At 60.5% G+C, this 114,027-nt stretch carries 106 protein-coding genes and 1 pseudogene (1 of these 107 only partly in view); 62 read left to right on the forward strand and 45 right to left on the reverse strand.

What is annotated here, in order from left to right:
- Positions 1–512 precede the first annotated feature (512 nt).
- A complete protein-coding gene (locus tag REA38_RS15380; RefSeq protein ID WP_033653941.1) occupies positions 513–1,202 on the forward strand; it encodes a FadR/GntR family transcriptional regulator in 690 nt (229 codons plus the stop codon).
- Positions 1,203–1,269: 67 nt separating this feature from the next.
- A complete protein-coding gene (gene mdtD, locus REA38_RS15385; RefSeq protein ID WP_025160302.1) occupies positions 1,270–2,685 on the forward strand; it encodes a multidrug transporter subunit MdtD in 1,416 nt (471 codons plus the stop codon).
- Here the strand turns inward: mdtD and rbsR are convergent.
- The 7 genes from rbsR to kup all read right to left on the reverse strand — a co-directional run bounded on the left by rbsR (position 2,682) and on the right by kup (position 10,535).
- Entirely contained in the window at positions 2,682–3,683 is a 1,002-nt protein-coding gene (rbsR, locus tag REA38_RS15390) for a ribose operon transcriptional repressor RbsR (RefSeq protein WP_025160301.1), read from the reverse strand. The genes mdtD and rbsR overlap by 4 nt on opposite strands.
- Before the next feature lie 4 nt (positions 3,684–3,687).
- The gene (rbsK, locus tag REA38_RS15395; protein WP_084827032.1) at positions 3,688–4,614 is read right to left on the reverse strand and encodes a ribokinase; all 927 of its coding nucleotides are present in this window, start codon (positions 4,612–4,614) and stop codon (positions 3,688–3,690) included.
- 61 nt (positions 4,615–4,675) lie between these two features.
- Positions 4,676–5,563, reverse strand: a complete 888-nt coding sequence (gene rbsB / locus REA38_RS15400) for a ribose ABC transporter substrate-binding protein RbsB (protein ID WP_025160300.1) — start codon at positions 5,561–5,563, stop codon at positions 4,676–4,678.
- 24 nt (positions 5,564–5,587) lie between these two features.
- Positions 5,588–6,556: a ribose ABC transporter permease gene (rbsC, locus tag REA38_RS15405; RefSeq protein WP_019455467.1), complete on the reverse strand. Its 969-nt coding sequence runs from the start codon at positions 6,554–6,556 to the stop codon at positions 5,588–5,590.
- Positions 6,557–6,562: 6 nt separating this feature from the next.
- Positions 6,563–8,068 carry a ribose ABC transporter ATP-binding protein RbsA gene (gene rbsA, locus REA38_RS15410; RefSeq protein ID WP_308886177.1) on the reverse strand — a complete coding sequence of 502 codons (1,506 nt, stop codon included), beginning with the start codon at positions 8,066–8,068 and terminating at the stop codon, positions 6,563–6,565.
- A gap of 7 nt (positions 8,069–8,075) precedes the next feature.
- Positions 8,076–8,495 carry a D-ribose pyranase gene (gene rbsD / locus REA38_RS15415; RefSeq protein WP_049200551.1) on the reverse strand — a complete coding sequence of 140 codons (420 nt, stop codon included), beginning with the start codon at positions 8,493–8,495 and terminating at the stop codon, positions 8,076–8,078.
- Positions 8,496–8,666: 171 nt separating this feature from the next.
- Positions 8,667–10,535, reverse strand: a complete 1,869-nt coding sequence (gene kup / locus REA38_RS15420; RefSeq protein ID WP_308886178.1) for a low affinity potassium transporter Kup — start codon at positions 10,533–10,535, stop codon at positions 8,667–8,669.
- 283 nt (positions 10,536–10,818) lie between these two features.
- On the opposite strand from kup, the gene ravA reads away from it, so the two are divergent.
- The gene (gene ravA, locus REA38_RS15425; RefSeq protein ID WP_308886179.1) at positions 10,819–12,327 is read left to right on the forward strand and encodes an ATPase RavA; all 1,509 of its coding nucleotides are present in this window, start codon (positions 10,819–10,821) and stop codon (positions 12,325–12,327) included.
- Between the two features lie 2 nt (positions 12,328–12,329).
- Complete coding sequence (viaA, locus tag REA38_RS15430; RefSeq protein WP_308886180.1) at positions 12,330–13,793, forward strand: ATPase RavA stimulator ViaA; 1,464 nt, start codon at positions 12,330–12,332, stop codon at positions 13,791–13,793.
- A 6-nt stretch (positions 13,794–13,799) separates the two neighbouring features.
- On the opposite strand, the gene asnA is transcribed toward viaA, so the two are convergent.
- Positions 13,800–14,792 (reverse strand): aspartate--ammonia ligase, encoded by a 993-nt coding sequence (gene asnA / locus REA38_RS15435; protein WP_033636511.1) that lies wholly within the window; start codon positions 14,790–14,792, stop codon positions 13,800–13,802.
- A 155-nt stretch (positions 14,793–14,947) separates the two neighbouring features.
- Between asnA and asnC the strand changes: the two genes are divergently transcribed.
- The 23 genes from asnC (at position 14,948) to REA38_RS15550 (ending at position 37,576) form a co-directional block, all read left to right on the forward strand.
- A complete protein-coding gene (asnC, locus tag REA38_RS15440; protein WP_004933786.1) occupies positions 14,948–15,409 on the forward strand; it encodes a transcriptional regulator AsnC in 462 nt (153 codons plus the stop codon).
- A gap of 100 nt (positions 15,410–15,509) precedes the next feature.
- Positions 15,510–15,950 (forward strand): FMN-binding protein MioC, encoded by a 441-nt coding sequence (mioC, locus tag REA38_RS15445; RefSeq protein ID WP_033649568.1) that lies wholly within the window; start codon positions 15,510–15,512, stop codon positions 15,948–15,950.
- 380 nt (positions 15,951–16,330) lie between these two features.
- Positions 16,331–18,220 carry a tRNA uridine-5-carboxymethylaminomethyl(34) synthesis enzyme MnmG gene (gene mnmG / locus REA38_RS15450; protein ID WP_033649567.1) on the forward strand — a complete coding sequence of 630 codons (1,890 nt, stop codon included), beginning with the start codon at positions 16,331–16,333 and terminating at the stop codon, positions 18,218–18,220.
- 138 nt (positions 18,221–18,358) lie between these two features.
- Positions 18,359–18,979, forward strand: a complete 621-nt coding sequence (gene rsmG, locus REA38_RS15455) for a 16S rRNA (guanine(527)-N(7))-methyltransferase RsmG (protein ID WP_033649566.1) — start codon at positions 18,359–18,361, stop codon at positions 18,977–18,979.
- A gap of 639 nt (positions 18,980–19,618) precedes the next feature.
- Positions 19,619–20,002, forward strand: coding sequence for a F0F1 ATP synthase subunit I (gene atpI, locus REA38_RS15460; RefSeq protein ID WP_004933796.1), 384 nt, complete (start codon positions 19,619–19,621; stop codon positions 20,000–20,002).
- Between the two features lie 22 nt (positions 20,003–20,024).
- Positions 20,025–20,804 carry a F0F1 ATP synthase subunit A gene (gene atpB / locus REA38_RS15465; protein ID WP_025160299.1) on the forward strand — a complete coding sequence of 260 codons (780 nt, stop codon included), beginning with the start codon at positions 20,025–20,027 and terminating at the stop codon, positions 20,802–20,804.
- Positions 20,805–20,853: 49 nt separating this feature from the next.
- The gene (gene atpE / locus REA38_RS15470) at positions 20,854–21,093 is read left to right on the forward strand and encodes a F0F1 ATP synthase subunit C (protein WP_004093904.1); all 240 of its coding nucleotides are present in this window, start codon (positions 20,854–20,856) and stop codon (positions 21,091–21,093) included.
- A gap of 57 nt (positions 21,094–21,150) precedes the next feature.
- Positions 21,151–21,621, forward strand: a complete 471-nt coding sequence (gene atpF / locus REA38_RS15475) for a F0F1 ATP synthase subunit B (RefSeq protein WP_004933804.1) — start codon at positions 21,151–21,153, stop codon at positions 21,619–21,621.
- Between the two features lie 14 nt (positions 21,622–21,635).
- Entirely contained in the window at positions 21,636–22,169 is a 534-nt protein-coding gene (gene atpH, locus REA38_RS15480) for a F0F1 ATP synthase subunit delta (protein WP_033649565.1), read from the forward strand.
- Between the two features lie 12 nt (positions 22,170–22,181).
- Complete coding sequence (atpA, locus tag REA38_RS15485; RefSeq protein ID WP_308886183.1) at positions 22,182–23,723, forward strand: F0F1 ATP synthase subunit alpha; 1,542 nt, start codon at positions 22,182–22,184, stop codon at positions 23,721–23,723.
- Positions 23,724–23,782: 59 nt separating this feature from the next.
- Positions 23,783–24,646, forward strand: a complete 864-nt coding sequence (atpG, locus tag REA38_RS15490; protein WP_004933811.1) for a F0F1 ATP synthase subunit gamma — start codon at positions 23,783–23,785, stop codon at positions 24,644–24,646.
- A gap of 32 nt (positions 24,647–24,678) precedes the next feature.
- Entirely contained in the window at positions 24,679–26,061 is a 1,383-nt protein-coding gene (gene atpD, locus REA38_RS15495) for a F0F1 ATP synthase subunit beta (protein ID WP_004933813.1), read from the forward strand.
- Between the two features lie 20 nt (positions 26,062–26,081).
- Positions 26,082–26,501 carry a F0F1 ATP synthase subunit epsilon gene (locus REA38_RS15500; RefSeq protein ID WP_004933814.1) on the forward strand — a complete coding sequence of 140 codons (420 nt, stop codon included), beginning with the start codon at positions 26,082–26,084 and terminating at the stop codon, positions 26,499–26,501.
- Positions 26,502–26,791: 290 nt separating this feature from the next.
- Positions 26,792–28,165: a bifunctional UDP-N-acetylglucosamine diphosphorylase/glucosamine-1-phosphate N-acetyltransferase GlmU gene (glmU, locus tag REA38_RS15505; protein ID WP_033649564.1), complete on the forward strand. Its 1,374-nt coding sequence runs from the start codon at positions 26,792–26,794 to the stop codon at positions 28,163–28,165.
- Between the two features lie 149 nt (positions 28,166–28,314).
- Positions 28,315–30,144 (forward strand): glutamine--fructose-6-phosphate transaminase (isomerizing), encoded by a 1,830-nt coding sequence (gene glmS, locus REA38_RS15510; RefSeq protein WP_033649563.1) that lies wholly within the window; start codon positions 28,315–28,317, stop codon positions 30,142–30,144.
- 335 nt (positions 30,145–30,479) lie between these two features.
- Entirely contained in the window at positions 30,480–31,520 is a 1,041-nt protein-coding gene (gene pstS, locus REA38_RS15515; protein WP_033636519.1) for a phosphate ABC transporter substrate-binding protein PstS, read from the forward strand.
- Between the two features lie 91 nt (positions 31,521–31,611).
- On the forward strand, positions 31,612–32,568 hold the full coding sequence (pstC, locus tag REA38_RS15520; RefSeq protein WP_308886185.1) for a phosphate ABC transporter permease PstC: 957 nt from the start codon (positions 31,612–31,614) through the stop codon (positions 32,566–32,568).
- A 1-nt stretch (position 32,569) separates the two neighbouring features.
- Positions 32,570–33,460, forward strand: coding sequence for a phosphate ABC transporter permease PstA (gene pstA / locus REA38_RS15525; RefSeq protein WP_033636520.1), 891 nt, complete (start codon positions 32,570–32,572; stop codon positions 33,458–33,460).
- A gap of 54 nt (positions 33,461–33,514) precedes the next feature.
- Positions 33,515–34,285, forward strand: a complete 771-nt coding sequence (gene pstB, locus REA38_RS15530; RefSeq protein WP_016929614.1) for a phosphate ABC transporter ATP-binding protein PstB — start codon at positions 33,515–33,517, stop codon at positions 34,283–34,285.
- An 11-nt stretch (positions 34,286–34,296) separates the two neighbouring features.
- Positions 34,297–35,031, forward strand: coding sequence for a phosphate signaling complex protein PhoU (phoU, locus tag REA38_RS15535; protein ID WP_033636521.1), 735 nt, complete (start codon positions 34,297–34,299; stop codon positions 35,029–35,031).
- Between the two features lie 168 nt (positions 35,032–35,199).
- Entirely contained in the window at positions 35,200–36,039 is an 840-nt protein-coding gene (locus REA38_RS15540) for an ABC transporter substrate-binding protein (protein ID WP_041037337.1), read from the forward strand.
- A gap of 81 nt (positions 36,040–36,120) precedes the next feature.
- A complete protein-coding gene (locus tag REA38_RS15545; RefSeq protein ID WP_025304748.1) occupies positions 36,121–36,834 on the forward strand; it encodes an amino acid ABC transporter permease in 714 nt (237 codons plus the stop codon).
- A 1-nt stretch (position 36,835) separates the two neighbouring features.
- Positions 36,836–37,576: an amino acid ABC transporter permease gene (locus REA38_RS15550; RefSeq protein WP_004933841.1), complete on the forward strand. Its 741-nt coding sequence runs from the start codon at positions 36,836–36,838 to the stop codon at positions 37,574–37,576.
- On the opposite strand, the gene yieH is transcribed toward REA38_RS15550, so the two are convergent.
- A complete protein-coding gene (gene yieH / locus REA38_RS15555; RefSeq protein ID WP_041037333.1) occupies positions 37,573–38,241 on the reverse strand; it encodes a 6-phosphogluconate phosphatase in 669 nt (222 codons plus the stop codon). The genes REA38_RS15550 and yieH overlap by 4 nt on opposite strands.
- A gap of 46 nt (positions 38,242–38,287) precedes the next feature.
- Positions 38,288–38,692, reverse strand: a complete 405-nt coding sequence (locus REA38_RS15560) for an NUDIX domain-containing protein (protein WP_308886186.1) — start codon at positions 38,690–38,692, stop codon at positions 38,288–38,290.
- 234 nt (positions 38,693–38,926) lie between these two features.
- Between REA38_RS15560 and REA38_RS15565 the strand changes: the two genes are divergently transcribed.
- Positions 38,927–40,264 (forward strand): NCS2 family permease, encoded by a 1,338-nt coding sequence (locus REA38_RS15565; protein ID WP_033636524.1) that lies wholly within the window; start codon positions 38,927–38,929, stop codon positions 40,262–40,264.
- 35 nt (positions 40,265–40,299) lie between these two features.
- Here REA38_RS15565 and REA38_RS15570 read toward each other — a convergent pair whose 3' ends face one another.
- The 9 genes and pseudogenes from REA38_RS15570 to rpmH all read right to left on the reverse strand — a co-directional run bounded on the left by REA38_RS15570 (position 40,300) and on the right by rpmH (position 48,240).
- Entirely contained in the window at positions 40,300–41,352 is a 1,053-nt protein-coding gene (locus REA38_RS15570; RefSeq protein WP_033649559.1) for a hypothetical protein, read from the reverse strand.
- A 77-nt stretch (positions 41,353–41,429) separates the two neighbouring features.
- On the reverse strand, positions 41,430–41,996 hold the full coding sequence (locus REA38_RS15575; RefSeq protein ID WP_025304752.1) for an NADPH-dependent FMN reductase: 567 nt from the start codon (positions 41,994–41,996) through the stop codon (positions 41,430–41,432).
- Positions 41,997–42,157: 161 nt separating this feature from the next.
- Positions 42,158–42,884 (reverse strand): annotated as a pseudogene (locus REA38_RS15580) (4'-phosphopantetheinyl transferase superfamily protein).
- A 95-nt stretch (positions 42,885–42,979) separates the two neighbouring features.
- On the reverse strand, positions 42,980–44,293 hold the full coding sequence (locus tag REA38_RS15585; protein WP_308886188.1) for a SidA/IucD/PvdA family monooxygenase: 1,314 nt from the start codon (positions 44,291–44,293) through the stop codon (positions 42,980–42,982).
- Between the two features lie 107 nt (positions 44,294–44,400).
- Positions 44,401–45,765: a tRNA uridine-5-carboxymethylaminomethyl(34) synthesis GTPase MnmE gene (gene mnmE / locus REA38_RS15590; RefSeq protein ID WP_033649555.1), complete on the reverse strand. Its 1,365-nt coding sequence runs from the start codon at positions 45,763–45,765 to the stop codon at positions 44,401–44,403.
- A gap of 96 nt (positions 45,766–45,861) precedes the next feature.
- Positions 45,862–47,499: a membrane protein insertase YidC gene (gene yidC / locus REA38_RS15595; RefSeq protein ID WP_016929601.1), complete on the reverse strand. Its 1,638-nt coding sequence runs from the start codon at positions 47,497–47,499 to the stop codon at positions 45,862–45,864.
- 2 nt (positions 47,500–47,501) lie between these two features.
- Positions 47,502–47,759 carry a membrane protein insertion efficiency factor YidD gene (gene yidD, locus REA38_RS15600; RefSeq protein ID WP_004933881.1) on the reverse strand — a complete coding sequence of 86 codons (258 nt, stop codon included), beginning with the start codon at positions 47,757–47,759 and terminating at the stop codon, positions 47,502–47,504.
- Positions 47,723–48,082: a ribonuclease P protein component gene (gene rnpA / locus REA38_RS15605; protein WP_004933883.1), complete on the reverse strand. Its 360-nt coding sequence runs from the start codon at positions 48,080–48,082 to the stop codon at positions 47,723–47,725. The genes yidD and rnpA overlap by 37 nt, the downstream gene beginning before the upstream one ends.
- A 17-nt stretch (positions 48,083–48,099) precedes the next feature.
- Complete coding sequence (rpmH, locus tag REA38_RS15610) at positions 48,100–48,240, reverse strand: 50S ribosomal protein L34 (RefSeq protein ID WP_000831330.1); 141 nt, start codon at positions 48,238–48,240, stop codon at positions 48,100–48,102.
- A gap of 682 nt (positions 48,241–48,922) precedes the next feature.
- On the opposite strand from rpmH, the gene dnaA reads away from it, so the two are divergent.
- From dnaA to yidA, 5 genes are all read left to right on the forward strand, one after another.
- Positions 48,923–50,317, forward strand: coding sequence for a chromosomal replication initiator protein DnaA (gene dnaA, locus REA38_RS15615; RefSeq protein WP_049235245.1), 1,395 nt, complete (start codon positions 48,923–48,925; stop codon positions 50,315–50,317).
- Positions 50,318–50,321: 4 nt separating this feature from the next.
- Positions 50,322–51,422, forward strand: coding sequence for a DNA polymerase III subunit beta (dnaN, locus tag REA38_RS15620; RefSeq protein ID WP_004933892.1), 1,101 nt, complete (start codon positions 50,322–50,324; stop codon positions 51,420–51,422).
- A 45-nt stretch (positions 51,423–51,467) separates the two neighbouring features.
- The gene (recF, locus tag REA38_RS15625; protein WP_004933895.1) at positions 51,468–52,553 is read left to right on the forward strand and encodes a DNA replication/repair protein RecF; all 1,086 of its coding nucleotides are present in this window, start codon (positions 51,468–51,470) and stop codon (positions 52,551–52,553) included.
- An 18-nt stretch (positions 52,554–52,571) separates the two neighbouring features.
- Positions 52,572–54,986 carry a DNA topoisomerase (ATP-hydrolyzing) subunit B gene (gene gyrB / locus REA38_RS15630; RefSeq protein ID WP_033636532.1) on the forward strand — a complete coding sequence of 805 codons (2,415 nt, stop codon included), beginning with the start codon at positions 52,572–52,574 and terminating at the stop codon, positions 54,984–54,986.
- A gap of 124 nt (positions 54,987–55,110) precedes the next feature.
- On the forward strand, positions 55,111–55,926 hold the full coding sequence (gene yidA / locus REA38_RS15635) for a sugar-phosphatase (RefSeq protein WP_033649554.1): 816 nt from the start codon (positions 55,111–55,113) through the stop codon (positions 55,924–55,926).
- A gap of 25 nt (positions 55,927–55,951) precedes the next feature.
- Here yidA and REA38_RS15640 read toward each other — a convergent pair whose 3' ends face one another.
- Together REA38_RS15640 and REA38_RS15645 are read right to left on the reverse strand one after the other, a co-directional pair.
- Complete coding sequence (locus tag REA38_RS15640; RefSeq protein WP_308886191.1) at positions 55,952–56,893, reverse strand: ornithine cyclodeaminase family protein; 942 nt, start codon at positions 56,891–56,893, stop codon at positions 55,952–55,954.
- Positions 56,880–57,848, reverse strand: coding sequence for a threonine/serine dehydratase (locus tag REA38_RS15645; protein WP_049235247.1), 969 nt, complete (start codon positions 57,846–57,848; stop codon positions 56,880–56,882). Before REA38_RS15645 ends, REA38_RS15640 begins: the two co-directional genes overlap by 14 nt.
- Positions 57,849–58,066: 218 nt before the next feature.
- Between REA38_RS15645 and REA38_RS15650 the strand changes: the two genes are divergently transcribed.
- Together REA38_RS15650 and REA38_RS15655 are read left to right on the forward strand one after the other, a co-directional pair.
- Positions 58,067–58,801, forward strand: coding sequence for a phosphatase PAP2 family protein (locus REA38_RS15650; RefSeq protein WP_308886192.1), 735 nt, complete (start codon positions 58,067–58,069; stop codon positions 58,799–58,801).
- 90 nt (positions 58,802–58,891) lie between these two features.
- On the forward strand, positions 58,892–60,172 hold the full coding sequence (locus REA38_RS15655; protein WP_308886194.1) for a DUF3748 domain-containing protein: 1,281 nt from the start codon (positions 58,892–58,894) through the stop codon (positions 60,170–60,172).
- A gap of 30 nt (positions 60,173–60,202) precedes the next feature.
- On the opposite strand, the gene REA38_RS15660 is transcribed toward REA38_RS15655, so the two are convergent.
- Positions 60,203–60,550, reverse strand: a complete 348-nt coding sequence (locus REA38_RS15660; protein WP_033636538.1) for a YceK/YidQ family lipoprotein — start codon at positions 60,548–60,550, stop codon at positions 60,203–60,205.
- 310 nt (positions 60,551–60,860) lie between these two features.
- Between REA38_RS15660 and ibpA the strand changes: the two genes are divergently transcribed.
- The 3 genes from ibpA (at position 60,861) to REA38_RS15675 (ending at position 63,628) form a co-directional block, all read left to right on the forward strand.
- On the forward strand, positions 60,861–61,274 hold the full coding sequence (gene ibpA / locus REA38_RS15665; RefSeq protein WP_004933919.1) for a small heat shock chaperone IbpA: 414 nt from the start codon (positions 60,861–60,863) through the stop codon (positions 61,272–61,274).
- 100 nt (positions 61,275–61,374) lie between these two features.
- Entirely contained in the window at positions 61,375–61,803 is a 429-nt protein-coding gene (ibpB, locus tag REA38_RS15670) for a small heat shock chaperone IbpB (RefSeq protein ID WP_308886195.1), read from the forward strand.
- 166 nt (positions 61,804–61,969) lie between these two features.
- Positions 61,970–63,628, forward strand: coding sequence for a putative transporter (locus REA38_RS15675; RefSeq protein ID WP_033649549.1), 1,659 nt, complete (start codon positions 61,970–61,972; stop codon positions 63,626–63,628).
- Positions 63,629–63,638: 10 nt separating this feature from the next.
- On the opposite strand, the gene REA38_RS15680 is transcribed toward REA38_RS15675, so the two are convergent.
- The 4 genes from REA38_RS15680 to REA38_RS15695 all read right to left on the reverse strand — a co-directional run bounded on the left by REA38_RS15680 (position 63,639) and on the right by REA38_RS15695 (position 67,765).
- On the reverse strand, positions 63,639–64,019 hold the full coding sequence (locus REA38_RS15680) for a type II toxin-antitoxin system VapC family toxin (RefSeq protein WP_033653957.1): 381 nt from the start codon (positions 64,017–64,019) through the stop codon (positions 63,639–63,641).
- A complete protein-coding gene (locus REA38_RS15685; protein ID WP_004933932.1) occupies positions 64,019–64,240 on the reverse strand; it encodes a ribbon-helix-helix domain-containing protein in 222 nt (73 codons plus the stop codon). Before REA38_RS15685 ends, REA38_RS15680 begins: the two co-directional genes overlap by 1 nt.
- A gap of 75 nt (positions 64,241–64,315) precedes the next feature.
- A complete protein-coding gene (locus REA38_RS15690) occupies positions 64,316–65,566 on the reverse strand; it encodes a valine--pyruvate transaminase (RefSeq protein ID WP_060388266.1) in 1,251 nt (416 codons plus the stop codon).
- A gap of 135 nt (positions 65,567–65,701) precedes the next feature.
- Positions 65,702–67,765, reverse strand: coding sequence for an alpha-amylase (locus tag REA38_RS15695; RefSeq protein ID WP_308886197.1), 2,064 nt, complete (start codon positions 67,763–67,765; stop codon positions 65,702–65,704).
- A 196-nt stretch (positions 67,766–67,961) separates the two neighbouring features.
- Here REA38_RS15695 and REA38_RS15700 point away from each other — a divergent pair, with 196 nt between their 5' ends.
- Complete coding sequence (locus REA38_RS15700) at positions 67,962–68,114, forward strand: hypothetical protein (protein WP_019455508.1); 153 nt, start codon at positions 67,962–67,964, stop codon at positions 68,112–68,114.
- 1 nt (position 68,115) lies between these two features.
- On the opposite strand, the gene ghrB is transcribed toward REA38_RS15700, so the two are convergent.
- The 8 genes from ghrB to REA38_RS15740 all read right to left on the reverse strand — a co-directional run bounded on the left by ghrB (position 68,116) and on the right by REA38_RS15740 (position 75,551).
- Positions 68,116–69,093, reverse strand: coding sequence for a glyoxylate/hydroxypyruvate reductase GhrB (gene ghrB / locus REA38_RS15705; RefSeq protein WP_033636542.1), 978 nt, complete (start codon positions 69,091–69,093; stop codon positions 68,116–68,118).
- A 72-nt stretch (positions 69,094–69,165) separates the two neighbouring features.
- Positions 69,166–70,434 carry an MFS transporter gene (locus tag REA38_RS15710; protein WP_033636543.1) on the reverse strand — a complete coding sequence of 423 codons (1,269 nt, stop codon included), beginning with the start codon at positions 70,432–70,434 and terminating at the stop codon, positions 69,166–69,168.
- Positions 70,435–70,574: 140 nt separating this feature from the next.
- Positions 70,575–71,540, reverse strand: coding sequence for a sugar kinase (locus tag REA38_RS15715; protein ID WP_041038167.1), 966 nt, complete (start codon positions 71,538–71,540; stop codon positions 70,575–70,577).
- A gap of 7 nt (positions 71,541–71,547) precedes the next feature.
- A complete protein-coding gene (locus REA38_RS15720; protein ID WP_039568256.1) occupies positions 71,548–72,300 on the reverse strand; it encodes a sugar phosphate isomerase/epimerase in 753 nt (250 codons plus the stop codon).
- Between the two features lie 166 nt (positions 72,301–72,466).
- The gene (locus REA38_RS15725; RefSeq protein WP_308886199.1) at positions 72,467–73,501 is read right to left on the reverse strand and encodes a LacI family DNA-binding transcriptional regulator; all 1,035 of its coding nucleotides are present in this window, start codon (positions 73,499–73,501) and stop codon (positions 72,467–72,469) included.
- A 124-nt stretch (positions 73,502–73,625) separates the two neighbouring features.
- On the reverse strand, positions 73,626–74,288 hold the full coding sequence (locus REA38_RS15730; RefSeq protein ID WP_308886201.1) for an OmpA family lipoprotein: 663 nt from the start codon (positions 74,286–74,288) through the stop codon (positions 73,626–73,628).
- 247 nt (positions 74,289–74,535) lie between these two features.
- The gene (locus tag REA38_RS15735) at positions 74,536–74,988 is read right to left on the reverse strand and encodes an N-acetyltransferase (protein ID WP_041037311.1); all 453 of its coding nucleotides are present in this window, start codon (positions 74,986–74,988) and stop codon (positions 74,536–74,538) included.
- Positions 74,985–75,551: a DNA-3-methyladenine glycosylase I gene (locus REA38_RS15740; protein ID WP_033636547.1), complete on the reverse strand. Its 567-nt coding sequence runs from the start codon at positions 75,549–75,551 to the stop codon at positions 74,985–74,987. The genes REA38_RS15735 and REA38_RS15740 overlap by 4 nt, the downstream gene beginning before the upstream one ends.
- Before the next feature lie 196 nt (positions 75,552–75,747).
- On the opposite strand from REA38_RS15740, the gene REA38_RS15745 reads away from it, so the two are divergent.
- The 7 genes from REA38_RS15745 to REA38_RS15775 all read left to right on the forward strand — a co-directional run bounded on the left by REA38_RS15745 (position 75,748) and on the right by REA38_RS15775 (position 86,847).
- The gene (locus REA38_RS15745) at positions 75,748–77,736 is read left to right on the forward strand and encodes an autotransporter domain-containing protein (protein WP_308886202.1); all 1,989 of its coding nucleotides are present in this window, start codon (positions 75,748–75,750) and stop codon (positions 77,734–77,736) included.
- 737 nt (positions 77,737–78,473) lie between these two features.
- Positions 78,474–79,391, forward strand: a complete 918-nt coding sequence (gene glyQ, locus REA38_RS15750) for a glycine--tRNA ligase subunit alpha (protein WP_004933966.1) — start codon at positions 78,474–78,476, stop codon at positions 79,389–79,391.
- 9 nt (positions 79,392–79,400) lie between these two features.
- The gene (gene glyS / locus REA38_RS15755; protein ID WP_308886204.1) at positions 79,401–81,470 is read left to right on the forward strand and encodes a glycine--tRNA ligase subunit beta; all 2,070 of its coding nucleotides are present in this window, start codon (positions 79,401–79,403) and stop codon (positions 81,468–81,470) included.
- A gap of 345 nt (positions 81,471–81,815) precedes the next feature.
- Positions 81,816–82,535 (forward strand): DUF3053 domain-containing protein, encoded by a 720-nt coding sequence (locus REA38_RS15760; protein ID WP_033653963.1) that lies wholly within the window; start codon positions 81,816–81,818, stop codon positions 82,533–82,535.
- Between the two features lie 542 nt (positions 82,536–83,077).
- Positions 83,078–84,997, forward strand: a complete 1,920-nt coding sequence (locus REA38_RS15765; protein WP_041037303.1) for a PTS mannitol transporter subunit IICBA — start codon at positions 83,078–83,080, stop codon at positions 84,995–84,997.
- Between the two features lie 58 nt (positions 84,998–85,055).
- Positions 85,056–86,201, forward strand: coding sequence for a mannitol-1-phosphate 5-dehydrogenase (gene mtlD / locus REA38_RS15770; RefSeq protein WP_308886205.1), 1,146 nt, complete (start codon positions 85,056–85,058; stop codon positions 86,199–86,201).
- A 91-nt stretch (positions 86,202–86,292) separates the two neighbouring features.
- A complete protein-coding gene (locus REA38_RS15775; RefSeq protein ID WP_033638634.1) occupies positions 86,293–86,847 on the forward strand; it encodes an MltR family transcriptional regulator in 555 nt (184 codons plus the stop codon).
- Here the strand turns inward: REA38_RS15775 and REA38_RS15780 are convergent.
- Positions 86,844–87,452 carry a LysE family translocator gene (locus REA38_RS15780; RefSeq protein ID WP_060431258.1) on the reverse strand — a complete coding sequence of 203 codons (609 nt, stop codon included), beginning with the start codon at positions 87,450–87,452 and terminating at the stop codon, positions 86,844–86,846. The two genes, REA38_RS15775 and REA38_RS15780, sit on opposite strands and share 4 nt — an antisense overlap.
- A 142-nt stretch (positions 87,453–87,594) precedes the next feature.
- Between REA38_RS15780 and REA38_RS15785 the strand changes: the two genes are divergently transcribed.
- A complete protein-coding gene (locus REA38_RS15785) occupies positions 87,595–89,061 on the forward strand; it encodes a PLP-dependent aminotransferase family protein (protein ID WP_033636555.1) in 1,467 nt (488 codons plus the stop codon).
- Between the two features lie 73 nt (positions 89,062–89,134).
- Positions 89,135–89,497 carry a YibL family ribosome-associated protein gene (locus REA38_RS15790; RefSeq protein ID WP_004933989.1) on the forward strand — a complete coding sequence of 121 codons (363 nt, stop codon included), beginning with the start codon at positions 89,135–89,137 and terminating at the stop codon, positions 89,495–89,497.
- An 11-nt stretch (positions 89,498–89,508) separates the two neighbouring features.
- On the opposite strand, the gene REA38_RS15795 is transcribed toward REA38_RS15790, so the two are convergent.
- From REA38_RS15795 to sodA, 4 genes are all read right to left on the reverse strand, one after another.
- Positions 89,509–90,288, reverse strand: a complete 780-nt coding sequence (locus REA38_RS15795) for a class I SAM-dependent methyltransferase (protein ID WP_041037296.1) — start codon at positions 90,286–90,288, stop codon at positions 89,509–89,511.
- Positions 90,289–90,389: 101 nt separating this feature from the next.
- Positions 90,390–91,061, reverse strand: a complete 672-nt coding sequence (yiiM, locus tag REA38_RS15800; RefSeq protein WP_033649535.1) for a 6-hydroxyaminopurine reductase — start codon at positions 91,059–91,061, stop codon at positions 90,390–90,392.
- A 99-nt stretch (positions 91,062–91,160) separates the two neighbouring features.
- Positions 91,161–93,089: a methyl-accepting chemotaxis protein gene (locus REA38_RS15805; protein ID WP_041037292.1), complete on the reverse strand. Its 1,929-nt coding sequence runs from the start codon at positions 93,087–93,089 to the stop codon at positions 91,161–91,163.
- Between the two features lie 126 nt (positions 93,090–93,215).
- Entirely contained in the window at positions 93,216–93,836 is a 621-nt protein-coding gene (gene sodA, locus REA38_RS15810) for a superoxide dismutase [Mn] (protein WP_004934003.1), read from the reverse strand.
- A gap of 415 nt (positions 93,837–94,251) precedes the next feature.
- On the opposite strand from sodA, the gene fdnG reads away from it, so the two are divergent.
- The 10 genes from fdnG (at position 94,252) to REA38_RS15860 (ending at position 105,106) form a co-directional block, all read left to right on the forward strand.
- Positions 94,252–97,299 (forward strand): formate dehydrogenase-N subunit alpha, encoded by a 3,048-nt coding sequence (fdnG, locus tag REA38_RS15815; RefSeq protein ID WP_094887892.1) that lies wholly within the window; start codon positions 94,252–94,254, stop codon positions 97,297–97,299.
- Between the two features lie 12 nt (positions 97,300–97,311).
- Positions 97,312–98,214, forward strand: coding sequence for a formate dehydrogenase subunit beta (gene fdxH, locus REA38_RS15820; protein ID WP_033649532.1), 903 nt, complete (start codon positions 97,312–97,314; stop codon positions 98,212–98,214).
- Positions 98,211–98,846 (forward strand): formate dehydrogenase cytochrome b556 subunit, encoded by a 636-nt coding sequence (gene fdoI / locus REA38_RS15825; RefSeq protein ID WP_004934017.1) that lies wholly within the window; start codon positions 98,211–98,213, stop codon positions 98,844–98,846. The genes fdxH and fdoI overlap by 4 nt, the downstream gene beginning before the upstream one ends.
- Positions 98,846–99,775 carry a formate dehydrogenase accessory protein FdhE gene (gene fdhE, locus REA38_RS15830; protein WP_033649531.1) on the forward strand — a complete coding sequence of 310 codons (930 nt, stop codon included), beginning with the start codon at positions 98,846–98,848 and terminating at the stop codon, positions 99,773–99,775. Before fdoI ends, fdhE begins: the two co-directional genes overlap by 1 nt.
- Before the next feature lie 114 nt (positions 99,776–99,889).
- Positions 99,890–100,540, forward strand: a complete 651-nt coding sequence (locus REA38_RS15835; protein ID WP_033636562.1) for a DcrB-related protein — start codon at positions 99,890–99,892, stop codon at positions 100,538–100,540.
- Positions 100,541–100,580: 40 nt separating this feature from the next.
- A complete protein-coding gene (locus REA38_RS15840) occupies positions 100,581–101,186 on the forward strand; it encodes a glutathione S-transferase (protein WP_033636563.1) in 606 nt (201 codons plus the stop codon).
- A 69-nt stretch (positions 101,187–101,255) separates the two neighbouring features.
- Positions 101,256–102,650, forward strand: a complete 1,395-nt coding sequence (gene selA, locus REA38_RS15845; RefSeq protein ID WP_308886208.1) for an L-seryl-tRNA(Sec) selenium transferase — start codon at positions 101,256–101,258, stop codon at positions 102,648–102,650.
- A complete protein-coding gene (gene selB, locus REA38_RS15850) occupies positions 102,647–104,488 on the forward strand; it encodes a selenocysteine-specific translation elongation factor (protein WP_308886209.1) in 1,842 nt (613 codons plus the stop codon). Before selA ends, selB begins: the two co-directional genes overlap by 4 nt.
- An 82-nt stretch (positions 104,489–104,570) precedes the next feature.
- On the forward strand, positions 104,571–104,831 hold the full coding sequence (locus tag REA38_RS15855) for a ribbon-helix-helix domain-containing protein (RefSeq protein ID WP_308886211.1): 261 nt from the start codon (positions 104,571–104,573) through the stop codon (positions 104,829–104,831).
- Positions 104,831–105,106 carry a type II toxin-antitoxin system RelE/ParE family toxin gene (locus tag REA38_RS15860; protein ID WP_043148289.1) on the forward strand — a complete coding sequence of 92 codons (276 nt, stop codon included), beginning with the start codon at positions 104,831–104,833 and terminating at the stop codon, positions 105,104–105,106. The genes REA38_RS15855 and REA38_RS15860 overlap by 1 nt, the downstream gene beginning before the upstream one ends.
- An 11-nt stretch (positions 105,107–105,117) precedes the next feature.
- Here the strand turns inward: REA38_RS15860 and REA38_RS15865 are convergent, their stop codons facing one another.
- The gene (locus REA38_RS15865) at positions 105,118–106,029 is read right to left on the reverse strand and encodes a LysR family transcriptional regulator (RefSeq protein WP_033636572.1); all 912 of its coding nucleotides are present in this window, start codon (positions 106,027–106,029) and stop codon (positions 105,118–105,120) included.
- A 121-nt stretch (positions 106,030–106,150) separates the two neighbouring features.
- Here REA38_RS15865 and REA38_RS15870 point away from each other — a divergent pair, with 121 nt between their 5' ends.
- Entirely contained in the window at positions 106,151–106,777 is a 627-nt protein-coding gene (locus REA38_RS15870; RefSeq protein WP_043148290.1) for a LysE family translocator, read from the forward strand.
- Positions 106,778–106,829: 52 nt separating this feature from the next.
- On the opposite strand, the gene REA38_RS15875 is transcribed toward REA38_RS15870, so the two are convergent.
- Complete coding sequence (locus REA38_RS15875; RefSeq protein ID WP_308886213.1) at positions 106,830–108,077, reverse strand: MFS transporter; 1,248 nt, start codon at positions 108,075–108,077, stop codon at positions 106,830–106,832.
- A 217-nt stretch (positions 108,078–108,294) separates the two neighbouring features.
- On the opposite strand from REA38_RS15875, the gene REA38_RS15880 reads away from it, so the two are divergent.
- Positions 108,295–109,287, forward strand: a complete 993-nt coding sequence (locus tag REA38_RS15880) for an acyltransferase (protein ID WP_047569913.1) — start codon at positions 108,295–108,297, stop codon at positions 109,285–109,287.
- Here the strand turns inward: REA38_RS15880 and REA38_RS15885 are convergent.
- The 3 genes from REA38_RS15885 to REA38_RS15895 all read right to left on the reverse strand — a co-directional run bounded on the left by REA38_RS15885 (position 109,282) and on the right by REA38_RS15895 (position 112,248).
- Entirely contained in the window at positions 109,282–110,205 is a 924-nt protein-coding gene (locus REA38_RS15885; protein WP_047569911.1) for a GlxA family transcriptional regulator, read from the reverse strand. The two genes, REA38_RS15880 and REA38_RS15885, sit on opposite strands and share 6 nt — an antisense overlap.
- A 2-nt stretch (positions 110,206–110,207) precedes the next feature.
- Positions 110,208–110,759, reverse strand: coding sequence for an isochorismatase family protein (locus REA38_RS15890; RefSeq protein ID WP_033636578.1), 552 nt, complete (start codon positions 110,757–110,759; stop codon positions 110,208–110,210).
- A 100-nt stretch (positions 110,760–110,859) separates the two neighbouring features.
- The gene (locus REA38_RS15895; protein ID WP_308886216.1) at positions 110,860–112,248 is read right to left on the reverse strand and encodes an amidohydrolase family protein; all 1,389 of its coding nucleotides are present in this window, start codon (positions 112,246–112,248) and stop codon (positions 110,860–110,862) included.
- Between the two features lie 206 nt (positions 112,249–112,454).
- Between REA38_RS15895 and REA38_RS15900 the strand changes: the two genes are divergently transcribed.
- On the forward strand, positions 112,455–113,075 hold the full coding sequence (locus REA38_RS15900) for a nucleotidyltransferase domain-containing protein (RefSeq protein WP_308886231.1): 621 nt from the start codon (positions 112,455–112,457) through the stop codon (positions 113,073–113,075).
- Positions 113,026–113,466, forward strand: coding sequence for a hypothetical protein (locus REA38_RS15905; protein ID WP_041037267.1), 441 nt, complete (start codon positions 113,026–113,028; stop codon positions 113,464–113,466). Before REA38_RS15900 ends, REA38_RS15905 begins: the two co-directional genes overlap by 50 nt.
- 6 nt (positions 113,467–113,472) lie before the next feature.
- On the opposite strand, the gene REA38_RS15910 is transcribed toward REA38_RS15905, so the two are convergent.
- On the reverse strand, positions 113,473–114,027 hold the 3' portion of the coding sequence (locus REA38_RS15910; protein WP_308886218.1) for a LysR family transcriptional regulator. It continues 300 nt past the right edge of the window; the window shows 555 of its 855 coding nt (coding positions 301–855); the start codon falls outside the window, past its right edge — the gene reads right to left on this strand; the stop codon is at positions 113,473–113,475.

Raw genomic sequence — 114,027 nt, forward strand, 5'->3', positions numbered from 1 at the left:
AGCGTTCAATCTGAGCCATGATCAAACTCTTCAATTAAAAGCTTGATGTGCTTCCACTCGAGAAGCGATGCTCAAAGATTTACTGCATGAATTTTACTTCAGTTAGTCACTCTTCAAGACTTGATATTTTTTTGCATCCGAGGATGCTGGATATCGTCTTGTGGAGTGCCCACACAGATTGTCTGATAAATTGTTAAAGAGCAGTGCCGAGAAACTCATCGGCGCGGGCTGCGTATATTACGCTTTTAGCCCGGAGAGTCAAGCGTTTATTTTGCTTTCTTCTCGCTGACCCGGCGGCTTGTCAGTCGTTGTTCCCGGTCAGTGGAGGCGCATTATAGGGAGTTCTCGGCAGGCCGCAACCCCTAAATGCAAAAAACTTTTCAAGCGCGCTTTTTTTCAACAAAAGGGCGAAAAAGCGACGAATTTATGTCACTTTTTCAGGCAAACAGCCATAAAAGCTGGCGATCACTGGAGTAAAATAGAAATAACGATGTCAGTAAGGACCCGCAGCCATGCCGTTAAATGCACAACAACAGGCCGCCCAACGCAATCTTTCTTATCTGCTTGCAGAGAAACTTGGCCAACAAATTCTGGCGGGCGATTATCAGGCCGGCAGCATCCTGCCCGGTGAAATGGAACTGGGCGAGCAATTCGGCGTCAGCCGCACCGCAGTACGCGAAGCGGTAAAGATGTTAGCCGCCAAAGGCATGTTGCTACCGCGCCCGCGCATCGGCACCCGCGTGATGCCGCAGAGCCAATGGAATTTCCTCGATCAGGATTTACTGACCTGGTGGATGACGCGGGAAAACTTCGATCAGGTGATGCAACACTTCCTTATCCTGCGTACCTCGCTGGAGCCGCAGGCCTGCGCGTTGGCGGCAAACCACGCCAGCCCGCAGCAAACCAAGCTGCTGGCGGAGCTGATGGCGGAAATGCGCGCGCTGCATACCCAGTTTGATCGCGAGCGTTGGATCCAGGTCGATACCCAATTCCACCAGCTCATCTACGAGGCCAGCGGCAACCCGTTCCTGACCTCGTTCGCCAACCTGTTCAGTTCGGTGTACCAAAGCTACTTCCGCGCCATCACCGGCAATGAAGTGATCAAGCTGCGCCATCATCAGGCTATCGTCGATGCGATACTCGCCGGAGACAGCGCCGGCGCGCTCGTCGCCTGCCAGATACTGCTGAAAGAGAAAGACTAGACACGCTCCCCGCTTATATATAGAAGAAAGAGACGAGGGACAGACGACCATTTAACCAGGACCGACCATGACCCAATCCGCGCGCAGTATGGCAGGACTTCCGTGGATCGCCGCAATGGCGTTCTTTATGCAGGCGCTGGACGCCACTATCCTCAATACCGCGCTGCCGGCGATCGCCCAAAGCCTGGGGCGTTCGCCGCTGGCGATGCAATCGGCCGTCATCAGCTACACGCTGACGGTGGCGATGCTGATCCCGGTCAGCGGCTGGCTGGCGGACCGCTTCGGCACCCGGCGCGTGTTCATCTTCGCCGTCACGTTATTCACCCTCGGCTCGCTGCTGTGCGCTCTGTCCCCTACGCTGAGCGCGCTGGTCGCCTCTCGCGTGCTGCAGGGCATCGGCGGCGCGATGATGATGCCGGTCGCGCGATTGGCGCTGCTGCGCGCCTACCCGCGCAGCGAACTGCTGCCGGTGCTGAACTTCGTCACCATGCCCGGCCTGGTCGGGCCGATTCTGGGGCCGCTGCTGGGCGGCTGGCTGGTCACCTACGCCACCTGGCACTGGATTTTCCTGATCAATATCCCTATAGGCCTGCTCGGCATCTTCTATGCACGTAAATACATGCCGGACTTCACCACGCCCAAGCGCCGCTTCGACTTCCTTGGCTTTATGCTGTTCGGCCTGAGCCTGGTGCTGATCTCTACCGGGTTGGAACTGTTTGGCGAGCGGGTACTGGCCAGCTACGTTTCGCTGGGCATTCTGCTCAGCGGCTTCGTGATGCTGTTCGGCTATATCGCGCACGCCCGCCGCCATCCTCAGCCGCTGATCGGTCTCGACCTGTTCAAAACCCGCACCTTCTCGGTCGGCATCGCTGGCAACGTCGCCTCCAGGCTAGGCACCGGCTGCGTGCCGTTTTTAATGCCGCTCATGCTGCAGGTGGGATTCGGCTACACGGCGATCGTCGCCGGCTGCATGATGGCACCAACCGCCATCGGTTCGCTGATGGCGAAATCCACCGTCACTCAGGTGCTGCGCTGGTTCGGCTACCGTAAAACGCTGGTCGGCATCACCGTCATCATCGGGGTGCTGATCGCCCAGTTCGCCCTGCAAAGCCCGGGCATGCCGCTGTGGCTGATGATCCTGCCGCTGTTCGTGCTGGGCATGGCGATGTCCACCCAGTTCACCGCCATGAACACCATCAGCCTGGCGGATTTGAACGACGCCAACGCCAGCGCCGGCAACAGCGTCTTGGCGGTCACCCAACAGCTGTCCATCAGCTTCGGCGTGGCGATCAGCGCGGCGGTGCTGCGTTTTTACGAATCTCTATCGTTAGGCACCATGATCGACCACTTCCATTACACCTTTATCACCATGGGGATCGTCACCGTAGCGTCGGCGCTGGTGTTTATGTTGCTGAGAAGGAAGGATGGCCGCAATTTGATCAGCGGCCAGGAAAGCAAGAAAGAAGCGAAGGCGGCGAGTTAACGGCGGCCCACCGAGGCGCGTTCCACCAGCTCGGGCGTCAGCACCAGCACCTGGGGGGCGCGCTCCGGGTTTTGCAGGCGATTGATCAGCGCATCGATCGCCAGTTCGCCCAGCGAATCCTTCGGCTGATGAATGGTGCTCAGCGGCGGCGCCAGATAGCGCGCCAGCTCAATGTCATCGTAGCCCATCACCGCCATATCCTGCGGCACGGAGAGCCCGGCCTGATACAGCGCCTGATAAACGCCCACCGCCACCGCGTCGTTGCCGGCGAACACCGCATGCGGCGGCTCGTCCAGCGCCAGCAGTTGGCGCATGGCGTTCACGCCGCCCTCAAACTCAAAATCGCAGTGCACTTCATACCCTGGCGGAACCGGCAATCCGGCGCGCCGCATCGCGTTGCGATAGCCTTCCAGCCGGTGACGGGCGGTGGTTTTATCCTGCGGGCCGGCGATGCAGGCGATTTTGCGGTAGCCGCGGGCGATCAGATGATCGGTCGCCATCTCGCCGCCCAGCAGCGAGTTATCCTGAATAATGTCGTTGGCGCCCTCGAACGGCGCCCAGTCCATCATCACGATCGGCAATGACGGGTAGCGGCTCAGGGCATCTTGCGATGGCCGGTGGTTTTCGGTGCACATCAGCAGCAAACCGTCGACGCGCTTTTGCAGCAGCGTCTCCATGCTGCGGTTCATGCGCGCGGCGTCTTCTTCGGTATTGCACAGGATTAAACTGTAGCCGCGTTCATAGCAGCTGCGCTCCACGCCACGCACCACTTCGGCATAAAACGGGTTGTTACTGGCGGTCACCAGCATGCCGATGGTGCGCGTCTGATTGAGCTTCAGGCTGCGCGCCAGCGCGGAAGGCGCATAGTTCAGCTGTTCCACGGCCGCCATGACCTTGTCGCGCACGCTGTCGCTGACAAAGCGATTGTTGTTGACCACATGCGAAACGGTAGAGGTTGAAACGCCCGCCAGGCGGGCGACATCTTTCATGGTGGCCAAAGGATCACCCCTGCTGCTGCAAGAAGGCGTCGATCTCTTCACGCCACGGCACCGAAGGCTGCGCGCCAGGGCGGGTCACGGCGATCGCCGCCGCCGCATGGGCGAAACGCACCGCGTCGGCCATGATCTTGCCTTCCAACAGAGCTGTGACCAGCGCACCGTTAAAGGTATCGCCGGCGGCGATGGTATCCACCGCTTGCACCTTGAAGCCGGGCACCAGTTTGCCGTTGCCGTTTTCGCTCAGCCACACGCCGCGGCTGCCAAGGGTGATGATCACCGTCGCGATGCCCTTGTCGTGCAGCGCCTGCGCCGCGCGCGCCGCATCGGCGTCGTTGTCCACGGCGATGCCGGTCAGGCGCTGGGCTTCGGTTTCATTCGGAGTGATCATATCGATCATGCCCAGCAGCTCGTCCGGCAGCTCACGCGCCGGGGCCGGGTTGAGGATCACTTGCGTGTGATGCTGCTTCGCCAGGCGGGCGGCGGCGATCACCGTATCCAGCGGCGACTCCAACTGCATCAGCAAAGCGTCGGCATCGATCACTTTTTGTTGGTAGCGCGCCAGGTAATCCGGCGTCACCGCGGCGTTGGCGCCGGCATCGATGCCGATCACGTTCTCGCCTTCGGCGTTGACGAAGATCAGCGCCACGCCGGTGGTGCTGTCGGCGATGGCTTCAATCGGTTGGGTATCAATGCGATCGCTCGCCAGCTGCCGGCGGACACGTTCGCCGATGTCGTCAGCGCCCACGCAGGCGATAAAGGCGATCTCCGCCCCGCTGCGCCCGGCCGCCACCGCCTGATTCGCGCCCTTGCCGCCAAACGCCACCTTATACTGTTTCCCGATCACCGTTTCGCCCGGGTGGGGGAACTGTTCAATATTGAGGATATGGTCGGCATTGATGCTGCCAAGAACCACCAGCTTACCTGTTTCCATCGCATTGATTCCTGAATTGCGCGCCATCGTAAACGCCCCGTTCCGATGGCGCTGGTATGACTTACTGAGTGACCAGTTTCAAATCGACCGGGATGGTCGCCGGCACTTTTTCGCCTTTCAGCACTTTATCGGCGGTTTCCACACCGATCACGCCGATCTGATCGGGACGCTGCGCCACGGTCGCCGCCAGCTTGCCGCCTTCGACCGCTTTCACGCCGTCAGCGGTGCCGTCGAAGCCTACCACGATCACGTCGGTTTTACCGGCGGTTTGCAGCGCGCGCAGCGCACCCAGCGCCATTTCATCGTTCTGAGCGAACACCGCCTGCACATCCGGGTGCGCAGTCAGCAGGTTCTGCATCACGTTCAGGCCCTTGGTGCGATCGAAATCGGCCGGCTGGCTGGCCAACAGTTTGAATTTATTCTGATCCAGCGACTGTTTGAAGCCTTCACCGCGTTCACGCGCGGCGGAAGTGCCAGCGATGCCTTCCAGCTGAATCACCTTGGCATCGGCACCCACTTTCTTGGCGATGAAGTCGCCGGCCATTTTGCCGCCCACGCGGTTATCCGAAGCGATGTGGCTCACCACGTCACCCTTGCTCGCCACGCGGTCCAGCGTAATGACCGGGATCTTAGCCTGGTTGGCCATCTTGATGGCGTTGCCTACCGCGTCGGAGTCGGTCGGGTTGATCAGCAGCAGCTTGGGCGCGCGCACCATCAGATCCTGCACGTTGGCCAGCTCTTTCGCCGGGTTGTTCTGGGAATCCAGCACCACCAGGTTGTAGCCCAGCTTGTTGGCCTCTTGCTGCGCACCGTCCTTCATCGAGACGAAGAACGGGTTGTTGAGGGTGGACACCACCAGCGCGATGGTGTCTTTGGCCATGGCATTGGCGCTCAGGGTGGCGCTCAGCGCGATGGCGGAAGCTAAGGTTGCCAGTTTTTTCATTTTCATCATCGTGATTCCTGTAGGGGGAGGTTACTTGTTGCTTTTGTTATCTACCAGAACCGCCAGCAGTATCACCACTGCCTTCACGATCATTTGGTAGTAGGAAGAAACACCCAGTAAATTCAGGCCGTTGTTCAGGAAGCCGAGGATCAGCGCCCCGATCAGCGTGCCGACGATGCGGCCCTTGCCGCCGGCCAGGCTGGTGCCGCCCAGCACCACGGCGGCGATGGCGTCCAGCTCATAGCCGGTGCCGGCGGTCGGCTGCGCCGACGACAGGCGCGCCACTTCGATCACCCCGGCCAGCGCCGCCAGCAGGCCGCACAGCGAGTAGACGATAATCTTCACTTTATCGACGCTGATGCCGGAGAGGCGGGTCGCCGCTTCGTTGCCGCCCAGGGCATAAATATAGCGGCCCAGGCGCGTATGATGCAGCATATACCAGGCGGCGATGAACACGATCGCCATGATCCAGATCGGCGTAGGCACGCCCAGCGGGCGGCCGATGCCGAACCAGCCGAAGGTGTCGGCCACGTCGGTGAAACCGGTGTTGACCGGGCTGCCATTGGTGTACACCATGGTGACGCCGCGCAGCAGCAGCATCATCACCAGCGTGGCGATAAAGGCCTGCACTTTGCCTTTGGCGACGATCACCCCGGTGCAGGCGCCAACCGCGGCGCCCAGCGCCAGTGCCGCCGCCACCGCCACCAGCGCGTTGACCTCAAAGCCGACGATCGACGCCGCCACCGCGCCGGTCAGCGCCAGCAGCGATCCTACCGACAGATCGATGCCGGAGGTGAGGATCACCAGCGTCATCCCCACCGCCATGATGGCGTTCACCGAGGTCTGCTGCAGAATATTGAACAGGTTGTTCAGGGTGAAGAAGTTCGGGCTCATGGAAGAGACCACGGCGATCAGCACCAGCAGCGCAATCAACGACTTCTGCTCTAACAGCCACTCTTTACTGAACCAGCGCTTAGCTGCGATAGTCTGGGAACTCATATCTGATTACTCCTGCTTTACGCCGTATTGCTTGCCGACGGCTGCCGCCATCAACGCTTCCTGGGTGGCCTGTTCAATCGGGAACTCGCCGCTGAGATGCCCTTCGTGCATCACCAGAATGCGATCGCTCATGCCCATCACCTCCGGCATTTCCGAAGACACCAGAATGATGCTCAGCCCTTCCTGCTTGAACTGGTTGATTAACTGATAGATCTCTTTTTTGGCGCCAACGTCGACGCCGCGCGTCGGCTCATCGAGGATCAGTACCTTCGGCCGGGTCATCAGGCCGCGGGCGATCGCCACTTTTTGCTGATTGCCGCCGGAAAGCAGACCGATCGGCTGCTCCATCGACGGCGTTTTGATATTGAACAGCCGGATGAAATCCCCCACCGCCTGCCGCTCGTCGGCCTGTTTCAGGCTGCCGTCGGCGCGGCTGAAATAGCGCAGCGCGGTCAGCGACATGTTTTCCTTCACCGACATGCCCAGCACCAGGCCGTCGCGTTTGCGGTCTTCCGAGATATAGACGATGCCGTTCGCCAACCCGTCCTGCGGCGAATGGGTGACCACGTCGCGACCGTCCAGGCTGACGGAGCCGGCCTTGCGCGGGGCGGCGCCGTACAGGATTTTCATCAATTCTGTGCGCCCGGCGCCCATCAGCCCGGCCACGCCGAGGATCTCGCCGCGGTACAGCGTAAAGCTGACGTCTTCAACGCCGGGGCCGGAAAGGTGGCTGACGTCCAGCCGTTTTTCCCCACGCGGCAAATCCAGGCGCGGGTACTGCTCTTCCAGCTTGCGGCCGACCATCATCTCAATCAGCGAATCTTCCTGCAGCTCGCTCACCGGCCGCTCGGTGATAAACTGCCCGTCGCGGAATACGGTCACGTCGTCGCAGATTTCAAAAATCTCTTTCAGGCGGTGCGAGATATACACGATGCCGCGCCCTTCGGCCTTCAGCTCGTTGATCACCTTGAACAGCGAGGCAGTTTCGGTGTCGGTCAGCGCATCGGTCGGTTCATCCATGATGATCACTTTCGATTCGAAGCTCAGCACCTTGGCGATCTCTACCATCTGCTGATCGCCGATCGACAGTTCGCCCACCAGTCGGTGGCTGCTGTAGCGCAGATTGAGACGCGCCAACAAGCGATCGGCCTCGGCGTACATGCACTTCCAGTCAATGCGGCCGAAACGGTTGACGAACTCGCGGCCGAGGAAGATGTTTTCCGCAATCGTCAGCTGCGGGATCAGGTTCAGCTCCTGATGGATAATGCCGATGCCCGCTTCCTGCGAATCCTTAGGCCCGTTGAACGCCACCTCTTTACCGAGAAAATACTGGCTGCCGGCGTCTTTCTGGTAGATGCCGGTCAGCACTTTCATCATGGTGGACTTCCCGGCGCCATTTTCTCCCACCAGCGCCATCACCTTGCCGGGATAGACGCTGAGGGCAGCGCCGGAAAGCGCCTTCACGCCGGGAAAGGCTTTATCAATCCCTTTCAGTTGCAGTAAAGGTTGCATACGCGCCTCAGAAAGTTACGCCAGCGCACAGGATCACGTTCGCATAAGGCGAACACTCCCCGCTGCGGATCACCGCCCGGCTGTGCCCGGTTTGCGCTTTAAACGCCTGATGGCTGATATAGCGCACGCTGATGGTATTGCCCTGGCGTTGACCCAATGCGGTCAGTTCAGCCAACAGTGCCTCGTGGAGCGACGGATTCTGTTTCACGATCTCTTCCGCCAGGATGGCGCTTTCTACCTGCATCTCTTGCGTGACCGCCGCGAACACCTGCATGAAGGTCGGCACGCCCTGCGTCAGCGCCAGATCGATGCGCTGCGTTTCCGCCGGTATCGGCAGGCCCGCATCGCACAGGGTGAGCTGGTCGGTATGCCCCAGCCGGGCAATCACGGCAGACACGTCGGAATTCAGTAATACGCCTTTTTTCATCTTCTCACTCCGCTAGCGAAACGTTTCGCTCTCTGGGGGAGTTTAAAAAAACGGCAGGGGAAGGCAACCGGGACAATGCAGAAGTGTGATCGCTATCGAAACGTTTCGTTCACGCACGGACAAAGCACAAACAAAAGGGGCTCAGCCATGCTGAGCCCCTTATCAGGCGGGTTAAATCTCGACCTGCGTGCCGAGCTCGATCACCCGGTTCGGCGGGATCTCAAACTGATCCGGCGCGCGCAGCGCGTTGCGGCTCAGGGCGACGAACAGTTTACCGCGCAAATAGAGGTACCACGGCCGCTTGGTGAGGATCAGCGATTCATGGGACATGAAGAACGAGGTCTCCGACATGCGGCACGGCAACCCTTCCAACCCGCAGCGGTGGAACACCTCCTCGACGTTCGGTGTTTCACGCCAGCCGTAGCTGGCCACCACCCGCCAGAAGGTCGGCGACAGCTGTTCGATGGTCACCCGGCGCACGTTGTGCACGTAAGGCGCATCCTCGGTGCGCAGCGTCAGCAGCACCACGCGCTCATGCAGCACCTTGTTGTGCTTCAGGTTGTGCAACAGCGCAAAAGGAATGACGTTGGTGGCGCGCGACATGAACACCGCGGTACCCGGCACCCGCACCGGCGGCGATTTCTCCAGCGAGGCAATCATCGCCTCCAGCGAGTTGCCGTGTTCATGCAGGCGGCGCAGCAGGCGGAAGCGCTCGCTCTTCCAAGTGGTCATAATGAGGAACATCACCAGCGCCAAGGTCAGCGGCAACCAGCCGCCGGAGAACAGCTTCAGGGCGTTGGCGGAGAACATCGGCACGTCGATGATCAGCAAGATGGTCACGATGCCGATCGCCAGGAAGCGATTCCAGTGCCAGTTGTTGATCGCCACCGAGGTGACCAGAATGCTGGTCAGCACCATGGTGCCGGTGACGGCGATGCCGTACGCCGCTGCCAGGTTGCTGGAGTGTTCGAACCCGATGATCACCAGCACCACCGAGATGTACAGCGTCCAGTTGATCACCGGAATATAGATCTGGCCGGATTCCATTTCCGAGGTGTGAATGATGCGCATCGGCGACAGATAGCCCAGGCGCACCGCCTGGCGGGTCAGCGAGAAGACGCCGGAAATTACCGCCTGCGAGGCGATAACCGTCGCCAGGGTCGCCAGAATCAGCAGCGGGATCAGCGCCCAGTCGGGCGCCAACAGGAAGAACGGGTTTTTGATCGCCTCTGGGTTTTTCAGCAGCAGCGCGCCCTGGCCGAAGTAGTTGAGCACCAGCGAAGGCAGCACCACGGTGAACCAGGCCAGGCGAATCGGGAACTTGCCGAAGTGCCCCATATCGGCATACAGCGCCTCGACGCCGGTGATCGACAGCACCACCGCCCCCAGCGCAAAGAACGACACCTTCTTATATTCCATAAAGAAGTTGAGCGCCCATTTGGGGTTCAGCGCCTGCAGCACTTCCGGGTTCGAAATGATGCTGCGCGCGCCCAGCACCGCCAACACGATGAACCACAGCAGCATCACCGGGGCGAACAGCTTGCCGACGCTGCCGGTGCCGTGCTTTTGGATAACGAACAGCAGCGTCAGCACCAGAATGGAGAGCGGCACGATATAGGCATCGAGCGCAGGCGCGGCGATTTCCAGCCCCTCTATCGCCGACATCACCGAGATAGCCGGGGTGATCACCACCTCGCCATAGAAGAAGCTGCCGCCGATCAGGCCCAGTATCACCAGCACCGCGGTGGTGCGCGCCGAAGTGTTGCGCCCGGCCAGCGACATCAGCGTCAGAATACCGCCTTCTCCGGCGTTGTCCGCGCGCATCACGTAGGTGAGATATTTGAGGGAAACGATCACGATCAGCATCCAGAAAATCAGCGACAGGAAGCCGAAAACCACGTCTGGACGAACATCGAAGCCGTAATGGCCGGAGAAACACTCTCTCAACGTATAGAGAGGGCTGGTGCCGATATCACCGTAGACCACGCCGATGGCCGCCAGGGTTACCGCCGATAAGGACTGCTTATGCTCTGCGCTCATAATTCGTTTCTTTATCAGAACATCCGTTAGCGATGCATCCGCATCAGGCAAAATACGGGCTCAAAGATCCGTCACGCCCACCAGAAAGCCGCACAGTATGCACCATTTATACGGCTTGCCTACCCTTATATCAGAGCCGAAAAATAAACAAAATGTGAACCGGATATCCGGCTCAACTTAGAAAAATATTACTAATCAACAAGCTATACCACTAAAAATAATGGTGGTTTATCATCGGATTATCGACCAAGATTGGCTAACTCTCGGACAATGCGACAATTATATGACGCCATCATCCCTTCTGGCAGAACGAATTTCCCGCCTCAGCAGCGCGCTGGAGAGCGGTCTTTATGAGCGGCAAGAAGCGATTCGCCTGTGCCTGCTGGCGGCGCTGAGCGGCGAAAGCGTATTCCTGCTCGGCCCGCCCGGCATCGCCAAGAGCCTGATCGCGCGCCGGCTGAAGTTTGCCTTCCGCAACGCCCGCTCCTTTGAATACCTGATGACGCGCTTTTCCACGCCGGAAGAGGTCTTCGGCCCGCTCTCCATTCAGGCGCTGAAAGATGAGGGGCGCTATCAGCGTCTGACCGCCGGCTACCTGCCGGAAGCGGAGATCGTGTTTCTGGACGAGATCTGGAAGGCCGGCCCGGCGATCCTCAACACCCTGCTGACGGCGATCAACGAACGGCGCTTTCGCAACGGCAACAGCGAAGAACCGATCCCGCTGCGCCTGCTGGTCACCGCCTCCAACGAACTGCCCGAAGCGGACAACAGCCTCGAAGCCTTATATGACCGCATGCTGATCCGCCTGTGGCTGGATAAGGTGCAGGATAAGCAGAATTTCCGCTCGCTGCTGGTCAACCGCCAGAGCGAAAGCCAAAACCCGGTGCCGGCGGCGCTGAGCGTCAGCGACGAAGAGTTTCTGCAGTGGCAGCCGCAGATCGATAAGGTGGCGCTGCCGGAAGCCTGCTTTGAGCTGATTTTCCAGCTGCGCCAGCGGCTGGACGCGCTGGAACAGGCGCCGTACGTCTCTGACCGACGCTGGAAAAAAGCCCTGCGCCTGCTGCAGGCCTGCGCCTTCTTCAGCGGGCGCGACACCATCGCCCCGCTCGACCTGATGCTGCTGAAAGACTGCCTGTGGCACGATCTCACCTCGCTGAAGCTGCTGCAACAGCAGATCGATCAGCTGCTGACCGAATCGGCCTACCAGCAACAGTCGATGCTGATCCAACTGCAACAAATCCACACCCGCTGGCTGCAGGATCAGCAGCAACAAAGCGACCGGCAGGCCATCAGCCTGGTGAAAAAGGGCGGCATGTTCAGCCGCAAACCGCAATACGCGCCGGCCACGCCGTTCGCCGGCGGCACCCTCACCCTGTTGCTGCAAAAGCCGCTGCAGCTGCATGACATTCAGGTCAACCATCTGAGCATCGAAAGCAGCGTGCTGGACAACTGGCTGCAAAAAGGCGGCGACGTGCGCGCCAAGCTGAACGGCATCGGCTTCGCGCAGCCGATCGATTTGGAGGTCGACGACCAACTGCACCTGACGGTGCTGGACGTCAGCCGCCAGCCGTCGCTGCTGGCGCTGCCAGGCAAACAGGCCACCGCCACGCCGCAGGCGCTGCTGGACGAAATGGACGCGTTGGCCCAACGCCTGGCGGAGCAGCGCCGCGCCTTCAGCCAACATCAGCCCTGTCTGTTCACACCCGCCGCCGGCCTGGCCAAGATCGAAGCCAGTCTGCTGCAGGTGGCGGAGCAGGTTAAACAGCAACTGCAGCAAATGCGCGGCCAGTAACCATGCTCAGTCTGGAGACGCTCGATCTGCTGCTGGCGATCGCCGAAGGCGAAATGATCGAGGAGATGATCGTCGGCATGCTGGCGGCGCCGCAGCTGTCGGTGTTCTTTAAAAAGTTTCCGGCCCTTCGCCGGGCGCTGGATCGCGATCTGCCACGCTGGAAACTGCAGCTCAAGGAGCGTCTGCAGGAAGCCATGGTGCCGCCGGCGCTGGCGCAGGAATTTTACCGCTACCAACAGTGCCAGCTGGAGAACAACACCCAGTTCTATCACAACCTCAACGACACGATGGAGCTGCTGCGCCAGCTGGTCTCGCCGTTTTATGAACAGGCGCGCGCGCTGGTGGACGCCGCCGATCTGCCCAACCATCCGCTGGACGACAGCTTCCAAACCCTGTTCCTGCAGCGCTGGCGCATCAGCCTGACGCTGCAGGCCACCATGCTGCACCACCAGCTGCTGGAACAGGAGCGCGAGCAACTGATGGCGGAACTGCAGGAGCGCCTGGCGCTGATCGGCGCGCTGGAGCCGCTGCTGTCGGAAAACGACACCGCCGCCGGCAGGCTGTGGGACATGAGCAAAGGCCAGCTGCAGCGCGGTGATTACCAACGGCTGGTGGAGTATGGCAACTTTTTGCAGCAGCAGCCGGAGCTGAAAAAGCTGGCGCAGCAGTTGGGCCGCAGCTATCAGGCCAAGGCGGTGCAGCAACAGGACGCGCAGCCGGAGCCGTTCAGGGTGATGGTGCAGGTGCCGGCCACGCTACCGGAAGAAGTGAGCGGTATTCATCAGAGCGACGACATCCTGCGCTTGCTGCCGCCGGAGCTGGCGACGTTGGGCATTGAAGAGCTGGAGTTCGAATTTTATCGCCGCCTGCTGGAAAAGCGGCTGCTGAGCTACCGCCTGCAGGGCGACGTCTGGCAGGAGCAGATCCTGATCCGCCAGGTCACCCACCAACAGCAGGATCAACAGCCGCGCGGGCCGTTTATCGTCTGCGTGGACACCTCAGGATCGATGGGCGGCTTCAACGAACAGTGCGCCAAGGCGTTCTGCCTGGCGCTGCTGCGCATTGCGCTGGCGGACAACCGCCGTTGCTACATCATGCTGTTCGCCAACCAGATCGTGCATTACGAGCTCACCGCCGCCAGCGGCATCGAACAGGCGGTGCGCTTTCTCGGCCAGCAGTTTCGCGGCGGCACCGATCTGGCGGCCTGCCTGAACGCCACCGTCACCAAAATGGCGGAGAGCGGCTGGTTCGACGCCGATGCGGTGATCATTTCCGATTTTATCGCTCAGCGGTTGCCGGAGGAGGTAATAAAGAAGGTGAAACAGCAGCAGCAAAGCCACCAGCAGCGTTTCCATGCGGTGGCGATGTCCGCCTACGGCAAACCCGGCATCATGCGCATCTTCGATCATATCTGGCGCTTCGATACCGGGCTGAAAAGCCGTTTGATGCGCCGCTGGCGGCGCTAGGCGGGATCAGAGCAGCCCTTCGACCGCCCCGCGCACTTCCGGCGACCACACGCCGCACTGCACCTGGCCGATATGCGACAGTTGCAGCAGCAGCATCACCAAGCGCGACTGACCGATGCCGCCGCCGATGGTCTGCGGCATATCGCCGCGCAGCAGCGACTGGTGCCACTCCAGCTTCATGCGCTCTTCATCGCCGGTCAGCGCCAGCTGACGCTTCAGCGCGGCGGCGTCGACGCGGATGCCCATAGAGGACAGCTCGAAAGCGTCCTGCAGCACCGGGTTCCACACCACGATATCGCCGTTCAGGCCCGCCAGGCCATCCGCCGCCGGGGTGGTCCAGTCATCATAATCCGGTGCCCGCACATCGTGCGATTTGCCGTGCGACAGCTTGCCGCCGATGCCGATCAGGAACACTGCGCCCAGCTCTTTGGCGATCGCCCGCTCGCGCCCTTTGGCGTCCAGATCCGGGTAACGCTGCAGCAGGGTTTCGCTGTGCACAAAGTGGATCTGTTCCGGCAGGAACGGAGTCAGACCATGCTCGCGGCTGACTTCCGCCTCCGTCGCCTTGATGGCGGCGTAAATGCTGCGCACGGTGCTTTTCAGGTAGTCCAGGCTGCGCTCACCGTCGCCCATCACCCGCTCCCAGTCCCACTGATCGACGTACACCGAGTGGATAGGCGTCAGGCGATCTTCATCCGGGCGCAGCGCCTTCATATGGGTGTACAGGCCTTCGCCGGCGCCGAAATCGTAGCTGCCCAGGGTTTTACGTTTCCATTTCGCCAGTGAATGCACCACTTCGAAGGTGGCGTCCGGCAGGGTTTTCACCTTAACCTGCACCGCTTTCTCGCTGCCGGAGAGGTTATCCTGCGTGCCGTCGCCCAGACGGCTGAGGATCGGCGCCTGCACTTCGATCAGACCAAGCTGTTGCTCCAGCTGGCGGGAGAAGAAGGATTTGACCTGGCTGATTTGTTGTTGTTTTTGGATAAACTGTTTTTTCATTGCCGTATCTCTTGTAAACCTGTCTCTGTTGCCATCGATTAAGCAACAAAACGACACATCAATTCAATATCCATTAATCAATATTGCCTTTTCACTTTTAATCGTTCATTTTTATCCGGACAGAATTCAACAATCGTTAATTAATGGAGGATTAAATGGCGGAAATTTATCAGATCGATAATCTCGATCGCGGCATCCTCAACGCTCTGATGGACAACGCGCGCACGCCGTACGCCGAACTGGCGAAAAACTTCGCCGTCAGCCCCGGCACCATTCATGTGCGGGTAGAGAAGATGAAACAGGCCGGGATCATCACCGGCGCGCGCATCGACGTCAGCCCCAAACAGCTGGGCTACGACGTGTGCTGCTTTATCGGCATCATATTAAAGAGCGCCAAAGACTATCCTTCGGCGCTGAAGAAGCTGGAAAGCCTGGAAGAAGTGGTGGAAGCCTATTACACCACCGGCCACTACAGCGTCTTTATCAAGGTGATGTGTCGATCGATCGACGCGCTGCAACAGGTACTTATCAACAAGATCCAGACCATCGACGAGATCCAGTCTACCGAAACGCTGATCTCGCTGCAGAACCCCATTATGCGTACCATCGTGCCGTAACCCGCCAAATTGCATACCCACATTATCCACAGGTAGATCCCAGCCGATTCACAGCGTACAATGCAGCCACTTTGAGTGAGAAGGTTGGGATCGTTGGTTCATGGCAGACATTACTCTGATCAGTGGCAGTACGCTTGGCAGCGCCGAATACGTGGCTGAACATTTGGCTGAAAAGCTGGAAGACGCGGGTTTCTCTACCGAGATGCTGCACGGCCCTGAACTGGATGAACTGCCGTTGACCGGCCGCTGGCTGGTGGTCTCTTCCACGCACGGCGCCGGCGAACTGCCGGATAACCTTCAGCCGCTGCTGGAACAGATCGCCGAACAACAGCCGGATCTTTCCGAGGTGCAGTTCGGCGCCGTCGGTTTGGGCAGTTCGGAATACGACATCTTCTGCGGCGCGATCAAACAGATCGACGATCTGCTGATCGCCAGAGGCGCGAAAAGGATCGGCGATCGTCTCGAGATCGACGTGACCGAGCATGAAATTCCCGAGGATCCGGCCGAGGAATGGGTAAAAAACTGGATTAATTTACTCTAGTTTGTCTAAAGATCGCGCGAACGATTGTGGATAACTAAGCTTAAAAGCAGGGTAAAAGCCGTAGTTATCCAAATAACAACCGTAGGTCGCTTTTTGTCCTGTGTATAACAAGCCTTTTAGATCCCAGCTTATCTGCGTCGGGATCACCGATCATTCACAGCAAACGATCCTCCTTAATCTGCTGATCTTCTTCGTGAATAGTTACTTATCCACAGAGGATCGCGATCCTAATAAGAGATCTAATAAAGAGATCTTTAAATAAAAAAGATCTTCTTTTAATTACCGACGATCCTGACCGCTTGGTCGATCGTCTAAACTTGAGTAGAATCCCCCACCCCAGGGCAAATACGATCGTTCGCAATACGGCGAGGTGCAGTTCCATGTTTTATCCAGATCAATTTGACGTCATCATCATCGGTGGTGGCCATGCAGGTACCGAGGCCGCCATGGCCGCGGCGCGCATGGGACGTCAGACTTTATTATTGACACACAATATCGATACGCTGGGACAGATGTCCTGTAACCCGGCGATTGGCGGTATTGGTAAAGGGCATCTGGTTAAGGAAATTGATGCACTCGGCGGCCTGATGGCCACGGCGATCGATCATGCCGGCATCCAGTTTAGGATACTAAACGCCAGCAAAGGCCCTGCCGTTCGCGCCACTCGCGCGCAGGCGGATCGCGTGCTGTATCGCCAGGCGATCCGCACCGCGTTGGAGAACCAGCCCAACCTGATGATCTTCCAACAGCCGGTTGAGGATCTGATCGTCGAAAACGATCGCGTAGTGGGCGCCGTAACCCAAATGGGCCTGAAATTCCGCGCCAAGGCGGTGGTATTGACCGTCGGCACCTTCCTGGACGGCAAGATCCATATCGGCCTGGAGAATTACAGCGGCGGCCGCGCGGGGGATCCTCCTTCGATCTCGTTGTCGCAGCGTTTGCGTGAGCTGCCGCTGCGCGTCAACCGCTTGAAAACCGGTACGCCGCCGCGCATCGACGCCCGCACTATCGATTTCAGCGTACTGGCACCACAACACGGCGATACGCCGGTGCCGGTATTCTCGTTCCTGGGCGATGCCAGCCAGCACCCGGAACAAATGGCGTGCTACATCACCCACACCAATGAAAAAACCCATGACGTGATCCGCAATAACCTCGATCGCAGCCCGATGTATGCCGGGATCATCGAAGGGATCGGCCCACGTTACTGCCCGTCGATCGAAGACAAGGTCATGCGCTTTGCCGATCGCAACGCGCACCAGATCTTCCTCGAACCGGAAGGCCTGACCAGCAACGAAATTTACCCTAACGGCATTTCCACCAGCCTGCCGTTCGACGTGCAGATGCAGATCGTCCGTTCGATGGAAGGGATGCAGAACGCGCGTATTATTCGCCCTGGTTATGCCATCGAGTACGATTTCTTCGATCCGCGCGATCTGAAGCCGACGCTGGAAAGCAAATTCATTCAGGGGCTGTTCTTCGCCGGCCAGATCAACGGCACCACCGGGTATGAAGAAGCCGCTGCGCAGGGCCTGTTGGCCGGTCTGAACGCCGGGCGCTTCGCCGACGAACAGGAAGGCTGGGCGCCACGTCGCGATCAGGCCTACCTGGGCGTGCTGGTGGACGATCTCAGCACCCTCGGCACCAAAGAACCGTACCGCATGTTTACCTCACGCGCCGAGTATCGCCTGATGCTGCGCGAAGACAACGCCGATCTCCGCCTGACGGAAAAAGGCCGTGAACTCGGCCTGGTGGACGACGTGCGTTGGGCGCGTTACAGCGAGAAGCTGGAGCGAATCGAACGTGAACGTCAGCGCCTGCGCGACATCTGGATGCACCCGCACGCCGAGAACGTCGAACAGGTCAATGCGCTGCTGAAAGCGCCGCTGTCGCGCGAAGCGAACGGCGAAGAGCTGCTGCGCCGCCCGGAGATGGATTACGCGCAGTTGACCGGCACCGAGGCCTTCGCGCCGCCGCTGGACGACGTACAAGCCGCCGAACAGGTCGAGATCCAGGTCAAATACGAAGGCTACATCGCTCGTCAGCAGGAAGAGATCGAAAAACAACAGCGCAACGAGAACACCGTGCTGCCGTTGGATCTCGACTACCGTCAGGTTTCTGGGCTGTCGAACGAGGTGATCGCCAAGCTGAACGATCACAAACCGAACTCCATCGGCCAAGCTTCGCGCATCTCCGGCATTACGCCGGCGGCGATCTCGATTTTGCTGATCTGGCTGAAAAAGCAGGGACTGCTGCGCCGCAGCGCATAAATCCCGCATCCAGGCGGCCGTTTGCTCATCCCGTAGCCAAACGGCCGCTGACATCACTTGCGCCCTGAATTATCATAGGCGCCTCATTGCGCCAGCTAACCATCCGCTGGTCGTTCAGCGCCTGCCAGAGGATCCGTTGTGCAAAAAAAATTAGACTCGCTGCTTGCGGCAGCAGGCATTGAGCTGCCCGATCAGCAGAAACAGCAGCTGCTGGGCTATGTCGGCATGCTGGATAAATGGAACAAGGCTTATAACCTCACGTCGGTGCGCGATCCGCAGCAAATGCTGGTGCGCCACATCCTCGACAGCATCGTGGTCAACCCGCATCTGCAGGGCTCGCGTTTTATCGATGTCGGCACTGGCCCCGGGTTGCCGGGCATTCCGCTGGCGATCGTGCGCCCGGACGCGCATTTCACGCTGCTCGACAGCCTGGGCAAGCGCGTGCGTTTCCTGCGTCAGGTGCAGCATGAGCTGGGCCTGAACAATATCGAGCCGGTGCAGAGCCGCGTTGAGGAGTTTCCGGCCGAGCCACCGTTCGATGGCGTGATCAGCCGCGCGTTCGCTTCGCTGCAGGATATGCTGTCCTGGTGCCATCATCTGCCGGCGAAAGGGCAGGGGCGTTTTTACGCGTTGAAAGGCGTGCGCCCGGATGAAGAGCTGGCGCAGCTGCCGGCGGGCGTTAGCCTGGAGTCTATCGTGCGGCTGCAGGTGCCTGAACTGGAAGGCGAACGCCATCTGGTGATTCTTAAGGCAAACTGAGTTTGCTTTTGATCAAACAAGCGTGAATTAAAGGCAGTACCAGGCAGAAAGATAAGCAGGCTAATTAGTTGGCCGCTTTTTTTAGTTAATTTACTTCCTATTAACACAAAAAACGCGGCTAATTAGCGACAATAGAGTAATTGCATTTGGAAATAGTCACGTTAGCAATCATATGCGAAAGATTAGCGTTTGCTGCTAATGTTAATTGGCTGTTGGAATATTGCCCTGCGGCTTGTCAATAAAAGGTTTTCGTCGGGTATACGGATTGTTTTTGAACAGTTAACTGATAATGTTTTGATTTATATAATCTTTTGATCGCTCAAATTGCTAAAGACGGTTTGGTTGACCATCGGCTATAAATCAGGAAGGGACATTACTGTGATCGGCTTCGCGTTTCTAAACGCAACGCTGGAATAATCAGACAATTAAATGCGCCCTATTATTCCGACCGTTTTCTTGTGAAAATAGGCTGGAATAGGGAAATTTAAATAATTGTTCACCTTTTCGCTACTTATCGATTGAATTCGTTGGTATGCCCCGTATAATTTGCTCGTTTTTTGCTGCTTGACTCTGGACAGCAAAAACAGTTGTATACGTCACTCAGCATACCCCCTCTGGGGTACGGAGAGAACAAACGTCATGTCTGTGTCCCTTTACAGCGGGAAAGTCGCACGCAAACTGCTGTTTTTGCAGTTAATGACTTTTGTTCTGATCAGCGTTGCTTTCTGGCTGAAAAGCCCGGAATGGAGCGCTTCGGCGCTGGCAGGCGGTCTCGCCGCCTGGTTGCCGAGTGCAATGTTTATGCTGTTTGCCTTGCGCCATCAGGCGCAAACGCCGGCGCCCGGTAGGGTTGCCTGGTCGTTCGCCATCGGCGAGGGGCTAAAGGTCGTGATCACCATCGTTTTGCTGATCGTGGCGCTGGGGGTGTTCAAGGCGGAGTTTATACCGCTTGGCCTGACCTATTTAGCGGTGTTAGTGGTGCAGATAGTGGCACCGGCCGTGATTAACAGTTACCGAACTTAACTAAATAAGGGTAAGAGGCATCATGTCTGCAGGAGAAGTCTTGACTCCACAGGAGTATATCGGTCACCACCTGACGCAGCTTCAGGTCGGGACTGGGTTTTGGTCGATTAACCTCGACTCGATGTTTTTCTCCGTCGTCCTCGGGGCGCTCTTCCTGGTGATCTTCCGCAAAGTGGCCAAAAACGCCACCAGCGGCGTGCCGGGTAAACTGCAAACCGCCGTGGAGCTGGTGGTCGGTTTCGTCGACAGCAGCGTGCGCGACATGTACCACGGCAAGAGCAAGGTCATTGCGCCGTTGGCACTGACCGTGTTCGTCTGGGTGTTCCTGATGAACCTGATGGACCTCATCCCGGTTGACTTCCTGCCTTATCTCGGCACCCACGTTCTCGGTCTGCCTGCGCTGCGCGTCGTGCCTACCGCCGACGTGAACGTCACGCTGTCTATGGCGCTGGGCGTGTTTATCCTGATTCTGTTCTATAGCATCAAAATGAAAGGCGTTGGCGGGTTCGTTAAAGAGTTGACCATGCAGCCGTTCAACCACCCTGTATTCATTCCTATCAACCTGATTCTTGAAGGTGTCAGCCTGCTGTCCAAACCTGTTTCACTGGGTCTGCGACTGTTCGGCAACATGTATGCGGGTGAGTTGATCTTCATCCTGATTGCCGGCCTGTTGCCGTGGTGGTCACAGTGGGTCCTGAGCTTGCCTTGGGCTATCTTCCACATCCTGATCATTACGCTTCAAGCCTTTATTTTCATGGTTCTGACGATCGTCTATCTGTCGATGGCGTCTGAAGAGCACTGATTTTCTTAAAACACTTGCACTTTTAAACTGAAACAAACTGGAGACTGTCATGGAAAACCTGAGTATGGATCTGCTGTACATGGCTGCCGCTGTGATGATGGGTTTAGCGGCAATCGGTGCTGCGATCGGTATCGGCATCCTGGGTGGTAAATTCTTGGAAGGCGCTGCTCGTCAGCCTGACCTGATTCCTCTGCTGCGTACACAGTTCTTTATCGTTATGGGTCTGGTCGACGCCATCCCGATGATCGCTGTAGGTCTGGGTCTGTACGTGATGTTCGCCGTCGCGTAAGTAGAGCAACCCTCTACGACGTAACCAAACTATTAACTTTTAAAGAGGCATTGTGCTGTGAATCTTAACGCAACAATCCTCGGCCAGGCCATCGCGTTCGTTCTGTTTGTCTGGTTCTGCATGAAGTACGTATGGCCGCCGATCATGGCTGCCATCGAGAAACGTCAGAAAGAAATCGCTGACGGCCTCGCTTCTGCAGAGCGTGCCAAAAAAGATCTGGACTTAGCGCAAGCCAATGCGACCGACCAGCTGAAAACTGCTAAAGCGGAAGCTCAGGTGATCATCGAGCAAGCGAACAAACGCAAAGCTCAGATCATGGATGAAGCGAAAGCCGAAGCCGAGCAGGAACGTAACAAAATCGTGGCGCAGGCTCAGGCTGAGATCGAAGCCGAACGTAAGCGCGCTCGTGAAGAGTTGCGTAAGCAAGTCGCGATGCTGGCAATTGCCGGCGCCGAGAAGATCATCGAACGTTCCGTGGATGAAGCTGCTAACAGCGACATCGTTGATAAACTGGTCGCTGAACTGTAAGGAGGGAGGGGCTGATGTCTGAATTTGTCACTGTAGCTCGCCCCTACGCCAAAGCAGCTTTTGACTTTGCCGTTGAGCACCAAAGCGTAGAGCGCTGGCAGGAAATGCTGGCGTTTGCGGCTGAAGTCACTCGCAATGAACAGATTTCTGAACTGCTGTCTGGCGCGGTCGCGCCAGAAACGCTGTCCAAGACGTTCATCGCGGTTTGTGGCGATCGGCTCGACGAACATGGCCAGAACTTTATCCGCGTAATGGCCGAAAATGGACGTTTACTGGTTCTTCCTGCCGTGCTGCAGCAGTTCATCGAACTGCGCGCCTCGCTGGAATCCACCGTCGAAGTCGAAGTGCTCTCTGCGAGCGCGCTGAGCGACGAACAGCAGGCGAAAATCGCCGCTGCGATGGAAAAACGTCTGTCACGCAAAGTTAAGCTGAATTGCAAAATTGACAAGTCTGTACTGGCCGGCATCGTTGTTCGCGCCGGCGATATGGTGATTGATGGCAGCGTTCGCGGTCGTCTTGAACGCCTGACAGACGTCTTGCAGTCTTAAGGGGACTGGAGCATGCAACTGAATTCCACCGAAATCAGCGAACTGATCAAGCAGCGCATTGCTCAGTTCAATGTAGTGAGCGAAGCTCACAATGAAGGTACTATCGTTTCCGTCAGCGACGGGATCATCCGCGTACACGGCCTGGCCGACGTTATGCAGGGCGAAATGATCGCGCTGCCTGGCAACCGTTACGCAATCGCATTGAACCTGGAGCGCGACTCCGTCGGTGCCGTGGTTATGGGTCCGTACGCGGATCTGGCCGAAGGCATGAAGGTTAAATGCACCGGCCGTATCCTGGAAGTTCCAGTCGGTCGTGGTCTGCTGGGCCGCGTAGTTAACACCCTGGGCGCGCCAATCGACGGCAAAGGCCCGATTGAGAACGACGGTTTCTCTCCGGTAGAAGCTATCGCGCCAGGCGTTATCGAGCGTCAATCCGTTGATCAGCCGGTTCAGACTGGCTACAAATCCGTTGACGCCATGATTCCAATCGGCCGTGGCCAGCGTGAGCTGGTGATCGGTGACCGTCAGACCGGTAAAACCGCGCTGGCGATCGATGCGATCATCAACCAACGCGACTCCGGCATCAAATGCGTTTACGTGGCTATCGGCCAGAAAGCGTCCACCATCGCTAACGTGGTGCGCAAACTGGAAGAGCACGGCGCACTGGCCAACACCATCGTGGTTGTGGCGACCGCTTCCGAATCCGCTGCACTGCAATACCTGGCGCCATACGCCGGTTGCGCAATGGGCGAATATTTCCGTGACCGCGGTGAAGATGCGCTGATCGTGTACGATGACCTGTCCAAACAGGCCGTTGCTTACCGCCAGATTTCCCTGCTGCTTCGTCGTCCGCCAGGTCGTGAAGCTTACCCAGGCGACGTATTCTACCTGCACTCCCGCTTGCTGGAGCGTGCAGCGCGCGTTAACGTCGAATACGTTGAAGCCTTCACCAAAGGTGAAGTTAAAGGCCAAACCGGTTCACTGACCGCTCTGCCGATCATTGAAACCCAGGCGGGTGACGTTTCCGCGTTCGTTCCGACCAACGTAATCTCGATTACCGATGGTCAGATCTTCCTGGAATCCAACCTGTTCAACTCCGGTATTCGTCCGGCAGTTAACCCGGGTATCTCCGTATCCCGTGTTGGTGGCGCCGCGCAGACCAAGATCATGAAGAAACTGTCCGGCGGTATCCGTACCGCGCTGGCGCAGTATCGTGAACTGGCTGCGTTCTCCCAGTTCGCATCCGATCTGGACGACGCGACCCGTAAACAGCTGAGCCACGGTCAGAAAGTGACCGAGCTGCTGAAACAGAAACAGTATGCGCCGATGTCGGTCGCACAACAGTCTCTGGTGCTGTTTGCCGCAGAACGCGGTTACCTGAACGACGTCGAAGTCGCCAAAGTGGTGAGCTTCGAAGCCGCGCTGGTCGCCTATGCGGACCGCGAGCACGCCGAGCTGCTGAACCACATCAACCAAACTGGCAACTTCAATGATGAGATCGAGGGCAAGTTGAAAGACATCCTCGAGACCTTCAAGAAAACCCAGTCCTGGTAACGCCGAACGGTCCTGCTGTTGAAAGACAGCAGGCCGTCTGGCACTGAGGAGAAGCAGAGATGGCCGGCGCAAAAGAGATACGTAGTAAGATCGCTAGCGTGCAAAACACGCAAAAGATCACTAAAGCGATGGAAATGGTCGCCGCCTCCAAAATGCGTAAATCGCAGGATCGCATGGCGGCCAGCCGTCCTTATGCAGAGACCATGCGCAAAGTGATTGGTCACCTTGCGTTAGGGAATCTGGAGTACAAGCACCCGTACCTGGATGAGCGTGACGTTAAGCGCGTCGGGTATCTGGTGGTGTCTACTGACCGTGGTCTCTGCGGCGGCTTGAACATCAACCTGTTCAAAAAGCTGCTGGCGGAGATGAAAGCCTGGTCCGAAAAAGGCGTCGAAACCGATTTGGCGCTGATTGGCTCTAAAGCGGCCTCTTTCTTTGGTTCCGTGGGCGGCAACGTGGTTGCCCAGGTGACCGGCATGGGGGACAAACCTTCCCTGTCGGATCTGATCGGGCCGGTGAAAGTGATGCTGCAGGCCTACGACGAAGGTCGTTTGGACAAGCTGTACATTGTCAGCAACAAATTTGTTAATACGATGTCCCAAGAGCCGCAGGTGCTTCAGCTGCTGCCGTTACCGCCAGCCGATGACGAAGAGCTGAAGAAAACGCCTTGGGATTACCTGTATGAACCCGATCCAAAAGTGCTGCTTGATACCTTGCTGCGCCGCTATGTGGAGTCGCAGGTTTATCAGGGCGTCGTGGAAAACCTGGCCAGCGAGCAGGCCGCACGAATGGTCGCGATGAAAGCCGCAACCGATAACGGCGGTAGCCTGATCAAAGAGCTGCAGTTGGTATACAACAAGGCGCGTCAGGCCAGCATCACTCAGGAACTCACCGAGATCGTTTCGGGAGCCTCCGCGGTTTAAGCTAGGTTTACGAATTACGTAGAGGATTCAAGATGGCTACTGGAAAGATTATCCAGGTAATCGGCGCCGTGGTGGACGTCGAGTTCCCTCAGGATGCCGTACCGAAAGTGTACGACGCCCTTGAGGTAGAAAACGGCACCGAAAAACTGGTGTTGGAAGTTCAGCAACAGCTGGGCGGTGGCGTGGTTCGCTGTATCGCAATGGGGACCTCCGACGGTCTGCGTCGCGGTCTGAAAGTGAACAACCTGGACCACCCGATTGAAGTGCCGGTGGGTAAAGCTACCCTGGGCCGTATCATGAACGTATTGGGTCAACCGATCGACATGAAAGGCGACATCGGCGAAGAAGAGCGTTGGGCGATTCACCGCGCGGCGCCAAGCTACGAAGAGCTGTCCAGCTCCCAGGAACTGCTGGAAACCGGTATCAAGGTAATGGACCTGATTTGTCCGTTCGCCAAGGGCGGTAAAGTCGGTCTGTTCGGCGGTGCGGGCGTGGGTAAAACCGTAAACATGATGGAGCTGATCCGTAACATCGCGATCGAGCACTCCGGTTATTCCGTGTTTGCGGGCGTGGGCGAGCGTACTCGTGAGGGTAACGACTTCTACCACGAAATGACCGACTCCAACGTTCTGGACAAAGTATCCCTGGTTTACGGCCAGATGAACGAGCCACCAGGTAACCGTCTGCGCGTTGCGCTGACCGGTCTGACCATGGCGGAGAAATTCCGTGACGAAGGCCGTGACGTTCTGCTGTTCGTTGACAACATCTACCGTTACACCCTGGCCGGTACCGAAGTGTCCGCACTTCTGGGCCGTATGCCATCCGCGGTAGGTTATCAGCCAACGCTGGCGGAAGAGATGGGCGTTCTGCAAGAACGTATCACCTCGACCAAGACCGGTTCCATCACTTCCGTACAGGCCGTTTACGTTCCTGCGGATGACTTGACTGACCCGTCACCAGCCACCACCTTTGCGCACTTGGACGCAACCGTGGTACTGAGCCGTAACATCGCTTCTCTGGGTATCTACCCGGCCGTTGACCCGCTGGATTCCACCAGCCGTCAGCTGGATCCGCTGGTTGTTGGCCAGGAGCACTACGACGTAGCGCGTGGCGTGCAGTCCATTCTGCAACGCTACCAGGAACTGAAAGATATCATCGCGATCCTGGGTATGGACGAGCTGTCTGAAGAAGACAAACTGGTCGTATCCCGTGCGCGTAAGATCCAACGCTTCCTGTCTCAGCCGTTCTTCGTGGCAGAAGTCTTCACCGGTTCTCCGGGCAAGTTCGTATCGCTGAAAGACACCATCCGTGGTTTCAAAGGCATTATGGACGGCGACTATGACCACCTGCCGGAGCAGGCGTTCTACATGGTTGGCACCATTGAAGAAGCAGTGGAAAAAGCCAAGAAACTGTAACGCCTTGAGAGGAGGGTGATATGGCTATGACTTACCATCTGGATGTAGTCAGCGCGGAAAAACAGATGTTTTCCGGCCTGGTGCAGAAGATCCAGGTGACAGGCAGCGAAGGTGAACTGGGGATCTTCCCTGGCCATGCGCCGCTGCTGACTGCCATCAAGCCTGGCATGGTGCGTATTGTTAAGCAGCACGGTGAAGAAGAGTTCATCTACCTGTCCGGCGGCATCCTCGAGGTGCAGCCGAGCGTGGTTACCGTGCTGGCGGACACTGCTATCCGTGGTACTGACCTCGACGAAGCGAGAGCGTTGGAAGCTAAGCGTAAAGCTGAAGAACACATTCGCAGCTCTCATGGCGATGTCGACTATGCTCAGGCATCCGCTGAACTGGCGAAAGCGATCGCGAAACTGCGCGTTATCGAGCTCACCAGAAAAGCGATGTAATGTTTGGGTGCAAAGCACCCAACTTTAAGAAAGCGGCCTATAGGGTCGCTTTTTTTTTACTTTAAAATAAGCATTTCAGCCCGGCGGGCGGTGTGGTGTATAACCCCTGATATCGGGAAATAAACGTCGCCGATCGCCGACAGTTTTTTCGTCCCGGCGCCGAATTGGCCACGATAGCGGCAGGCCAAGGCCCACGCGGCCTGCGCCGGGTTCGTGATGAGAAATATGTAGTAATATTGTCGCTAAACGGTTTTACTTTCGTCTATCAAAATGGAGTTATCAGGTTGCTTATGTCGAACAGCGCAATGAGCGTGGTTATCCTCGCCGCGGGCAAGGGAACACGCATGTATTCCGATCTTCCCAAGGTTTTACATCCGTTGGCCGGTAAGCCGATGGTGCAACACGTCATTGATGCCGCGATGAAACTGGGCGCGCAACATGTTCACCTGGTATACGGCCACGGCGGCGATCTGCTGAAAAGCACGTTGACTGACGGCGCGCTGAACTGGGTGCTGCAGGCCGAGCAATTGGGTACCGGCCATGCAATGCAGCAGGCCGCGCCGCACTTTGCCGACGATGAAGACGTGCTGATGCTGTACGGCGACGTGCCGTTGATCTCCGTGGATACGCTGCAACGCCTGCTGGCGGCCAAACCGCAGGGCGGTATCGGTCTGCTGACGGTCAAGCTGGACGATCCGAGCGGCTACGGCCGCATCGTGCGCGAGCAGGGCAACGTGGTGGGCATCGTCGAACACAAGGATGCCAGCGAGGCACAGCGCCAGATCAACGAGATCAATACCGGCATCCTGGTGGCGAACGGGCGCGATCTGAAGCGCTGGCTGGGGATGTTGAATAACGACAACGCACAGGGCGAGTTTTACATTACCGATATCATTGCGTTGGCCCATGCCGACGGCAAGAAAATCGAAACCGTGCACCCGTCGCGCCTGAGTGAAGTGGAAGGCGTGAACAACCGCCTGCAGCTGGCGACCCTGGAGCGCGTCTTCCAGTCGGAACAGTCTGAAAAGCTGCTGTTGGCCGGCGTGATGCTGCTGGATCCGGCGCGTTTTGACCTGCGCGGGGAACTTGTTCACGGCCGCGACATCACTATTGATGCGAATGTGATTATCGAAGGTCACGTCAAGCTGGGCGACCGGGTGAAAATCGGCGCCGGCTGCGTGCTGAAAAACTGCGTGATCGGCGATGACTGCGAGATCAGCCCTTACAGCGTGCTGGAAGACAGCGTGCTGGAAGCCGACTGCACCGTGGGGCCGTTCGCCCGCCTGCGCCCTGGCGCGGAACTGGCGGCAGGGGCCCACGTCGGCAACTTCGTGGAAATGAAAAAGGCGCGTTTGGGCAAAGGCTCCAAGGCCGGTCACCTCAGCTACCTGGGCGATGCCGAAATCGGCGATGACGTGAATATCGGCGCCGGCACCATCACCTGCAACTACGATGGCGCCAACAAGCACAAGACGCTGATCGGCGACGGCGTGTTCGTCGGTTCCGATACTCAGCTGGTGGCGCCGGTGTCGGTCGGCAAGGGTTCCACCATCGCCGCCGGCACCACGGTGACGCGCGATATCGCCGAGAACGAACTGGTGCTGAGCCGCGTCAAGCAGGTGCACATTCAGGGCTGGCAACGCCCGGTGAAGAAGAAATCATAGTGTGTTTTGCGTTGGGCTCCGTTCAGAGCCCAATACAAAACATAATAACCCCCACCATCTACAGGCTCGGGGACGCACGGTAAAACCGGCAAAAATCAGGTCAAGACATCGAAAGCGCCCATGAAGGGCGTTCATTAGGAATACAACTGATGTGTGGAATTGTAGGCGCAGTAGCGCAACGTGATATCGCAGAAATCCTGTTGGAAGGTTTACGCCGTCTCGAGTACCGCGGTTACGACTCCGCCGGTCTGGCGGTGGTCGACGAAAAAGGCAACGTCAGTCGCCTGCGTCGCGTAGGCAAGGTGCAAAAACTGGCCGAAGCGGCGGAGCAGACCGATCTGCACGGCGGTACCGGCATCGCTCACACCCGCTGGGCAACGCACGGTGAACCGACCGAAGCGAACGCGCACCCGCATGTTTCCGACTACATTACCGTGGTGCATAACGGCATCATCGAAAACCACGAACCGCTGCGCGAACTGCTGATCGAACGCGGTTACCGCTTCAGCTCCGAAACCGACACCGAAGTGATCGCGCACCTGGTGCACTGGGAACAACAACAGGGCGGCACGTTGCTGGAAGTGGTTCAGCGCGTGATCCCACAGCTGCGCGGCGCTTACGGCACCGTGGTGATGGACAGCCGCGATCCGAGCGTATTGGTCGCGGCGCGCTCCGGCAGCCCGCTGGTTATCGGCCGCGGCGTCGGGGAAAACTTTATTGCTTCCGATCAGCTGGCGCTGCTGCCGGTCACCCGCCGCTTCATCTTCCTGGAAGAAGGCGACGTGGTGGAAGTGACTCGCCGCACCGTCAACATCTTCGACAAGCAGGGCAACGCCATCGAGCGCCCTGAAATCGAATCCCAGGTGCAGTATGACGCCGGCGACAAGGGCGCTTACCGTCACTACATGCAAAAAGAGATCTACGAACAGCCGCTGGCGCTGAAAAACACCCTGGAAGGGCGTTTCAGCCATGGCCAAATCAACCTGAGCGAGCTGGGCCCGCGCGCCGACGAGCTGCTGGCCAAGGTGCAGCACGTGCAGATCATCGCCTGCGGGACTTCTTACCACTCCGGTATGGTGGCGCGCTACTGGTTTGAAGCGTTGGCCGGCGTGCCGTGCGACGTCGAGATCGCGTCCGAATTCCGTTACCGCAAATCGGCGGTGCGTCCGGGCAGCCTGATCATCACCCTGTCGCAGTCCGGCGAAACTGCCGATACGTTAGCGGCGCTGCGCTTGTCCAAAGAGCTGGGTTATCTCGGTTCGCTGGCCGTTTGTAACGTGGCCGGCTCTTCGCTGGTGCGCGAATCGGATCTGGCGTTGATGACCAAAGCGGGCACGGAAATCGGCGTGGCCTCGACCAAGGCCTTCACCACGCAGCTCACCGTGCTGTTGATGCTGGTGGCGCGTCTGGGCCGCCTGAAAGGCATGGCGGAAAGCGTGGAGCAAGAGATCGTGCATGGCCTGCAGGCGCTGCCGGCGCGTATTGAGCAGATGCTGTCGATGGATAAAGAGATCGAAGCGCTGGCGGAAGGGTTCTCCGACAAGCACCATGCGCTGTTCCTCGGCCGCGGCGATCAGTATCCAATCGCCATGGAAGGGGCGCTGAAGCTGAAAGAGATCTCCTATATTCACGCCGAAGCCTATGCGGCGGGTGAGCTGAAACACGGCCCGCTGGCGCTGATCGACGCCGATATGCCGGTGATCGTGGTGGCGCCGAACAACGAACTGCTGGAAAAGCTGAAGTCCAACATTGAAGAAGTGCGCGCGCGCGGCGGCCAGCTGTACGTGTTCGCCGATCAGGACGCCGGCTTCGTCAGCAGCGAAGGTATGACCATCATTCCTCTGCCGCACGTCGAGGAAATCGTGGCGCCGATCTTCTACACCGTGCCGTTGCAGCTGCTGTCTTACCACGTGGCGCTGATCAAAGGCACCGACGTTGACCAGCCGCGCAACCTGGCGAAGTCTGTCACCGTAGAGTAATCTGCCGCAGGTAAACTGCAAAAGCCGGCCTTTGCGCCGGCTTTTTTCATGAGCGACCTTAAAGGTGACAGCGCGACCGATTCGGCGATAAACATTGTCATATTCAAGCGGATAGGCCGCGCCAAACCGTTTTTTTATTGCACGTCAAGTGCGCTGTTTTTTGACTAATTAATTGATTTTTAAAGAAACAAACGCCTCTCTGGCGTGCTGTAATATAACTGTCATATTGCGTACATTTTTCTGTCACCAAACTGTCCTATTTTCCCTCCTGCAGCAATACTTACTCTGATTAAAACGACTCGAAGTCGATTTTAAATATCCCATTAGGAGGGATTATGAAACTGATGCGTACCACCGTCGCCAGTATTGTGGCAGCGACCTTCTCCCTGACCACCGTGTCCGCGTTCGCTGCTGCCAGCCTGACCGGTGCAGGTGCGACATTCCCCGCTCCGGTTTACGCCAAGTGGGCAGATTCTTATCAGAAAGAAACCGGCAACAAAGTTAACTATCAGGGCATCGGCTCCTCTGGCGGCGTGAAGCAAATCGTGGCCAACACCGTTGACTTTGGCGCCTCCGACGCCCCGCTGTCTGACGACAAACTGGCGGCCGACGGCCTGTTCCAGTTCCCGACCGTAATCGGCGGCGTGGTGCTGGCCGTGAATATCCCGGGCATCAAATCCGGCGAACTGACGCTGGACGGCAAAACCCTGGGCGATATCTACCTGGGCAACGTCAAAAAGTGGAACGACCCGGCAATCACCAAGCTGAACCCAGGCGTGAAACTGCCTGACCAGAACATCGCCGTGGTGCGCCGCGCCGACGGTTCCGGCACCTCGTTCGTGTTCACCAGCTACCTGTCCAAGGCCAATGCGCAGTGGAAAGAGAAAATCGGCGCCGGTTCTACCGTTAACTGGCCGACCGGTCTGGGCGGTAAAGGCAACGACGGCATCGCCGCCTTCGTTCAGCGTCTGCCTGGCTCTATCGGCTACGTAGAATACGCTTACGCCAAGCAGAACAACCTGGCTTACACCAAGCTGGTATCCGCCGACGGTAAACCGGTCAGCCCGACCGAAGAGAGCTTCAGCAACGCGGCCAAGGGCGTGGATTGGAGCAAGACCTTCGCTCAGGATCTGACTGACCAGAAAGGCGACAACGTGTGGCCAATTACATCCACCACCTTCATCCTGGTGCACAAAGAGCAGAAAAACCCTGCTCAGGGCGCCGAAGTGCTGAAGTTCTTCGACTGGGCTTACAAAACCGGTGCCAAGCAGGCTAACGAGCTGGATTACGCCACCCTGCCGGCAGAAGTGGTTGAGCAGGTGCGCGCGGCCTGGAAAACCAACGTAAAAGACAGTTCAGGCAAAGCGCTGTACTAACAACGCAGGGGCGCGGGTTCGCCGCGCCCCACACAGTTCTTCAGGCTCCGATCCCGGTTGGGGCTGCCAGGGTTCAAACAGAGAGTAATCTATGGCTGAGTACAAGCCGACCATCAAAGCACCGGGCAAAAACGGTGACATCATTTTCAGCGCGCTGGTGAGACTGGCTGCGCTGATTACCCTATTGTTGCTGGGCGGCATCATTGTTTCGCTGATCTTCGCCTCCTGGCCAAGCATGCAGAAATTCGGCTTCGCCTTCCTGTGGACCAAAGAGTGGGACGCGCCGGCGGAGCAGTTCGGCGCGCTGGTGCCGATCTACGGCACCGTGGTCACCTCGCTTATCGCGCTGATCATCGCCGTGCCGGTGAGCTTCGGCATCGCGCTGTTTCTGACCGAGCTGGCGCCGAACTGGCTGAAGCGGCCGCTGGGCATCGCCATTGAGCTGTTGGCGGCCATCCCCAGCATCGTTTACGGCATGTGGGGCCTGTTCGTGTTCGCGCCGCTGTTCGCCGAATACTTCCAGACGCCGGTCGGCGAAGTGCTGTCGGGCATTCCGATCGTCGGCGAGCTGTTCTCCGGCCCGGCCTTCGGCATCGGCATTCTGGCCGCCGGGGTGATCCTGGCGATCATGGTCATTCCTTACATCGCGGCAGTCATGCGTGACGTGTTCGAACAGACCCCGGTGATGATGAAAGAGTCGGCCTACGGCATCGGCTGCACCACCTGGGAAGTCATCTGGCGCATCGTGCTGCCGTTCACCAAAAACGGCGTCATCGGCGGCGTGATGTTGGGCCTGGGGCGTGCGCTGGGGGAAACCATGGCGGTGACCTTTATCATCGGCAACACCTACCAGCTCGACAGCGCTTCGCTGTACATGCCGGGCAACAGTATCACCTCGGCGCTGGCCAACGAATTCGCCGAAGCCGAGTCCGGCGTGCACACCGCCGCGTTGATGGAGCTGGGCCTGATTCTGTTTGTTATCACCTTTATCGTGCTGGCGCTGTCGAAACTGATGATCATGCGTCTGGCCAAGAATGAGGGGCGTTAACATGGCGACGATGGATATGCAAAACGCAGTCGTTCTGGCGGAAAGCCGCCGCAAAATGCAGGCCTGGCGCCGGCAGAAAAACCGTCTCGCGCTGTTCCTGTCGATGGCGACCATGGTGTTCGGGCTGTTCTGGCTGATCTGGATCCTGATCGCCACCGTGACCAAAGGCTTCGACGGCATGTCGCTGGCGCTGTTCACTGAAATGACCCCGCCGCCGAACACCGCGGGCGGCGGTCTGGCCAACGCCATCGCCGGCAGCGGCCTGTTGATCCTGTGGGCGACCATCTTCGGCACGCCGCTGGGCATCATGGCCGGCATCTACCTGGCGGAATACGGCCGTAAATCCTGGCTGGCGGAAGTGATCCGCTTTATCAACGACATCCTGCTGTCCGCACCGTCGATCGTGGTGGGCCTGTTCGTTTACACCATCGTGGTGGCGAAGATGGAACACTTTTCCGGCTGGGCCGGCATCGTCGCGCTGGCGCTGCTGCAGGTGCCGATCGTCATTCGCACCACCGAGAACATGCTGAAGCTGGTGCCGGATACGCTGCGCGAGGCCGCTTATGCGCTGGGCACGCCGAAATGGCGCATGATTTCCGCCATCACGCTGAAGGCGTCGGTGTCCGGCATCATCACCGGCGTGCTGCTGGCGATTGCGCGCATCGCGGGGGAAACGGCGCCGCTGCTGTTCACCTCGCTGTCGAACCAGTTCTGGAGCACCGACCTGATGCAGCCGATCGCCAACCTGCCGGTGACCATCTTCAAATTCGCCATGAGCCCGTTCGCCGAATGGCAACAGCTGGCCTGGGCCGGGGTGCTGTTGATCACCCTGTGCGTACTGTTACTGAATATCCTGGCGCGCGTGATTTTCGCCAAGAAAAAGCATTCATAAAATTTTGAGCGCCGCTTTGGCGGCGCTGATGAAAAGAGAGAAGTCTTGATGAGTATGGTTACTGACGCTTCCAGCAGCAAAATTCAGGTACGCGATCTGAACTTCTACTACGGCAAATTCCATGCGCTGAAGAACATCACGCTGGATATCGCCAAGAACAAGGTCACCGCGTTTATCGGCCCGTCCGGCTGCGGCAAATCCACCCTGCTGCGCACCTTCAACAAGATGTACCAGCTGTACCCGGAACAGCGCGCGGAAGGCGGCATCCTGCTGGACGGCCAGAACATCCTGACCGACAACTCGGATATCGCGCTGCTGCGCGCCAAGGTCGGCATGGTGTTCCAGAAGCCGACGCCGTTCCCGATGTCGATTTACGACAACATCGCCTTCGGCGTTCGCCTGTTTGAAAAGCTGTCGCGCGCCGATATGGACGAGCGCGTGCAGTGGGCGCTGACCAAGGCGGCGCTGTGGAACGAAACCAAGGACAAGCTGCACCAGAGCGGCTACAGCCTTTCCGGCGGCCAGCAGCAGCGCCTGTGCATCGCCCGCGGCATCGCCATTCGCCCGGAAGTGCTGTTGCTGGATGAGCCTTGCTCGGCGCTGGATCCGATCTCCACCGGCAAGATTGAAGAGCTGATCAGCGAGCTGAAGGCCGATTACACCGTGGTGATCGTAACCCACAATATGCAGCAGGCGGCGCGCTGCTCCGACTCCACCGCATTTATGTACCTGGGCGAGCTGATCGAGTTCAGTGATACTGATAACCTGTTCACTGCGCCGCAGAAAAAGCAGACTGAAGACTACATCACTGGCCGTTATGGTTGATAGGAAGCATCATGGATAACCTGAATTTAAACAAACACATTTCCGGCCAGTTCAACGCAGAGCTTGAGCATATCCGCACCCAGGTGCTGACCATGGGCGGGCTGGTGGAGCAGCAGCTGACCGACGCCATCACCGCGATGCACAATCAGGATGGCGAGCTGGCCAAGCGAGTTATCGAAGGCGACGCCAAGGTCAACATGATGGAAGTGGCGATCGACGAAGCCTGCGTGCGCATCATCGCCAAGCGCCAGCCGACCGCCAGCGATCTGCGCCTGGTGATGGCGATCATCAAAACCATTTCCGAGCTGGAACGCATCGGCGACGTGGCGGACAAAATCTGCCGCACCGCGCTGGAGAAGTTCTCGCACCAGCACCAGCCGCTGCTGGTCAGCCTGGAATCGCTGGGGCGCCACACCGTGCAAATGCTGCATGACGTGCTGGACGCCTTCGCGCGCATGGATCTGGACGAGGCGATCCGTATTTACCGCGAAGATAAAAAGGTCGACCAGGAATACGAAGGCATCGTGCGTCAGCTGATGACCTATATGATGGAAGACTCACGCACCATTCCGAGCGTGCTGACCGCGCTGTTCTGCGCCCGTTCTATCGAGCGTATCGGCGACCGCTGCCAGAACATCTGCGAATTTATCTTCTATTTCGTCAAAGGACAGGATTTCCGTCATTTGGGCGGCGACGCCCTGGAAAAGCTGCTCTCTCCGGGCGGTAAAGACGACAAAGCCGACTGACCCTTTCCGGGTAATATCCTTCAAAGGCGCGGTTTCCCGCGCCTTTATTCCATCTTAAGTTCTTAAAGATAAAAAGGTTATAAATATAGCTTTTTATATTATTTCCTGACCTATGTGGCGCTTGCTAGCTTATCCGCCAGCAGGACATCAACCACTTAGGAGCTCTCTATGAAACATCGCGCTTTGGCCTTAACGTTGTTAGCCAGTCTGACCGGCCTCGCCGCCGGCGCCGCGCACGCGGACAAACTTGACGATATCAAGCAAGCCGGCGTGGTGCGTATCGCGGTGTTCGACAGCAACCCGCCGTTCGGCTACATCGATCCGCAGAGCAAGAAGCTGGTGGGCTACGATGTGGACGTCGCCGATGCGATCGGCAAAGCGCTGGGGGTAAAAGTGGAGCTGCGCGCCACCAACCCGGCCAACCGCATTCCGCTGCTGGTGTCGAAGAAGGTTGACCTGATTGCCGCCAACTTCACCATTACCGACGAGCGCGCCAAGGCAGTGAACTTCAGCGTGCCGTACTTCGCCACCGGCCAGAAATTCATCGCCCGCAAAGGCGTGCTGAAAACCCCGGAAGACATCAAAAAGCTGCGCATCGGCGCGGACAAGGGCACGGTGCAGGAAATCACCCTGCGCGAGCGTTTCCCGACGGCGAAAGTGATCTCCTACGATGACACCCCGCTGGCGTTCGTGGCGCTGCGCAACGGCAACGTGCAGGCGATCACCCAGGACGACGCCAAGCTGGTCGGCCTGCTTGGCAACCTGCCGGCAGCGCAGAAGGCGGAGTTTGAAATTTCACCGTTCAGCCTGACCAAAGAGTACCAGGGCGTCGGCATTCCCAAGGGCGAAGATCGCCTGACCGCCGCGGTGAACGAGACGCTGATCAAGCTGGAAAAAGACGGCGAAGCGGTTAAGATTTACGATCGCTGGTTCGGGCCGGAAACCCAATCCGCCCAACCGCGCGGCGATTTCAAAATCGCGCCTTTGGATCAGCAACCGAAAGCCTGATTTAATCGCTCGCGGTGAGATCGGCACGGAGGGGCGCAGCTTGCTGCGCCCCTGATGCATTCTGCAAGACAAGGATTGAACATGAACCTGGACTGGCTGCTGGCGCCGCAATACCTGAGCTGGCTGTGGCACGGTTTTCTGCTGACGCTGTGGCTTTCCGCCTGCGCGGGCCTGGCGGCCACGCTGCTGGGCTTCGTACTGGCGGCGATGCGCGACAGCAGCCTGCGGCCGTTGCGTTGGCTGGCGATGGGTTACAGCTCGCTGTTTCGCAATACGCCGCTGCTGGTGCAGCTGTTCTTCTGGTACTTCGCCGCCGGGCAGATCCTGCCGTCCGCCGCCATGCAGTGGCTGAACAGCTCACATCAGGTCGGCCCGCTGGAATGGCCGTCGTTCGAGTTTCTCGCCGGTTTCTTCGGCCTGACGCTCTACTCCACCGCCTTTATCGCCGAAGAGATCCGTTCCGGCATTCGCGGCGTCGCCGGCGGGCAGAAATATGCCGCTCAGGCGCTGGGGCTGACCGGCTGGCAGGCGATGCGCTACGTGGTGCTGCCGCAGGCGTTGAAAATCGCGCTGCCGCCGCTGCTGGGGCAATACATGAACGTGATCAAAAACTCGTCGCTGACCATGGCGATCGGCGTGGCCGAACTCTCTTACGCCTCGCGTCAGGTCGAAACCGAAACCCTGCGCACCTTCCAGGCGTTCGGCGTGGCGACGGTGCTGTATATCGCCATCATCGCGCTGCTGGAAGGCTGGGGCATGTGGCGCCAACAGCGTAAACCGCTGGGAGGGCATTGAGATGGATTTCAGCGTAATTCACGATAACCTGGGCTACCTGCTGTGGGGCACCTGGCCGGATGGTCCATTAGGCGGCGCGGCACTGACGTTGGCGATCAGCCTGATGGCCGGCGTCGCCTCGGCGGTGCTCGGCACCTTGCTCGGCGTGGCGCTGGCGATGTCGCGCGGCGTCGCTGCCGGATTGCTGGCGGCGGTGCTGGGCTTTTTCCGCGCCATACCGGTCATCATGCTGATCTTCTGGACCTATTTCCTGCTGCCGATGGTGTTTGGCGTCGAGATCCCGGAAATCACCACCGTGGTGTGCGCGCTGGCGCTGATCGCCTCGGCCTATCTGGCCCATGCGGTGAAGGCCGGCATCGCCGCGATCGGCCCCGGCCAGTGGCAGGCCGGGCTTTCCCTGGGGCTGACCCGCTGGCAGACGCTGCGCATGATCGTGCTGCCGCAGGCGCTGCGCATGATGGTGCCGTCGTTCATCAACCAGTGGATATCCCTGATCAAAGACACCTCGCTGGCTTATATCGTCGGCGTTGGCGAACTGACCTTCCTGGCGACCCAGGTCAACAACCGCAGCATGGTCTATCCGATGGAAGTGTTCCTGTTCGTGGCGCTGGTCTATTTCGTGTTCTGCCTGGCGCTCGATCTGCTGGCCAACGCGGTCAACCGCCGCTTCGGCGCGCAAACTCGCGCGCTGAAGCGGTCGTGGCGCTGGTGGCGCAACAAGCCGCCGTTGCCGGCCAGTTAATCGGCCGTCAGCCGCCAGCCGCGTTCGCGCCACAGCGCGGGCAGCTGGGCCAGGTCGTTAAACGTCGTCACCAGCGGGTGGTCGATCGGCGGGTTATGCGGATCGGCGCAGAAGTAAAAGACCGGAATGCCGGCATTGATGCCGGCCTGGGCGCCGGCAGGCGAGTCATCCACCAGGATGCAGCGCGTTACCGGCACCTGCATCTGTTCGGCGGCGTGGAACACGATCGCCGGATCCGGCTTCCAGCGCTGAATGTCATAGCCGCTGAACAACCGGTCATCAAAATAAGGCAGCATGCCGGTCAGGCCGAGCGAGTGCTGCATCTTGCTGACCGGTCCGTTGGAGACGGTGCAGACAGGCACCGTCACCTGCGCCAGCAGCTCGCGGGCGCCGGCAATCTGTTGCAGTTCGCTGTCGAACAGGCGCGCCACTTCCTGCCGATACAGCGGCTCCAGCGCCTCTTTTGCCAGGTCAGTACCCTGCTCGGCGTTGACCCGATCGATGATCTCGTACAGCTTCACCCCTTTGTATTTCTTGAACACCTCTTCCAGCGACAGATGAATGCCGTAGCGGGCGAACATGTGCACATAGGCTTTGCTGCACAGCACTTCGCTGTCCACCAGCGTGCCGTCGCAGTCGAACAAAATGCAGTCAATCTGATTCATGCGGGACAGGTTCCTTCGGGTTAACGGCGCGGAGGCCGCTCAGCGATCACTTGATCAGGTTACGCGCCTTGAGATCGTGCAAAATCAGCGCGGCGACGTGTGAGCAGTGCGGCAAATCACGGCTGTCGCACCACCTCAGCTCGGCGATTTCGGCGGCCGGCTGCAACTGCCCGGTAACGTCGGCCTGATAGCAGCGAATACGCACCTGGGTGCCGTCCTGCTTGCCGTCCGCCGGGCCGGCGAACTCGCCGTAAAACACGATGGAGCTCGGCTGCAGCGCGACGGTCAGCTCTTCGTCGATTTCGCGGCACAGCGCCTGTTCGTCGGTTTCGCCCGCTTCGCGCTTTCCGCCCGGCATATAAAACAGCGTTTTATTGTGTGAACGCACCAGCGCCACTTTGTCATCTTTCAGCGCGATCAACGCGAGCTTATCGATAAAGGTTGAAGACATGCGGATTCCTGTTTTTTCGCGGGTAGGGTAAGAGATGCGATAGGTCATTTTATCGGCCGTGTCGGCAAACGGCAACGCAGCGGACGGAAACGCGGGATGAAAGCCTGTAAATACAAGCCGTTGACGCATTTAGCCGTAAAGATGGCGAAAAAAACCTGTGACCGGCGTCAAAAGCCCCACTTTTTGTTATAGGATAGCCGGCGACTGTCCATTCCCATTTTCGGAATTCTGATAATGACCAAACCAGTATCTGGCCTTGACGCTGAGCAAGGCTTGCTTGGGCGCGTGTTTAAACTCAAGCAACATGGCACGACGGCGCGTACGGAAACGATTGCCGGTATCACCACCTTCCTTACCATGGTGTATATCGTGTTCGTTAATCCGCAAATTTTGGGCGCGGCGGGCATGGATACCCAGGCGGTATTTGTCACCACCTGTTTGATCGCCGCTTTCGGCAGCATCTTTATGGGCCTGCTGGCGAACCTGCCGGTGGCGCTGGCGCCGGCGATGGGCCTGAACGCCTTCTTCGCCTTCGTGGTGGTCGGGGCGATGGGCATCTCCTGGCAGGTGGGCATGGGCGCCATCTTCTGGGGGGCGGTCGGCCTGCTGCTGCTGACCATTTTCCGCATCCGCTACTGGATGATCGCCAACATTCCGGTCAGCCTGCGGGTCGGCATCACCAGCGGCATCGGCCTGTTCATCGGCATGATGGGGCTGAAAAACGCCGGCATCGTAGTGGCCAACCCGGACACGCTGGTGACCATCGGCAGCCTGACCTCGCACAACGTGCTGCTGGGCGCGCTCGGCTTTTTCATCATCGCCGTGCTCTCTTCACGTAACTTCCACGCGGCGGTGCTGGTGTCGATCGTAGTCACCACCCTGATCGGCTGGATGCTGGGCGACGTGAAATACGGCGGCCTGTTCTCCCTGCCGCCGAGCATCACCTCGGTGGTGGGCCAGGTCGACGTGGCCGGCGCGCTGAACATCGGGCTGGCCGGGATCATCTTCTCGTTTATGCTGGTGAACCTGTTTGACTCTTCGGGCACCTTGATCGGCGTTACCGATAAAGCCGGCCTGACCGACAACCAGGGCAAATTCCCGCGCATGAAGCAGGCGCTGTACGTCGACAGCATCAGCTCGGTGGCCGGTTCGCTGGCGGGCACCTCTTCCGTGACCGCTTACATCGAAAGTTCGTCCGGCGTCGCCGTCGGCGGCCGCACCGGTTTGACGGCGGTGGTCACCGGCCTGCTGTTCCTGCTGGTGATCTTCCTGTCGCCGCTGGCGGGCATGGTGCCGGCTTACGCCGCCGCCGGCGCGCTGATCTACGTCGGCGTGCTGATGACCTCCAGCCTGGCGCGGGTGAAGTGGGACGATCTGACCGAAGCGGTACCGGCGTTTGTCACCGCGGTGATGATGCCGTTCAGCTTCTCGATCACCGAAGGCATCGCGCTCGGCTTTATCTCCTACTGCGTGATGAAGCTCGGCACCGGCCGCTGGCGTGAAATCAGCCCGTGCGTGGTGGTGGTGGCGCTGCTGTTCGTGCTGAAGATCGTCTTCGTCGACGGCCATTGACCGCCAAAGGGCCGACGCCTGTCGGCCCTGAACCCCTAGGCGCCCGGCGTCGCATCCGGCGCCTTACCCAACACCCACTGCAACGGCCGCTTGAAGCGCGCCTGCCAACTGCCGGCGGCATCCTCTCCCTGGGCGAAGTGCAGCGTTTCTACCTGATTATCCTCTCCGAACAGATTGGCGAAGTGCAACGCCAGCGCCTGCTCGCTGAAATTCTGCCGATCGTAATACGCCATCACGATTTTCTTTTGCGCCGCCAGCGACTGCTGGGCCGGCTTGATCTCGCCGTTGGGGGCTATCAGGAGCGCGCCGGCGTAAAACTGCGGGTACTTCGCGATCAGGTTGGCGGCGTGCAGCGCGCCCTGGCCGCGGGCGCTGAGGTAAATCCGCCGGGGATTCAGCTTTAGCTGCGGAGCCAGCTGTTGCAGCGTACGCTGAATGGCGGTTTGGGTGCTCTCGTCGCTGTAATTCGACCAGCGGAAACTGTTTTCCGACAGCATCTGCGTGCCGTTGAGCTCGATGTAGGCCACGCCCATTTCGCCGAACAGCAGCCGTTCTTCGGGGCTGATGGCGGCGGCTTTGCCGTAGGTATGCAGGAAGATCACCGTTGGCCAGCCTTCGGGCGGCGCTTCGCCGTCCGGCATCGCGTAGCTGGCCTTGCCTTCATAGTGGCGCGCGTGCTGCAGATAGCGCGCTTTGGTGGCGGCCAGGATCGATTGGTAGGTGGCGGAGTGCTGGATGCTGTTGAAGGCGTCGTCCTCCAGCAGGTTGTAGTAGTACCACAGGCCGCGGTCGGCGCTCAGCTGCAGGTAGCGCTCCGCCAGCTCGGTTTGCCCTTTCTCCGCCGATGACACCGCCAGCTGGTAGGGCGCCCAGACGTTGCGGCCGTCTTCGCGCATCAGCGTCAGGTACAGCGACATGGCGCCCAGCTTTTTATCTTCCTGGTTTTGCGCGGATCGCGACAGCTGGGCGTTGAGCGCGCTGTGTGCCGGCAGCTCCAGCGGCTCTTCACCGGCGGGATAACGCATCTCTGCCGCGAAAGCGGGACTGGTGATGGAAACAAAAAATAACGCTAAAATGAAAAAATACATGATGCTATGGCTTTAATTTTCAATGAATTGATGGACTTCATGTCCTGTTGCGGCGCCTAAGGGGCGCCGCGAGACCTTCACTCCACGCGGCGAATAAAATCGCTGAACGCGGACAGCTGGCCGGTCAGAAAATCCAGCGTTCCCTGATCGCTCAGTTCACCGGCCTGTTCGTCGACCTTGCTCTGGATCACGCCGCCCATAAACTCAGGCTTGTTCATTACCATCGCATCGAGGAACACCAGGATCTGGCGCAGATGGTATTGGCAGCGCGCGCCGCCGATCGGCCCCATCGAGCTGGTCTGAATGGCGACCGGCTTGCCGGCCAGCGGCTGATTCGGCAAGCGAGACAGCCAGTCGATGGCGTTCTTCAACCCGCCGGGCACGGAATAGTTATATTCAGGGGTGACGATGATCACGCCGTCGGCCTGGCGGATCTGTTCGGCGATCGCCTCGACCGCGGCAGGGAAGCCTTCACCCTGTTGCATGTCGGCGTCGTACAGCGGGATATCGCGAATGGAGGGCAGCGCTTCAATGGTGACGCCCTGTGGAGCCAGGCCTGGCAGGGCGCGGGCCACCATGGCGTTGTAGGAGCCTTTGCGCAGGCTGCCGAGCAGAGTGACGATTTTTAAGGCTTGGTCTGACATGGTGATTCTCCCTTTCGAATGAGCAGATTCAGCGTACAACATGGGCGAATAGTAGGCTAAAGCGCTGGTCGAGAATAGGCGATTGCTCAACATTTAGCTGTCTTTACAATTTAATCCAGCAACTCGTGCGGTAAAGACAGCGTTATCCGCTTTGCGCCGCGTTAACCGGGCGTCTTCAGGCCCGTCAGTTTAACGAAGCGTGAGGACGCCGCCGGGCTGCGCGGCGAGATTTCCCCGTCTTTCTGCAGGCCGCCGCGCTCTTCGTAGCGCCAGCACAGCAGGCGATCCAGGCCGGGGCTGCCGGCGCAGGCCCAGCTCAGGTATTCGTCGGCGTCGCTCATCACCTGAACGTCCGGCGTGGCGCTGGAGCGCAGGTGGCCGGAGAAGGGATGCAGACGCAGCGTAGACTGGCCGCTGTTGCCGAGGCCGGAAATTTTCAGCACGCTTTGCCGAATGCTCCACAGCTGAGTCTCCGCCTCCAGCCGATCGTCCTGCGCGCCGATCCAGGCACTTTCCGCCGGCGTCTGATGCGCGTGTTGCAGCGCGCTTTGCCGGGTGCCGCGCGCCCGCATCACTTCTATATCCAACCCGACTTTGCCCTCGTCGCTGAGCAGCACGCCCACGGTGTTGCTGGCGTAAGCGAGGCTGAAATCGGGCAGCTGATGATCGGCGAAACAGGGGCGGCCGGTCGGCGTGGTGGCGATGGGGGGCAGCGTCGGCAGGCCGTACAGGTAGAACATCATTTGCGGCGAGCAGAATGCGCCCTTGCAGGAAGCGCGTGCGGCGTTTAACGGAAAAGGTGCGAGTGGCGGCTATCACTTCGTCGGCGAGTCTCTGGGTATCCAGGACGGCGGAGGCCGGGGTCCATCGGGCAAAATGACACGCCATTGTTCGCTCCATGACAGAGGGTCGCTAAGAACGCAGGGGTGTTAGATTAAGACTAAGTTGAGGATTTATCATCAAAAAACGCTATGCGGATTATCCTATTTATCAGCGGTGGTAGAGATATCGCCCGGCGCGCCATCGCTCCACCATTGGATCATTGATGCGTTCGGTGCCAAATCAAAGCACGGCTTACCCAGCAAGTGATTGAGGATGCGGGCTGAACGCCAGGCCATCAGGCTCAGTCCGCCTTCTGCGCTGCCGTGGCTGTGTATTCCGGCATTAACCGCATAAATTCGATTTTGCTCCGGCCCGAGCCAGTCCAGATTAAAATTCGGCAGTAGCGGCAGATGCTGTTCCGCATCGAGAGGAATGCGCGGCAGCAAGGGTTTCAGGTAAGCGGGCAGCGAAGCGCGATAGCCGGTGGCCAGAATGACGATATCGGCCCTGAAACTTTCTTGGCGATTTTCCAGGCCGTGAAGCGTGCGCAGATGAAAAGCTTCACCCATTGATTCGATGGCCAGTAGGGTGCGATGAGGCAGTAAACGCACATTGCGCGTCTGGCGCATCACGTCAAAACGCATATATAGCTCACGGTATAGGGTTCGCAGCGTATGATTGCTGATGCCGTCTGCCGGCAATTTCTGTGTTTTGATTTCACGCTCGCGGATTTCTGACGGCAGTGTATAGAAATAGTCGACGTATTCGGGAGTGAAGTATTCGTTGGTGAAGGGGGACTCATCCAGCGGCTGAAAATTGGGACGGCGCGAGAGCCAGTCCAGCTGCGCCGGTTCGCCCCTGTGCCCCTGCAATGCGTTCAAAAACACATCGGCGCCGCTTTGGCCGCCGCCCACCACCATAACTCGCTTGCCGCTGAAGTCCGGATTGCGCAGGGCTATTTCGGCGGCATGCATGCAGTTTTCGCCCAGCGCCGGGTAAAACGCTTTCGGTAACCAAGGGTTATGGCCGGTGCCCAGACAGATATTTTTCGCCCACAGCGTCTGATTATGGGTGGTTACCTTGAACAAACTCTTTTCATCGTCAAAATCAATGCGCTCTACGGACTGTGAAAACTGTAGCCCGTCTAATCTTTCGCAGGCCCAGCGTAGATAGTCGGAAAATTCTTCTCGGCTGATAATTTGCTGCTCGGTGATTAAAAACCGATAAATTTTTTTCTGTTCTACCAAGTAATTAATAAATGAAAATTGGCTGCGTGGGCTGACGGCGGTAACCAAATCCTGCAGCACATATGTCTGCATATAAGCGGAAGGCAGCAGCATGCCGGGGTGCCAGCGGAAGCTCGCGTTACGATCGAGAAAGGTATAGTTGACGGCGCCGCTTTCGGCGGCCAGAGCGGCCAGACTGAGATTGAAAGGCCCCAATCCCACGCCAATCAAGTCTAAAGGTTCGTTCATTTAAGCTTATCTCTCACGCGGAAAAATTGATGAGATAAGCTTAGGTGAGTTTTGGCGCCGGAGACGTAAAATGCGGGCGCCGAAGAGGATATGGCGCCCGCAGGCGATTATTTGCCGATGCAGAAGCTGGAGAAGATGCGGCCCAGCAGATCGTCGGAGGTGAATTCGCCGGTGATTTCGCTCAAGGCCAGCTGCGCCTGGCGCAGTTCCTCGGCCAACAGCTCGCCCGCGTAAGCGCTCACTAACTGTTCTTTGCCTTGCACCAGGTGCTGTGCCGCCAGCTCCAGTGCCTGCAGGTGGCGACGGCGCGCCAGGAAGCCGCCTTCCATGTTGCTGGTGAAGCCCATGCTCTGTTTCAGATGATCGCGCAGCACATCGACGCCTTCGCCGGTGCGGGCCGACAGGCGAATAAGTGAGTGGTTGTTCACTTCTGTCAGACCCAGCGTTTCACCGGTGATGTCGGCCTTGTTGCGCACCACGGTGATCGGCAGCGTGCCCGGCAGGCGCGCCATAAACTCCGGCCAGATCTCCGCCGGCTCGGTGGCGGCGGTGGTGGTGCCGTCGACCATAAACAGCACTCTGTCGGCCTGTTCGATCTCGTTCCATGCACGTTCGATGCCGATGCGCTCCACTTCGTCGCTGGCGTCGCGCAGGCCAGCGGTGTCGATGATGTGTAGCGGCATGCCGTCGATATGGATATGTTCGCGCAGGACGTCGCGGGTGGTGCCGGCGATATCGGTGACGATCGCCGCCTCGCGCCCGGCCAACGCATTGAGCAGGCTGGATTTACCGGCGTTGGGGCGCCCGGCGATCACTACCTTCATCCCTTCGCGCAGCAGGCTGCCCTGGCGCGCTTCGCCGCGCACGCTATCCAGATCCGCCATCACGTCGTTGAGTTGTGCTTCGATTTTACCGTCGGACAGGAAGTCGATTTCCTCGTCCGGGAAGTCGATCGCCGCTTCCACGTAGATTCGCAGGTGAGTGAGCGCTTCCACGAGCTGGTGGATGCGGGTGGAAAATGCCCCCTGCAGCGAGTTCATCGCCGAGCGCGCCGCCTGCTCGGAGCTGGCGTCGATCAGATCGGCGATCGCTTCGGCCTGCGCCAAATCGAGCTTGTCGTTGAGAAACGCGCGTTCGGAGAACTCGCCGGGCCGGGCGATGCGCACGTCGGGCAGCGCCAGCACGCGCTTGAGCAACAGATCGAGGATCACCGGCCCGCCGTGGCCCTGCAGTTCCAGCACGTCTTCGCCGGTAAAGGAGTTCGGCCCCGGGAACCACAGCGCGATGCCCTGATCGAGGGTGGCGCCGGCAGCGTCGCGGAACGGCAGATAGTCAGCGTAGCGCGGCTTCGGCAGCTTGCCGAGCAACGCCTGGGCGACGTCTTTGGCCTTGCTTCCGGAAATGCGCAGAATGCCGACGCCGCCGCGTCCCGGCGGGGTGGCTTGGGCTACGATGGTATCGGTGGTGCTCATAACGGTTCTCTCTGACGATTAAGATGCAAAAAGGCGGTCTAATGACCGCCTTTGGGGTGACTGCAAGGGTCGGCGCGCCGAACCCCTACAATACGCTTAGCTTTTTTTCTTGTCGCGGCTGTGCAGACCGCGTTTTTCCAGACCACGGTAAATCAGCTGCTGCTGCAGGATGGTCACCAGGTTACTGACGATGTAGTACAGCACCAGACCGGACGGGAACCACAGGAAGAACACTGTGAAGATCACCGGCATGAAGGTCATGATTTTCTGCTGCATCGGGTCAGTCACGGTGGTCGGCGACATCTTCTGAATGAAGAACATCGTCACGCCCATCAGGATTGGCAGGATGTAGTACGGGTCTTGCGCCGACAGGTCATGGATCCACAGGGCGAACGGCGCGTGGCGCAGCTCGACCGAACCCATCAGCATATAGTACAGCGCCAGGAAGATCGGCATCTGAATGATCAGCGGCAGGCAGCCGCCGAGCGGGTTCACTTTCTCCGCCTTGTACAGCGCCATCATCTCTTGGCTCATGCGCTGTTTGTCATCGCCGATGCGCTCGCGCATCGCCTGCAGCTTCGGCTGCAGCATGCGCATTTTCGCCATCGAGGTGTACTGCGCCTTGGTCAGCGGGTACATGATGCCGCGCACGATGAAGGTGATGATGATGATGGAGAAGCCCCAGTTACCGATAAAGCCGTGGATGAACTTCAGCAGTTTGAACAGCGGCTGGGAGATGAACCACAGCCAGCCGTAATCCACGGTCAGGTCCAGGTGCGGCGCCAGCTGGGCCATCTGATCCTGCAGCTCCGGGCCGACCCACAGGGTCGCGTTCAGCTGCTGCTGAGCGCCCGGCTGCACCACGACCGGCGTAGATTTGAAGCCGATGGTGGACAGGTTGTCGCCCGGTTTGGCGGTGTAGAAGGTGTTGTCACCCTTGGTCGCCGGCACCCACGCGGTAGCGAAGTACTGTTGCAGCATGGCGACCCAACCGTCTTTGGTGGTGACGCTCAGGTTTTCGTCTTTGTCGAACGCGTATTTTTGGTACTTGTCCTCGCTGGACGAGTACGCCGCGCCGCGGAAGGTGTGCAGCGCGAAGTTGCTGCTGCCGGTGTCGCGGTGTTTAGGCAATTCGGTGGTTTGCTTCAGCTGGCCGAACAGGGTCAGCTCCAGCGGCGTCGCGCCTTTGTTGTCGATGCTGTAATCCACGCCGACCGCATAGTGGTTGCGTTTGAGCACGAAGGTCTTGGTGTAGACTGCGCCGTCTTTATCGGTGTAGGTCAGCGGGATGCGCAGCTCGTCCTGGCCTTCCGGCAGGGTGTAGCTGTCTTGCGCCGCCTGATACAGCGGGCGTTCGCCGTTGGCCGGGTTGTCCGGGCCGTTTTTACCGGTCAGGCCGCTTTGCGCCTGATAGACGAACGACGGAGTGGTTTCCAGCAGTTGGAACGGAGTCGATGAACCCAGAGTATCCGGGTAGGCCAACAGTTTAGCCTGCTCGATATCGCCACCACGGGTGTTGATGGTCAGTGACAGCACGTCGGTGTTCACGGTAATCAGCTTACCCTGACCACTGGCTGGCACGGCCTGGCTGGCGGCATCACCGGCTACTGCGTTCGAAGTCTGTTGCGTGGTCTGTGCGGCCGGCTGCGGAGCGTTGTCCGTTTGCCATGCCTGCCAGATCATGAAAGACACGAACAGCAGAGCGATGAGGAGAAGATTGCGTTGCGAATCCATCGTTAGTGTTCTCTGTTATCGTCGGTTTTTGGCGGCACCGGATCATCGCCACCTGGGTTCAAAGGGTGGCATTTTAATACGCGTTTCAATGCTAACCAACTGCCTTTTATCATGCCAAACCTGCTTAATGCCTCAATTGCGTAATGAGAGCATGTCGGCTGGAAGCGACAACGAGGCCCTAGCAGCGGACTGATGACGAGCTGATAGGCCCGCACCAGCCCGATCAGGATGCGGGAGCCTGGCGACAGTGGCGACGCCATAATTTATCCAAAGCTTCCGTCAGCGCGCGGTTATCCAAATCCGCTATCCCCTTTTTGGCTACCACGACAAAATCCATCGCCGGTAATTCGTGCTGGCGCAGGCGGAAGCTTTCGCGGGTTAGGCGTTTGATCCGATTACGCTCGTGCGCGCGTTTGACGTGTTTTTTGGCGACGGTAAGACCGATGCGGGGATGCCCCAGCTGGTTCAGGCGGCCGAGGATGGTAATTTGCGGCGTGCCAGCCCGTTGTGGCTGCTGGAAGACGAAAGTGAAATGAGTGGGAGTTAACAAACGTAACTCCCTGGGAAAAGCGAGCTTAACCACTCAGCGGGTTAGCTTTATTACTTAGAAACAGTCAGACGAGCACGGCCTTTCGCACGACGGCGGGCCAGAACTTGACGACCATTTTTGGTGGCCATACGAGCACGGAAACCGTGGCTACGGTTGCGCTTCAATACGGACGGTTGGAAAGTGCGTTTCATAGCGATTTCTACCTAAACTTAAAATAATTACTGATCAGTAAACGCGTTTGGCTACTCGGCGTGAAGATGACCGACGCCTCAATCGCAATACATAAAGAAGCGGGATTGTAATAATTGTACAGTCCTGAGTCAATTCGCATCGCGCCAGCCTACCTGGTTGTCTGCCAATAACGGAACAAAATCCGGTCTTGGCCCGTGGTCACCGCAGAATCCTGTCTGGCTAATGACGCACCATAAGGAACCAGGTATCACACGTAGGGCGAAGATTATACGGACTCGGGGTGAAATCGCAAGGATCCCCGAGAGATCCTTTGCGCGCGATCGCAGGATCCGGCGTGGATAACAGGGTATAACCGGTTGACAATGTAAAAAATGCGGCGCAGCGGCCGGGATCTGCGCGGTCATCCGGCGCTGACGGTGAAAAGATCGCCGCCGGCCGCGGCCTGTGGATAAAATGGATCTAATCTGTGAGGAAGGGGAGGATCTCTTGCGCGGATTGCGCTATGATCCGTCATTCCGATCGCGATCCCTCATGCCGGGATCGTGAGGGACACAAACCGTGAAAGGCGGTTCGCATCCCCCACAGGCAAATCGCCGATGCCGGGTATGTGTCAAAAATCATGAGTTATAAAAAAGTTGCCCGTTTCTTTTCTTTATTGATCTTGTTCGAGTGGAGTCCGCCGTGTCACTTTCGCTTTGGCAGCAGTGTCTTGCCCGATTGCAGGATGAGTTACCTGCCACAGAATTTAGTATGTGGATACGCCCATTGCAGGCGGAACTGAGTGACAACACCCTGGCGCTGTATGCGCCTAACCGCTTTGTGCTGGATTGGGTTCGCGATAAGTACTTAAACAACATCAATGGTCTGCTGAATGATTTCTGCGGCACGGACGCGCCTTTGCTGCGTTTTGAAGTCGGCAGCAAGCCGATCGCGCAGGTGATCAGCCAGACCGTGACCGCCAGCGTCAGCAGCGCCCCTGCGGCTCCCGCGGCGCGCACGGCCGCGCCTTTGCGCCCGAGCTGGGACAACGCGGCGGCGCAACCCGAGCTCTCTTATCGCTCCAACGTCAACCCCAAACACACCTTCGACAACTTCGTCGAGGGTAAGTCCAACCAATTGGCGCGCGCGGCGGCTCGTCAGGTGGCGGACAACCCGGGCGGCGCCTATAACCCGCTGTTCCTGTATGGCGGCACCGGCCTGGGTAAAACCCACCTGCTGCACGCGGTCGGCAACGGCATCATGGCGCGCAAGGCCAACGCCAAAGTGGTCTACATGCACTCGGAACGCTTCGTGCAGGACATGGTCAAAGCGTTGCAGAACAACGCCATCGAAGAGTTTAAGCGTTACTACCGTTCGGTCGACGCCTTGCTGATCGATGACATCCAATTCTTCGCCAACAAGGAGCGTTCGCAGGAAGAGTTCTTCCATACCTTTAACGCTCTGTTGGAAGGCAATCAGCAGATCATCCTGACCTCAGATCGCTACCCTAAAGAGATCAACGGGGTGGAAGATCGTCTGAAGTCGCGCTTCGGCTGGGGGCTGACGGTGGCGATCGAGCCGCCGGAGCTGGAAACCCGCGTGGCGATCCTGATGAAAAAGGCCGACGAAAACGACATCCGCCTGCCGGGCGAAGTGGCGTTCTTCATCGCCAAGCGCCTGCGTTCCAACGTGCGTGAGCTCGAAGGGGCGCTGAACCGCGTGATCGCCAACGCCAACTTTACCGGCCGGGCCATCACCATCGATTTCGTGCGCGAAGCGCTGCGCGATCTGCTGGCGCTGCAGGAAAAGCTGGTCACCATCGACAATATCCAAAAGACGGTGGCGGAGTATTACAAGATTAAAGTCGCGGATTTGCTGTCCAAGCGGCGTTCGCGATCCGTTGCCCGCCCGCGCCAGATGGCGATGGCGTTGGCGAAGGAACTCACCAACCACAGCCTGCCGGAAATCGGCGATGCGTTTGGTGGCCGCGACCATACCACGGTGTTGCACGCCTGCCGGAAGATCGAGCAGCTGCGTGAGGAAAGTCACGACATCAAAGAAGATTTCTCCAATTTAATCAGAACATTATCTTCATAGCGCTATGAAATTTATCGTTGAACGTGAGCATCTGCTAAAACCGCTGCAACAGGTGAGCAGCCCGCTGGGCGGCCGCCCGACCTTGCCGATCCTGGGCAACCTGCTGCTGCAGGTGACGGAAGGCTCCCTGCTGCTGACCGGCACCGATCTGGAGATGGAGATGGTGGCGCGCGTCGCCCTGTCCCAGCCGCACGAGCCGGGTGCGACCACCGTGCCCGCGCGCAAATTCTTTGATATCTGCCGCGGCCTGCCGGAAGGGGCGGAGATCGCCGTCACGCTGGAAAGCGAGCGCATGCTGGTGCGGTCCGGCCGCAGCCGCTTCTCGCTGTCCACGCTGCCGGCGGCGGACTTCCCGAACCTGGACGACTGGCAGAGCGAGGTGGAGTTCACCTTGCCGCAGGCGACGCTGAAGCGCCTGATCGAAGCCACCCAGTTCTCGATGGCCCACCAGGACGTGCGTTACTACCTGAACGGCATGCTGTTTGAAACCGAAGGCGAAGAGCTGCGCACCGTCGCGACCGACGGCCACCGCCTGGCGGTGTGCTCGATGCCGATCGGCCAACAGCTGCCGTCGCATTCGGTGATCGTGCCGCGTAAAGGGGTGATGGAGCTGGTGCGCCTGCTGGACGGCGGCGATTCGCTGCTGCAGCTGCAGATCGGCAGCAACAACATTCGCGCCCACGTCGGCGATTTCATCTTCACCTCCAAGCTGGTTGACGGCCGTTTCCCGGACTATCGCCGCGTCTTGCCGAAGAACCCGGATAAAACGCTGGAAGCCGGCTGCGATCTGCTCAAGCAGGCGTTTGCCCGCGCGGCGATTCTCTCGAACGAGAAATTCCGCGGCGTGCGGCTGTACGTCAGCCAGAACCAGCTGAAGATCACCGCCAACAACCCGGAGCAGGAAGAGGCGGAAGAGATCCTCGACGTCAGCTACGACGGCGCGGAGATGGAGATCGGCTTCAACGTCAGCTACGTGCTGGACGTGTTGAACGCGCTCAAGTGTGAAGACGTGCGCCTGCTGTTGACCGATTCGGTCTCCAGCGTGCAGATCGAAGACGGCGCCAGCCAGGCGGCGGCCTACGTTGTCATGCCAATGCGGTTGTAGTCTCGTTACCTTGAATTACAGCACCGTCATCGGTAAAGAGATTGCATGGCTCTGACGCGTTTATTGATTAAAGATTTCCGCAATATCGAGGCGGCGGATTTGGCGCTGGCGCCGGGATTCAACTTCCTGGTCGGCGCCAACGGCAGCGGCAAGACCAGCGTGCTGGAAGCGGTGTATACGCTCGGCCACGGCCGCGCCTTTCGCAGCCTGCAGGCCGGTCGGGTCATTCGCCACGACCAGCCGGAGTTCGTGCTGCACGGCCGCATCGAAGGCGCGGAGCGCGAGCTGTCGGTAGGATTGAGCAAGAGCCGTCAGGGTGACAGCAAAGTACGCATCGATGGCAGCGATGGCCACAAGGTGGCCGAGCTGGCGCAGCTGCTGCCCATGCAGCTGATCACCCCCGAAGGTTTTACCCTGCTGAACGGCGGGCCGAAATTCCGGCGCGCCTTCCTGGACTGGGGCTGTTTTCATAACGAACCCGGTTTTTTCACCGCCTGGAGCAACCTGAAACGGTTACTGAAGCAGCGCAATGCCGCGCTGCGCCAGGTGAGTCGCTATGCGCAGATCCGCGCCTGGGATCAGGAACTGATCCCGCTCGCGGAGCGCATCAGCGAATGGCGGGCGGAATACAGCGACGCGATCGCCGCGGATATTACCGCGACCTGCGCGCAGTTTCTGCCTGAATTCGCCCTGAGCTTCTCCTTCCAGCGCGGCTGGGACAAAGAGAGCGACTACGGCGAGCTGCTGGAGCGCCAGTTTGAGCGAGACAGGGCATTGACCTATACCGCGGTGGGGCCGCATAAAGCGGACTTTCGCATTCGTGCCGACGGCACGCCGGTAGAGGATTTGTTATCGCGCGGTCAGCTTAAGCTGCTGATGTGCGCGTTGCGCTTGGCGCAGGGTGAGTTTCTCACCCGGCAGAGCGGGCGGCGTTGCCTGTATCTGATTGATGATTTTGCCTCCGAGCTGGACACCGGCCGTCGCCGGTTGCTGGCCGATCGCCTGAAAGCCACCCAGGCCCAGGTTTTTGTCAGCGCGGTGAGCGCTGAACAAGTGACCGACATGGCCGGTGAAAAGGGCAAGATGTTCCGCGTGGAACAGGGTAAAATAGAGGTTCAACCACAGGACTAAAATGAGCGAGAAACGTTGATGTCGAATTCTTATGACTCCTCAAGTATCAAGGTATTAAAAGGGCTGGATGCGGTGCGCAAGCGCCCGGGCATGTATATCGGCGATACCGATGACGGCACCGGTCTGCACCACATGGTATTCGAGGTTGTGGACAACGCTATCGACGAAGCGCTCGCGGGCCACTGTAGTGACATTCAGGTCACCATCCATGCCGACAACTCGGTATCGGTACAGGATGACGGCCGCGGCATTCCGACCGGCATTCACCCTGAAGAAGGGGTTTCAGCCGCAGAGGTCATCATGACCGTGCTGCACGCCGGCGGTAAATTCGACGACAACTCCTATAAGGTTTCCGGCGGCCTGCACGGCGTGGGCGTCTCGGTGGTTAACGCCCTGTCGGAGAAACTGGAGCTGGTGATCCGCCGCGAAGGCAAAGTGCACGAACAGACTTACAGCCACGGCGAGCCCCAGGCGCCGCTGACCGTGGTGGGCGAAACCGAACAGACGGGCACCATGGTGCGCTTCTGGCCGAGCCACCAGACCTTCACCAATGTGACCGATTTCGAGTACGACATTCTGGCCAAGCGTCTGCGCGAGCTGTCCTTCCTCAACTCCGGCGTGTCTATCCGCCTGAAGGACAAGCGCACCGACCGTGAAGACCACTTCCATTACGAAGGCGGCATCAAGGCGTTTGTCGAGTACCTGAACAAGAACAAAACCCCGATCCACCCGAACGTGTTCTACTTCTCGACCGTGAAAGACGACATCGGCGTGGAAGTGGCGCTGCAGTGGAACGACGGTTTCCAGGAAAACATCTACTGCTTCACCAACAACATTCCGCAGCGCGACGGCGGCACGCACCTGGTCGGTTTCCGTACCGCGATGACCCGTACGCTGAACAGCTACATGGAGAAGGAAGGCTACAGCAAGAAGGCCAAGGTCAGCGCCACCGGCGATGACGCGCGTGAAGGTCTGATCGCCGTGGTGTCGGTGAAGGTGCCGGATCCCAAGTTCTCTTCTCAGACCAAGGACAAGCTGGTCTCTTCCGAGGTGAAAACCGCGGTTGAAACGCTGATGAACGAGAAGCTGGTGGATTACCTGATGGAGAATCCGGGCGACGCGAAAATCGTGGTCGGCAAAATCATCGACGCGGCGCGTGCGCGCGAAGCGGCGCGTAAAGCGCGTGAGATGACCCGCCGCAAAGGCGCACTGGATCTGGCCGGCCTGCCGGGCAAACTGGCGGACTGCCAGGAACGCGATCCGGCGCTGTCCGAACTGTACCTGGTGGAAGGGGACTCCGCGGGCGGCTCTGCCAAGCAGGGGCGCAACCGCAAGAACCAGGCTATCTTGCCGCTGAAGGGGAAAATCCTCAACGTCGAGAAAGCGCGTTTCGACAAAATGCTCTCCTCGCAGGAAGTGGCGACGCTGATCACCGCGCTGGGTTGTGGCATCGGCCGCGACGAGTACAGCCCGGACAAGCTGCGTTACCACAGCATCATCATCATGACCGATGCCGACGTCGACGGTTCGCACATCCGTACGCTGCTGTTGACCTTCTTCTACCGCCAGATGCCGGAAATCATCGAGCGTGGCCACGTGTTCATCGCACAGCCGCCGCTGTACAAGGTGAAGAAAGGCAAGCAGGAGCAGTACATCAAAGATGACGAGGCGATGGATCAGTACCAGATCGCCATCGCGATGGACGGCGCTACGCTGCATACCAATGCCAGCGCACCGGCGCTGGGCGGCGAGCAGCTGGAAAAACTGGTGGCAGAACACTATGCCGTGCAGAAGCTGATCGGCCGCATGGAGCGCCGCTATCCGCGCGCGCTGCTGAACAACCTGATCTATCAGCCGACGCTGAACGAAGGCGATCTCAGCGATGAGGCCAAGGTGAAAACCTGGATCGCTTCGCTGGTGCAGGCGCTGAACGACAAAGAGCAGCACGGCAGCAGCTATGACTTCGTGATCTTCGAGAACCGCGAACGCCAGATGTTCGAACCGGCGCTGCGCATCCGCACCCACGGTGTGGATACCGACTATAAGCTGGACTTCGACTTCATCCACGGCGGCGAATACCGCAAGATCTGCCAGCTGGGCGAACAGCTGCGCGGGCTGATCGAAGACGGCGCGTTCATCGAGCGCGGCGAACGTCGTCAGCCGGTGGACAGCTTCGAGCAGGCGCTGGAGTGGCTGGTGAAAGAGTCGCGCCGCGGCCTGTCGGTGCAGCGCTATAAAGGCCTGGGCGAAATGAACCCGGAGCAGCTGTGGGAAACCACCATGGATCCGGAAAGCCGCCGCATGCTGCGCGTGACCGTCAAGGACGCCATCGCTGCCGATCAGCTGTTCACCACGCTGATGGGCGATGCGGTTGAGCCGCGCCGCGCCTTTATCGAAGAAAACGCCCTGAAAGCGGCGAACATCGATATCTGATGCGTTAATGGCTGTGAAAATCCGCGCCGGGCGACCCGCGCGGATTTTTTTACGCCTTTTTTGGCGCTGACAGCCAAGGCTGAAACGCGTTAGCATGGGAAAAAACCACTGGGAGAAGCGTTGAATGGCTATTGAACTGATTGCGATCGACATGGACGGCACGTTGCTGGATCCGCAGCACCAAATCACGCCGGCGGTAAAGCAGGCTATCGCGGCGGCGCGGCGCAAAGGGGTGCACGTGGTACTGGCCACCGGGCGGCCTTATGTCGGCGTGCAGGACTATCTGCGCCAGTTGGACATTCAGGGCCCCGGCGATTTTTGCATAACTTACAACGGTGCGCTGGTGCTGCGCGCGGCCGACGGCGCCTGTATTCTGCAGGAAACCCTGGGTTTTGAGGACTATCTGCACTTCGAGCAGATGGCGCGCGAGCTCGGCGTTCACTACCAGGCGTTTGACTTTGACACCCTGTATACCCCGAACAAAGACATCGGCAAATACACCATACACGAGGCGGAAATGACCGGTATTCCGTTGAAATACCGCAGCGTGGAGGAGATGGATCGCCAGATGCGTTTCCCGAAAGTGATGATGATCGACGAGCCGGCGCTGCTGGACAACGCGATTGCGCGCATCCCGGCGGAAACGCGCGAGCGTTACACCATTCTGAAAAGCGCGCCTTACTACCTCGAAATCCTGCATAAGAACGTCGATAAGGGCGCCGGGGTGAGAATGCTGGCCGAGCACCTCGGCGTGGCGCGGGAAAACATCATGACGCTGGGGGATCAGGCCAACGATACGGCGATGATCGAGTATGCCGGCGTCGGCGTGGCGATGGGCAACGCCATTCCCGAGCTGAAAGCGGTGGCGCAGTTTGTCACCGGCGCCAATACCGAAGACGGCGTGGCGCGCGCCATCGAGAAGTTCGTGCTCAACGCCTGATCAAGTGGGGCGCTGCGGCGCCCCTTTATATTGCCGCCAACACCCCTTTGGCGATCTGCAGATCCTGAATCGCCAGCCCGGTAAGATCGGCGATGGTGATGTGCTGCGGCTCGCTTCGCAACCGCCCGCCCTGCGCCAAGACGGCGCCCATTTCGACGATTGGCGTTGAAATCAGCCTATTTTGCCGATAAGCCGTCGCGATCTCGCCATAGTCAGCGCACTGCGCCAGCGCATCGACCAGCAGTGCGTCCGCGCGAGCCACCAGATCGGTCGCCAGCTCCTGCTTGCCGGGCGCGTCGGCACCCACGGCGGTGATGTGCGTGCCGGGCCGAATATCCGCCGCCTGTAAAATCGGTTCGCGGCTGGGCGTGGTAGTGACGATCAGCTGACAGTGCGCCGCCAGTTCCGCCGCATCCTGCGTAACCCGCACCCGAAAACCTTCGGCCTCGGCTTCGCGCCGATACGCCGCCAGCGCCTGATCGTTGCGGCCCCACACCCACACTTCGCGGCAATCGGTCACCGGTTTCAGACATTGCAGCTGCAGCCGGGCCTGCAGGCCGGTGCCGACCATGCCGATCGCCTGAATATGCGGCGGCGCGCACAGTTCGGCGGCGATGCGGCCGGCCAGTGCGGTGCGCAGCGCGGTCAGCCAGCCCTCATCCTGCAGCAGCGCCCGAGGTTCGCCGGTCTGGGCGGAGAACGCCACCACCAGCCCCTGATTGCTGGCCAAACCGCGTTCGGCGTTGCGATAGAAACCGGCGGAGACCTTGACCACGAACAGCTCTTCGCCTTCCAGCCAGGCGGATTTGATACAGCAATCGCCGGCGGCCTGTTCGAACAGGAAATGCTGCACCGGCGGCTGTTGCACCCGCCGTTGCGAGTAGGCGATAAAACCCTGCTTCAGCAGCGGGGTTATAGCCTCGGCGTCGAACGCGGCGAGGATTTGCTGCCGTTTAAGGATGTGCATCGGCGATGGCCTTGAGGTACTTCTCCAGCACGATGTTTTTACCGCACAGCACCACCGCCACTTTTTTTCCCTGGTATTCCGGCGCCAGCTTGATCGCCGCCGCCAGCGCCACGCCGGCCGCGCCTTCGATAATCCACCGATCGCTGGCGGCGATCCGGCGCATCGCGTGCTTGATCTCCGTCTCGCTGACCAGCACTTTGCGGTCGATCAGCTGTTGGCACAGCGGGAAGGTCACAGCGCCCGGCTCGACGCCGCCTGCGGTGCCGTCGGACAGGGTGTCTTGCTCTTCCACCGGGAAGATATGGCCCGCTTCCAGCGCGCTGTACATGCTGGTGGCGTTTTCCGGCCAGCAGGCGATAAGCTGCGTGTTCGGCGACAATTGCCGCAGAACGGTGCCGATACCGGCGATATAGCCACCGCCGCCGACTGCCACGAACACGGCGTCCAGACCGGTGAGCTGTTCAACCAGCTCCATGCCGCAGGTGCCCTGGCCGGCGATCACCTGCTCGTCGTTATACGGCGAGATATAGGTTTTTCCCTGTTCGCGGGCGGCCTGTTCCCCGGCCAGTTCGGCGTTCAGCGCATCGCCCGGCACCCGTTCCACGGTGCCGCCCAGCGCGCGGATGGTGTCTAGCTTGATGCTCGCCGCCGTCTCTGGCGCATAAACCGTGACGCCAACGCCCATCAGTTGCCCCGCCAAAGCGACCGCCTGGCCGTGGTTGCCGGTTGAGGCGGCGATCACGCCGCGCCGGCGTTGCTCGCTATCCAGTAACCTTAGCTTGTTGCTGGCGCCGCGAAATTTAAAGGAGCCGGTGTGCTGCAGATGGTCGCATTTCAGATACAGCTCGCAGCCCAGCTGCTGCGAAAGCAGCACGCTGCGCTCCAATGGCGTGACCCGTACCTGAGGGCGCAACTGTTGATGGGCAGAAACAATGGCATCGAAGAGGGGGGTCATACCGGCTCCAGAGTTTTTGCACTTAAAAATCCAGTTTGTACTTTTTTGTATTGATTGTAAACCCCGTCGCCCGGCCGCCGGGCAAAAGCGGGCACGGCGTAATGTGATCGCACTGGCGGCGAAAAATAATCATTAACGTATAGTTTAGCGGCACGATTTTTTATTTATTTGCGTTAAGGAAGTCGCAACCGCTCAATTATTTTAATAAGGGAACGACAATGAAAAAAATATTACTCGCCTCATTAACCTACGCCGCGCTGACACCGTTTGGTTTCGCCGCCAAAGATGTGACCACCCAACCGGAGGTCTATTTTCTGCAAGAGTCGCAATCGATAGACAGCCTGGCGTTATTGCCGCCGCCGCCCGCCGTTGACAGCATCGATTTTATGAATGACAAGGCGCAATATGATGCCGGGAAATTATTGCGTAATACCGAACGGGGCAAACAGGCTTATCACGACGCACACGTAACGGGGGATGGCGTCGCCGCCGCATTATCCGGCGCTTTCGGTACGGAAATCACCCGGGATAATACGCCGGAGCTGTTCAAACTGGTGATGAAAATGCGTGAAGACGCCGGCGATCTGGCTACCCGCAGCGCCAAAAATCACTATATGCGCATTCGGCCGTTCGCTTTTTACCATGAGCCCACTTGCCGACCGGATGAAGAGAGCACGCTATCGACGAACGGCTCTTATCCTTCCGGGCACACCGCCATCGGTTGGGCGACCGCGCTGGTGCTGGCGGAGATTAACCCTCCCAGACAGGGGACGATACTGCAGCGCGGCTATGAGATGGGCCAGAGCCGGGTGATTTGCGGTTATCACTGGCAAAGCGACGTGACCGCCGCGCGCTTGGTCGCCTCGGCCATCGTCGCCCGACTGCACGCGGAGCCCACCTTCGCCGCGCAGTTGCAAAGGGCCAAAACGGAATTCAACGCCCTGAAAAAATAACCTTGCTTCACGCGGCAGCGCGCCATATGAAACGCTGCCGCCGATCCGGTAAGATGGCGACTCAGTGCCGGCATGCGCAGGAGAACCGCCATGAGCCATCGGGAAAAACAGCTGACTTTCGACCCTCGCGGGCATCAGTTAACCAATATCAACGTCTGGACGCCGGACAGCCAATGGCTGGCTTATGACGTGCGCCCGCGCGGCGCCTCTTTCACCGGTCTGAGCATCGAGCGGGTCAACGTCGCCAGCGGCGCGGTGGAGGTGGTTTATCGCGCTCAGCACGGCGCCCACGTCGGCGTGGTCACGGTCAGCCCCGATGCGCCGGCGCGCTATGCCTTTATCCATGGCCCGGAGCACCCGGACAGCGCCTGGCAATATGATTTTCACCACCGCCGCGGGGTGATCGTCAGCGAACCGGATCGCGAGTTGGCCATCACCCTCGACGCGCTGGATATCACCGCCCCCTACACCCCCGGCGCGCTGCGCGGCGGCAGCCATGTGCACGTTTTCAGCCCGGACGGCAGCCGCCTCAGCTTTACCTATAACGATCACGTCATGCACGAGTGCGATCCGGCGCGCGATCTGCGCAACGTCGGGGTGGCCGTGCCGCTGCACGGGGTCAATCCGCCGAAACAGCATCCGCGCGAGTATGACGGCAGCCACTATTGCGTGCTGGTCAGCGAGACCGTGCCGCAGCCGCAGCCGGGCAGCGATCAGATCAATCGTGCTTACGAAGAAGGCTGGATTGGCCGCGAAGGTTACCGTAAGGCCGACGGCAGCCGGCAGCGCTGGGCGCTGGCGTTCATCGGCGATACGCTGTCCGCCGCTGGTGAAAAGCTGCCGGAGGTGTTTATCGTCGATCTGCCGGAGAACGATGCCGATTACGCCAGGGCGGGCGCTCTGCCGCTGCAGGGAACGGAAAGCGAGCTGCCGGCGCCGCCGCAGGGCGTCAGGCAGCGGCGGGTGACCTTTACCGGGGAGCGCCGTTTTCCGGGCGTGGCCGGCGCACCGCGCCACTGGCTGCGCAGCTCGCCGGACGGCAGCCAGATCGCGTTTTTGATGAAGGACGGCGGCGGCGTGGTGCAGCTGTGGACGGTGTCGCCGAACGGCGGGGAGCCGCGCCAGGTGAGCCACAGCGAGCATGATATCCAGTCTGCCTTCAGCTGGCACCCGCAGGGCGGGGCGATTGCCTTGGTGTGTGACAACAGCGTGATGCTGTGCGAGGTCGCCGGCGGCCGTCTGCAGCGTTTAACGCAGCGTAGCGTGCAGCCGCCGTCGGGGGACGCCGTGGTGTTTTCACCGGACGGCAAGAAAGTGGCGTTTATGCGCGAGATAGCGGGATTCAACCAGATCTTTGTGGTTGAGGTGTAAGGCGGGCCTGATGGCCCGCTGCGTGCGTGATTAGTGGGTGGCGGCGCTGTCGTTGCCTTCGCCGGGATTGCCGGTTGCCGCCAGATTCTGCTGCTCGCTGCGCAGGATGCGCGCTTTTGGCGAGTCTGCGGTGGCGTCGTTGCCGGAACGCAGATAGTCGTAAGGCAGCAGTACGGTGTCCATCACCGCAGAGAACGGCAGATCCAGCGCCACCAGCGGCATCATCGCCCAGCTGGTGTTGTCGTCCTTCAGCATGTCCACGCTGGCGCGGGTGCCGGGATAGTAACCCTGATTCGGGCCGGTATGGCTCATCACGCTGGAGCAACCGCTGGTCGCCAACAACATGCAGCCCGTCGCTATCGCTTTCATCGTCGTCATTAATCCATCCTGCAGGGTTGCTGTGCCCCTAAAATTAAGCTGAGTTATAACATCCTGTCGCTGCTTTAAAAGAAGCAAAATCCCGCTCTGTGGCGGCTCTCTCACTTTAGTGTAAGTGGTAAAAAAACTTTCGCCTAATCGGTACGAAGTTTTTTTGATCCTCGCCTGTTGAATTGATGAAATCAACCCCCATTTTATCATCAGAGCCGAATTGAGAATTCGCCGTAAGGGAATTCTGGCTTAATTAGCCTGTCCAGAGTGGAAGGCGTATTTATTTCAACCTCGCTGAAGTGCCTTAGGAGGCTGTTTTATGCGTAATTTTGATCTTTCCCCGCTATACCGTTCCGCCATTGGTTTCGATCGCCTGTTCAACGCGCTGGAAGCCGGCCAGAGTCAGGGCAACGGCGGTTATCCGCCTTATAATGTCGAGCTGGTGGACGAAAATCATTATCGCATCGCCATCGCGGTAGCCGGGTTTGCCGAGCAGGAGCTGGAGATCACCACGCAAGATAATCTGCTGATCGTGCGCGGGGCGCACAATAACGAACCGGCAGAAAAAACCTATTTATATCAGGGCATCGCCGAGCGTAATTTCGAGCGTAAATTCCAGCTGGCCGAACACATTCAAATTAAAGGTGCCAAACTGGAGAATGGCCTGTTGTATATCGACATGCAACGCATCGTGCCGGAAACATTAAAACCGCGCCGCATCGAAATTAAATAAATTTCCGTTTCGCCGGCAGGTACGCTGCCGGCAAATAATACCTAGCCTGCCGTCAGGGGGCTGAATAAACACATCTCGCTTAATGAAAGGAGTTGTTCCTATGCGTAATTACGATTTATCCCCGCTTCTGCGTCAGTGGATTGGTTTTGATAAATTGGCCAGCTCAATGGGCGGCCAGGAACCCCAGGGGTTCCCGCCGTATAACATCGAGAAAAGCGATGACAATCACTACCGCATTTCTCTGGCGCTGGCCGGTTTCCGGCAGAGCGAACTGAATATTGAAGTGGAAGGGCCGCGGCTGACCGTCAGCGGTAAACCCACTCCGCCGGAAAAACAGGTCGAATACCTGCATCAGGGCCTGGTGTGCAAAGAGTTCCAGTTGACCTTCACCCTGGCGGAGCATCTGCAGGTGTCGGAGGCCAAATTTGAAAACGGCCTGCTGCACATCGATCTGGTGCGTCAGGTGCCGGAAGTCTTGCAGCCGCAGCGCATCGCCATCGGGGCGACGCCGGAGCTGGAAGCCAAATAACCGACTGAAAAACGGTCATCATCATGCGGGGGAGATCCAGACGGGTCTCCCCCGCTGCGTTATGTGGCGCATGCCACAGTCCCCCCGTTTGTCCGATGTCATAATCCTTGTTAATTGTGTGTCTTTGGCCGCAAATTCCTTTTCAACTTTGGCAAGGATGTGACCTATGAGCGATATCGCCCTGACCGTCAGCATGTTGGCGCTGGCGGCCGTCATTGGGCTGTGGATGGGGAACTGGAAGCTGTACGGCGTTGGGCTGGGCATCGGCGGCGTGCTGTTCGGCGGCATCCTGGTCGGCCACTTCGCCCAGAGCGGGCAAATCAACCTGAACGGGGACATGCTGCACTTTATTCAGGAGTTTGGCCTGATCCTGTTCGTGTACACCATCGGCATTCAGGTCGGCCCCGGTTTCTTCTCTTCGCTGCGCGTCTCCGGGCTGCGCCTCAACGCCTTCGCGGTGCTGCTGGTGCTGACCGGCGGCGTCGTGGCGGCGGCGGTACACAAGCTGTTCGACGTGCCGCTGCCGATCATCCTCGGCGTGTTCTCCGGCGCGGTCACCAACACCCCGGCGCTGGGCGCCGGTCAGCAAATCCTGACCGATCTCGGTTCCGATCCGGCGTTGGTGGACGGCATGGGGATGGGTTACGCCATGGCCTATCCGTTCGGCATATGCGGCATCCTGCTGGTGATGTGGCTGATTCGGCTGTTTTTTCGCATCAACATCGAGCGCGAGGCGCAGGCGTTTGAAAGCAGCCTGGGCAATCAGCGTGAGCTGCTGCACGCCATCAACGTGGCGGTGCGCAACCCCAATCTGCAGGGCATGGCGATCAAGCAGGTGCCGCTGCTCAACGGTGAAGCGATCGTCTGTTCGCGCCTCAAACGCGGGGAGCTGCTGATGGTGCCGGCGCCGCACGAGCGGCTTGAGCTGGGCGACTACCTGCACCTGGTGGGCAAACGCGAAGATCTGGAGAACGCCCGACTGGTGATCGGCGAAGAGGTGGACGCCTCGCTGTCCACGCGCGGCACCGCGCTGCAGGTGGTGAGGGCGGTGGTGACCAACGAGCAGGTGCTGGGCAAGAAAATCCGCGATCTGAACCTGAAGCAAAAGTATGACGTGGTAATTTCACGCCTCAACCGCGCCGGCGTGGAGCTGGTGGCCGGCAGCAACGTGACGCTGCAATTCGGCGACATTCTGAACCTGGTCGGCCGGCCGGAGGCCATCGACGCGGTGACGGCAATCGTCGGCAACGCCCAACAAAAACTGCAGCAGGTGCAGATGCTGCCGGTGTTTATCGGCATCGGCCTTGGGGTGCTGCTCGGCTCCATTCCGCTGTTTGTGCCCGGCTTCCCGGCGGCATTGCGGCTGGGGCTGGCCGGCGGGCCGCTGGTGGCGGCGCTGATCCTGGGGCGCATCGGCAGCATCGGCAAGCTGTACTGGTTTATGCCGCCGAGCGCCAACCTGGCGCTGCGCGAACTGGGTATCGTGCTGTTTCTGGCGGTGGTCGGATTGAAGTCGGGTGGCAACTTCATCGATACCTTGCTGCACGGCGAGGGGCTGACGTGGGTCGGGTACGGCGCGTTGATCACCGCCATTCCGCTGCTGAGCGTCGGTATTCTGGCGCGCACGGTGGGCAAGATGAACTACCTGACGCTGTCCGGCATGCTGGCGGGATCGATGACCGATCCGCCGGCGCTGGCCTTCGCCAACGGTCTGCATCCTACCAGCGGCGCCGCCGCGCTGTCTTACGCCACCGTGTATCCGCTGGCGATGTTCCTGCGCATCATGTCACCGCAGCTGCTGGCGGTGCTGTTCTGGACGCTGTAACGCTGCCCGACTACAGCCGGTAAGGTATTAACACGCCGTTGTCAGTGCCAAAATCTTTGGGGTTGCGGGAGATGAGCGTCCGGAACCCCACCTGCGCGGTGGCCCAGACAATGGCGTCCGGCAGCTTCACATGCTGTGAGTGGCGCAGTTCTACGGCGCGTTCGGCAACTTCATCGGTAATAGGCAGCAGCAGGAATTGCCCTAAAAACTGGCGCGTTTTCAGCTCCAGCGCCGGCCCCTGTTTTTTGGCACCCACCATCACTTCCATCCAGGTGATGGCGCTAATAGCCGGGTTGATGTGGTATTCGGTCAGAACGTCTTTGGCTTGAGGAATGCCGTTGAGATAATCGATCAGGATATTGGTGTCGAATAACGCCCGTTGAGCCACCATTATTCCCACTCCTCGCGCTGACGATTTTCGTAGTCTACGCCATCGCCCATCGCCCCGGACCAGAGCCCGAAAGCATTGCTGGGATCTTCAACGTGGTTCTCCGTCAGATAACGGGAGACGGCCTGACGGATGATTTCGGCCCGGGGAACGTGGCGGATATTTTTCAGATTGTCGAGCTGCCGCAGGTCTTCTTCAGGTAAATCGATCACGATGCGAGTCATCGCTAGCCCTCCAAAAAAAAGATATACGATATATGCATCGTATATCTTTATCGGTCGACTTTCAATCAGCTGGCGTTAGCCTTCCTGATGCGCGCGTTCGATCTCTTCCGCCAGGATCGCCACGCCGCGCTCGATTTTCTCCGGATCGGGCACGTAGTTCATGCGCATGCACTGGTGGGTGTGCGGCCATTCGTGCTCCAGCCCCGGGAAGAAGTAGTGGCCCGGCACCATCAGCACGCCGCGCTTTTTCAGGCGCTGATACAGTACTTCGGTGGTGATCGGCAGATCTTTGAACCACAGCCAGAGGAAGATAGCCCCTTCCGGTTTGTGGATCAGGCAGCGCTCCGGCGACAGGTAGCGGCGGATAATCTCGATGGTGTGCTCGACGCGCTGTTTGTAGAACGGGCGAATCACCTCGTTCGACAGGCGCAGCAGATCGCCGCGCGCGATCATTTCCGTCGCCATCGCCGGCCCCATGCTGCCCGGCGACAGGCTGATGATGCCGTTCATGTTGGTCAGCGCGGTGATCACCTTCTCGTCGGCGATCACGATGCCGCAGCGCGAGCCCGGTAGGCCGAGCTTGGACAGGCTCATGCACAGGATGGTGTTCGGGTTCCACAGCGGCGTGGCGTCGCTGAAGATGATGCCGGGGAACGGCACGCCGTAGGCGTTGTCGATCACCAGCGGAATGTCGCGCTGCTGCGCCAGCAGGTCGAGCTTCATCAGCTCTTCGTCGGTGATCACGTTGCCGGTCGGGTTGGTCGGCCGCGAAACGCAGATCATGCCGATGTCGTCGCCGATGGTGAGGTGTTCGAAATCAACGTGATATTTGAACTGGCCGTCCGGCAGCAGCTCGATGTTCGGTTTGGCGGAGACGAACAGCCCTTCGTCCAGCCCGGCGTCGGCATAGCCGATGTATTCCGGCGCCAGCGGGAACAGCACGCGGCGGCGCGAACCGTCGGCGTAGCGGCCGGCGAACAGGTTGAACAAGTAGAAAAACGCGCTTTGGCTGCCGTTAGTCAGTGCAATATTCTGTGGCGAAATCTCCCAGCCGAGCTCGTCGCACAGCAGATTGGCCAGCGCTTTCAGCAGCGCGTCCTTGCCTTGCGGGCCGTCGTAGTTGCACAGCGCTTCGGTCAGTTTGCCCTGATCGAGCATCTCCTGGCACAGCTGTTTGAAGTAGGCTTCCATCTCTGGGATCTGCGCCGGGTTGCCGCCGCCGAGCATGATGGCACCGGGGGTGCGCAGGCCTTCGTTCAGGTCGTCCATCAAACGGGTAATGCCCGCATAACGGGTAAATTTTTCGCCGAAAAGTGAGAAAGTCATAGGTGCAGCAGTACTGTTTCTTAGCAGGTAATCCCCCACCATACCGCCAGACAAATCCCGCTGCAACGCGGCCGATAAATCGACCAATGGGCACAAACTTCGCCCATTGGCCGATTGGTAGCATATTACGCTGGATTATTGTGACCGTTCGCCGGCCCACACCACCATCACCTTATCGTCGCCGAGCCGGCGGCTGAAGGCGTAGTAGGCGGCGTGTGGCTGCGGGGTTTGCACGCCGCCGCCGATCGCCGGATGGCGAGCGCGGAACTGCCCCAACCGTTGCCAGTGGGCCAGCATCGGGGCTTTTTCCCCCAGCAGCTCACGCCAGTTCATGTCGGAGCGGGTGCCCTGCAGCGGATCGGAACCGGTGGGGCCGAGCGGGCGGCCGCTTTCATCGCCGTAGTAAATCTGCACCGCGCCCGGCGCCAGCAACAGCAGGTTCGCCGCCCGCTGTTGCAGCGGCAGCGAGCCTTTGGCGTCGCTGGCGAAGAACAGCCGGGTGTCGTGTGAAGAGAGGTAGCTCAGCACGTTGAAATCCTGCAGCCGCTCGGCCATCTGCCGGTAGGTGGCATCAATGTCGGCAAAGCAGCCCAATGCCTGCGCCGCCTGGTCCTGGAAGTCGAAGTTGATCATCGCGTCGAAGCCGTTTTGGTAATAGTCGCTTTTCATCACCCCGTGGCCCCAGGCCTCGCCGGTCATCCAAAACGGCGCGTCATCCAGCGCCTGCTGCGGATGATCCGCTTTCCACGCCGCCAATGCCGCCGTGGCGCGCTGCTTCAACAGCGCCAGCGTCGGTTTTTCCACGTGCTTGGCGGTATCGACGCGAAAACCGTCGATGCCGTAATCGCGCACCCACTGGCTGAGCCAGACGGTCAGGTAATCGCGGGTGGTGGCGCCGGGCATGTCGCGCGCGGCGGTGTCGGGTTTGTGGCGATAGAACAGCGGCAGGCCGCTGGCGCCGGGCGCTTCGGTTTTGATGTCCGGCAGGAAGGCCAGCGACATCGTCAGATCGTCATAGCCCGGTGAGTCATAGTCGCCGATGTCGGTGCGGATCCAGTTTTTCCCCCACCATTGGCGCCAGCCCGCCTTGTCGCTGAAGTTGATGTAGTCGTTGAAACTGTGCCAGTTTTGCCCTGGCCCGGGGCGCCAGTCGCCCCAGTTTTTCCCCAGGGTTTTCTCCACCTCCGCGCCTTGCAGATACAGCGAGCCGAAGTGAAACGTCTGCATATCCGCCAGCGTGGCGTAACCGACATGGTTCACCACCACGTCGAACAGAATGCGAATGCCGCGCCGATGCGCTTGTTCGACCAGCGTGCGCAGCTCCTGTTCGGTGCCCATGTTGGCGTCGAGGCGAGTCCAGTCGAGCGCGTAATAACCGTGATAGGCGTAATGCGGGAAATCGCCTTTGGTGCCGCCGCCGACCCAGCCGTGGATCTGCTCCAGCGGCGAGCTGATCCACAAGGCGTTGACGCCGAGCTGCTGCAGATAATCCAGTTTTTGCGTCAGGCCGGCCAGATCGCCGCCGTGAAAGGTGCCTATTTCCTGCAGGCCGTCGCTGCGGCGCCCGTAGCTGTGGTCATTGGCCGGATTGCCGTTCTCAAAGCGATCGGTCAGCACGAAGTAGACCGTGGCGTTATGCCAGCTGAACGCCGCCGGTTTCGCCGTGGTGGCGGACTCCAGCAGCAACAGGCCGCCGCTGGCGGCGGCGGGCTGCAGCGTGATTTTTCCTTGGTTCACCTGCGCCGTTTGGCCGGAATAGAAATCGCGCAGCGTTTCGCCTTCGGCGAAGGTGGAGGCGACGTCGACCGTGACCGGCTTGCCGTCCCAGCGCGGGCAGCTGCGGGCAACAACGGCGGCGCTTTCCGGCGCGCTGCGCAGGCTGAGCTGCAGCGTCGGCGTGCCGCTGCGGGTGTTGATGCGCACCTGATAGTCGCCGGCGCGGAACTGTCGCCAGCTGGCCGGCGGATGGGCGCCGCAGGGCTGCAGCGACAGCGTCTGGTTAAGCTTCACCGCCTCGGCCGGTTGCCAACAGTGGTTATCCTGATACAGGCGCAGCGGCAGCTGGCCTTTGGGCAGCGCGGCCTGGCTGGTAAACAGCCCGGCGGCAGTTTCGTCGAAGGCCGGGAAACCCGGCAGCGTCCAGCCGGCCAGCGCCGAAGGCGACAGCAGCATCAACAAGGGCAGGGGTAACAGTTTCATGGCTCTCCTTACGCGCGGCAGGAAGCGTTTTTCTCGCAGGGTAGCGCCCAGTGTGGCAAACGGCGGAAAAATAGCCTCCTCCCTGCGAGGGTTTTTCGGGGAGGAGAGAAAGGGCGGAGCGTTTTCGGATTGATTCGGCTTGGCTTTGCGCGCGCGCTGCGGCAGATTAAACGATGAACATCAAAGGAGGTTAGCGATGACGGACAAAAACTGGCGAGAAGAGATCGTTCAGGCAATTCAGGATGCCGAATTGCAGCACTTCGCCGAAGAACATCAGCTGCAGGCGCTGTTCGCGCCGCAGCAGGAAGAGCAACACGGCCGGTTATCCGCAGACCACCGGCCGCGCTGAGTTATTTCCGCAACAGCTGCGGGTTGACGCAGTTTTCTTTCACCGTGCCGGTCAACGCGGCGATCAAATTATCCACCGCGCAGGCGGCCATGCCGTAGCGCGTTTCATGGGTGGCGGAGCCGATGTGCGGCAACGCCACCACGTTCGGCATGCTGAGCAGCGGCGAGTTGGCCGGCAGCGGCTCTTTCTCGAACACGTCCAACCCGGCGGCGTGGATCACGCCGTTTTGCAGCGCTTCGATCAGCGCCTGCTCATCCACGACCGGCCCGCGGCCGGCGTTGATCAGAATGCCGCTTTTCTTCATCTTCGCCAGCTGGTCGCGGCCGATCATGTGGAAGGTTTGTTCGGTCAGCGGCAGCGTGATGCACACGAAATCCGATTCGGCCAGCAGGGTATCCAGATCGCAGCGGCGCGCGTTAAAGCGCTGCTCCGCCTCTTCGTGCGTGCGGCGGGCATTGTACAGCACCGGCATGCCGAAGCCGAAGTGCGCGCGCTGCGCCAGCGCCAGGCCGATGCGCCCCATGCCGAGGATGCCGATGGTTTTATGGTGCACGTCGACGCCGAACCAGTCCGGCCCGATGCTGCCGCGCCATTCGCCGGCCTTCACCCGCTCTGCCACTTCCACCACCCGGCGCGCGGTCGCCAGCACCAGGCTCATGATGGTGTCGGCGACGGTTTCGGTCAGCACCGTCGGGGTGTGCATCAGCAGCACGTTATGGGCGTTGAGCGCCTCGACGTCGAAGTTGTCGTAGCCGACGGAAACGGTCGAGGCCGCGCGCAGTTTGGGCGCCTGCTTCAGGAAGGCTTCGTCAATTTTACCGCCGGAACCGATGATCCCTTCGGCCTGCTGCAGCGCCTGGCGCAGTTCGTCGCGGTTCTCCGGCTGCAGGCCGTTGAAGGCGTGCACGGTGAAGTGCTGTTCCAGACGTTCACGCAGATCGGCGGGCAGGCTTTTGTACAATACGATAGAAGGCTTCATCACGAACTCCAGCTGGGCCAAAGGGGGCATGGCGCCCCCCGGTTGGGTTAACAGATAAAAAGTATAATCGGATCAAGCCAATTGCGGCTGGATCTCGTTGCGGGCGGGTTTGACGATCAGCGTCAACACCACCGCCACCACCAGTGCGATGGCCATAAACATGTAAGAGGCCGCCGGGCTGCCGGTGGCGCCATTCAGATAGCCGACGAACCACGAACCGAAGAACGACCCCAGCGCGCCCATGCTGTTGATCAGCGCCATGGCGCCCCCGGCGACGTTTTTCGGCAGCATTTCCGGAATGATGGCGAAGAACGGCCCGTAGGGGGCGTACATCGCGGCGCCGGCGACCACCAGCAGGCCGTAGGAGATCCAGAAGTGGTTGGCGCCGACGGCGTAAGAGCCGAAGAACGCCAGCGCGCCGATCAGCAGCAGCGGCCAGACGAACAGCTTGCGGTTTTGCATTTTGTCCGACGCCCAGGAGACCACGATCATGGCGATGGTCGCCGCCAGGTAAGGCACCGCCGACAGCCAGCCGGCTTCCACCATGCCCATCTGCATGCCGCTGCGCAGGATGGAAGGCAGCCACAGCACGAAGCCGTACACGCCGATGCTCCAGGCGAAGTACTGCACGCACAGCAGGATCACGTTGCGCGAACGGAAGGCTTCGCCGTAGTTGCGCACGGCCTTGATGCCTTTTTGCTCTTCGTCCAGCTGCTGTTGCAGCGCCTGTTTCTCATCGGCACTCAACCAGCCGGCCTGCGCCGGTTTGTCTTTCGCCAGCACCCACCAGCAGAACGCCCAGATAACCGCCGGAATGCCCTCGATGATGAACATTTCACGCCAGCCGAAGGCGTGGATCAGGTAGCCGGACACCACCGACATCCACAGCACCGTCACCGGGTTGCCGAGGATCAGGAAGGTATTGGCGCGTGACCGCTCCGATTTGGTGAACCAGTTGCTGATGTAGATCAGCATCGCCGGCATCACCGCCGCTTCCACCACGCCGAGGATAAAGCGGATGGCGGCCAGCATCGGAATATTGCTCACCACGCCGGTCAGCGAGGCGCAGCCGCCCCACAGGATCAGGCACCAGAAGATCAGTTTTTTGACGCTGCGGCGTTCGGCGTAGATGGCGCCGGGAATTTGGAAGAAGAAATAACCGAGGAAAAACAGCGCGCCCAGCAGCGAGGACATGCCTTTGGTGATGCCGAGATCTTCATTGATGCCGGCGGCAGAGGCGAAGCTGAAGTTGGCGCGATCGAGATAGGCCAGGCTGTAGGTGATAAACACGATGGGCATGATGTACCACCAGCGTTTGGCCGCGACAGTCGCTTTGTTCATGTTCAGTATCCTTCAGTGGTGTTGCGTCCCCTTCGCCCGGCACGCTGGGCATGCAAGAGGAAGGGGCAGATGCTCTCCCGACGCGTCCCGGTTGTAGGGCCAGAGGCTGACGTCATGCGGAGAAGTCGTTTTTTTTATTGTTATTCGGCCAGCGCCGCGCGGGTCGGCAGGCCCTCGCTGTCGCCGATGGCCTGGATCGCCAGCGAACCGATTTTGTTGCCGCGCTGCACCGCCTGTATCAGCGTTTTGCCTTCCAGCAGGGCGCTGAGGGTGCCGACGGCAAAGCCGTCACCGGCGCCGACGGTATCCACCACGTTGTCGACCTTGACCGCGGCCACCGCCGCCTTGTCGCCGGCGGCGGTTTTAAACCAGGCGCCGTCCGGGCCGGTTTTGATGATCACCGCCTGCACGCCGCGTTCCAGATAGAAATCGGCGATGCCTTCCGGCGTCGATTGGCCGGTGAGGATCTGCCCCTCTTTCAGCCCCGGCAGCACCCAGTCGGCGGCGAACGCCAGCTGGTTCAGCTGCTCGATCATCACCTCGCGGCTGGGCCACAGCACCGGGCGCAGATTGGGATCGAACGAAATGGTTTTGCCCATGGCGCGCATCTCGCGCGCCGCATGGTGGCACAGCGCCAGCGATTCGCTGGATAGCGCCGCCGCCACGCCGCTCAGGTGCAGGTGGCGCGCAGAACCGAAATACTCAGGGTTGAAATCGGTGACCGACAGGTGGCTGGCCGCCGAGCCTTTGCGGAAGTATTCCACGCTGGGATCGGTACCATCGGCGGTTTTGGATTTCACCTGAAAGCCGGTGGGATAGTGGCCGTCGACCGTCACCTGCCGGTAGTTGATGCCTTCTTTTTTCAGCTGCTGCAGGGTGAAGCGGCCGAACGAATCGTTGCCGACGCGGCTGACCCAGCCGACATTCATGCCCAGGCGCGCCAGGCCGATCGCCACGTTCAGCTCGGCGCCGGCGATGCGTTTGGTGAAGGTTTCCACCTCCGCCAAATCGCCGGTTTGCGCCGCCACGAACATCGCCATGGCTTCGCCCAGCGTGACCACATCCAGGGGCGCCTGCTGCGCCGTCGTTGCCGTTAACGTTGTCATCATGGGGTTACTCCGCACGCAAAATATTGACGTAATGGCGGGTGACGGCTTCCAGATCATCGCCCTGCAACGGGAATTCGATGCCGCGCGGCGCATCGTGCGGCAGGCGGGCCAGCAGATCGCGCCAGCTGCCGTCGGTATCGTCCAGCGCGACGGCGCGCCAGCCGCGCGGGCCTTGGGTGGCGGCTTTGACGTGCACGTAACCGACGTGGCGGGCCAGGCGTTCGGCGGCGGCGAAAGCGTCTTGCCCCACCCATAGCCAGTTGGCCATATCGAAGGTCATGCTGACCGGCAGGTGGCTATCTTCCGCGGCGTGGAAAAAGGCGTTCAGCATCGACAAAATGCCGCAGTCCGGCGTCTGATCGTTTTCGACCACCAGTTTGACCGGGTGCTGCTCCAGCGCCACTTTCAGCTCGGTAAAATCAAAACCGGGGCGGAAATGGCCAAGGGACAGCTTCAGCTGGCGCGCGTTCAGCGCCTGCGCTTCCGCCAGCAGCGCCGCCAGGTTGGGGTTCAGCGTATGTTGCGGGGTGAACAGCGCCTCAGGAGCGGAGTAGACGGCGAACAACTGTTGGCGATCGATTTCTTGCGCCAGGGCCGGCAGGCTGTCCAATTCGCCGGCGGCGAACAGTTCGCGGCGGATCTCCACCCCGTCGGCGCCCGCGCCGGCGATGATGGGCAACAGCGCGCGCTGGCCGCCGTATTGTTTGACGGTATCGGTGCCGTAGGCGCCGGTGACCACGATGATTTCTGTTTTCATTTTGACTCCTGAGGCGGCATTGTCGCCGCCGCTGCTGTTACCGGTACGTTAAATGGAACCGGTTCCAGCGAAAAGCGACAGAGTGTAAAAATATGATCGCAATCACGAAGCTGAGCAAAAAACAGCCGATGAGGGCGGGGCGGGCAACGGCCCCGGAGAAGGCGGGTTAGCGGGTGGTGGAGCCGCGGACGATCAGCTCGCCGGAGAACATCTGCTCGCCGCTGGGGGCTGCCAGGCCCTGAATGCGCTGCACCAGCCGCTCCAGCGCCGCGTGCCCCATTTGGTAGGTGGGCTGTTTCAGCGTGGTGATGCCGACGCCCGCCAGCTCCGCCCACTCCAGCTCGTCGAAGCCCAGCAGGCCGATGTCGTTGCCCCACTGGATGCCGAGCCGGCGCATGGCGCGCGCCACCTGCAGCGTCAGGGCGCCGTTGGCGGAGATCACCGCCTTGCGCATGCCGCGATGGCGGTCGCTGAAATCGCTCAGCACCTGCTCCAGCTTCTGCCGATCGTTGAGCGGCGTTTCGGCCTGCTCCGCCGACAGCGTGGGGTGCTGCGCCATGGTATGTCTGAAAGCGTGCAGGCGCTCGAGACGGGTATTGACCGTACCGAGCGGCTCGCTGAGGAACAAAATCGCTTCGAAACCTTGTTGCAGCAGGTGTTCGGTGGCGACGGTGGCGGCTTCGCGGTTGTTCAGGCCCACCACGTCGCAGGCGAAATCGGGGATTTTGCGGTCGATCAGCACCATCGGCAGCATCGACTGCTGCAGCGTGGATAACGCTTCCTCGCGCATGCCGACCGCGTTGACCACGATGCCCTCCACCCGGTAACTGCTGAGCAGCTGCAGGTAGTGCTGTTCCTGATTGACTTCGTTGTTGGTGTTACACACCAGCAGGGTAAAGCCGTGCTGGCGGCAGGCGGCCTCGATGCCGCGCATCACGTCCACCGAATAGGGGTTGGTGATATCGGCGAGGATCAGGCCGATCAGGCGGGTCTGGCCGCCCTTCAGGCTGCGCGCCATCTGGCTTGGCCGGTAGTCGAGCTGCTGGATCGCCTGTTCGATGCGCTGTTTGAGATCGTCGGAAAGCAGGTGCTGTTCACCATTCAGATAGCGCGACACGCTGGTCTTGCCGGTTTTGGCGATGTTGGCCACATCGCTGATGGTGGCGCGTCCTGAGGCGCGCGTTGCCTTGCCTGTGCTCACAGCCGATCCCTCCTGCGGTTAATTGCCAAGGAGACTACCATACCCGATGTGCGGGCGGGAGTGTTGAAGGGTAAGGCGAAAATCGCAGGGAGGCGGCGGGGCGCCGGTGGCGCCCCGCACGGGATTACTGCAGCGGGCTGAGGGTGATCTCGACGCGGCGGTTTTGCGCCTTGCCTTCCGCGGTACTGTTGGAGGTGATCGGGTTGTCTGGACCGGCACCGGTGGTGCGGATACGGTTCGCCGCCACGCCCTGGGTGATCAGTGCGCTGGCTACGCCGTCGGCGCGCTGCTGCGACAGGTTCATGTTGAGCGAGCGGGAGCCGGTGCTGTCGGTGTAGCCGACAACGTTGACCGCGGTTTTCGGATACTCTTTCAGCACCATGGCGACGCCGGTCAGGGTGTTGGCGCCCGCCGGTTTCAGCGTGGCGCTGCTGCTGTCGAAGGTCACGTTGTTCGGCATGTTCAGCACGATGTTGTCGCCCTGGCGGGTGACGCTGACGCCGGTGCTTTTCATCTTGTCGCGCAGTTTGGCTTCCTGCACGTCCATGTAATAGCCTGCGCCGCCGCCGAGGGCTGCACCGGCCGCTGCGCCGATCAGCGCGCCCTTGCCGCGATCTTTCTTGGAAGAGGACAGCACGCCGACACCGGCGCCCAGTGCGGCGCCGAGGCCCGCGCCGATGCCGGATTTACCGGCTTCGGATTCACCGGTGTAAGGGTTGGTGGTACAGGCCGACAGCGCGAGCGTGAGGCTCACGGCGCCGGCAATAATTGCAATGCGTTTTTTCATGTTCTTGTCCTTAATGGCATCAGAATCTGTACGCGCCGGCCCAAAGCGGGGACGCAAAAAAGTGGGTGACGCAGGGAACCCGCGTCGCCGCGCTACCTATGACGCGCGGTTTCGCCGGCAGTTCCGGAGAAAAACGTGACAAATGATGAGCGCGGGTAAGTGCTGGGGGAGTTATGCGGTAAAACGCCGGGCGGCGCTATGCAGCGGATTCTTAATTGTGCGCATCCGGAGTGCGGATGCGCCTTTTTTAAGCATAACAGGTTGAATTTTCGACTGCCGGCCAGTTCATGATCAGCGTATAGGCCTGGGTTTCATCATTGAACAGGCGCTGCGTCACCTGAAAACCGTGCCTGTGGTAGAACGCGCAGGCGCGCAGGTTCTGCTGGTACACCTCCAGGCTGAGCCGGCGGTAGCGCTGCTGCACGTGCGTCATCAGCGCCTGGGCGACGCCGCGGCCGTGAAACGCCCGCTCGACAAACAGCGCGCCGATGAACTGCTCGTCCAGCACGCTGATAAAGCCGACGATCTCGTCGTCATGCCAGCAGGCCCAGCTTTGCGCGCGCGGCAGGTAGTTTTCACGCACCAGCGCGGCGCTCTCACGCCAGTATTTTTCCGCCACGAACGGATGAGCGGCGATGGTGCTGGGCAGCCATAGCGCCATCAGCCGGTCGATATCCTCCGGGCCACAGGGGCGGATCACCGTGGCTTTGGGTAGCACATGCATCCCGTGAGATGATCGTTCACCAGCCCGCTGGCCTGCATGAAGGCGTAACAAACGGTGGAGCCGATAAACTTGAAGCCGCGTTTTTTCAACGCCTTGGACATGGCGTCGGACTGCTCGGTTTTGGCCGGCACCTGGTTCAGCGCCTGCCAGCGGTTGAGCTGCGGCCGGCCGCCGACGAAGTCCCAAATGAAGGTAACGAAATTCTCGCCGGCCGCCTCCATCGCCAGATAGGCTTTGGCGTTGGTGATGATGGCTTCTATCTTGCCGCGGTGGCGGATGATGCCGCTGTCCTGCAGCAGGTTTTCCACGTCCTGTTCGGTCATGGCGGCGACCCGCTGCGGATCGAAACCGTGGAAAGCGCGGCGGTAGTTCTCGCGCTTTTTCAGGACGGTGATCCAGGAAAGGCCGGCCTGCTGTCCCTCGAGGCACAGCATTTCAAACAGCTCGCGCGCGTCGGTGGTGGGCGCGCCCCATTCCTGGTCGTGATACTCGAGATACAACGGATCGGCCGTCACCCAACCGCAACGTTCGTCTGCCATCCTGACTGTCCTTATGCTGTATTTATGAACAGTAATCATCGCTCGAAGCGCCGAACTTGGCAAGCCTCTGATTGTTTTGTCATCAGCCCGCTTGACGTGACGAAAAAGCCGACAATAGTTACTACATGGCCGGTGGAAAACCGGCCAACGATAAAAACGACATTGCCTTCATTTGCAGGCTCTCAGGAGTCGATTCATGCCTCTAAAAATAACGTGCATGCCCCGCCCGGCGGCGCTTGCAGTGGCGTTGCTTTGCAGTGTGACCCTTCCGGCTCAGGCGTACGATCAACTCTACGTCTTTGGCGATAGCCTGAGCGATACCGGCAACAACGGCCGGTTCACCTATGACGGTAACCAGCACCTGCTGTACGACGAAGCGTTGGCGCAACGCATCGGGGCGGCGCTGGTGGCTTCGGACAACGGCGGTGAGAACTACGCCGCCGGCGGCGCCGTGGCGGTGCCGGGCCTGAACCCGGCCGACAACACCCAGGATCAGGTGCAGCGCTATCTGAACCGGGCCAACGGCCAGGCCGACGGCGACGGTTTGTACGTTCATTGGATCGGCGGCAACGATCTGGCGGCGGCGGCATTAAATGCCGCTACCGCGCCCGGCGTGGCCTATAACAGCGCCGCCGCGGCAGCCGCGCAGGTGCATTCGCTGCTGAACGCCGGCGCCGGCACGGTGATCGTGCCGACGGTGCCGAACATCGGCTCCACGCCGCAGCTGATGGAATTGATCATTCAACAGGCGCTGTCGCCGGTGCAGGGGGCGGCGATCCAGGCGGCCTATGCCACGCTTAATTCGGTGGCGACGCCAGACAACGCTTCACGCACGCAGGCGATCCACGCGGCGTTGGCCGCCGCGGCGAAGCAGGGCAGCGCCATTCCTCAGGTGCAGCAGGCGATCGCCACGCAGCTTATCGCGGCGTATGACAGCCTGAGCGCGCAGGCCGCCCAACTGACCGATTTCTATAATCAAAGTGAAGACCGTTTGCTGGCGCAGGGCGGCGGCAATATCGTGCGGGTGGACGTCAACAAGCTGTTCGCCGAAGCGATCGCCAATCCGGCGCAGTTCGGCTTCGCCAACACCGCCGGCATGGCTTGCCCGCCGGGCGTTTCCTCGGCGGTCTGCAGCTCCGATATGCCCGGCTTCGACGCCGGTCAGTCCTATCTGTTCTCCGACCATTTCCACCCGAGCCCGCAGGCGCACCTGCTGATTGCGGATTATATCCAGGCGGTGTTGGATGGCCCGGCGCAGGTGGTGGCGCTGAATCAGGCGACTGCGGCGATGGCGCGCGACAGCCGCGCCACGCTCGACAGCCGCTTCCAGCAGCTGCGCCACGGCGAAAACCCGCAGGGTTCGCTGGGCGTGTTCGGCGGTTACGCCGGCCAGCACTATGACTATGCCGATAACCGGGCGGCGGGGGACGGCAACGCCACCACCCACAACCTGACCGTCGGGGTGGACTATCAGCTGACCGACGGCTGGCTGATCGGCGCGTTGATCGCCGGTTCCAACGACGATCAACATCCTTCCAGCCGCTTTGATTACAAGGCGCGCGGGCTGCTGCTGTCGGCTTTCAGTTCACTGGCGATATTCGAGCAGGGCTGGGTCAACGCCGATTTGCACTATACGACGATGGATTATGACGACATCCGCCGCAGCCTGCGGCTGGGGCCGCTGACGCGCACCGAAACCGGTTCGACCACCGGCAGGCAGTGGGGCGCGCGCGTGACCGCCGGCTATGACTTCCCGATCGCTTCTTACCTGACCACCGGGCCGGTGGCGCAGTTCGCCTGGGATTACAGCCGCGTTTCCGGCTACAGCGAAGATGGCGATGACAGCACCGCCATGCGCTTCAACGATCAAACCTACCACTCGCAGATCGGCGCGTTGGGCTGGCGGCTGGATACGCAATTCGGCGTGTTTAACCCTTATGCGGAAGTGAGTTATCAGCACCAGTTCGGCGACGACGTCTACCGCGCCGGCGGCGGCCTGAAATCGACGCAAACCTCGTTCACCCGCGACAGTGCGGGCCAGGACAAAAACTGGGTGGATGTCACGTTGGGGGCCAACATGCCGTTGACGGACAGGGTATCGGCCTTCGCCACCGTCTCGCAAACCGGCGGGCTGAGCAGCGGCGAGCAGTTTATGTATAACGTCGGCGTCAGCGCGCGTTTTTGAATTGGCCATCGGCGCGTTCAAGGGCGCAGGATCAGGATAAGCCATAAGGTCTGATAAGGGATTTATGCGAAAGGCGGCTTGGGGGGAATTATGCGGGCCGCAGTGACGTTGGCGGAAATACAAAAAAAAACTGATCCTATGAAAGGATCAGGTAGCCACTTGGCCAACACCAGGGAAAATTTTATTTATTATTGTATAACCAAAGATTAACTGTCAATTTGTTTCTGTGGCCCGTTAGCGCCGTATTTCATCCATGGCCATTCCTTCCATACCCAACGCGTCGGCACGCCGCGTGATATCGCCTTATTTTTCACGATATAAGAAATAATCTGGCACTTGATCACATTATCTCTCGATGAAGGGAGTTTTTTAGTTGATAAAATTAACAAGAATAACATTGGTGCAACTTTATCTCGTGGGAAATATAAGGATATATGCACGTAAATCAGCTTAAATTTGGTCGATGAAGAGGGAAGTAGCGTTCAGCCAATTGACTATTTAAACGGCGGTGAGTGATATTTTTGTTAAGTGGCTCTAATGTGTATGCCGGGTATGTCTTTCTGAACGGCAAGGTAACCGGCCGGCGTGTTGTCCTTCCCGCTGGGCCCGCCGCGGGAAAATCCAGCGCTTCTCGTCCCGATTCGCACTTGTTGCCGGATTCTGGCTGTATATCTTACGGTCAAAGGGTATACTGGCGCATTCCATCTAAATCCACTTGTATCGCGTGCGAATTCAACATGCAAAAGTTTGATACCAAGACCTTCCAGGGCCTGATCCTGACACTGCAGGATTATTGGGCGCGCCAGGGCTGCACCATCGTTCAACCATTGGACATGGAAGTCGGCGCGGGAACCTCACACCCGATGACGTGCCTGCGCGCACTGGGGCCGGAGCCGATGGCCGCCGCCTATGTGCAGCCATCCCGCCGCCCGACCGACGGCCGCTACGGTGAAAACCCGAACCGTCTGCAGCACTACTACCAGTTCCAGGTGGTGATTAAGCCATCGCCGGACAACATTCAGGAACTCTACCTGGGCTCGCTGAAAGAGCTGGGTCTGGATCCGACCATCCACGACATTCGCTTCGTGGAAGACAACTGGGAAAACCCGACGCTCGGCGCCTGGGGCCTGGGTTGGGAAGTGTGGCTGAACGGCATGGAAGTGACGCAGTTCACCTACTTCCAGCAGGTCGGCGGCCTGGAGTGCAAGCCGGTGACCGGCGAGATCACTTACGGCCTGGAGCGCCTGGCGATGTACATCCAGGGCGTGGACAGCGTATATGATCTGGTGTGGAGCAACGGCCCGCTGGGCGTCACCACCTACGGCGACGTGTTCCACCAGAACGAAGTGGAGCAGTCCACCTACAACTTCGAATACGCCGATGTCGACTTCCTGTTCTCCTGCTTCGAGCAGTACGAGAAAGAAGCCCAATCGCTGCTGGCGCTGGAAAAACCGCTGCCGCTGCCGGCCTACGAACGCATCCTGAAGGCGGGCCATACCTTCAACCTGCTGGACGCGCGCAAGGCGATTTCGGTGACCGAGCGTCAACGCTACATTCTGCGCATCCGCACGCTGACCAAAGCCGTTGCCGAAGCCTACTACGCTTCCCGCGAAGCGCTGGGCTTCCCGATGTGCAACAAGAAGAACGAGAACTAAGAGGCAGCCATGACTCAACAGACTTTCCTGGTGGAAATCGGCACGGAAGAGCTGCCGCCGAAGGCTCTTCGTTCCCTGGCGGAATCTTTCGCCGCCAACTTCACCGCCGAGCTGGACAACGCCGGCCTGGAACACGGTGACGTGAGCTGGTTCGCCGCACCGCGCCGCCTGGCGCTGAAAGTGGCCAACCTGAGCGCGGCGCAGGCCGATCGCGAAATTGAAAAACGCGGCCCGGCGATCGCCCAGGCGTTCGACGCCGAAGGCAAACCGAGCAAAGCGGCCGAAGGCTGGGCGCGCGGCTGCGGCATCACCGTCGATCAGGCTGAACGCCTGGTGACCGACAAGGGCGAGTGGTTGATGTACCGCGCCCACGTCAAAGGCCAGTCGGCGCAGGCGCTGCTGGCCGGCATGGTCAGCACCGCGCTGGCTAAACTGCCGATTCCGAAACTGATGCGTTGGGGCGACTCCGACGTGCAGTTCGTGCGTCCGGTGCACACCGTCACGATGCTGCTGGGCGCCGATCTGATCCCGGGCACCGTGCTGGGCATCGACTCTGCGCGCACCGTGCGCGGCCACCGCTTCATGGGCGAAGCCGAGTTCACCCTCGGCAACGCCGACCAATACCCGCAGATCCTGCTGGAGCGCGGCAAAGTGGTCGCCGATTATGAAGCGCGTAAAGCCCTCATCAAGCGCGACGCCGAGCTGGCGGCGCAGAAGATTGGCGGCAAGGCCGATCTGAGCGACAGCCTGCTGGAAGAAGTGGCCTCGCTGGTGGAATGGCCGGTGGTGCTGACCGCCAAATTCGAAGAGAAATTCCTGGCGGTGCCGGCGGAAGCGCTGGTGTACACCATGAAGGGCGACCAGAAGTATTTCCCGGTGTACGACGCCGCGGGCAAACTGCTGCCGAACTTTATCTTCGTGGCCAACATCGAGTCGAAAGACCCGCAGCAGATCATCTCCGGTAACGAGAAAGTGGTGCGTCCGCGTCTGGCCGACGCCGAGTTCTTCTTCAACACCGACCGCAAGAAACGCCTGGAAGACAACCTGCCGCGCCTGGAAACCGTGCTGTTCCAACAGCAGCTGGGCACCCTGCGCGACAAGACCGACCGCATTCAGGCGCTGGCGGGCTGGGTTGCCGGCCAGATCGGCGCCGACGTCAACCACGCCACCCGCGCGGGCCTGCTGTCGAAGTGCGACCTGATGACCAACATGGTGTTCGAATTCACCGACACCCAGGGCGTGATGGGCATGCACTACGCGCGCCACGACGGTGAGGCGGAAGACGTCGCCGTTGCGCTGAACGAGCAGTATCAGCCGCGCTACGCCGGCGATGCGCTGCCGCAGTCGCTGGTGGCCTGTTCCCTGGCGATCGCCGACAAGATGGACACCCTGGCCGGCATCTTCGGCATCGGGCAGCATCCGAAAGGCGATAAAGACCCGTTCGCGCTGCGCCGCGCCGCGCTGGGCGTATTGCGCATCATCGTCGAGAAAAACCTGCCGCTGGATCTGCAGACCCTGACCGAAGAGGCCGTGCGCCTGTACGGCAGCAAGCTGACCAACGCCAAGGTGGTCGACGAGGTGGTGGAATTCATGCTGGGCCGCTTCCGCGCCTGGTATCAGGAAGAAGGCCACGCTGTCGATACCATTCAGGCGGTGCTGGCGCGCCGTCCGACCAAGCCGGCCGACTTCGACGCGCGCGTCAAGGCGGTCTCCCACTTCCGTACGCTGGAAGCGGCGGCGGCGCTGGCTGCGGCCAACAAACGCGTCTCCAACATTCTGGCCAAGTCTACCGAAACGCTGAACGACAGCGTGCGCGCCTCGGTGCTGAAGGATGCAGCGGAGATCCAGCTGGCGACTCACCTGGTGGTGCTGCGCGACAAGCTGCAGCCGTACTTCGCGGCGGGCAACTACCAGGAAGCGCTGGTGGAGCTGGCTGCGCTGCGCGAGCCGGTGGATGCGTTCTTCGACAACGTGATGGTCATGGCGGACGATGCGGAAGTGCGCGTGAACCGTCTGACGCTGTTGAGCAAGCTGCGCGAACTGTTCCTGCAGGTGGCGGATATCTCCGTGCTGCAGTAAGTGGCCTCTCTGCTGTGACAAGGCGCCTGCGGGCGCCTTTTTTTATTTCCGTTTCCTGGGGGCGAAGGCAAGGTCGCCTGGCGACTTGAGGGGCGACTTGAGGGGCGACTTGGGGGGCGACTTGGGGGGCGACTTGGGGAAATTGAAGCGTCCGGTCGCCGACGGCAATGAACCTCAGTGCGTTTTGCGCACGATTTTCAACCGCATCCGGCCGGGGCAATGCTCATCGCAAGCGGAATCGCGTATCGGAATGCCGCCAGTTGATCTATTCTTATAGGCGCACGGAGTGCGGTAAAAGGGGCGGAGTCCAATGAAAAAGCAGGTTTATAACAGGAGTTATGTCACATGGCGGTAGGGATCCAGAGCAGAGGTTTCGCGCGTTGGTTGGCACCGGTATTGGCATTGTTGGTGGTCATGCAATTGACCGCCTGCGGCGATAAAGAGCCGGAACAGCGCAAAGCATTTATCGATTACTTACAGAATACCGTGATGCGCAGCGGGGCGAACATCCCCACGCTGAGCGAAGACCAGAAGCAGAAGTTCGGCAACTATGCCGGCGATTACGCGATTTTGGTCGGCTTTTCGCAGCAGCTGTCCAAGTCGGTCGGCGCCAGCCTGACGCCGGCGCTCGATCAGATTAACCAGATCCGCACCGCGCAGGACTACCTGAACAAACGCGACGCGCTGCAGCAATCGGTCGGCGCGTTGAACCTGCTGGGCCAGCAGATCCAGTCCGCTAAATCGCAGGCGGATACCGCCCGCGCGGCGCTGAAGCAGCCCGACGATCTGAAGGCGGTGTACAACCAGGCCTATGACAAGATCGTTACCGCACCGGCCAACGCCTTGATGCCGGCGATCCCGACCACCGCCGGCTTCGTGCAGGATCTGGTGCAGGTTGGCGATTTCCTGCAGAGCCAGGGCAATCAGGTCAGTTTCAACAACAACGGCGTGCAGTTCCGCACCGCGCAGCAGGTGGCGCAGTACAACACCATGATGTCGAATCTGGTGGCCAAGCAGCAGAACCTGCTGAATGCGCAGAAAGTCGTTCAAAGCGTGACGCAATAACGCGCCGCATGCACGACATACGGGCCGGCATTGCCGGCCCGTTTTATTTCCCCTCAGCGTTTCCAATAGCTTGCTGGTTTATTGCGCAGGCTTCTGTACTACACTTCAATTAATCCATTCATTCGGCAATGTAGTTTTCTTTCATTCATCACTTCGCTAGTTCCCGGCGGGATGAATGCTCACAGGGATGATCAAACAGAGCGTCGCGATCGGCGCCGCAGTTGAAAATAAATTGTGATGTTTATCACAATTTAAAAACAAACCATCAATTTAAAAATGTGATCAACATCACTTTACTGTGGGTTTTCAGGCGATTTTTTTCTCACTGTGCTTTTTTTACACGCCATAAGTGTGATCTTTATCACTAGAAAGGGTGGTTTGTTTGGGTGTTGTATGTGATTTGTGTCACAAAAAATCCGTGAAGTTCGCGTGACAAAAACAGCGTGATAGAGTCCGTTTCGCATACAGCGGCAACACGGCTGGATCGTCACAACAATAATCACGCGCTCTATTGTCAGCGCGTAACAATAGGGGTGTGTTTTATGTTTTCACCAGACATCAAGGTTAAAGTACAAAACTTTGGCCGCTTCCTGAGCAACATGGTGATGCCCAACATCGGCGCCTTTATCGCCTGGGGGATCATCACCGCGCTATTCATTCCAACCGGCTGGCTGCCGAATGAAACCTTAGCCAAGCTGGTCGGCCCGATGATCACCTACCTGCTGCCATTGCTGATCGGTTATACCGGCGGGCGGCTGGTGGGCGGCGAGCGCGGCGGTGTGGTCGGCGCTATCACCACCATGGGCGTCATCGTCGGCGCCGACATGCCGATGTTCCTCGGCTCGATGATCGCCGGTCCGCTGGGCGGCTGGGCTATCAAGCACTTTGACCGCTGGGTGGACGGCAAGATCAAAAGCGGTTTTGAAATGCTGGTGAACAACTTCTCCGCCGGCATCATCGGCATGCTGCTGGCGATCCTGGCTTTCCTGGGCATCGGGCCGCTGGTGGAGGTGCTCTCCAAACTGCTGGCGGCGGGCGTGCACGTGATGGTGAAGAACAACCTGCTGCCACTGGCGTCCATCTTCGTTGAACCGGCGAAAATCCTGTTCCTGAACAACGCCATCAACCACGGCATCTTCTCGCCGCTGGGTATCCAGCAGGCCACGGAAGTCGGCAAGTCGGTATTCTTCCTGATCGAAGCCAACCCAGGCCCGGGCATGGGCGTACTGATGGCCTACATGTTCTTCGGTCGCGGCAGCGCCAAGCAATCCGCCGGCGGTGCGGCAATCATTCACTTCCTGGGTGGCATCCACGAAATCTACTTCCCTTACGTGCTGATGAACCCACGCCTGCTGCTGGCGGTGATCCTGGGGGGCATGACCGGCGTCTTCACCCTGACGATGCTGAACGGCGGCCTGGTTTCTCCGGCTTCTCCGGGTTCGATCCTGGCAGTGCTGGCGATGACCCCGAAAGGCGCCTACTTCGCCAACATTGCGGCGGTGTGCGCAGCCTTTGCCGTCTCCTTCGTGGTGTCCGCTTTCCTGCTGAAAACCTCCAAGGTGAAAGAGGATGACGATCTGGAAGCCGCGACCCGTCGCATGCAAGAGATGAAATCGCAGTCCAAAGGCGGCGCGGCGACGCCGGCATCGGTCGACGGCGATCTGAGCACCGTGCGCAAAATCATCGTCGCCTGCGATGCGGGCATGGGTTCCAGCGCCATGGGCGCCGGGGTGCTGCGCAAGAAAGTGGCCGACGCCGGGCTGAAGAACATCTCGGTGACCAACAGCGCCATCAACAGCCTGCCGGACGATGTGGATCTGGTGATCACCCACCGCGATCTGACCGAGCGTGCGATGCGCCACGCGCCGCAGGCCCAGCACATCTCGCTGACCAACTTCCTCGACAGCAAGCTGTACAGCGATTTGGTCGACCGTTTGCTGGCGGCCAACAAAACCAGCGACAACCAACAAAAGGTACTGGGCGCGCTGGACGACAGCTTCGAAGCCGGTGAATCGAACCTGTTCAAGCTGAGCGAGAGCAACGTGTTCCTCAACCTGCAGGCCAGCGACAAAGAGCAGGCGATCCGCTTCGCCGGCGAGCAGCTGGTGAAAGGCGGCTACGTCGAGGCGGAGTACGTGCCGGCGATGCTGGAGCGCGAGAAACTCACCTCCACCTACCTGGGCGAGTCGATCGCCGTGCCGCACGGCACCATCGAGGCCAAAGACCGGGTGCTGCGCACCGGCGTGGTGTTCTGCCAGTACCCGCAGGGCGTGCGCTTCGGCGAGGAAGAGGATGAAGTGGCCCGTCTGGTGATCGGCATCGCCGCGCGCAACAACGAGCATATTCAGGTGATCACCAGCCTGACCAACGCGCTGGATGACGAGAGCGTGATCGAGCGGCTGGCGAATACCACCAGCGTCCAGGAAGTGCTGGACCTGCTCGGCGGCAAAAAAGCCGGATAACAGAATCATTTTAAAGGGTGCAGCTTGCTGCACCCTTCGACATTAAGAAGGTAGAGTTATGAAAGCATTACATTTTGGCGCAGGGAACATCGGCCGCGGTTTTATCGGCAAGCTGCTGGCGGACGCCGGGGTTGAGCTGACCTTCGCCGACGTCAATCAAACGGTGCTGGATCTGTTGAACAGCCGTAAAAGTTATCAGGTGCACGTGGTGGGCGAGCAAGAACGCGTGGAGAGCGTCAACAACGTCAGCGCCGTCAACAGCGGCAGCGAGGCGGCGGTGGCGCTGATCGCCGAGGCGGATCTGGTGACCACCGCCGTTGGCCCGCAAATTCTCGGCAAAATCGCCGGCACGATCGCCAAAGGGCTGGTGCTGCGTCATCAGCAGGGCAATGAGCAGCCGCTGAACATCATCGCCTGCGAGAATATGGTGCGCGGCACCAGCCAGCTGAAGCAGCATGTGTTCGCTGCGCTGCCGCAGGACGAGCAGGCATGGGTTGAGCAGCACGTCGGCTTCGTCGATTCGGCCGTCGACCGCATCGTGCCGCCGGCGGACAGCAGCGATCCGCTGGAAGTGACGGTGGAAACCTTCAGCGAATGGATCGTCGATCATACCCAGTTCAAGGGCCAGCCTCCGGCGATCGCCGGCATGGAGCTGACCGATAACCTGATGGCGTTCGTCGAGCGCAAGCTGTTCACCCTCAATACCGGCCACGCCATCACCGCCTACCTTGGCCAACGGGCCGGGCTGCAAACCATTCGCGACGCCATTCTCGACCCGGCGATCCGTCGCGTGGTGAAAGGAGCGATGGAAGAGAGCGGTGCGGTGCTGATCAAGCGCTACGGCTTCGACGCCGACAAGCACGCCGCCTACATCAACAAAATCCTCGGCCGCTTCGAAAACCCGTATCTGCACGACGACGTCGAGCGCGTGGGGCGTCAGCCGCTGCGCAAACTGAGCGCTGGCGATCGCCTGATCAAACCGCTGCTGGGCACGCTGGAATACGGCCTGCCGCACGCCAACCTGATCCAGGGCATCGCCGCCGCCATGAGCTACCGCAGCGAACAGGATCCGCAGGCGCAGGAGTTGGCGGAATTGCTGAACACGCTCGGGCCGAAAGCCGCGCTGGCGCAAATTTCCGGCCTGCCAGCGGAAAGCGAGGTTGTAGAAGAGGCCGTTGCTGTGTATAACGCCATGCACAAGTAGAATCGTGATGATGAACACCCGAGCGCAGCTTGCTGCGCTCCTGCAATCCGAGTTCGACATCGACGGCCCTCCCCACGCCTTTCGAAAAGCGATGATGGAAGAAGCACAGGCATTTGAAAATCAGGTTCTGGAAAAGCTGAACGCGGGCAAAACGGTGCGCAGTTTCCTGATCGCGGCGGTAGAGCTGCTGGCGGAAGCGCTCAACGTGCTGGTGGTGCAGGTATTCCGCAAGGACGACTATGCGGTGAAATATGCCGTCGAACCGCTATTGTCCGGCAGCGGCCCGCTGGGGGAGCTGTCGGTGCGCCTGAAGCTGATGTATGGGCTGGGGGTGATCTCCCGCCACGAATATGAAGACGCCGAGCTGCTGATGGCGATGCGCGAAGAGCTGAATCACGACGGTGCGGAATACCGCTTCGTCGACGACGAAATCCTCGGGCCGTTCGGCGAGCTGCACTGCGTGGCCGCGCTGCCGCCGGCGCCGACCTTCCTGCAGCCGGGCGAAGCGGATGAAGCGCTGATCGCCATGCAGCGTCAGCGCTATCAGCAGATGGTGCGCTCCACCATGGTGCTGTCCATTACCGATCTGATCGCCGGCATCGGCGCCAAACAACCTTCCCGACTCTCTCCTCTCGGCCGCGGCTAAGCAAAGGCCGCGCGCCATTCGTCGAACAGCAACCACAGCGCGGTGGCGGCCATCAGGCCGGACATGACGCCGTTAAACGCGCGCAGCTTCCAGGCGACCTGGAGCGCGTTGCGCAACCGGTCGCCCAGCACCGCCCACAGCAGCACACAGGGTAAATTCAGCACGACGAAACCTGCGATGACGCTCAGCGTTTGGAAGAAGGTGGCGCCTTCGCGCGGGGTGAACAGGATCGCCACGTTGATCACCATCAGCCAGGCCTTGGGGTTGACCGCCTGAAACAGCGCGCCGTTGAGGAAACTCATTGGCCTCACCTGCTCTTTGGCGTCCGGCGAGGCCGCCTTGAACAGTTTCCATGACAGCCACAGCAGGTAGGCGCAGCCGATCACCGCCAGCGGGAAGCGGATGACGCCGGCCCAGCTCAGCGCCAGCGCCAGCAGCGGGATAATGATAGCCAACTGCACCGCGCAGCCGGCGCCGATGCCGAACAGCATCGGCAGGGTGCGGCGCAGGCCGAAGTTGACGCCCGACGAGGCCAGCAGCAGGTTGTTGGGGCCGGGGGTAATCGACATGACGGTGACGTAGCTGACAAAGGCGGAGTCCAGCATGGCAGGTTCCTTGAAAATGACGGTAATAACGAGAGGATCAGCATAATCGCTGCAATGAGATGGTGACAGAGCCACAAATTGGATATTGTTATGGTTACAGTTTTGCAAAATGTAAACTGTACCCATTGCCTGGAGAGAAACTGTGACCCTGCTCGATGAAACCCCGGATACCCGTTACCTGCAGCTGGCGGATACGCTGGCCGAGGCCATTCGCCGCGGCACGCTGCTGCCCGGCGACCGCTTGCCTTCGGTGCGGCGCTGTGCGCAAACCCATCGCGTCAGCATTAATACCGTGGTGTCGGCTTACCGCACGCTGGAGGATCGCGGGTTGATCGAAGCGCGGCCGCAATCGGGGTTTTATGTCCGCAGCACGCTGCCGGCGCTGAAGATGGCCTCGGCGCCCAGCGGCCGCATCGAGCCGCCGGCGGACGACGTGCTGGCGCTGATCGATACTGTGTTCGCCGCCCAGCAGAATCCGGCCTTCACCAACATTGCGCTGGCCTGCCCGCAGACCAGCGATTTTTATCCCGGCGGCAAGCTGGGGCGCATGCTGTCCTCTCAGCTGCGCCGTCAACCGGATCTGATCGGACAGTATTCGTTGCCGCCCGGCAGCCTGCGGCTGCGTCAGCAGATCGCCCGCCGTTCGATGACGCTGGGCATGCTGCTGGAGCCGGGCGACGTGGTGCTGACCCACGGCTGCATGGAGGCGTTGCAGCTGGCGCTGCGCGTCACCACCAAACCGGGCGACTGCGTCGGGCTGGAGTCACCGACCTACTTCTACCTGCTGCCGCTGCTGGCCAGCCTGGGGCTGAAAGCGCTGGAAATCCCCACCGATCCGCAGCTGGGGCTGTCGCTGGACGCGCTGGAGCTGCTATTGAACGAGAAACGGCTGAACGCGGTGATTGCCATGCCGACGGTGCAAAACCCGCTGGGCTGCACCATGCCGCTGGCGGCGAAAAAGCGGCTGGCGCGGCTGATGAACGATCATCAGGTGCCGTTGATTGAAGACGGGCTGTATGCCGAGATCCAGTTCGGCGGCGCGCTGTCGCCGGCGGTGAAGGCGTTCGATCGCGACGGCTGGGTGCTGTTTTGCTCCAGCTTCACCAAAACGCTGGCGCCGGATTTTCGCGTCGGCTGGATCTGCGGCGGCCGCTTTCACGAGGCGTTGCGCAAGCTGAAGGCGGTGTCGTCGATGTCCGAGTCGCAGCTGCTGTCGGAAACGCTGGCGACCTTCCTGGAGAGCGGCGGCTACGATCACCATTTGCGCAACCTGCGCAAGCGCTATGCGGCGCAGGTAGACGAGGCGCGGGCGCTGATCGCCCGGCATTTCCCGCGCGGCACGCTGGCCACGCAGCCGGCGGGCGGCTTCGTGTTTTGGGTTGAGTTCCCCCCCAACGTGGACAGCGTAGCGCTGTTCCACCAACTGCTGGAAGAGCAGATCTGTTTGACGCCGGGCACCCTGTATTCCCCCAGCGGGCGCTACCGCAACGCGCTGCGGCTCTCCTGTTGCTACCCGTTCAACGCGCGCTACACCCAGGCGTTGGCCCGGCTCGGCGCCAGGGCCTGCGAGATGAGCGGCCTGCCGCCCGGCATTGCGCAGGACGGGTAACGGCGCGCGCCTTTTGCTACAATGCCGGTATCATTGATTAGCGTGCCATTTTGGGCACAACGGGCCAGAGACCATGAAAGAGAAAGAAAAGGCAGAGATCAAGCGCCTGAGCGACCTGCTGGACGCCTTGAACCACAAAGATGCCACCGTGATCCAACAGGGCAACCCTGAGTTGATTGCGCAGCACACCAAAGAGAAAGAGAAGCTGGCGACGGAGATCGAGCGCCTGAAAAACGTGCGCGGCGAGAAGCTGAGCGCCGAAGCGCAGAAGCTGAGCAAGCTGCCGTTCAGCCGCGAAATCACCAAGAAAGAGCAGGCCGACATGGGCGCGCTGAAGAAAAGCGCGCGCGGGCTGATCGTGGTGCATCCAATGACCGCGCTGGGCCGCGAGATGGGCCTGAAAGCGGTCACCGGTTACGCCAAGAAAGCGTTCTGAACCCCCGGGCGTCAGACCTTGGTGGTGAAATACGCCTTGGTCTGATAGGGCACGGTGACCGTGTCCTGGCCCCGTAGCTCCTCTTCTTCCGCCACCAGCTGGCGCAATTGATCGATAACCTGCTCCTGTTGCGGCTGCGGCAGCGCGGCGATAAAGCTGGTTGAACGCACCCGGTTGTAGATCACGTCCTCCACCGCGCCGCGGTGGCTCAACATAAAGACCTGCTCCTGCAGCGGTTCAAAGCCTTTGAACGGGAAGAACTTGCGCCATTCGCCGGTATAGAAACGCGGCGCATCGCCTTCGTGGCGATCGACGATCTGATTCAGTTTACGCACCCAGCCGACGCGCGCATCGCGCATGTTCCACACCAGACCGAGTTTGCCGCCGGGTTTGAGAATGCGCCGGATCTCCGCCAGCGCCTGCGGCGTGGCGAACCAGTGGAAGGATTGGGCGCACACTACCGCGTCGACCGACTCGTCCGGCAACGGGATCGCCTCGGCGGTGCCCGCCAGCGTTTTCACCTGCGGCAGCGCCGCCGACAGTTTTTCCAGCATTTGCGGCACCGGTTCGACGGCGATCGCCTGAGCGCCGGTTTCCAGCAGGCGCGGGGTGAACTTGCCGGTGCCGGCGCCGAGATCGATGACCGTCATGCCAGCGTGCAGGCCGATAGTCTCGCGCAGCCAGGCGGCGATTTCCGGCGGATAATCCGGCCGGCCTTTCATATAGCGATCGGCATTGGCCTGATAGCCCTCGGCGGCGGCGTGATGAATCGAATGGGTCGGGGTGGTCATTACCTGGCTCCTGGCTGAAAAACACGCGGCTACAGTATAGGCGGAAGAACAGGGTTAACGCGGCATTCGGCGCACGTTTTTCATCTTTTCCGCCCGCGCTTTCAACGGCCGAGCAGGCGACGGTTGAAGTCCTCAAGGTGCCCTTCGGCAAGCCGCGTGAGCATGGTCTTGCTCCAGCTGGCGGAGAGGCCGGCGACCGCCAACAGGCGGCGATACTGTTCCGCGTCGAACGGCATATGCCAGGCGATGGCGATGGCTTCGGCCACCGACACGTCGCTGTTGCGCGCCGCCAGCGCCAGCGGACGATCGCCGCTGACCGCGCCCGGCGACACCACCCGATACAGCCAGCCGCAGCGGCCGCTTTGCTGCATCAGCACCGAAATGTCCTCGATGGCGAAGTGATAATTGAGCTTGAAGCACGGCGAGCGCGGCTGAGTGACCTGGATCAGCGCCTCGCCCCAGCGGAAAATGTCGCCCATAAACACATTGTGTTCGGTCAGCCCTTCGGTGGAGATATTCTCGCCGAAGGCCGGGGCGCAAAATTGCTCGGCCTGCGCCGGAAACTGCGCGCGCCAGTGGGCGTAATGCTCGCGCGGGTAGTGGCACAGCGCGCGGTCCGGCCCGCCGTGATAGCTTTTTTCCGCCTGCTCGTCGCCTTCCAGGCCGAGCGGCGTGAGCCGGATGGCGCCATCCACCTGGCGTTTGGCGATGGCGCTGGGGCGCCCGCCTTCATAGGGTTGGATGCTGCCGATGTAAACGTCTGGGTGATGCATGTGCGCCTCCGTGTCTCGCGTCGAGGGCTCAGCATAGCCTGAGTTGTGCCGGGGGGACATAACAACCCGCCCGAAAATCCTCGGGCGGGCGGCGGGGCGTCAGAAGGTGGTCCAGTTCTCTTCCGCAGCGGCGTTGGCGGCTGCGGGTTTTACCGCCGGCGCTTTCGGCGCGGCGGCTTTCACGGCGGCGGGTTCGTTCTGCTCCGCCAAACGGAACACCGAGACGCTCTGCAGCAGCATGTCGGCCTGTTCTTCCAGCGAATCGGCGGCGGCGGCGGACTCTTCCACCAGCGCGGCGTTCTGCTGGGTGGTGTGGTCCATCTCGACGATCGCCTGGCCAATCTGGGCGATGCCACGCGTCTGCTCATCGGAAGCGGCGGCGATTTCAGCCATGATGTCGCGCACGTGGGTGACCGAGCGGACGATCTGTTCCATGGTGTTGCCGGTGCTTTCCACCAGTTCGGTGCCGGTTTTCACCCGGCTGACCGATTCGGCGATCAGCCCTTCGATCTCCTTGGCCGCCTGGGCGCTGCGGCTCGCCAGGCTGCGCACTTCGCTGGCGACCACCGAGAAGCCGCGGCCCTGTTCGCCGGCGCGTGCCGCTTCCACCGCGGCGTTGAGCGCCAGAATATTGGTTTGGAAGGCAATGCCGTTGATCAGGGTGGTAATTTCGGCGATACGCTGCGAACTGCTGGAAATATCGCGCATGGTGCTGACCACGTTTTCCACCAGCTTGCCGCCCTGCTGCGCGGTCTGCGAGGCGTCGGTGGCCAGCTGATTGGCGTGATGGGCGTTGTCGGCGTTCTGTTTCACCGTGGCGGTCAGCTGTTCCATGCTGGCGGCGGTTTCCTCGACCGCCGCCGCCTGCTGTTCGGTGCGTGAGGAGAGGTCGGTGTTGCCGGCGGCGATTTCCGCCGAGGCGGTGGAGACCTGGCTGACCCCCATCTGGATCTTCTCAATCATGGTGCGCAGGTTTTGGCTCATCGCCGCCACCGCGTTCAGCAGCTGCCCCAGCTCGTCGCGGCGGGTGCTGGTCTGCGCCTGGCGCAGGTCGCCGCTGGCGATGCGTTCCGCCATGGCCAGCGTGCTGTGCAGCGGACGGGTGATCTGCAGGGTGATGCGCCAGGCGATAAGCACCCCGGCGATGATGGCGATCAGCGTGGTGATGCCCATCTGCAGCTGCGCCAGATTGATATCATTGTGGGTCTGAGCCAGCTCGTCCTGCATAAAGGCGTTCACCAGCATGCCGATCGCCTGCGCGCGTTCGCCGAGCCGCCGGCTGATCTGCTGCTCGTGCTCATAGGCAGGCAGGTAGGCCGCGATGCGGTTTTTGTAATCGTCCAGCGCGGCCAGCAGCGGTTGCAACTGCGGGCGCTGCGCGTCGCTGACCCGGCGGCTCAAGGCACTGGCCGCGTCGCGCGCATCGTCGATGGCCGCCATCAGCGGGGCTTCGGTTTCCTTGTTCAGGCTCAGCAGCAGGCCGCGCGCGCCGTAGCGCACCTGGGTCAGCTTCTGGTTCAGCTGGATGAAGGCCAACTGCAGATCGCCGTTGGTCAACTGGCGCTCCACCTGGCTCAGGCTGGCCTGCACTTCCGACATGTTCCAGCTCTGGCGCACCGCGTCTTTCGCCGTGACCGCCTGTTCAAACTCTTTTTGCTGCTGCTGATATTCCCCGATCAGCGTCACCAGACGCTGCAGATCCTTGCGGCTTTGGGCGTCCCAGTCCAGCGCCTGCCCGTGGTCTATCAGTTTGACGGCGTTTTCAATATTGGCGCGGTTGTTCTGAATATACTCCGGCCGGTAGGTCTGGCCGTACATGGCGCGGTTGTATTTGGCCTGGTTGATCTCTTCGTTCAGCCGGTTGCTGAAGTCGATGCGATCGGCGCGTGATTCGATGATATGCAGATATTGCGCCCCGGTGCCGGCGATGATGACCGCCAACAGCAGCAACAGTGCGAAGCCGAGACCGAGCTTTTTACCTACGGTGAGATGAGTGAACTTTCCTGCCAATGCTTGCAATGCCGCCATAGCGTTTTTTCCTTCTCCGGGCGAACGTCAATTGAACAAACCATCGGCAAGACGTGGTCAAACTTTAGCGGATTTCAGGCAAAAAAATACCCGCCGGTGGCGGGCATCTTCATCAACGGGGGCGAATTACTTCTTCGCGGCGAAGCGTGCGGCGGCTTCATCCCAGTTGACCACGTTCCAGAACGCCTTGATGTAGTCAGGACGTTTGTTCTGATATTTCAGGTAGTAAGCGTGTTCCCACACGTCCAGGCCGATGATTGGGAAACCGGAAGCGCCGGCGACCGCTTCGCCCATCAGCGGGCTGTCCTGGTTAGCGGTAGACACCACGGCCAGTTTGCCGTCTTTCAGCACCAGCCAGGCCCAACCGGAACCGAAGCGGGTGGCAGCGGCTTTCTCGAACTCTTCCTGGAATTTCTCAACGCTGCCGAAATCGCGCTCGATGGCCGCTTTCAGATCGCCGCCCAGCGTGGTGCCGGTTTTCAGGTTTTTCCAGAAGAAGCTGTGGTTGGCGTGGCCGCCGGCGTTGTTGCGCATGAAGGTGCGTTTGTCGGCAGGCACTTTATCCAGATCCTGGATCAGCTCTTCAACGCTGTATTTGGCCAGCTCAGGGTAGGCTTCCAGCACGGTGTTGGCGTTGTTGACGTAGGTCTGATGGTGTTTGGTGTGATGGATTTCCATCGTCTGCTTGTCGAAATGCGGTTCCAGTGCGTCGTAAGCGTACGGCAGGGATGGCAGTGAATAACTCATAATCATCATCTCCAGTGGTGTATGGGCGGCGCAAAGCGTGAGCACCGCGTAAGCAGTCGGATCATTATAGTTAATTAAATGATATTGAAAATGATTATCAATGCCCTGTGAACTGTGTGGTTAACGATCAAATCGCTGCGCTAACCTACTGATAGAAGAAGGGGCGGATGGCTGCGTGAAGCCGTCGCCCCGGCGCGCGGGTTACTCTCTATACTGTAGGGAGCGCCAACGCCGAAATGTATCGAAATGTGCCAAAGCGTTCACTGAATGAGCACGAGTGTGTAACAACCACAAGCACGCTGTGGTAATATGGCCGGCGTTCGTAGCAAGCATAACAACAGTGACATTCGCGTTTGCCGCGCTAGCGGGCAGGCGCCTTTGAACAATGTGACAATCGAGAGTAAAGGAGACCCCCATGCAGGTCAGCAGAAGGCAGTTCTTTAAGATCTGCGCTGGCGGTATGGCAGGAACGACGGTGGCCGCGCTGGGCTTTGCCCCCGAAGTGGCGTTGGCGGAAACCCGGCAGTACAAACTGCTGCGCGCCCGCGAGACCCGTAATACCTGTACGTATTGTTCCGTCGGCTGTGGGCTGTTGATGTACAGCCTTGGTGATGGCGCCAAAAACGCCAAAGAAAGCATTTTCCATATCGAAGGGGATCCGGATCATCCGGTAAACCGCGGCGCGCTTTGCCCGAAAGGCGCCGGCCTGGTTGACTTCATCCACAGCGAAAGCCGCCTCAAGTACCCGGAATACCGGGCGCCAGGATCGGACAAATGGCAACGCATCAGCTGGGACGACGCCTTTACCCGCATCGCCAAGCTGGTGAAAGAAGACCGCGACGCCAACTTCATCAAAACCAACGATCAGGGCGTTACCGTCAACCGTTGGCTGACCACCGGCATGCTGTGCGCCTCGGCCGCCAGCAACGAAACCGGTTTTCTGTCGCAAAAATTTAGTCGCGCTCTCGGCATGCTTGCCGTAGACAACCAGGCGCGTGTCTGACACGGACCAACGGTAGCAAGTCTTGCTCCAACATTTGGTCGCGGTGCGATGACCAACCACTGGGTTGATATCAAGAACGCGAATTTGATTATCGTCATGGGCGGTAATGCGGCGGAAGCGCATCCGGTGGGGTTCCGCTGGGCGATGGAAGCCAAAATACACAACAATGCCAAGCTGATCGTGATCGATCCGCGCTTTACCCGAACCGCATCGGTGGCGGACTTCTACACGCCGATCCGCTCCGGGACCGACATCGCTTTCCTGTCGGGCGTGTTGCTGTATCTGATGACCAACAACAAGTTCAACCGCGAGTACGTCGAGGCCTACACCAACGCCAGCCTGCTGGTGCGGGAAGATTTTGCCTTCGAAGACGGCTTGTTCAGCGGCTACGACGCGGAAAACCGCAAGTACGACAAAACCACCTGGAACTACCAGTTCGACGAGAACGGCTTCGCCAAGCGCGACGTCACGCTGCAGGATCCGCGCTGCGTGTGGAACATGCTGAAACAGCACGTGAGCCGCTACACGCCTGACGTGGTGACCAACATCTGCGGCACGCCGAAGGACGATTTCCTCAAGGTGTGCGAATACATCGCCGAAACCTGCGTCGCGGATAAAACCGCTTCGTTCCTGTACGCCCTGGGCTGGACTCAGCACTCGGTCGGCGCGCAGAACATACGCACCATGGCGATGATCCAGCTGCTGCTCGGCAACATGGGCATGGCGGGCGGCGGCGTCAACGCGCTGCGCGGCCACTCCAATATTCAGGGTCTGACCGATCTCGGCCTGCTGTCGCAGAGCCTGCCGGGCTACCTGACGCTGCCGTCGGAGAAACAGACCGATCTCGACACCTACCTGAAGGCCAACACGCCGAAGGCGCTGCTGCCGGGCCAGGTGAACTACTGGGGCAACTACCCGAAATTCTTCGTCAGCATGATGAAGACCTTCTACGGCGACAAGGCGCAGAAGGATAACAGCTGGGGCTTTGACTGGTTGCCGAAGTGGGACAAAGGCTACGACGTGCTGCAGTACTTCGAGATGATGGCGCAGGGCAAGGTCAACGGCTACTTCTGCCAGGGCTTTAACCCGGTGGCGTCGTTCCCGAACAAAAACAAGGTGGTGGCTTCGCTGTCCAAGCTGAAGTTCCTGGTGACCATCGATCCGTTGAACACCGAGACCTCCAACTTCTGGCAGAACCACGGCGAGTTCAACGAGGTGGATCCTGCGCAGATCCAGACCGAAGTGTTCCGCCTGCCGTCCACCTGCTTCGCCGAAGAGAACGGCTCGATCGTCAACTCCGGCCGCTGGCTGCAGTGGCACTGGAAAGGCGCGGACGCCCCGGGCGAAGCGCTGAACGACGGCGAGATCCTGGCGGGCATCTTCAGCCGCCTGCGCGAGATGTATGCGCGCGACGGCGGTGCGGTGCCGGAACAGGTGCTGAACATGACCTGGGACTACCTGACGCCGGACAACCCGGCGCCGGAAGAGGTGGCGCAGGAAAACAACGGCAAGGCGCTGGCGGATCTGCTGGATGCCGACGGCAAGGTGCTGGTGAAAAAAGGCGAGCTGCTCAGCTCGTTCGCGCAGCTGCGCGACGACGGCACCACCGCCAGCGGCTGCTGGATCTTCGCCGGCAGCTGGACGCCGGCCGGCAACCAGATGGCGCGGCGCGACAACGCCGATCCGTCCGGCCTCGGCAATACGCTGGGCTGGGCCTGGGCATGGCCGCTCAACCGCCGCATCCTGTATAACCGCGCCTCGGCGGATCCGCAGGGTAAACCGTGGGATCCGAAACGCCAGCTGCTGGAGTGGGACGGCGCCAAGTGGGTCGGGGCCGATATCCCGGACTACAGCACCGCCGCGCCGGGCAGCGACGTCGGGCCGTTCATCATGCAGCCGGAAGGCATGGGCCGCCTGTTCGCCACCGACAAGATGGCGGAAGGGCCGTTCCCTGAACACTACGAGCCGTTCGAAACGCCGCTCGGCACCAACCCGTTGCACCCGAACGTGGTGTCCAACCCGGCGGCGCGCGTGTTCAAGGACGATCTGGCGGCGATGGGCAAATCCGACAAGTTCCCGTACGTCGGTACCACCTATCGTCTGACCGAGCACTTCCACTACTGGACCAAGCACGCGTTGCTGAACGCCATCGCGCAGCCTGAGCAGTTTGTGGAGATCGGCGAGAAGCTGGCGGAGAAAAAAGGCATCAAGCACGGTGATACCGTGAAGGTCAGCTCCAACCGCGGCTACATCAAGGCCAAGGCGGTGGTGACCAAGCGTATTCGCACGCTGCAGGTGCACGGCCAGGAAGTCGACACCATCGGCATCCCGATCCACTGGGGTTACGAAGGGGTGGCGAAGAAAGGCTTTATCGCCAACACGCTGACGCCGTTCGTCGGCGACGCCAATACGCAAACGCCGGAGTTCAAGGCGTTCCTGGTCAACGTGGAAAAGGTGTAACGGAGACGAATTATGGCCATGCAATCTCAAGACATCATTCGTAAATCCGCCACCAATGGTTTCACGCCGGCGCCGCGCGCCCGTGACCACCAGGAAGAAGTGGCCAAACTGATCGATGTCACCACCTGTATCGGCTGCAAGGCCTGTCAGGTGGCCTGTTCCGAATGGAACGACATCCGCGACGAAGTGGGGCACAACGTCGGGGTGTACGATAACCCCGCCGATCTGACCGCCAAGTCGTGGACGGTGATGCGCTTCTCCGAGGTGGAGGAAAACGGCAAGCTGGAATGGCTGATCCGCAAGGATGGCTGCATGCACTGCGCCGATCCGGGCTGCCTGAAGGCCTGCCCGTCGGAAGGCGCGATCATTCAGTACGCCAACGGCATCGTCGACTTCCAGTCCGAGCACTGCATCGGCTGCGGCTACTGCATCGCCGGCTGCCCGTTCGACGTGCCGCGCATGAACAAGGACGACAACCGGGTGTACAAGTGCACCCTGTGCGTCGACCGCGTGGACGTCGGCCAGGAACCGGCCTGCGTGAAAACCTGCCCGACCGGCGCCATTCACTTCGGCACCAAGGAAGCGATGAAGCAGGTGGCGGCGGATCGCGTCAGCGAGCTGAACACCCGCGGCTACCAGAACGCCGGTCTGTACGATCCGGCGGGGGTGGGCGGCACGCACGTGATGTACGTGCTGCACCACGCCGACAAACCGCAGCTGTACCACGGATTGCCGGACAACCCGAGCATCAGCCCGGCGGTGACCTTCTGGAAGGGCGTGTGGAAACCCCTGGCGGCCATCGGCTTTGCCGCCACCTTCGCGGCCAGCGTGTTCCACTATGTCGGCGTCGGGCCTAACCGCGTCGACGATGAGGACGAGCACGACGAGTCGCATGACGAGGAGACGCGCAAATGAGAAAGGAAAAGCCCATTCAGCGTTACAGCGCACCGGAGCGCATCAACCACTGGATCGTGGCGTTCTGCTTTGTGTTCGCCGCCATCAGCGGGCTGGGGTTCTTCTTCCCCTCCTTCAACTGGCTGATGAACATCTTCGGGACGCCGCAGCTGGCGCGCATTCTGCACCCGTTTGTCGGGGTGATCATGTTTGCCGCGTTCCTGCTGATGTTCCTGCGCTACTGGAAGCATAACCTGATCAACCGGGAAGATATCGTCTGGGCCAAGAACATCCACAAAATCGCCATGAACGAGGAAGTGGGTGACACCGGGCGCTATAATTTCGGCCAGAAGTGCGTGTTCTGGGCGGCGATTATCAGCCTGGTGCTGCTGCTGGCCAGCGGCGTGGTGATCTGGCGGCCGTATTTTGCGCCGTCGTTCTCCATCCCGCTGATCCGCATCGCGCTGCTGGTACATTCGCTGGCCGCGGTCGGCCTGATTATCGTGATTATGGTGCACATTTACGCCGCATTGTGGGTAAAAGGCACCATTACCGCGATGGTGGAAGGCTGGGTGCCGGCGGCCTGGGCCAAGAAACATCATCCGCGCTGGTACCGCGAGGTCCGCGAGAAACGACAGGAAGATAAACCCTGATGAGTATCCGCATCGTTCCTAAAGAGCAGTTAGGGGCACAGCGTGAGAAGTCCTCAACGGCGGAGAACATCCCGCCGTTACTTTTCGCCAACCTGAAAAGCCTGTACAGCCGCCGCGCCGATCGCCTGCGTCAGCTGGCTGTCGACAATCCGCTGGGCGACTATCTGAACTTCGCCGCCGAGCTGGCGCAGGCGCAGCAGCATGCGCTGCACGATAATCCGCTGCAGCTCGATCTGAGCGAAGCGCTGGCGCAGGGCGCCGCCAGCGGCAAACCGCCGCTCGATCTGAGCGTGTTCCCGCGCAGCGAGCACTGGCGCAAGCTGCTGGCGTCGCTGATCGCCGAGCTGCGCCCGCAGGCGCCGGAGCATATCCTGGCGGTGCTGGACAACCTGGAGAAAGCCTCGGCGCACGAGCTGGAGCTGATGGCCGACGCCTTGCTCAACCGCGAGTTCGGCAAGGTGGGCAGCGAGAAGGCGCCGTTCCTCTGGGCCGCGCTGTCGCTCTATTGGGCGCAGATGGCCAGCCTGATCCCCGGCAAGGCGCGCGCCGAATACGGCGAGCAGCGCCAGTTCTGCCCGGTGTGCGGCAGCATCCCGGTCTCCAGCATGGTGCACATCGGCACCGTCAATGGCCTGCGCTACCTGCACTGCAACCTGTGCGAAAGCGAATGGCACGTGGTGCGGGTGAAGTGCAGCAACTGCGAGCAGACCCGCGATCTCAACTACTGGTCGCTGGACAGCGAGCAGGCGGCGGTGAAGGCGGAAAGCTGCGGCGACTGCGGCACTTACCTGAAGATCCTGTATCAGGAAAAAGACCCGCAGGTCGAAGCGGTGGCCGACGATCTGGCTTCGCTGGTGCTGGACGCCCGCATGGAAGAAGAAGGCTTCGGCCGCAGCAGCATCAATCCGTTCCTGTTCCCGGCGGAGTAACCGCCCGGCCCCGTTCGCGCGGGGCCGGACCAGCAATTTCAGCACGGGCTTCTGGCATTCGCCCGGACGAGTTGCTACGTTTAGGCCATAACGCGCCAAGCGAAAGGAACCACGATGTTAAACACCCTGGCAAAACTGACCGCGGTCGCCGTGCTGGCGGTCGGACTGGCGGCCTGCGACAACAAAGACGACACCAAACCGGCGGTGCCGCCACCGGACACCAAGCCGACCGTGACGCAGCCCGCGCCACCGCCGCCGCCTGCGCCGGTAGAAACCCCGCCCGCGCCGCCGGGGCTGAACGTGTCGCTGCAGAAGGGCAAAATCACCTTCGAGCTGCCGCCGGGCTTTAGCGATCAAACGCTGAACAGCGGCATCATCAACGACAGCACCTCCACCATTCAGCGCTTTCTCGACGGCAAGTCGCGCCAGAGCGCGGTCTCTTCCGAAGTGATCCCGCCGGACGGCATGAAGCTCAACACCAGCGACAAAATGCTGAAAGAGCTGGCGCAGAGCGCCATCACGGTGCTGGCCGAGCGCTATCAGAATATCCAGACCACCAAAGAAGAGAACTTCAGCGTCGGCAAACAGAAGTTTCGCCGGGTGGATACCGAGCAGACCGTCAACGGGCAAAAGGTGGTCTCCACGCTGGTGTTGACGGTGTTCAACAAACGGGTGGTGACGCTGCAAATGCTGTCGCCGGCCAAAACGCCGGAAGTGCATCAGGCGCTGGTGCAGCGGATTATCGATACCCTGGCGGTGAAGTAAGGGCGCCGCGCCGCGGCCAGGACGAAGCGGAGGAGACCGGATGAAGCTTATCGGCAGTTACACCAGCCCCTTTGTGCGCAAGATTTCCGTGATGCTGCTGGAAAAAGGGATCGCGTTCGAATTCGTCAACGATCCGCCGTATGAGCCAGGCAGCCGGGTGAAGGAGCTTAACCCGCTCGGCAAGGTGCCGGTGCTGATCGCCGATGACGGCGAGGTGTTTTACGATTCGCCGGTGGTGGCCGAATACCTCGAACTGCTGACGGTGGAGCCGGCGTTTTTGCCGGCCGAACGCGCCGCCGCGCTGCGCGTCCGCCAGGTGGCGGCGCTGGCGGACGGCGTGACCGAAGCGGCGGCGACCCTGTTTCGCGAAAGCCGGCGCGCGCCGGAAAAACAGGACGAAAACTGGATGCTGCGCCAGCGTGACAAACTGACGCACGGGTTGGATGCGCTGGAGGCGCTGGCGCGGGACAAAACGTGGCTCAATGCCGAGCGGCTGACGCTGGCGGATATCGCCACCGGCTGCGCGCTGGGCTACCTCAATTTCCGCCGCATCCTGCCCAACTGGTGCGTCGGGCGCCCGGCGCTGGTCAAGCTGGCCGAACGCCTGTTCGCCCGTGAAAGCTTCGCCCGCACCGCGCCGCCCTGAACGTTCTTTTCTCCCCGCCGCGGCGGGGTTTTGCTATGCCGATACGTCTAAATTGAAAACCGAGCGACCATGAGCACTGAATCCCACCTTCTTTACAGCCAACTGCCCGCCATCGACCGCCTGCTGCGTGAACCCGCGATTGAACCGCTGGTGGCGCAGCATGGCCAGACGCTGATCGGCGAACTGCTGCGCCGGCTGCAGGCCCTGGCGCGCGACGCGATCGGGCAACAGCAACGTTTACCCGCCTGGTGCGGCGACTGGCCGCAGGCGCTGCGGGCCGAGCTGGCCCGGCAGCAACGCCCGGCTTTGCTGCCGGTGTTCAACCTCAGCGGCACCGTGCTGCACACCAACCTCGGGCGCGCCCTGCTGGCGCAGCCGGTGAAGGAGGCGGTGAGCGCGGTGATGGGGGAGGCGGTGACGTTGGAGTACGATCTCGACGGCGCCGGGCGCGGCCATCGCGATCGGGCGGTGGCGAGTCTGCTGTGCCGGCTGACCGGCGCGGAGGACGCCTGCATCGTCAATAACAACGCGGCGGCGGTGCTGCTGATGCTGGCGGCGATCGCCCCCGGCAAAGAGGTGGTGGTGTCGCGCGGCGAGCTGGTGGAGATTGGCGGCGCATTCCGCATACCCGACGTGATGCGCCAGGCCGGCTGCCAACTGGTGGAGGTCGGCACCACCAACCGCACCCATCTGAAAGATTACCGCCAGGCCATCAACGAACAGACCGGCCTGTTGATGAAAGTGCACACCAGCAACTACAGCATTCAGGGTTTTACCGCGGCGGTCGACGAGGCTGAACTGGCGCAGCTCGGAGCCGAACAGGGCGTGCCGACCGCCACCGATCTGGGCAGCGGCTCGCTGATCGACATGGCGCAGTACGGCCTGCCCGCCGAACCGATGCCGCAGCGGCTGCTGGCCGCCGGCGTCGACTTGGTGACGTTCTCCGGCGATAAGCTGCTGGGCGGCCCGCAGGCCGGGATCATCGTCGGCAAAAAGGCGCTGATCGCCCGCCTGCAGCAGCATCCGCTCAAGCGCGCGCTGCGCGTCGGCAAGCTGACGCTGGCGGCCCTGGAGGCCACGCTGCGGCTCTATCTGCAGCCGGAAAAACTGGCTGAGCAGCTGCCGACGCTGCGGCTGCTGACCCGCCCGCAGCAGGAGATGCAACAGGCGGCCGAACGGCTGCTGGCGGCGCTGGCACCGCGGTTCACCGCCGATTTCGAGCTGCGCGCCGAACCGTGCTGGTCGCAAATTGGCAGCGGTTCGCTGCCGGTGGATCGCCTGCCCAGCTATGCGCTGACCTTCACGCCGCGCGACGGCCGCGGCGCCACGCTGGAAGCGTTGGCCGAACGCTGGCGCCGCCTGCCGCAGCCGGTGATCGGCCGCCTCGGTGACGGCCGGCTGTGGCTGGATCTGCGCTGTCTGGAACAGGAAGGGGCGCTGATGGACGCGCTGAGCGCCTCATGATCATCGCCACCGCCGGCCATGTCGATCATGGCAAAACCACCCTGCTGCAGGCGATCTCCGGGATCAACGCGGATCGCCTGCCGGAAGAGAAGCGCCGCGGCATGACCATCGATCTGGGTTACGCCTACTGGCCGCAGCCGGACGGCCGGGTGCTGGGCTTTATCGACGTGCCCGGCCACGAGAAATTCCTCGCCAACATGCTGGCGGGCGTCGGCGGCATCGACCATGCGTTGCTGGTGGTGGCCTGCGACGACGGCGTGATGGCGCAAACCCGCGAACATCTGGCGATCCTGCGCCTGAGCGGGCGCCCGGCGCTGACGGTGGCGCTGACCAAGGCCGACCGGGTGGACGCGGCGCGTGTCGGCGAGGTACGCCGCCAGGTGCGCGACGAACTGGCGCGCCAGGGCTGGCCCGATGCACCGCTGTTTGTTACCGCGGCGGCGGCGGGAGAGGGTATCGAGGCGCTGCGCGCGCATTTGCTGGCGCTGCCCTCCGGCGAGCACGCGCTGACGCGCCGTTTTCGCTTGGCGGTAGACCGTGCGTTCAGCGTCAAAGGGGCGGGGCTGGTGGTGACCGGCACCGCGCTCGGCGGCCGGGTGCAGGTGGGGGATACGCTGTGGCTGACCGGCGCCGACGCGCCGGTGCGGGTGCGCGGCCTGCACGCCCAAAATCAGGCCGTGGAACAGGCCCAGGCCGGGCAACGCATCGCGTTGAACATCAGCGGCGATGTCGATAAAGACCGTGTCGCGCGCGGCGACTGGCTGCTGGCGCAGCGTCCGCCTGAGGCGGCGGAACGCATTCTGGTGGCGCTGGAAGCGGATCGGCCGATCCGCCATTGGCAGCCGCTGCACCTGCACCATGCCGCCAGCCACATCACCGGGCGCATTTCGCTGCTGAACGACGGGCTGGCGGAACTGATCCTCGATCGCCCGCTGTGGCTGGCGGAGAACGATCGGCTGGTGCTGCGCGATATCGGCGCACGGCAAACGCTGGGCGCGGCCCGGGTGCTCAGGCTGAGCGCGCCCAAGCGCGGCAAGCGCCAGCCGGACTACCTGGTATGGCTGCAGGCCCTGGCGAACGCGCAGGACGATGCGCAGGCGCTGACGCTTGAGCTGCCGCACGGCGCGCTGTCTCTGACGGCGTTCGCCTGGGCGCGTCAGTTGACCGACGACGGCCTGGCGGCACTGCTGGCGAACCGCGATCTGCTGATCGTCGGTGACCGGGCGCTGGCGCAGGAGCAGGTGCAACAGGCGGAAAGTCGGCTGCTGCAGGTGCTGGCGGAGTACCACCAACAGCACGCCGATCAGTTGGGGTTAGGGCGCGCCCGTCTGCGGCGCATGGCCCTGCCCCAGCAGCCGGAAACGCTGGTGTTTATGATGATCGATCGGCTGCTGAAGGCCGGCGCGCTGCGCAATACGCGCGGCTGGCTGCACCTGCCGGAACACGGTCTGGCGTTCAGCGCCGAAGAGGCGCCGCTGTGGGCGCGCATCGAACCGCTGTTCGGCGACGAGCCGTGGTGGGTGCGCGATCTGGCGAGCGAGTTGGGCGAAGAGGAGAGCCAGGTGCGGGCGCTGCTGCGCAAGGCGGCCCAGCTGGGCCATGTGACGGCGGTGGTGGTGGATCGCTATTACCTCAGCCGACGCATCGATCAGTTCGCGGCGCTGATCCGCGAGCTGGATGCGGAGCGGGGCGGCGCCAACGCCGCTGATTTCCGCGATCGGCTCGGCGTCGGGCGCAAGCTGGCGATCCAGGTGCTGGAGTTCTTCGATCGCAGCGGCTTTACCCGCCGCAAGGGTAACGAGCATCTGCTGCGCGACGGCGGGTTGTTTGGCAACTGATTGCGTGTTTTTTGTTCTCTGATGGCGGTATAATCAGCTTTAATCACTTTGATTGATGTCGATTGTATTGAGGATCAAGACGATGAATACGAAAGTCATCACCGCTCATGTGCCGCTGCCTTTGGCTGAAAAGGTGGATGAAATGGCCGCCAAACTTGAACGCTCACGGGGATGGATAGTGAAGCAAGCCCTCACCGCCTGGATCGAGCAAGAGGAAGAGCGCCGTCGGTTAACGCTGGCGGCGCTGGCCGATGTCGAACAGCAAAACGTTATCGATCATGAATCGGTAGAAGCCTGGGCTGCCAGCCTGGACAGTGACGATCCGCTGCCGGTACCGCGCTGATGGAGTTAAAATGGACGAGTAAGGCGCTATCGGATTTGGCGCGTTTGTTTGAGTTTCTTGCCTTGGCTAACCGTACTGCGGCAGCGAATTCGGTGAAGGCCTTGGTCGCCGCGCCTAAAGCGTTGCTTGATAATTCTCGCCTGGGTGAAAGACTGGACGAGTTTTTACCGCAGGAAGTGAGGCGTATTCTGGTCGGCCGTTATGAGATACGTTACCAGGTGCAGCCGGCAACGATTTATGTTCTGCGTATTTGGCATACCCGCGAAGAGCGATAGGCCGAATTCCCCTACCCGATAAATCTGACGGCGGCCCGGCTGACGTCGGGCGTCTGGGCGGTCAGAAACGCCTGTAAGCGTTCGATCAGCGGCCGCTTCGCCGATTCTTCCGGCCAAACCAGATAGTAACCGTCGCCGGTACGCACGGCGGCGTCACAGGGCAGCGCCAATAACCCCTCCTCAATCGTCCGCAGGCTCAGCGCCAGATCGCCGATCGAGACGCCGTGCCCGGCGATGGCCGCCGTGTTGCCCTGTTCCAGCGAATCAAATACCTGGCCGCGCGTGAGATCGATCGGGGCCGCGATGCCGCTTTTTTGCAGCCAGCGCCGCCAGTCGCGCCGATCGGGCGAAGGGTGGATCAGCGGGCAGGCGGCGAGATCGCGCTGCCCGTCGGCGAGCAGTGCAGGGGCGCAAATCGGGATCAGCCATTCGTCGAACAGCTTGGCGGCGGCGGTGTTGGCGCCGAAGTGGCCGTTGCCGAGCAGGATGGCGCAGTCGTAGGGTTCGCTGAAAAAATCCACGCTGTCGATGTCCATCCAGACGCTGGCTGCCTGCACCTCGAACGCCTGCGCCGTTTGCCGGAACCGGCTCAGGCAGTCCAGCAGCCAGCGCAGGGTCAGCGTGGAGGGCGCCTTCAGCCGCAGCAGATCGCGGTGGCTTCTGAACAACTCGCACGCTTGCTCGATGCGGCCAAACCCTTGCTGCAGCTCGGCGGCGAAGATTTTCCCCTGCGGCGTGACCTCGATGCGCGGGCCGTTGCGCTGGAACAGTCGACAGCCGAAGTGCTGCTCCAGCGTTTTGATGTGCTTGCTGACGGCGCTCGGGGTGAGATGCAGCTCCTCGGCGGCCAGCGTGAACGAGCCGGTGCGGGCGGCGCTTTCGAAGGCGCGCAGGGCGTAAAGCGGCGGAAGGGAACTGGCCATCGAGGCGTCTCTAATAATGAGTCTGATTCACAGTAAACGACAGGATTACTCCTTTTTCAAGGCGGGGGTGGCGGCAGGATAATGGCGCGACGCCAACTGACTGAATGTGAGTGAAATAAAGATGAACCTGTCGTTGCTGGCGGCGTATTTCGCCGCCATTTTCTTGCTGATCGCCACGCCGGGGCCGGTGGTGGCGATGGTGGCCAACACCGCGGCGCGCTTTGGTGCCCGGCGCGCGCTGTTGACTGCGCTGGGCAGCAACGGGGCCTCCTTGTTGCTGATCGGCATCGCCGCGCTGATTATCACCGGGCTGTTCGCGGTGGATATGCGCTTGCTGCAGTGGATAGGCCTGCTGGGTTGCCTGTTTATCGGCCGTATGGCGATCGTCTCGCTGTATGAGGATTTATCCGCGCGAACCCCGGATGCGCAGCCCGTTGCGCCGCCGCAAAAACGCTCGGCGATCCTGACCGGTTTTCTGGTGGGCATCGCCAACCCCAAAGACATTATCTTCTTCGTCGCTTTTTTCCCGCAGTTTATCGCCGTCACCCCCTCGATCGGCGCCAGCCTGACGCTGTTGACTGCACTGTGGGTGCTGGCGGACTTCGCCATCTTGCTGGCCTATATCACCCTGCTGTCTGGAACGGCGCTGCAGCGCGCGCGGCGGGCGATCTCTGTCCTGTCGGCGTTGCTGCTGTTGGGGGTGGCGGTGGTGGGAGCGGGGTATGCGCTGTGGGGGCTGCTCGGCTGAAGCCGCATAAAAAACGCCGGTCGGGAAACCGGACCGGCGTTTATCGTGGCGTTTAAGCCGCGCCGGTCGGCTGCGGCGTGGGGTCGCCGTTGCGGCGTTTGCCGATAAACAGCGCCACCAGCGTCAGCCAGCACAGGCCGCTGATGAAGTTGAACAGGTTGAACAGCCCGCTGCCGCCCCAGACGTAGGCGACCTTGGCCAGCTCGATGCCGACGGTGAACACCATCATGCTCAGCATGCCCATGGTGGCCGACACGGTGCCTTTGCTGACGTTGCTGGAGAACAGCGTCAGGCGGTACAGGCCGGCGTTGGCCAGGCCAATGCCGAAGGCGTACAGGCTCAGGCCGGCGGTCATCCACAGGTAGGCATGGCTGGAGAACTGGGTCGCCAGCGCGGCGATCAGCAGCCCCAGCAGCATCGGGCCCGCGCCCAGCTTGATCAGGCGCTCCACGCTGTTTTTGCCGGTCAGGCGTGCCAGCGTCAGGTTGCCGAGGATCAGCGCGCCGAACACCGGGATTTGCAGCAGGCCGTAATCCAGCGTCGACAGCGACTCACCGCTGATCAGGATCACCGGTGACTGGGCGATCCAGGCCAGCAGCGGCAGGCTGGCGAAACCGATCGCCAAAGCGCCGCACAGGAAGCGGCGGTTGCCCAGCACCTGACGGTAGTCGCGCCACAGGTTGGCGGCGGAAAACGCCTCGCCCTGCAGCGTGGCGGTTTCCGGCATGGCTTTCCACAGGCCGTAGAAGGCGATGGCCGCCAGCGCGGCGAACAGCACGAACATGCTCTGCCACGGCGCGACGTGGATCAGCGCCGCGCCGGCCAGCGGCCCGAGCAGCGGGGCGATCAGCGCCACGTTGGCCATCAGCGCGGTGATCTTGATGCACACCGATTCTTCAAACGACTCCTGGATGGTGGCGTAGCCGACCGCGCCGATAAAGCACAGGCCGATGCCCTGCAGGAAACGCATGGCGATGAACTGCTCGATGGTGGTGACCAACAGGATCGCCAGGCAGGAGACGATAAAGAACGCCACTCCGGCCAGCATCACCGGGCGGCGGCCGCGGCGATCCGACAGCGGACCGAGCAACCACTGCAGGAAGATGCCGCCGGCCAGATAGGCGGTCATCGAGGTGGGCACCCACTCTTCGCCGGCGTTGAAATCCGCCACGACGGCCAGCATGCCCGGCTGAATCATATCGTTGCCGATATAAGTGGCGAACTCGAACAGCACCAGACAAAGAGGGAATAAAAGCGCCTGTCGGCCCAAACGTGCCGCAGGTGGTAATGTCGTTTTCATATTATTGTACTGATAGTAAAAGAGAAAAAGGAACTGCCAGGGCGGGAAGCGCAAACTGAGCGAGTTGTGGCGGCTATTTTGCCGCCAATTGTTCACCTTCGCAATCATAAGGTGTTGTTTAAGTGCATTCTGATATTTCGCTTTTGGGTTGTCGCCGAACGCCGTGCCCGATAACCTCTTCTTAACATATCAATATGACACAAGATCGGGCGAGCGTTTGAGCGAGAAAATCGGCTGGATAGACAATCTGCGGGCGATAGCGTGCATGATGGTGGTGATGATCCACGCCACCACCTATTACGTCACCAACGGCGCGGCGATAGGGCTGCACAACTGGGATATCGCCAACGCGCTGAACTCGCTGTCGCGCGTGTCGGTGCCGCTGTTCTTCATGATTTCCGGCTACCTGTTCTTCGGTGAAAAGAGCGCCGGCCGGCGGCATTTCACCCGTATCGCCTGCTGCATTCTGTTCTACAGCGCCATCGCGCTGATCTATATCGCGGCCTTCACCAAGATCGGCTTCTGGCCGTCGCTGCGCGCCATCCTGCAAAAGCCGGTGTTCTACCACCTGTGGTTTTTCTACGCTATTACGGTGATTTACCTGCTGTCGCCGCTGATCAGCGTCAAGCCGGTGTCGCGCCGTTACCTGGCCGCCGCGCTGGTGGTGTTGGCGGCGATCGCCAACCCGAATACCGACAAGCTGACCTTCGGCAATGCGCACCTGCTGCCGGTTAACCTGTATATCTACGGCGATACCTTCTACTACCTGCTGTATGCACTGGCCGGGCGGGCGATTGGCATGATGGAGGCGCGCGGGCGCGCCGTGGGCTGGCTGGCGGCGCTGGGATTTGCGCTGTGCGCGGTGCTGATCGCGCGCGGCACCAAGCACCAGCTGTTCATCAACGGCAACTTCGCCGATACCTACTACATCTACAGCGGCCCGCTGGTGTTTATGGCGGCGGTGGCGCTGCTGGTGTGGGTGAAACACTGTCTGCCGCAGCCGATCGGCTGGTTGAGCGCGTTCTCCCGCCATTCGCTGGCGATCTACGGTTTTCACGCCCTTATCGTCAACGTGATGCGCAGCCGGCACCTGGATTTCACCGGCCACCCGCTGCTGGATATCTTCTGGGTGTTCGGCGTGGCGCTGGGGCTCAGCCTGCTGCTGTCTGTCGGCCTGCAGCGGCTGGATACCCGCCGGCTGGTGTCATAGCGGCGAGCGCTGGCGCTGCTGGGCGCGGCGCAGCTGCCGCCCGGAAGAAAAGCCGGCCGCCAGCGCGGCCTTCTCCAACCCATACCCTTGCTGCAGGCGCTGTTGCGCCACCGCCAACCGCAGCTGCTCATGATACTCCCGCACGCTGATGCCGACGTGGTTGCGAAACAGCCGCGCCAGGTGGCGGCTGCTGACGTGCGCTTTTTCCGCCACCTGCGGCACTGACCAGTCGGCCTCCGGCTCGGCGGCCATCACGTCCTGCGCGCGGTGTACCGCCGGGTGCAGGTGGTTGCGATAGCGCAGCCAGGGCGACAGCTGCGGATCGTCCCCGGCGCGGCGGAAATAGACCACCATGTCGCGTGCGACGTCGCGCGCCCGGCCGGAGCCGCAGTGGCGGTGGACCAGGTGCAGCGCCAAATCGATGCCGGTGGTGATGCCCGCGCTGGTGTAGACGCCGCGATCTTCGACGAAGATACGGTTCTCTTTCACCTGCGCCGCCGGCGCCTGCCGGCGGATACGCTCGATGACGTCGTGGTGGGTGGTGCACTGATAGCCGTCGAGCAGCCCGGCCTGCGCCGCCAGCAGCGCGCCGGAACAGATGCACACCAGGGTGATGCGCTGCCGCTGCAGATCGGGCCGCAGCGTCGCCAGCCAGCGGCGCGCCTGCTCGGCCTCTTCCCCGGCGAAATAGCGCTGCGAATCGCCGACGCCCGGCAGCACCAGAATGGCGCCGTCTTCCAGGCGTTCGGGCAACGGCTGCAGGCCGCTCAGCGTCATGCCGATGGAGCAGACGATCTGCGGCGCCGGGCTGAGATAATGCAGGCTGAACTGCCCGGCGAGGCGCAGGGTTTCCGCCGGGCCGCTGACGTCCAGCGACAGCACGTTGGGCAACAGCAGAAAATAGACGGCCTGCGACATGGTTACTCCTGTGCGAGTTGCGCCAGCGCCTCATCCACGCTGGCGATGCGGGCGAAACGATCGACCAGTACGGTTTCAGTATGCCGCTTCAGCTGCGCGGGGGTAAAGGTTTCACCGTCGGGATGACGCATCGGGAAGGTCAGCGTCGCCTCGGTGACGAAGGTCACCCGATAACCGAGATCGGACGCCACCCGGGTGGTGGTTTCGCAACACTGTTCGGTGCGGATGCCGGAGACGATCAGGTGGTTGATATCCCGCTCGCGCAACCAGGCGTCGAGGCCGGATTCGGTCAGCGCATTGTGTACGTGCTTATGCACGGTGATATCCGCCTGGTGGGTGAGGAACGGCAGGCGCTGCACATGGCCCGAAGCCAGCGAGAACGGCCCCTGCGGCGAAACGTGCAGCACATCGACCAGCGCTGCGCCGCGTTGTTGGCAACCCGCGATCAGGCGCGTCAGCGCCTGCTGAAACGCCGGCAGATCGTCCTCCTGCCAGAATGGACGGTGCTGGAATGATTGCTGGACATCGATGATCAATAACGCGCTCTGTGACATTTTCGGCCCTCCGCCTGTGTGTGTAGCGACCATCTTGCGCCGCTCCTTACTCTGGCAGAAGGCCAAAAACGGCCATCATGATGACAACAGCGGACCGACCTTAGGCTTTGCTCACCTGGCCGGCCACCAGACGCCCCTGATGGAAGGTGGCGCTGCGCGCCGGCAGGCGGGCGACCGCCTCGGCGGAACAGCTGGCGTTGACCAGCACGAACTCGGCGGCGTCGCCGGCTTTTGGCCAGGCGCGCTGGCCCTTATCGTCCAGCGGCAACACGCCGCCGGTGGAGATGGCCATGGCGCGCGACAGGTGATACTCGTCGGAGCCACGGTACAGCTGGGCGTACAGGTTGGCCTTCTCCAGGATGTCGCCGGTGCCGAACGGCGACCAGTGGTCGATCACGCTGTCGGTGCCGGTCATCACGAACACCCCTTTCTCGCTGAGCTGCGGCAGCGGCATCATCAGGCCGCCGATCGGCACCGTGGAGGCGATGGTGATCTGCTGCGCCGCCAGCCGGATGGCGGTTTCCGCCAGTTCGCCCGGCGTCAGCGTGGTCAGGGCGAAAGCGTGGCTGATGGTGACCTTGCCGCGCAGCGCCGGGTTTTGCTCCACGGTGGCGATCATATAGTTGATGGCGGCGACCCCGGCCGGGCTGGTCTCATGCAGGTGGATATCCACGCCTTTGCCGGTATCGAGGGCGATCTGGAACATGGCGTCCAGCGATTGCTCCATCGCGCCGTCGACGTTGGTCGGATCCAGCCCGCCGACGTACTGCACGCCCATCTGCATCGCTTCGCGCATCAGCGTATCGACCTTGGAGTGCAACAGCCCGTGCTGCGGGAAGGCGACGATTTCACAGCTGAAGTCCGCCCGGTGGTTTTCCAGCGCGCGCTGCAGGTGTTCCAGGCTTTTCAGGCCACTGACCGGATCGATATTGCAGTGGCTGCGCGCCACGGTGCTGCCTTTGGACTGCAGCAGGGCGATCAGATTTTCCGCCCGCTGCTGCGAGGTGGGCAGCAGTTTCGGGATCAGCGTCTGCTCCAGTGCGATCATGTCCATGATGGTCTTGCCCTGGCGCGGGCGCGGCGCCTGCCACGGGCCGCTGTAGAAGGTTTTGTCCAGGTGGATGTGCATGTCGCGAAACGCCGGCAACAGCAGCTGGCCCTGCGCCTTATAGCGGGGCACGCCGGCGGGCAACGCGGCGTTGGCGGCGTGAATGGCGGCGATCTTGCCGTCTTTGATCTCCAGCGTGTACAGCGCAGTGCGGGTGCCGATCACCGTTTCGCCGTCGTATTCAAAGCCGTCTTCCTGCCGCACCTCGCTCAGGCAGTAGTGGCGATCGGTCAGGGTCATCGGTGCCGGTGCGCACTGCCCGTCGCCCGGTGACGCGGCCTGCGCCATGCCGCCCGTCAGGCCGATCACCGCGCAGGCGGTGGTAAGTTTGCCGGTTTGGCTGAGGAAGGCTCTGCGGCCCGGTTGTTGAGGGTTTTCCACGTTCGGTTCCTTAATCCAGAGGTGAGGGGTGAAAACATCCCCCAATTTAGGAGAGGAACCGGCCGGTTGGCAGCGACATTTGCCACTGGTGACTATTCGATTTGGTAATGATCGGCGTCTGCCGGTGGGATGGTTCTCCTGGCTTGCTCTTTCGCAGCTTTAATGGCTACATTTGTAGTCATTAAAGCTACATTGAGGCCAGCGTGATGCACGATCCGATGCTCGAATTACTGTTCAGCGAATACCGTAGAAAAGTGCTAAGCCTGCTGTTTATTGAAGCCGGGCAGGCGTTTCATGTGCGAGAAATTGCGCGGCGCACCGCAACTCAGGCCGGGACTTTACATAAAGAGTTGAGCAGGCTGGCTGAAGGCGGCATCTTGCTCAGGCAGCGGCAGGGCAACCAAATTTGCTATCAGGCTAACGCCGATTGCCTGATTTTTCCCGAGTTGGCGGCGATTTTCCGCAAGGCTTGCGGGCCGGCTGCGCACTTACGGCAGGTACTGACTGGATTTGGGGAAGACATCGAACGGGCTTTCATCTTTGGTTCCGTCGCCAGTGGCAAAGCGACGGCGGCCAGTGATATTGATGTTCTGATCGTCGGTAAACTGTCTTTTGCGGATGTGATTCAGGCGGTTTATCCGCTGCAGGAAACGCTGGGTCGGGAAATTAACCCCAAACTGTACTCGCCGGAAGAGTGGCGAGCGGCTTTGGCCGAGAACTCCGCGTTTATTCAGGACATTATGGATAAACCCCAACTTTGGATTGCGGGAGACAAGGATGACGCTGGACAATCTTGTCGGGCTGGGACTGGAGGTGATAACGCCTGACGCGGGGGCGATTAAAAAATTGCTGGCCGCCGCTGCTCGCAACCGACGCGATGCGGGTATCACTCAGCTCAGCAATGAGAGCCGTTTCGACACGGCATATAAGGCTGTCATGCAAATGGCTAATGCCGCTTTACAAGCCAAAGGATACCGCACGCTGACCAGCAAGCCCGGCCATCACCAGATCATGATCCAATCGTTGCCGCTCACCGTAGGGCTGCCGCGCGAGGAAATGATCTGCCTGGACGCATTGCGAAAGCAGCGCAATGTGGCGGATTACTCCGGCGACTTGGTGACGGACGCGGCGGTACAGGCTTGCCTTGAGCAGACAGAGGCGCTGTGGGGGCGGCTTATCGACTGGCTGCAACGTGAATATCCGCAGATAGTGGCGTAAGCAGCCTCACTTCAACCCGCAAAACACCGCCAGCCGCTGGGCCAGCGACAGCGTGGCGGCGAGGGCGCCGTCGCGGTAGTAGAGCGCCAGTTCGAAGCTGTCTATCGGCGGCAATCCTTCGGCTTCGCCCAGCACCCGATGCGTGGGCAGACGGCAGCCGGCCGGCAGCAGGGTGACGCCCAGCCCGGCGGCGGAAGCGGCGGTCAGCGCCGCCAGGCTGGCGCTGCTGTAGCCGATGCGCCAGCGTTTGCCGAGGTTGTCCAGCGCCTGGCACAGCTCGTCGCGGTACAGGCCGCTGAGCGGAAATACCGCCAGCGGCACCGGCGATTGCTCGATGGCCGGGAAGGCCAGGCTGTCCAGCCACAGCAGCGGTTCCGGCCGCGCGGCGCGCGGCGGTTGCCGGCGGCGCTGCTTCACCAGGATCAGATCCAGCTCTTCACGCGCGTAGGCGCTGTGCAGATCGGCGCTCAGGCCGCTGGCGACGTCCAATCGCAGGTGTGGGTGCTCGCGGCTGAATTCGGCCAGCAGTTCGGTGGTGGGCACGGCGAAATCCTCCGGCAT

The organism is Serratia sp. MF1(2023), from assembly GCF_030954545.1.
Taxonomy (GTDB): Bacteria; Pseudomonadota; Gammaproteobacteria; order Enterobacterales; family Enterobacteriaceae; genus Serratia; species Serratia sarumanii.

What these genes read in the sequence shown, in the direction of transcription:
- REA38_RS15380 (WP_033653941.1), top strand. Translation starts at nt 513, where the DNA reads ATGCCGTTAAATGCACAACAACAGGCCGCCCAACGCAATCTTTCTTAT.
- mdtD (WP_025160302.1), top strand. Translation starts at nt 1,270, where the DNA reads ATGACCCAATCCGCGCGCAGTATGGCAGGACTTCCGTGGATCGCCGCA.
- rbsK (WP_084827032.1), bottom strand. Translation starts at nt 4,614, where the DNA reads ATGGAAACAGGTAAGCTGGTGGTTCTTGGCAGCATCAATGCCGACCAT.
- rbsB (WP_025160300.1), bottom strand. Translation starts at nt 5,563, where the DNA reads ATGAAAATGAAAAAACTGGCAACCTTAGCTTCCGCCATCGCGCTGAGC.
- rbsC (WP_019455467.1), bottom strand. Translation starts at nt 6,556, where the DNA reads ATGAGTTCCCAGACTATCGCAGCTAAGCGCTGGTTCAGTAAAGAGTGG.
- rbsA (WP_308886177.1), bottom strand. Translation starts at nt 8,068, where the DNA reads ATGCAACCTTTACTGCAACTGAAAGGGATTGATAAAGCCTTTCCCGGC.
- rbsD (WP_049200551.1), bottom strand. Translation starts at nt 8,495, where the DNA reads ATGAAAAAAGGCGTATTACTGAATTCCGACGTGTCTGCCGTGATTGCC.
- kup (WP_308886178.1), bottom strand. Translation starts at nt 10,535, where the DNA reads ATGAGCGCAGAGCATAAGCAGTCCTTATCGGCGGTAACCCTGGCGGCC.
- ravA (WP_308886179.1), top strand. Translation starts at nt 10,819, where the DNA reads ATGACGCCATCATCCCTTCTGGCAGAACGAATTTCCCGCCTCAGCAGC.
- viaA (WP_308886180.1), top strand. Translation starts at nt 12,330, where the DNA reads ATGCTCAGTCTGGAGACGCTCGATCTGCTGCTGGCGATCGCCGAAGGC.
- asnA (WP_033636511.1), bottom strand. Translation starts at nt 14,792, where the DNA reads ATGAAAAAACAGTTTATCCAAAAACAACAACAAATCAGCCAGGTCAAA.
- asnC (WP_004933786.1), top strand. Translation starts at nt 14,948, where the DNA reads ATGGCGGAAATTTATCAGATCGATAATCTCGATCGCGGCATCCTCAAC.
- mioC (WP_033649568.1), top strand. Translation starts at nt 15,510, where the DNA reads ATGGCAGACATTACTCTGATCAGTGGCAGTACGCTTGGCAGCGCCGAA.
- mnmG (WP_033649567.1), top strand. Translation starts at nt 16,331, where the DNA reads ATGTTTTATCCAGATCAATTTGACGTCATCATCATCGGTGGTGGCCAT.
- atpI (WP_004933796.1), top strand. Translation starts at nt 19,619, where the DNA reads ATGTCTGTGTCCCTTTACAGCGGGAAAGTCGCACGCAAACTGCTGTTT.
- atpB (WP_025160299.1), top strand. Translation starts at nt 20,025, where the DNA reads ATGTCTGCAGGAGAAGTCTTGACTCCACAGGAGTATATCGGTCACCAC.
- atpE (WP_004093904.1), top strand. Translation starts at nt 20,854, where the DNA reads ATGGAAAACCTGAGTATGGATCTGCTGTACATGGCTGCCGCTGTGATG.
- atpH (WP_033649565.1), top strand. Translation starts at nt 21,636, where the DNA reads ATGTCTGAATTTGTCACTGTAGCTCGCCCCTACGCCAAAGCAGCTTTT.
- atpA (WP_308886183.1), top strand. Translation starts at nt 22,182, where the DNA reads ATGCAACTGAATTCCACCGAAATCAGCGAACTGATCAAGCAGCGCATT.
- atpG (WP_004933811.1), top strand. Translation starts at nt 23,783, where the DNA reads ATGGCCGGCGCAAAAGAGATACGTAGTAAGATCGCTAGCGTGCAAAAC.
- atpD (WP_004933813.1), top strand. Translation starts at nt 24,679, where the DNA reads ATGGCTACTGGAAAGATTATCCAGGTAATCGGCGCCGTGGTGGACGTC.
- REA38_RS15500 (WP_004933814.1), top strand. Translation starts at nt 26,082, where the DNA reads ATGGCTATGACTTACCATCTGGATGTAGTCAGCGCGGAAAAACAGATG.
- glmU (WP_033649564.1), top strand. Translation starts at nt 26,792, where the DNA reads ATGTCGAACAGCGCAATGAGCGTGGTTATCCTCGCCGCGGGCAAGGGA.
- glmS (WP_033649563.1), top strand. Translation starts at nt 28,315, where the DNA reads ATGTGTGGAATTGTAGGCGCAGTAGCGCAACGTGATATCGCAGAAATC.
- pstS (WP_033636519.1), top strand. Translation starts at nt 30,480, where the DNA reads ATGAAACTGATGCGTACCACCGTCGCCAGTATTGTGGCAGCGACCTTC.
- pstC (WP_308886185.1), top strand. Translation starts at nt 31,612, where the DNA reads ATGGCTGAGTACAAGCCGACCATCAAAGCACCGGGCAAAAACGGTGAC.
- pstA (WP_033636520.1), top strand. Translation starts at nt 32,570, where the DNA reads ATGGCGACGATGGATATGCAAAACGCAGTCGTTCTGGCGGAAAGCCGC.
- pstB (WP_016929614.1), top strand. Translation starts at nt 33,515, where the DNA reads ATGGTTACTGACGCTTCCAGCAGCAAAATTCAGGTACGCGATCTGAAC.
- phoU (WP_033636521.1), top strand. Translation starts at nt 34,297, where the DNA reads ATGGATAACCTGAATTTAAACAAACACATTTCCGGCCAGTTCAACGCA.
- REA38_RS15540 (WP_041037337.1), top strand. Translation starts at nt 35,200, where the DNA reads ATGAAACATCGCGCTTTGGCCTTAACGTTGTTAGCCAGTCTGACCGGC.
- REA38_RS15545 (WP_025304748.1), top strand. Translation starts at nt 36,121, where the DNA reads ATGAACCTGGACTGGCTGCTGGCGCCGCAATACCTGAGCTGGCTGTGG.
- REA38_RS15550 (WP_004933841.1), top strand. Translation starts at nt 36,836, where the DNA reads ATGGATTTCAGCGTAATTCACGATAACCTGGGCTACCTGCTGTGGGGC.
- yieH (WP_041037333.1), bottom strand. Translation starts at nt 38,241, where the DNA reads ATGAATCAGATTGACTGCATTTTGTTCGACTGCGACGGCACGCTGGTG.
- REA38_RS15560 (WP_308886186.1), bottom strand. Translation starts at nt 38,692, where the DNA reads ATGTCTTCAACCTTTATCGATAAGCTCGCGTTGATCGCGCTGAAAGAT.
- REA38_RS15565 (WP_033636524.1), top strand. Translation starts at nt 38,927, where the DNA reads ATGACCAAACCAGTATCTGGCCTTGACGCTGAGCAAGGCTTGCTTGGG.
- REA38_RS15570 (WP_033649559.1), bottom strand. Translation starts at nt 41,352, where the DNA reads ATGTATTTTTTCATTTTAGCGTTATTTTTTGTTTCCATCACCAGTCCC.
- REA38_RS15575 (WP_025304752.1), bottom strand. Translation starts at nt 41,996, where the DNA reads ATGTCAGACCAAGCCTTAAAAATCGTCACTCTGCTCGGCAGCCTGCGC.
- REA38_RS15585 (WP_308886188.1), bottom strand. Translation starts at nt 44,293, where the DNA reads ATGAACGAACCTTTAGACTTGATTGGCGTGGGATTGGGGCCTTTCAAT.
- mnmE (WP_033649555.1), bottom strand. Translation starts at nt 45,765, where the DNA reads ATGAGCACCACCGATACCATCGTAGCCCAAGCCACCCCGCCGGGACGC.
- yidC (WP_016929601.1), bottom strand. Translation starts at nt 47,499, where the DNA reads ATGGATTCGCAACGCAATCTTCTCCTCATCGCTCTGCTGTTCGTGTCT.
- yidD (WP_004933881.1), bottom strand. Translation starts at nt 47,759, where the DNA reads ATGGCGTCGCCACTGTCGCCAGGCTCCCGCATCCTGATCGGGCTGGTG.
- rpmH (WP_000831330.1), bottom strand. Translation starts at nt 48,240, where the DNA reads ATGAAACGCACTTTCCAACCGTCCGTATTGAAGCGCAACCGTAGCCAC.
- dnaN (WP_004933892.1), top strand. Translation starts at nt 50,322, where the DNA reads ATGAAATTTATCGTTGAACGTGAGCATCTGCTAAAACCGCTGCAACAG.
- recF (WP_004933895.1), top strand. Translation starts at nt 51,468, where the DNA reads ATGGCTCTGACGCGTTTATTGATTAAAGATTTCCGCAATATCGAGGCG.
- gyrB (WP_033636532.1), top strand. Translation starts at nt 52,572, where the DNA reads ATGTCGAATTCTTATGACTCCTCAAGTATCAAGGTATTAAAAGGGCTG.
- yidA (WP_033649554.1), top strand. Translation starts at nt 55,111, where the DNA reads ATGGCTATTGAACTGATTGCGATCGACATGGACGGCACGTTGCTGGAT.
- REA38_RS15640 (WP_308886191.1), bottom strand. Translation starts at nt 56,893, where the DNA reads ATGCACATCCTTAAACGGCAGCAAATCCTCGCCGCGTTCGACGCCGAG.
- REA38_RS15645 (WP_049235247.1), bottom strand. Translation starts at nt 57,848, where the DNA reads ATGACCCCCCTCTTCGATGCCATTGTTTCTGCCCATCAACAGTTGCGC.
- REA38_RS15650 (WP_308886192.1), top strand. Translation starts at nt 58,067, where the DNA reads ATGAAAAAAATATTACTCGCCTCATTAACCTACGCCGCGCTGACACCG.
- REA38_RS15655 (WP_308886194.1), top strand. Translation starts at nt 58,892, where the DNA reads ATGAGCCATCGGGAAAAACAGCTGACTTTCGACCCTCGCGGGCATCAG.
- REA38_RS15660 (WP_033636538.1), bottom strand. Translation starts at nt 60,550, where the DNA reads ATGACGACGATGAAAGCGATAGCGACGGGCTGCATGTTGTTGGCGACC.
- ibpA (WP_004933919.1), top strand. Translation starts at nt 60,861, where the DNA reads ATGCGTAATTTTGATCTTTCCCCGCTATACCGTTCCGCCATTGGTTTC.
- ibpB (WP_308886195.1), top strand. Translation starts at nt 61,375, where the DNA reads ATGCGTAATTACGATTTATCCCCGCTTCTGCGTCAGTGGATTGGTTTT.
- REA38_RS15675 (WP_033649549.1), top strand. Translation starts at nt 61,970, where the DNA reads ATGAGCGATATCGCCCTGACCGTCAGCATGTTGGCGCTGGCGGCCGTC.
- REA38_RS15680 (WP_033653957.1), bottom strand. Translation starts at nt 64,019, where the DNA reads ATGGTGGCTCAACGGGCGTTATTCGACACCAATATCCTGATCGATTAT.
- REA38_RS15685 (WP_004933932.1), bottom strand. Translation starts at nt 64,240, where the DNA reads ATGACTCGCATCGTGATCGATTTACCTGAAGAAGACCTGCGGCAGCTC.
- REA38_RS15690 (WP_060388266.1), bottom strand. Translation starts at nt 65,566, where the DNA reads ATGACTTTCTCACTTTTCGGCGAAAAATTTACCCGTTATGCGGGCATT.
- REA38_RS15695 (WP_308886197.1), bottom strand. Translation starts at nt 67,765, where the DNA reads ATGAAACTGTTACCCCTGCCCTTGTTGATGCTGCTGTCGCCTTCGGCG.
- REA38_RS15700 (WP_019455508.1), top strand. Translation starts at nt 67,962, where the DNA reads ATGACGGACAAAAACTGGCGAGAAGAGATCGTTCAGGCAATTCAGGAT.
- ghrB (WP_033636542.1), bottom strand. Translation starts at nt 69,093, where the DNA reads ATGAAGCCTTCTATCGTATTGTACAAAAGCCTGCCCGCCGATCTGCGT.
- REA38_RS15710 (WP_033636543.1), bottom strand. Translation starts at nt 70,434, where the DNA reads ATGAACAAAGCGACTGTCGCGGCCAAACGCTGGTGGTACATCATGCCC.
- REA38_RS15715 (WP_041038167.1), bottom strand. Translation starts at nt 71,540, where the DNA reads ATGACAACGTTAACGGCAACGACGGCGCAGCAGGCGCCCCTGGATGTG.
- REA38_RS15720 (WP_039568256.1), bottom strand. Translation starts at nt 72,300, where the DNA reads ATGAAAACAGAAATCATCGTGGTCACCGGCGCCTACGGCACCGATACC.
- REA38_RS15730 (WP_308886201.1), bottom strand. Translation starts at nt 74,288, where the DNA reads ATGAAAAAACGCATTGCAATTATTGCCGGCGCCGTGAGCCTCACGCTC.
- REA38_RS15740 (WP_033636547.1), bottom strand. Translation starts at nt 75,551, where the DNA reads ATGGCAGACGAACGTTGCGGTTGGGTGACGGCCGATCCGTTGTATCTC.
- REA38_RS15745 (WP_308886202.1), top strand. Translation starts at nt 75,748, where the DNA reads ATGCCTCTAAAAATAACGTGCATGCCCCGCCCGGCGGCGCTTGCAGTG.
- glyQ (WP_004933966.1), top strand. Translation starts at nt 78,474, where the DNA reads ATGCAAAAGTTTGATACCAAGACCTTCCAGGGCCTGATCCTGACACTG.
- glyS (WP_308886204.1), top strand. Translation starts at nt 79,401, where the DNA reads ATGACTCAACAGACTTTCCTGGTGGAAATCGGCACGGAAGAGCTGCCG.
- REA38_RS15760 (WP_033653963.1), top strand. Translation starts at nt 81,816, where the DNA reads ATGGCGGTAGGGATCCAGAGCAGAGGTTTCGCGCGTTGGTTGGCACCG.
- REA38_RS15765 (WP_041037303.1), top strand. Translation starts at nt 83,078, where the DNA reads ATGTTTTCACCAGACATCAAGGTTAAAGTACAAAACTTTGGCCGCTTC.
- mtlD (WP_308886205.1), top strand. Translation starts at nt 85,056, where the DNA reads ATGAAAGCATTACATTTTGGCGCAGGGAACATCGGCCGCGGTTTTATC.
- REA38_RS15775 (WP_033638634.1), top strand. Translation starts at nt 86,293, where the DNA reads ATGATGGAAGAAGCACAGGCATTTGAAAATCAGGTTCTGGAAAAGCTG.
- REA38_RS15780 (WP_060431258.1), bottom strand. Translation starts at nt 87,452, where the DNA reads ATGCTGGACTCCGCCTTTGTCAGCTACGTCACCGTCATGTCGATTACC.
- REA38_RS15790 (WP_004933989.1), top strand. Translation starts at nt 89,135, where the DNA reads ATGAAAGAGAAAGAAAAGGCAGAGATCAAGCGCCTGAGCGACCTGCTG.
- REA38_RS15795 (WP_041037296.1), bottom strand. Translation starts at nt 90,288, where the DNA reads ATGACCACCCCGACCCATTCGATTCATCACGCCGCCGCCGAGGGCTAT.
- yiiM (WP_033649535.1), bottom strand. Translation starts at nt 91,061, where the DNA reads ATGCATCACCCAGACGTTTACATCGGCAGCATCCAACCCTATGAAGGC.
- REA38_RS15805 (WP_041037292.1), bottom strand. Translation starts at nt 93,089, where the DNA reads ATGGCGGCATTGCAAGCATTGGCAGGAAAGTTCACTCATCTCACCGTA.
- sodA (WP_004934003.1), bottom strand. Translation starts at nt 93,836, where the DNA reads ATGAGTTATTCACTGCCATCCCTGCCGTACGCTTACGACGCACTGGAA.
- fdxH (WP_033649532.1), top strand. Translation starts at nt 97,312, where the DNA reads ATGGCCATGCAATCTCAAGACATCATTCGTAAATCCGCCACCAATGGT.
- fdoI (WP_004934017.1), top strand. Translation starts at nt 98,211, where the DNA reads ATGAGAAAGGAAAAGCCCATTCAGCGTTACAGCGCACCGGAGCGCATC.
- fdhE (WP_033649531.1), top strand. Translation starts at nt 98,846, where the DNA reads ATGAGTATCCGCATCGTTCCTAAAGAGCAGTTAGGGGCACAGCGTGAG.
- REA38_RS15835 (WP_033636562.1), top strand. Translation starts at nt 99,890, where the DNA reads ATGTTAAACACCCTGGCAAAACTGACCGCGGTCGCCGTGCTGGCGGTC.
- REA38_RS15840 (WP_033636563.1), top strand. Translation starts at nt 100,581, where the DNA reads ATGAAGCTTATCGGCAGTTACACCAGCCCCTTTGTGCGCAAGATTTCC.
- selA (WP_308886208.1), top strand. Translation starts at nt 101,256, where the DNA reads ATGAGCACTGAATCCCACCTTCTTTACAGCCAACTGCCCGCCATCGAC.
- selB (WP_308886209.1), top strand. Translation starts at nt 102,647, where the DNA reads ATGATCATCGCCACCGCCGGCCATGTCGATCATGGCAAAACCACCCTG.
- REA38_RS15855 (WP_308886211.1), top strand. Translation starts at nt 104,571, where the DNA reads ATGAATACGAAAGTCATCACCGCTCATGTGCCGCTGCCTTTGGCTGAA.
- REA38_RS15860 (WP_043148289.1), top strand. Translation starts at nt 104,831, where the DNA reads ATGGAGTTAAAATGGACGAGTAAGGCGCTATCGGATTTGGCGCGTTTG.
- REA38_RS15865 (WP_033636572.1), bottom strand. Translation starts at nt 106,029, where the DNA reads ATGGCCAGTTCCCTTCCGCCGCTTTACGCCCTGCGCGCCTTCGAAAGC.
- REA38_RS15870 (WP_043148290.1), top strand. Translation starts at nt 106,151, where the DNA reads ATGAACCTGTCGTTGCTGGCGGCGTATTTCGCCGCCATTTTCTTGCTG.
- REA38_RS15875 (WP_308886213.1), bottom strand. Translation starts at nt 108,077, where the DNA reads ATGAAAACGACATTACCACCTGCGGCACGTTTGGGCCGACAGGCGCTT.
- REA38_RS15885 (WP_047569911.1), bottom strand. Translation starts at nt 110,205, where the DNA reads ATGTCGCAGGCCGTCTATTTTCTGCTGTTGCCCAACGTGCTGTCGCTG.
- REA38_RS15890 (WP_033636578.1), bottom strand. Translation starts at nt 110,759, where the DNA reads ATGTCACAGAGCGCGTTATTGATCATCGATGTCCAGCAATCATTCCAG.
- REA38_RS15900 (WP_308886231.1), top strand. Translation starts at nt 112,455, where the DNA reads ATGCACGATCCGATGCTCGAATTACTGTTCAGCGAATACCGTAGAAAA.
- REA38_RS15905 (WP_041037267.1), top strand. Translation starts at nt 113,026, where the DNA reads ATGACGCTGGACAATCTTGTCGGGCTGGGACTGGAGGTGATAACGCCT.